The organism is Pedobacter africanus (genome assembly GCF_040548825.1).
Taxonomy (GTDB): domain Bacteria; phylum Bacteroidota; class Bacteroidia; order Sphingobacteriales; family Sphingobacteriaceae; genus Pedobacter; species Pedobacter africanus_A.
This window is the reverse complement of the sequence record NZ_JBEPSL010000002.1, coordinates 1,038,088-1,151,571: the sequence shown is the minus strand read 5'-3', so window position 1 is coordinate 1,151,571 and position 113,484 is coordinate 1,038,088. Positions and strand designations below refer to the sequence as shown.

The following is a 113,484-nucleotide window of genomic DNA, read 5'->3' as shown; positions in this document are numbered from 1 at the left end:
TAAACGTTTCGATATCTACTGCTCCGGAGCAGGAGAACGTGGCCAGGATGCCTCCTTCTTTAAGCAGCAGCATACCCAGTCGGTTCAGGTCTTTATAAGCCCTGGCCGCACGGTCTAATGCCGAGCGTGAAGGGGCGTATTTTGGCGGGTCCAGTACCAGTACATCAAAGGTTTGGCCTGCTTCTTTAAAAGCACGAAGCTGTTTGTTTACGTCAGATTGTATACTGGTTTGCTGTTCAGTTTTAAAGCCATTTAGTTCCAGGTTATGCTTTAGGGTTTCTACGGCCAGGGCCGAGCTGTCTACGCTGGTTACATGTGCGGCCTGGTATTTTAAACTGTTTAAGGTAAAACCTCCGCTGTAGCAGAAACAGTCGAGCACGTTTTTGCCCCTGGTGTATCCGGCAAGAATCCTTCGGTTATCGCGTTGATCGCAATAAAAGCCGGATTTCTGTCCCTCAGCAATGTTGATGTGGTAAAGGATCCCGTTTTCTTTTACCTCAATAAATTCCGGAGGGTTTTCTCCCCACAACAGCCCTTGTGAGGCTTCCAGGTTTTCGTGTTTACGTGCGCCGGCATCACTTTTGTCAAATATGCCCTTAGGGTTCAGTTCTTCCCTTAAAATAGCGATGATGTCTTCTTTGATGTTTTCTATCCCGGCACTTAAAATCTGCAGGGAAAGAAAATTTGCATATTGGTCTACAATCAATCCAGGCAGGAAATCTGCCTCGCTGAAAACCAGCCTGCAGGTATTGGTGTCTTCGTTTAAAATGTGGCCCCGCGCAGCAATGGCCTGCTTAATTTTTTGCTTGTACCAGGCTTTGTCTATCGTTGCCGTTTCGTCCCATTCCAGCAGGCGCAAAGCAACCCTGGAGAGGTCGTTAAAATAGGCATAGGCCAGAAATTCTTTATCAGCAGAGCGCACAGCTACAATTTCACCATTTACGGGCTGCCCTTTAATCTTGTCAATAGCGCCCGAAAAGATCCAGGGATGACGCAGCATAGCGGCTTTTTCTTTGCCTTTTTTAAGAATTACATCGATCATGCTGCAAATTAAGGGAAAAATAGTGTCATTTCTCTTTGGTAAGTGCCATTTTTACTGCCAGGGAAGCAAGGATGCTGGCCATAAACCATTTTTGAACCCGCATCCAAAGCGGGTTGCCTGCAAAGAACAGTGCTGCCCTGGCGGCACTGAGCACAATGATCAGGTTTACCGAAAAGCTGATGCAAACCTGTGTGATGCCCAGCTGCAGGCTTTGCATAAATACCGACCCGTATTCGGGTTTGATGAAGTAAGGAAAGAAAGAGAGGTAAAATACAGCTACTTTAGGGTTTAATACCGTGGTTAGCACACCTATTTTAAACAGCTTTGCAGGCTTGTCATTGCTAAGGTCTTTACGGACCTCAAATGGGCTTCGGCCATTGGGTTTAATGGCCTGGTAAGCTAGGTAAAGCAAATACACCACACCCAGGGTTTTTATTGTGGTATACACATACGGCACCGCAAAAAGCACTGCAGTGAGCCCGGCAGAGACCATCACAATGTGAAACAGAAAACCGGAGATGATGCCCATTAAAGAGATCAGGCCTGATCGCTGTCCCTGTGTAATGGAACGGGAAATCAGGTAGATCATGTTTGGGCCGGGGCTGATTACGAGGATCAGGGCGGCAAGGGCAAAATAGGAGATTTCTTTAAGCGGGATCATTTCTATATCAAGGGGTTAGTGGGGTACGATCACAAAGATAAGCAGAACAGCGGTACAGAATTGCCGATAAATTGTAATTTTAGGCCATGGAAGAAATAAACTGGAGCGATTTTGAAAAAGTGGAGCTGCGGGCCGGAACCATTCTGGAAGTTCTGGAATATCCTGAGGCCAGAAAGCCTGCCTATAAGGTAAGGGTTGATTTTGGGGAACTGGGGATAAAGATGAGCAGTGCCCAGATCACGGCGCTATACACCAAAGAAGAGCTGGTAGGCCAGCAAATTGTAGGGGTAGTGAATTTCCCCAGAAAACAGATCGGTAAATTTATGTCGGAATTCCTGGTAACTGGGTTTGCTGATGAAAATGGGGATATCGTGTTAACGACCTTAAATGGAAAAGTGCCGAATGGCAGTAAAATGATATAAATGAGTTATTATAATTTTTCAGAAGAAAAAGATCCTGCGGCAGAAGATGAGCATTTTATGCGCTTGGCCTTGCAGGAGGCACAAAAAGCGTACGACCTGCAGGAAATCCCGATAGGGGCCATTGTAGTTTGTAAAGGGAAAATCGTTGGCCGCGGGCATAACCTTACCGAGCAGCTGAACGACGTAACGGCCCATGCCGAGATGCAGGCTTTTACGGCCGCTGCGCAAACATTGGGGGGTAAATATTTAAAGGATTGTACCCTGTATGTAACCATAGAGCCTTGTGTAATGTGTGCCGGCGCGAGTTGCTGGACACAGATTGGCAAACTGGTGTATGGGGCGCCCGAACCCAAAAGAGGATTTACCACAAAAGGAGGGCAGCTGCTGCACCCGAAAACCGTTTTAAAAAGTGGGGTTTTGGCAGAAGAATGCGGGGCATTAATGACAAAATTCTTCGCAGGCAAAAGGGCTTAACTTTACAAAGTATTGAACAAAACTTAACCCCCGATTGTTATATTTGCTGTGAACAGCAAAGGATCTTGCTACAAATATGAAATCATACAATTTTTAAACATAAATCATAATAATATGGCTTTTGAATTACCTGCGTTACCATACGCAACAGATGCATTAGAACCGCATATCGATAAACAGACTATGGAAATTCACCATGGTAAACACCACCAGGCTTACGTTACCAATTTGAATAAAGCTTTAGAAGGCAAGCCAGAGGCGAACCAAAGCATTGAAGAAATTGTTAAAAATATCTCAAAATTCCCTGCTGCGGTAAGGAATAACGGTGGTGGTCATTATAACCACTCTTTGTTCTGGGAAGTTATTGGCCCGAATAAAGGTGGAGAGCCAAAAGGAGAATTGGCTGATGCAATCAATGCAGCTTTCGGTTCATTTGCCGATTTTAAAACTAAGTTTGCTGAGGCTGGTGCTACCCGCTTCGGTTCGGGATGGGCATGGCTAAGCGTTGGTGCAGATAAGAAATTAGTGGTTTCCTCTACACCTAACCAGGATAATCCTTTAATGGATATCGCTGAGGTAAAAGGAACCCCGATTTTAGGCATGGATGTATGGGAGCATGCTTACTACCTGAAATATCAAAACAGACGTCCGGATTATATCGCTGCTTTCTGGAGCGTTGTAAACTGGGATGCTGTAGCTGAGCGTTTCAAAAAAGCGTAATTTAATGCCTGTTTGATACAGGATCGATTATATAGAACGGCCCGGGTGTGTGAACATCCGGGCTGTTTGTTTCTGTGCTTAAAGTGTTTCTATCCGGTCATAGATAAAGCTTAAGCTAGCCTCATATCAATCCTTCCAGGTGTTATGTCTAAATCAACAGCTTTTTCTAAGATACTTTTTATTTTCTTTGCATATGGAAATTTTTCAGGAGACGTTAACCTTGCGGGCAAGAAAGAGGGGTTTTCACCTTATTACTGAAGAGATCGTGGCAGCAATGCCACATATAACAACCTTGACAAAGGGAATATGCCAGGTTTTTATACAGCATACTTCTGCTTCGCTTACGATAAATGAAAATGCTGACCCCACCGTACGCGCCGATTTTGAGATGTTTTTTAACAAATCGGTTCCCGAGAATGACCCGGACTATGTACACGATTACGAGGGGTCAGATGATATGCCCGCACATTTAAAATCTTCTATTCTGGGCAGTTCTGTAAGCATTCCTATACGGAACGGCAAGTTCGCATTGGGCATCTGGCAAGGAATTTACCTTTGTGAACATCGTAACTACGGGAGCGGGCGGAGGCTGGTTGTTACCGCATGGGGAATTTAAGCTCCTGTATAGTCCTTTACCTGTAACTTACATTTACGGTGTTACTTTTATATGCCCACCACATCTTTCTTCTTTTTCTGCTTCATGGCCTTGGGAATTACTTCGAGTATTTCTTCTTTGAGTGCATTCAGCATTCTCTTTTTGATGAAATTTTTATGCGTCACCAGGCTGATCTCCCTTACCGGCTCTGGTGATTTGAAGTGATGCACCTTACTGAGCTGTTTGCTGCTGAGCTCCTCAAGGGCAAGCTCCGGGAGCAGGGTTGCGCCATTGTTCATGTCGACCATGCGGATCAGTGTTTCTACGCTTCCGGTATTATAGGTAAGGCCCTGGAGCCGGTTGTGCTTGGTAGACCTGCAGATATTGAGCACCTGTGAACGCATGCAATGACCTTCATTGAGCAGCCAGATGTTTTCATCTTCCAGGTCTTCGGCATCAATGGTCTTCTTTTTAGACAGCTTGCTGTTTTTGCTGATATAAGTCACAAAATTTTCGTAATACAGGGGTTGCTCAATGATGGTCTGTTCGCCTAGCGGGGTGGCTAAAATGCCGCAGTCCAGTACCCCGGTTTTTAAATGGTGCAGGATGTCTTCGGTGGTATATTCCCAGATCAGCAATTTCAGGTCGGGGTATTTCTCCATCATGGCCGCAATTACTTTGGGCAAAAGATAGGGTGCTACAGTAGGGATGATGCCCACTTTAAGTTCCCCTGCTACGTCCTGTTGTTCACTGCTGATGAGCTCTTTGATCTTAAGGCTTTCCTGCAATACCTGGCGGGCCTGTTCAATGATCCTTGCGCCAATTTCAGTCGGTACAACAGGTTGTTTGCTGCGGTCGAAGATCTTTACATTCAGCATCTCCTCCAGTTTCTGTACCTGCATGCTCAATGTGGGCTGTGTAACAAAACATTTTTCGGCAGCACCAACAAAACTCCTGTAGGTATCTACGGCAACAATATATTCGAGCTGAACTAAGGTCATATAGCTAAAGTTTATTCACTTCGGCAAATATATCAATTTTAGCTATGTTTTTCCAGGAAGTCCTGATAGGCCAGCTTGATGCCTTCTCTGAGCTCAATTTTATGTTTCCAGCCCAGCTGGTGCAGCCTGGATACATCCATCAATTTGCGTGGCGTTCCATCTGGCTTGGTGCTATCGAAAGTAAGCGAGCCTTCAAAGCCTACGATTTCTTTGATGAGGAGCGCGAGGTCTTTGATGCTGAGGTCTGTGCCGGTGCCGATATTCATAAAGCCGGCATCGCTGTAGTTTTGCATCAGGAAATAACAGGCATCGGCCAGGTCATCGGCAAAAAGGAATTCGCGCATGGGCGTTCCCGAACCCCAGATATTCACCTCGGTGCTGCCACTTACTTTGGCTTCATGAAATTTACGGATAAGGGCGGGCAATACATGAGAGTTTTGCGGATGGTAGTTATCGTTATAACCGTAAAGATTAGTTGGCATTACAGAAATGAAATCGCAGTTGTACTGGCTGCGGTAGGCGTCGGCCATTTTTATACCAGCTATTTTAGCGATGGCATAAGGCTCATTGGTTTCTTCGAGCAGGCCGGTAAGCAGGTATTCCTCTTTTAATGGCTGAGGTGCCAGTTTTGGGTAGATACAGCTGGAACCCAGGAACATCAGTTTTTTTACACCGTTTTTGTAAGCCTGGTGGATGACGTTGTTCTGAATGCACAGGTTTTCGTACAGGAAGTCGGCTCGGTAGGTGTTGTTGGCCACAATACCGCCCACCTTTGCGGCGGCCAGAAATACATATTCCGGCTTTTCTGTCCCAAAAAAATCGCTTACCGCCTGCTGGTTTCGCAGGTCCAGTTCATCGGAGGTTTTGACAACCAGGTTATTATAGCCTTCTTTTTGTAATTTACGGTAAATGGCAGAGCCAACCATTCCACGGTGCCCGGCAACATATATTTTTGCGTTTTTCTCCACTGATCTTAAATTGGTTTACAAAAGTACGAATTCTTCTGAGGAGCCTGCGGGTAAAACGGACTTGCTAGTAAATTCTGTTAAGTTTTATATAAATTTGTGGTTATACTATAATTGATTTGAAGTGGGTAAAGATAAATTAAGAAAATTTGCCGAGATAGATACTTTCCCGAATGTTTACCAGCTGGATGCCGGTAAAGCATTGAAGGGGAAATGGGCCAGAGCGCATTTTAAGAACGATAATCCTGTTGTACTGGAACTGGCTTGTGGTAAAGGAGAATATGCCCTTAACCTGGCAAGGATGTTTCCTAAAAAGAATTTTATTGGGGTAGATCTTAAGGGGAACAGGATCTGGAGAGGCGCCCGTACCGGTATGGACGAGGGAGTTACAAACCTGGCCTTTTTAAGAATCCAGATAGAAGATATCATAGACTTTTTTGCTGAAAACGAGGTGGATGAAATATGGATTACTTTCCCCGATCCGCAGCCACAGGACAGCCGTGAAAAGAAACGCCTAACCTTTCCGGGCTTTCTGGATAAGTACAAAACGTTTTTAAAGCCGGGAGGAAAAATAAACCTGAAAACCGATAACGATGGTTTGTATCTTTATACGGTAGAAAAAGTAGAAGAGCTGGGCCTGAAGAGCCATAAAAAGACCGACAATTTATATAAATCTGACCTGTACGATGATGTGTTGTCTATCAAAACCCATTATGAACGGATTTATTTAAAACACGATAAAAACATCAATTACATACAATTCTCTTTTGAGTAATGGAACAATCCTTTTACGACCAGGTGTTTGAATTGGTAAGACTGATCCCGAAAGGGCGGGTAACCTCTTATGGCGCAATTGCCAAAAGCCTGGGCGCCGGCGGTTCGGCCCGTATGGTGGGTTATGCCATGAGCAATGCCGGGCTTGCGAAGCCAAAAATACCAGCACACCGGGTGGTAAACAGCAGCGGCCTGCTTACCGGCAAATTCCATTTTAAACCGCCGGGGCGGATGCAGGAGTTACTGGAAAAAGAAGGAGTTGTGGTAAAAGGAGATAAGATACAGAACTTTAAAAAACATTTCTGGAACCCCCTTACAGAATTATAAGCTTATGGCAAACGAAATCAGGTGCGGATGGTGCGGAACCGATCCGCTTTATGTAAAATACCATGATGAGGAATGGGGTAAGCCTGTTTATGATGATAAAATCCTGTTTGAGTTCCTGCTGCTTGAAGGGGCACAGGCCGGCCTAAGCTGGATCACCATCCTCAAAAGAAGGGAAGGTTACAGAAAGGCCTTTGCAGATTTTGATGTGCAAAAGGTGGCTGCTTTTGATGAAAAGGATGAAGAAAGATTGATGAATGATCCAGGCATCATCAGGAATGGGTTAAAGGTAAAGGCCGCAATTCACAACGCAAAGCTTTTTATGGCCGTACAAAAGGAATTTGGTTCTTTTGCCAATTATATGTGGGGCTTTATTCCTGATCGGAAACCTATACAGAATTCCATTAAAACCCTTAAGGATGTGCCGGCGCGTACCGAATTGTCGGATACCATCAGCAAGGACATGAAAAAACGCGGTTTTAAGTTCTTTGGTACCACCATCTGCTATGCACACATGCAGGCTACAGGCATGGTGAACGACCATGTGGCCGATTGCATCTGCAGATAAATTCTATTATTTGTGCATGGCATTATAGGCGGCCACAAATGAACGTACCAGCTTGGCATCAAAACTTTCGGTTGCCTTTATGCGCTCTGCAAGGTCTTCATCGTTGGTCATTTTCTGTAAAAGTGCAGTTTTGATCTGTTGGTTTTTGCCTGCAGAATTACCACCTTCAACCGGGATTTCCTGCATTGGACCTGTACCAAATTTTTCTATAAAATAGGCTGTTGGGCCGGCAATCCTGCTAGGTTGTTCTTCACGGTTCCTGCCGCCGCCAATGGTAATGCCTACGCCGCCTCCCAGTCCGCCAAAACCGCCGGTGCCACCACCAATGCCAATAGAAGGCCTTACCCTTGCCCTTTTGGGCTGCGGTTCTTCAATAAGCCCGGTGCTTCCGCCAATGCTGTACAGATTTACTGCACCTTGCTCCAGCAGCCTGAAGAAACGATGCTCCATGCGTTTTTTGATGACGATGGGCTTGCTTACATAGGTTTCACCGTTCCACAAAAATTCCTTGATGTCTTTTGCCTTGAACTGTGAAATTGATTCGTCTTCGTTCTTAAGGATAACTGTAGAGAAATCCGTGCCCTGGATGGTTCCGCGTACAAAATTACCTTCAGAAATGGTTACTGCATCCTGTGCTTTCAGCGCTGCTGATGCCATCAGGAACATTACCAGTACCTTATAAAACTTTATTGATTTCATATTTGTCAAATAACGGAAATTATTGGGTTATTAGTACCTTTATCGGAGTAACATTGAAATGGCAATATGAAAAAACTTTTTCTTCTTGACGGTATGGCGCTGATTTACAGGGCGCATTTTGCATTGAGTAAAAATCCAAGGTTTACTTCTACCGGAATTAACACCTCGGCAGTAATGGGCTTTGCCAATACCTTGATGGAGGTACTGAAAAAGGAGAACCCTACTCATATTGCTGTGGTTTTTGATACGGAAGCCCCTACCGAAAGGCATACCGACTTTGAAGCCTATAAGGCGCACCGTGAGGCCATGCCCGAAGACCTGTCGGCCGCGCTTCCTTACATTTTTAAGCTGATTGAAGGGTTCAGGATTCCGGTAATTACCAAAGATGGTTATGAGGCAGATGATATCATAGGCACTTTGGCCAAGGAGGCCGAAAAGCAAGGCTTCCAGGTGTTTTGCATGACACCGGACAAAGACTTTGCACAGCTGGTATCGGACAGTATTTTTATTTACAAACCTGCAAGAATGGGGAATGAAATGGAGATACTTGGGGTTAAAGAGGTGCTGGCCAAATGGGAAATAGACCGTGTAGACCAGGTTATAGACATACTGGGCCTGTGGGGAGATGCCGTAGACAACATTCCAGGCATCCCCGGGATAGGAGAAAAGACAGCGAAAGCACTCATTAAACAATATGGTTCTGTAGAGAACATCATTGCCAATTCACATGAGCTGAAAGGCAAGCAAAGGGAAAATGTAGAAACTTATGCCGAGCAGGGACTGATCTCCAAAAAATTGGCAACCATCATATTGAACGTTCCGGTAGAATTTGATGAAAAGGCCCTGGAACTGGAAGAGCCAAGCCGGGAGTTGCTGGAACCCTTGTTTGCAGAGCTGGAATTCAGGACCATAGGCAAAAGGGTGTTTGGCGAAGGATTTAATAAAAGTTCTACAACTGTAGTTACCCAGCAAACCGATCTTTTTGGAAATGTTGTTGGCGAAACCATTTCTTATACAACCGTAATTACGGCTCCGGAGCCTGTATTGGAACTTCCGGAAGTAAAAGCCTTAAATACCATTGAAAATATTGCACACAATTATCAGCTTGCCGATACACCGGAACTGCGTAAAGCACTTGTTGAGCTGTTGATGAAGCAGGAAAGGATTTCCTTTGATACAGAAACTACAGGTACCGATGCCAACCTGGCCGACCTGGTTGGTTTGTCTTTCAGCATTAAGCCCGGAGAAGGTTATTATGTACCTGTGCCGCCCGAAAGGGCCACGGCCCAGCAGATTGTAGAGGAATTCAGGCCGGTTCTGGAAAATGCGGATATTGTTAAAATAGGCCAGAACATCAAGTACGATATGCTGATCCTGAAATGGTACGGGGTAGCTGTAAAAGGGCGTTTGTTTGATACCATGCTGGCGCATTACCTGATTGACCCGGATACCAGACACAATATGGACGTGCTGGCCGAGAATTATTTAAATTATTCACCCATTTCCATAACTACCCTGATTGGCGCCAAGGGCAAAGCGCAGGGCAATATGCGCGATGTACCGGTGGAAAAAGTAACCGACTATGCTGCCGAGGACGCTGATGTGACCTTGCAGCTGGCGGGTGTTTTTGAACCACTGCTAAAGGAACTGAACGCCGAAAAGCTGGCCACGGAAGTAGAAAATCCTTTGATCTATGTGCTGGCTGATATTGAAAAGGAGGGGGTGAGAATTGATATGGACACCCTGGTAAACTATTCAAAGGAGCTGGAACTCGACATCAGGAAATTTGAGCAGAACGTGTACGAGAAGTGTGGTGTGCAGTTTAACCTGGCTTCGCCTAAACAGCTTGGAGAAGTGCTTTTTGATAAGCTAAAACTGGACCCTAAAGCAAAAAAAACCAAAACAGGTCAGTACCAAACCGGCGAAGATGTATTGCTGGCCCTGGCGCATAAAAGCGATGTGGTACAGGATATCCTGGATTTCCGCCAGCTGCAGAAGCTAAAATCGACTTATGTGGATGCCCTGCCTTTACTGGTTAATCCGAAAACGGGCCGTGTGCATACCAGCTTTAACCAGGCTGTTGCCGCTACGGGCAGGTTAAGTTCCAATAATCCTAACCTGCAGAACATTCCTATCCGTACGGAAAGAGGAAGGGAAGTACGTAAGGCTTTTATCGCCAGAGATGAAAACCATATCCTGCTTTCGGCAGATTATTCGCAGATAGAGCTGCGTATCATTGCCGATATCAGTAAAGAAGAGAACATGCTTGATGCTTTCAGCAAAGGGATAGATATTCATACCGCAACAGCGGCCAGGGTGTATGGCATTGCTATTGAAGATGTAGACTCAACACAGCGGCGGAATGCCAAGGCCGTGAATTTCGGTATCATTTACGGGCAGTCGGCATTTGGGTTATCCCAAAATTTAGGCATACCGAGAAAGGAAGCTGCTGAAATTATAGAACAGTACTTTACCCAATACCCGGGGATAAAAAAATACATGTCGGACACGATGAACTTTGCCCGCGAAAATGGTTTTGTTGAAACCATTCTGGGCAGGAGAAGGTATTTGAGGGACATCAATTCGGCCAACCAGACCGTGCGTGGTTTTGCCGAACGAAATGCCATTAATGCGCCGATACAGGGCTCAGCAGCCGATATGATCAAAGTAGCGATGATCAACATCCACAAAGACATTCAGGACAAAGGCCTGCAATCCAAAATGACCATGCAGGTGCATGACGAGTTGGTTTTTGACGTGCTTAAAACCGAAGTAGAAGTGATGAAAGAAATCATTTCACACCGGATGAAGACAGCGATCAAAACGACAGTGCCAATTGAAGTTGAAATTGGTGAGGGCGACAACTGGCTTGCGGCGCATTAACTTCCTGCTTGAAAAGCAAGCATAACTATTCAAAGGCTGCATAACCACGGAGTGCTCTTGAGGGCTAAAATCAAACAAGAGCTTCCCGAAAAATCGCGCTGAAGGAGCGCGAAGACGCTATGCCTTTTCATAGTATGCATGCTTTTTGCAATACGCATAAAAAAAGTACTGGTGTGATGAGCCGACATGCAAATCTTTGCCCTTCTTCAGGGCCTAAGATTTGGCGAGGCGAATCATTCCGGTACTTTTTTATTTAATAGCCGTTATGCTTGCTTTTTACTAAATCTCTATAGTCTCACCTATTGCAGGCAGCAGCAATACTTTGTTTTCTCTTTTAAATTTGGCAACAGCCGCTTCCGGATCGATCTGGATTGGCGGAAAGGTATTGTAATGTACACCGATTACTCTTTCGCATTCTAGGTACTTGGTAGCTACCAGGGCGTCGTCGACATCCATGGTGTAGTGGCCGCCTATAGGCAGGATGGCGTAATCCAGGCTGTGCAGGTCTGCAAGTAGTTTCATTTCTGTTGTAAGGGCAGTATCTCCCGCATAATAGATGGATTTTCCTTCCAGCTCCATTACAAAGCCGGCCGGATTGCCGCCATAGCTGCCGTCGGGGTTGCTGCTGCTGTGTACAGCCCACACCGTACGTAAGCTGCCGAAATCAAACTTCGATTTACCAAAATTGATGTCCGTTACATTTTTTACCCCCTGTTTTGTGATCCAGTCTGCCACCTCTACCATTGCAATTACCTGGGCATTGGTGTGGTTGGCAATCTGCACAATATCGGCCACATGGTCGCCATGGCCATGGCTCACCAGGATGTAATCGGCTTCAATAGATTTGATATCAATATGCTTTGCAAGGGGATTCCCCGAAATAAAAGGATCAAAAAGAAATTTTTTGCCATCTGCTTCCAGCTGAAAGCAGGACTGTCCGTAATAAGTATACTTCATTTTGCGCTGTTTTTCTTTGTCAAACAATAGCGGTTTTAGCCGCCAAACATACCACCCAAACCACCGAGCATATCTTTGGTTGCGGCCTGCATTTCGCTGGCGCTTACCTGCTCTGCTTGTGTCAGGGCTTTGTTTACTGCTGTAAGCAATAACTCTTCTAACGCTTCCCTGTCTGCAGTTTTGTGAAATCCTTCTTCAATTTCTATCGCTGTAATAGCTTTGTTTGCAGTAGCGGTAACACGGATTGCCCCGCCTTCAACTTCCCCGAAAACAGAGATGGTATCCAGACGTCTTTTTATCTCATCGGCCTTTTGCTGTGCGGCCATCAATTTATCGAACATATCTTGTTGTTTTAATATAAAACGAAATTAAAGGAAATTGGTTTAAACTATGCCGATTAAATGAAAAAACAGGGTTTACTTCATGAGCTGTTGGTTAAAAGCGGTGAAAAGTTTAAACAGGTCCTGGTATTCCGTAAAAGGAAGGGTGGAAGGCAGGTCGTACACGTCATGATAGGCCCTGATGCCTCCGGTGGTATAGATGAAAAAGGCCGGCACGCCCTTTTCTGAAAAATAATGGTGATCGCTGTTCGCCGTTTTTCCCCGGGGATTGATTTTGGCCAGGTATTGATGTTCATCATTGATGTTGTTGAGCAGCGCAAACTCCCTGGGGTGAAGGGGCGCATTGACCACCGTTATGCCGGTTTCGCCGGTTCCAACCATATCCAGGTTAATAAGAAAGCGGATTTTGCTGAGTTCTAAAAGTGGATGTTCGGTGAAATATTTTGAACCCAGGAGCCCGGCCTCCTCCCCTGCGAAACAGATGAAAGCCATGCTATAGGCGGGCGGATGAGCGGCATAATATTTAGCCATACTCAGCAAAAAAGAGACGCCGCTGGCATTGTCATTTGCTCCCGGGAAATAGGTTTTACTGCCCATGCCGCCCAAATGATCGTAATGGGCGGTGAACACCACCAATGAATCGGGCTTTCGGGTGCCTTTTACCAGGGCGCAAACATTGTTAGCATTAAAATCGGGAATAAAGCACTGCTCTATGTCCAGTTCAATTGCTTCAGGCTGGCCAATTGCGCTTTTCAACACTTCTACGCCGGTATAATCTGCCAGCTCCGTACTTACAGTCCAGGTGAGCTTATCTTTAAGGACTACCACAATTCCTTCATTTGCAGCAACAAAAATAGTGCTGTCCTTTTGCTCCAATTTGCCGCTAGCTGTTTTTCCGACGCTTTGGGGCATTACGATAAAGTCTTTACCAGGTACCAGTGCCTTGCCGTTTATTTTAAGGCTCATGCTGCCCGGAAAAGTATTTACAGGAAAAGAAAAAGGCTGTTTAAAGGATTTGCCCTCCAGGGGATTTAATCCGTATGCCCGAAATGTTGTGCTGATAAAATCTGCCGCTTTGGCCAGGCCATTGTTGGTATAGCCCCGGCCCCACATGGTTTTTGAGCTGAGGGTATCCAGCAGTTTTCTTGTCAGTACGCTATCCTGTGACAGGGCCGGTTTGGAAATGAGCAGGCATAGCGCTAGCAGGCACTTTTTCATGTTCAGTGTTTGTGTTTCATTTGTTGTTAAAGTAAATATAAGGAAATGAGGCAGAATATCGACGGGTGAATCAAACAGATTAAAGATCCTGCTGTTATAGAAGAACTAATCTGTAACTATGGACATACGTTCTAATGAACCATTCTGGCTGGTAAAAAACGGCATAAAACATTCTTATCCTTCGTTAAGGCACAACCTGGATTGTGAAGTATTGATTGTGGGCGGCGGTATAACCGGGGCTTTAATGGCCCATGCAGCTGTTAAAAATGGATATCAAACGGTTTTAATAGACAAAAGGGAAATTGCTAATGGCAGTACTTCGGCTACCACCTCTATGCTTCAGTACGAAATAGATGTGCCTTTGTATAAATTAAAAGAGCTGATTGGCGATCAGGGCGCTATTGCCAGCTATAAAGCCTGCAGAGATGCGATTTATAAGCTGGAAGAGCTATCAGAAGAGATTGGTTCTGCATGTGGGTTTGAGCAAAAGGAATCCCTCTATTTTGCCGGGGGGGCTAAAGACCTCAAATGGTTGAAAAAAGAGTTTGAAGCGCGTAAATCAGCAGGGTTTGAGGTAAGCTGGATGGAAAAGAAAGAACTGCATGCAAGATACGGACTAGTGGCCGAGGCTGGGATCTTATCTGCCGATGGCGGAAGCCTGGATGCCTTTTGCCTGGCGCACGACTTACTTCATTACAATGCAGAGCGGGGTTTGCAGGTGTTCGATAAGACCGAACTTAAAAAGGTAAAGTACCAGAAGGAAGGGGTAGAGGTACAGCTCCATACGGGGGCGAGTGTAAAAGCCCGGAAAATCATTTATTGTACCGGCTATGAAACACAGGGCATGCTGCCGGATAAGGTGGTAAGCTTAAAAAGTACTTATGCAATGATCAGCGAAAAAGAAGACCATCATCCTGAAATCTGTGAGAAAACTTTGTTCTGGAATACCGATAGCCCATACCTGTACATGCGGACAACTGCCGACGGCCGTTTGCTGGTAGGCGGAGAAGACGAGAACTTTAAAAATGCGCTGAGAAGGGACCTGCTGCTGGGTAGAAAAGAAGACAAGCTGATTAAAACGGTAAAGAAATATCTCCCGGATGTTAGCTTTATAACCGATTTTTGCTGGTGTGGTACTTTTGGGGAAACAAAAGACGGGCTACCTTATATCGGCATGCATCCAAAATTCCCCGACAGCTATTTTTTGCTGGGTTTTGGTGGAAACGGGATTACCTTTTCGGTAACCGGTGCAGAGATGATTGTAGACATGATGAAAGGTACGCCCGGCTTACTATCGCATTACTTCAGGTTTCAGCGTTAAAATAAATGTACATTTTCATTATAAAAATGTAAAAAAATTAAAAACGTATTGCACAACTCAATATTTATTTAAACCTTTGCGCCTCAACTCATTTAAAATATTATTATAGACAGAAAATGATCAAGCACATCACACATAAACTTTCTATTGTTGAGGCAAAGAATATTGCTTCGAGAAGTTTGTTTATTGAGCGCTTGCGACCCATATTTTTTGTGACCACAAACCGGCAAACCTATACGCCGCGGATCTGAGTAAATATTTTACCCCAGCTCATTTACGAAGAGGATTGCCTCTCAAAAAACAATTAATCAGAACATTTATATTTTTTCGTTATCATATTAATGAATATAAACGATTTTATAGTGCAGGTTGCACTTCCTGAACATCGTGTCTTTGCAGAAGAAATCTGTGAAGAAATGGCTGAATCAGCAAAAGCACGAGGTACAGGTATCGCTAAACGCTCGCCAGCGTATGTAGCTGATAAAATGACCGATGGTAAAGCCGTTATCGCTTTTCATAAGGATGGATCATGGGCCGGTTTCTGCTACATCGAAACCTGGACACACGGACAGTTTGTGGCCAACTCGGGCCTTATAGTAAGTCCCAAATACCGAAAAGCCGGACTGGCGCATGCCATCAAGGAAAAGATCTTTGAACTTTCAAGGCAAAAATACCCTAAAGCTAAAATATTTGGTTTAACAACCGGGCTTGCTGTAATGAAGATCAATTCTGACCTGGGCTATGAGCCGGTTACCTACTCGGAACTTACCCAGGATGAAGAATTCTGGAAAGGCTGCCAAAGCTGCGTGAACTTCGAAATATTAAAGATGAAGGAACGCAAGAATTGCATGTGTACCGCCATGTTGTACGATCCGGTTGAGCAAAAGCACGATGCGGCAAAGAAATTTGCCGAGGAACTGCATAAGAACCCAACCTTATATGAACGTTTCATGAGTATTAAGCAACGATTGGTGCTTAAATCCAAACCCAATAAGAAGGGGTTGAAATCCCTGTTTTTAATGTTTACTGTTTTATTTAAATAGCTGTTATAATTAAGATGAAGAAGAAAGTTGTTTTAGCTTTTAGCGGAGGTTTGGATACCTCGTTTTGTTGCATTTACCTTGCCCAGGACCGCGGTCTGGAAGTTCATTCTGTAATTGTAAATACCGGAGGTTTTTCTGATGAAGAACTGAAAGAAATAGAAAAGCGGGCCTATGCATTGGGCGTAGCTTCACATGCAGTGGTTGATGAAACAGAAGACTATTATAACAGCTGTATCAAATACCTGGTTTTCGGTAATGTACTGAAAAATGCTACCTACCCGCTTTCTGTAAGTGCAGAACGTGTAAGCCAGGCTACGGCAATTGCTAATTATGTAAAAAAGATTGGAGCAGATTACGTGGCCCATGGCAGTACCGGTGCAGGGAATGACCAGGTGCGTTTTGATATGATCTTTAACATCCTTATTCCGGGGGTGGAGATCATTACGCCAATCAGGGACTTGAAATTATCGCGCGAAGCGGAAATAGAATACCTGAACAAACACGGGGTTGAATATAGTGCAGAGAAAGCCAGGTACTCCATCAATAAAGGTTTGTGGGGAACATCTGTTGGCGGAAAAGAAACGCTGACCTCTAATGAAACCCTGCCTGAAGAAGCATGGCCTACACAAGTATCGGAAACGCAGCCGCGCAAACTGGAGCTTCGTTTTGAGCAGGGCGAGCTGGTGGGCATAGATGGCGAAACGCTTGAGCCGGTTAGGGCCATCCAGAAACTGCAGGCCATTGCCCAGCCTTATGGCATTGGCAGGGATATCCATGTTGGTGATACCATTATTGGCATCAAAGGCCGTGTAGGTTTTGAGGCTGCAGCACCCGTGCTGATCATAAAAGCACACCATACCCTTGAAAAGCATACCTTAACCAAATGGCAGCTTTCCTGGAAAGAGCAATTGTCTTCTTTCTATGGCAACTGGCTGCACGAAGGCCAGTTCCACGATCCTATTATGCGCAATATTGAAGCGTTTTTAACCGATACCCAGAAAGTAGTAAGCGGAAAGGTATTTATTGAACTGCTGCCTTACCGCTTTAACATTATCGGCATAACATCTGATCATGATTTAATGAGCAATAAGTTTGGCAGCTATGGCGAAATGAACAATGCCTGGAGCGGTGAGGATGTGAAAGGATTTTCTAAAATTTTTGGGAACCAGGTGATGATCTGGCATAAAGTGAACGGCCATGAAGATTAAAGCAGGTATAGTTGGCGGTGCCGGATATACCGGGGGCGAAATGCTACGCCTGCTGGTAAACCACCCGGCTGTTGCTATTCAATTTGTACACAGCAACAGCAATGCCGGTAACCTGATTTCGGACGTGCATACCGACTTGCTGGGAGATACTGACCTGCGCTTTACTGATAAGCTTTCAGCTGATATTGATGTTTTGTTTTTATGTGTAGGGCATGGCGATGCGAAGAAGTTCCTGGAGGCAAATGATATTGATGGAGGCATAAAGATCATTGACCTGAGCCAGGATTTCAGGCTAAAAGCCAATGCAGGGAGCAAATGGGTATATGGTTTGCCTGAGCTGAACCGCGAAGCCATTAAAAAAGCGGGTTACATTGCCAATCCGGGTTGTTTTGCCACTTGCATTCAGGTCGGTTTATTGCCCCTGGCTGCAAAAGGCCTGTTAAAAGCCGAGGTGCACATCAATGCCACTACCGGTTCAACCGGGGCGGGGCAAGGCCTGTCGGCTACCTCACATTTTAGCTGGCGCAACAATAACCTGTCGGTATACAAGGCATTTGAGCACCAGCACCTGAACGAGATCGGTGAAAGTTTGAAACAGCTGGATTCCAGGTTTAACCAGATTATGAACTTTATCCCGCAACGCGGGGATTTTACAAGAGGTATTCTGGCGGCCATATATATAGAAAGTGATTTGACTGCCGAGGAAGCACAACGCATTTATGACGATTATTATGCTGCGCATCCTTTTACGCACGTAAGCAGGAAGAATATAGATTTAAAGCAGGTGGTAAACACCAATAAGGCATTGGTACATGTGGAAAAACATGGCAGTAAACTTTTTATCGTTAGCATTATAGATAACCTGCTGAAAGGGGCAAGCGGACAAGCCGTTCAGAATATGAATTTAATTTTTGGATTGGAAGAAGGTACAGGATTACGGCTTAAAGCATCGGCGTTTTAATTAAACCCGGTGCGCCAGTTTTTAGCCCCGTCATCTCGAACACAGATGAGCACTCTTGTAACATTATTCAACCCATTAAATAAAAAAGAAAATGAATTTATTCGACGTATATCCACTCAACAATATAGAAATCACTAAAGCCCTGGGAAGTAAAGTATGGGATGCCAACGGACAGGAATACCTGGACCTGTATGGCGGCCATGCTGTAATTTCCATTGGCCATACCCATCCGCATTATGTGCAGCGTTTAACAGCGCAACTGAACAAGGTGGGCTTTTATTCCAACTCTGTACTGATTCCTTTGCAGGTGCAGCTTGCCGAAAAGCTGGGCAAGGTTTCGGGCAAAACAGATTACCAGCTGTTTTTATGTAATTCGGGAGCAGAGGCCAACGAGAATGCTTTAAAACTGGCTTCTTTTTATAACGGAAGGAAGAAGGTAATTGCTTTTAAAGGCGCTTTTCATGGCAGGACCTCTCTGGCGGTTTCCGCTACTGATAACCCTAAAATTATTGCGCCGGTAAATGAAACAGATCACATCATCTTTTTACCACACAACGATGAAGCAGCCCTGGAGGCAGCCTTTTCGGAGTACGGAAACGATATTGCCGCAGTAATTATTGAAGGTATTCAGGGTGTCGGGGGCATTAAAGAGGCTTCCATCAGTTTCCTGCAAAAGATCCGTTCACTTTGTGATGCCTATAATGCAGTTTACATTGCAGATAGCGTACAGTGCGGTTATGGCCGTACAGGGAATTTTTATTCGCACGATTATGCAGGTGTTGATGCCGATATCTATACCATGGCAAAAGGGATGGGCAATGGTTTTCCTGTAGCAGGTATCTCTATTGCGCCTAAATTTAAACCATGGCATGGTATGCTGGGCACTACCTTTGGTGGTAATCACCTGGCCTGTGCAGCTGCGCTGGCCGTACTGGAAGTTATTGAACAGGATAACCTGATGCAGAACGCGGCGGAAGTAGGCGATTACCTGATCAGCGAACTAAAGAAAATAGAAGCCATAAAGGAAGTGCGTGGCCGTGGGTTGATGATCGGTATAGATTTGCCGGAAAGCCTGCCAAACGTAAAAAACGACCTGCTGTTTAAATATAAAATCTTTACAGGGGAAGCAAAACCCAATGTGATCCGACTGCTGCCGGCCTTAAACTTAACCAAAACACAGGCAGATCAATTTTTAAATGACTTTAAAACTGCTTTAAAAGGATGAACCAATTCACTTCAGTAAACGATGTGCAGAATATTGACCAATTGGTTAAAGATGCACTTGCGCTAAAGGGAAGCCCCTATGCACACCAACACCTGGGTAAAAACAAAACCCTGGGCCTTGTTTTTCTGAACCCAAGTCTGCGCACCCGCTTAAGTACCCAGAAAGCTGCCCTGAACTTAGGAATGAATGTAATGGTGATGAACATGGACAAAGAGGGCTGGGCATTGGAAACCCAGGATGGGGTAGTGATGAACGGCACTACGGTTGAACACATACGTGAAGCTGCTGCGGTGATGGGGCAGTATTGCGATGTGCTGGGCCTGCGTTCTTTCCCTAAACTGGTAAACCGGGATGAAGACTACAACGAGGATTTCTTTAACAAGTTCATTAAATATTGCCAGGTGCCTGTGGTTAGCCTGGAAAGCGCTACGCGGCACCCCTTGCAAAGCCTGGCCGATCTGGTTACCATAAAAGAGACCTGGACATCAGCAGCGAAGCCCAAAGTAGTGCTGGCCTGGGCGCCGCACATCAAAGCATTGCCGCAGGCCGTGCCGAATTCATTTGCCGAATGGATGTGCAGGGCGCAGCATGAGGGAATGCTGGACTTTACCATAGCGCAACCTAAAGGTTATGAGCTGAGCGAAGACTTTACTCCGGGAGCGCACATTACCCATAATTTAGATGAAGCACTGGCCGGGGCCGACTATATTTATGTAAAAAACTGGTCTAGCTATAAGGAATACGGTAAGGTACTTACCTACCCTGAAGGCTGGATGCTGAACAACGATAAGCTCAAAAACACCAATAATGCCAGGGTGATGCACTGTTTGCCGGTAAGACGTGATCTGGAACTTTCATCCGAAATACTGGATGGGCCTAACTCGCTGGTGATCCACGAGGCAGGAAACCGCTTATGGGCAGCACAGGCTGTTTTGAAACAAATGCTGGAAAAATTGTAAAACATGAAGAAGATACTCAACGTAATTAAAATCGGCGGAAATGTAATCGACAATTCAGAGAAACTGCATCAGTTTCTGCTAGACTTTACCGCAGTCCCCGGAGACAAGGTTTTAATTCACGGAGGAGGGAAAATAGCTACCGAGTTGGGTACCTCTTTAGGCGTTGAAGCCAAAATGGTGGAAGGCCGGAGGATTACAGATATAGAGACCCTGCGTATTGTGACGATGGTGTATGCCGGATTGATCAATAAAAATATGGTGGCCCAGCTGCAGGCCAAAGGCTGTAATGCCATAGGGCTTACCGGGGCCGACGGGAATATCATTAAAGCAGTAAAACGACCGGTAAAGGATATAGATTATGGCTATGTGGGCGACCTGGATGCGGCTTCGGTTTCGGTTGAAACACTGAATAGCTTATTGACTGCAGGCCTTGTGCCTGTTATTTGCGCCATTACGCACGACGGGCAGTCTCAGTTGCTGAACACCAATGCCGATACCATTGCATCTGCCGTAGCAGTTGCCATGGCAGAAAAATACGATACCTCACTGATTTATTGCTTTGAGAAGCGTGGCGTGATGCGTGATGTGGAGGACGATAGCTCTCTGGTAACAGAGATCAGGATGGATGAATTTGATGAGTTGAAGGCTGAAGGTGTGGTTTCAGGTGGGATGATCCCCAAATTACACAATGCCTTTGAGGCGATAAAAAGTGGCGTTTCGGCAGTATATATTGGTAAGGCCGATGAATTGCCACAAATTAACGGAAGCAGTTTCGGAACCAGATTAATAAAGTAAGTTATGGAAAAATTTAAAGGCAGGATCGCCATTTTAGGCAGCGGAAATATCGGTATCTCTTTAGCAAAGGGCTTGGTGAAGTCCGATTATGCCGAACCCGGTCAGATCAGCCTGACAAGAAGAAATATAGCCGGTCTTGCTGCACTGGCCGAACAGGGTTTTGCGGTAAGCAATGACAATGCCGGGGTGGTTGCTGAGGCTGATATTGTGGTGCTGGCCGTACTGCCTCAGCAGTTAAATGGTTTATTGGGGCAAATTAAACCCGTTACTGATGCAAAGAAACACTTATTTATATCTGTTGCTTCTGGTGTAAGCTGTGCCGATATCAGAAGTAAACTAGGCGATGATGTGCAGGTCATCAGGGCTATGCCCAATACGGCGATAGCCATCGGTCAATCCATGACCTGTGTGGCCACAGATAATGCTACCACGGAGAATGTGCAGGAAGTGATCAGAATGTTTGAAACCGTGGGCTCTGTTGTTAAAATTAATGAAGACCTTATGACTTCGGCCACTGCTTTGTGTGCATGCGGCATTGCTTTCTTCCTAAGGGGTATAAGAGCGGCGTCACAGGGAGGGGTAGAGATTGGCTTTCACGCGGATGAAGCCCTTAAAATGGCTGTGCAGACCGCCAAAGGCGCAGCAGACCTGCTATTGCTGATGCAATCGCATCCCGAGCAGGAGATTGATAAAGTAACCTCGCCTAAAGGCTGTACAATAGCCGGACTGAACGAAATGGAGCACAATGGCTACAGCTCTTCATTAATTAAAGGTATTAAACTTTCCGCTCTTAAAGCGGGCGCTTTATACACCAAAGAATAACAGGATGACCAGCCAACTGCAAAAAGATAGTTTAGAACTGCTGAAACAACTGATCAGCATACCCTCCTTCAGTAAAGAAGAGGACAAAACCGCAGATGTGATTGAACAATTCCTGCAGCAGCGAAATGTGAAGACCCGGCGTAAACTGAACAATGTATGGGCATACAATAAACATTTTGATGCCTCCAAGCCCACTTTGCTTTTAAACTCGCACCACGATACCGTGAAGCCAAATACGGGCTATACGCGCGATCCTTACGAGGCAAAAGTAGAAGACGGGAAATTATATGGCCTGGGCAGCAATGATGCGGGAGGATGCCTGGTATCGCTTATAGCTACCTTTTTATATTACTATGAGCAGCAGGAATTGAGCTATAACCTTTGCCTTGCTGCTACAGCCGAGGAAGAGATTTCGGGGAACAACGGCCTGGAGCATGTGCTGCCAGAGCTGGGCGAACTGGAATTTGCCATAGTAGGGGAGCCTACGCAAATGAACCTTGCCATTGCAGAACGGGGCTTGCTGGTGCTGGATTGCATGGTTCATGGAAAGGCTGGGCATGCAGCGCGTGAGGAAGGGGACAATGCCATTTATAAGGCGCTTAAGGATATCGATTGGTTCCGCAATTATCGCTTTTCGAAGGTCTCTGAAATGTTCGGGCCTTTAAAAATGTCGGTTACCATTATCAATGCCGGCTCGCAGCACAATGTGGTGCCTGCAACCTGTACTTTTACAGTAGATGTCCGGGTTACCGATGCTTATACAAATGAGGAGGTTTTAAAGATCATCCGCACCAATGTGGATTGTGAGGTAAAGCCCCGCTCGGTAAGGCTCAAACCTTCTTCCATTGATAAGGCGCACCCGATTGTACAATCGGGAATTGCATTGGGTAGAACTACTTATGGTTCTCCTACCACCTCAGATCAGGCGCTGCTGAGCATTCCGTCGCTAAAAGTGGGGCCTGGTGATTCTGCGCGGTCTCATATGGCTGATGAGTACATTTACACCAATGAGATTGAAGAAGGAATAGCGCTGTACATAGAGATGCTGAAACCGGTTATCAACGGAAAGTAGAATTTTAATGAAGAAATAGATGAAGATCTGGCAGAAAAATATTGAAGTAAACAAAAATATAGAAGCTTTTACAGTAGGGAAAGATAGGGAACTGGACCTGAAAATGGCCGCATTTGATGTTTTGGGCTCGCTGGCGCATGTGCAGATGCTGGAAAGCATTGCCCTGCTGAGTGCCGAAGAGCTTGCTGAGATCCAGGTTGCCCTGAAAAAGATCTATGCCGAAATAGCGGCAGGAGAGTTTGTAATAGAGGATACCGTAGAAGATGTGCACTCGCAGGTAGAATGGCTGCTTACGCAACGCATTGGCGAGGCAGGCAAAAAAATTCATAGCGGGCGCTCGCGCAACGACCAGGTGCTGGTAGACCTGAAGCTTTATTTCAGGAGCTGCATTGAAGAGATGGCAGGCAATACTTCGGTTTTGTTTGATCAGCTAATTGAACTGAGCAATACCCACAAGGATAAGCTGCTGCCAGGTTATACCCATTTGCAGATTGCCATGCCTTCTTCGTTTGGTTTGTGGTTTGGCGCTTACGCAGAAAGCCTTGCCGACGATATGGAACTGATGCTGGCCGCCTGGAAGGTGTGCAATAAAAACCCTTTGGGCTCTGCCGCTGGTTACGGTTCGTCGTTCCCCTTAAACCGGACCATGACCACTTCATTGCTGGGTTTTGAGCGCCTAAATTACAACGTGGTTTATGCCCAGATGGGCAGGGGCAAAACAGAAAGGATTCTGGCACAGGCCATGTCTGCCATAGCGGCATCACTGGCAAAGATGGCCATGGACGTTTGCCTGTTCATCAACCAGAACTTTGGTTTCATCAGCTTTCCGGATGAGCTGACCACCGGCTCCAGCATTATGCCGCATAAAAAGAACCCCGATGTTTTTGAGCTGATCCGCTCGCGCTGCAATAAAATACAGGCCCTGCCCAATGAGATTGCCATGATGATCACCAACCTGCCATCGGGTTATCACCGTGACCTGCAGCTGTTAAAAGAAAATCTTTTCCCGGCCATGGTTTCCTTAAATGAATGCCTGCAAATGGCTACTTACATGCTGCAGAACATTTCTGTTAAAGCGGATATCCTGAAAGATAAAAAGTACGATTACCTGTTTAGCGTAGAGGTAGTAAATGAGCTGGCTTTAAAAGGTGTGCCTTTCAGGGAAGCTTATAAGCAGGTAGGAGAGAGCATTGAGAATGGTACTTTTAAGCCGCTTACCGAACTAAACCATACCCACGAAGGTAGCATTGGTAACCTTTGCAATGCAGAGATTGAGGAAATGATGGCAGAAGTACTGGCACAGTTTAAGTTTGAAAAGACACATCAGGCTATAGAAAAACTGCTGGCATAGTGTACTTTTTTATTTAAATTCTGTAATACCCGCTGGTTAGAAAGCTACAATAAGGCTTGCTTTGTTTTGTGTAAACAAATTAACTTTATAATTTAGTTCCATGAAGTTTAAATTGAAAAGAGATTTGTTTTTCATGTTCTTTTTGATTGGTCTCTCTCGGTCTGTTAGCGCCCAGTCGAATCCGGAATATGTAATAACCGATAAAGGAGATACCATTTTGTGTTCCATAAAGCAAGAATTGTTTGGAGGGTTAAAGTATACTCCTGTTAGTGATGAGCAAGCTAAGAGAATTGTTGCAGAGCGGATTAAGGAATATTATCATAATAAAGAGAAAAATCCATTCTTAGCTAAAAAGCTGCCTAAGCCTTCTGCTATCAAATTTGTAGAAAGGCTGGAATTTGGACAAATCTGCCTTTATGAACTTTATCAATCTAGTCCCGGGGGGATTCAACAAGGACGAATGACACCAGGAAGTACGAGAAGGTTCTGGTATGCGGAGAAAAATGGAGAGCATAAACTTTTTCTGATCAAAACAAATCAGCTGGTTTCGCTTGGCACAAGCAGGAAAGATAGAAAAGCAGCTTTTGATGAACTATTAGGGGATGATCAGGAGTTGTTACAGCAGTTTAAAAACAAAGAGGAGTATAGTTTTGATGAAATTCGGGAAACAATTAAGGCTTATAATACCAAGCATGTAAAAGTTGGGGTTTCCAGTGAATTCAACCGCTGATCATCCCGTATTTTTTCAATTCCCAGAACTCTGTGAACTCATGAAGCTGGCTGAAGAAATGAGTCATTGCCTCCCATTTTTTATTGCCAATTAAAAAGTCTACTTTCGTTTTGATCGTATCAGATCTGTAAGAAAGATGCCGGCCTATAGTGATTTTAGTGATAGTGAACTGACTGTTTTATTGAAACAGGGAGACCGCCTTGCATTTACCGAAATCTATAACCGTTATTGGGCAGAAATGTATTTTCATACCTTCAGAATGCTGAAAGATGAAGACAGTTCAAAAGACGTGCTCCAGGATGTATTTAGTACCCTGTGGCTAAAATCGGCTACACTGAATGTCCACACCAAATTATCCAGGCATCTGTATATTGCGGTGCGGAACAGGGTATTTAACCTGATTGCCCAGAATAAAGTTAGAAGTGATTATCTGAGTTCAGTGGCTGGTTTTATTACCGACATAAGCTCGGAAACATCGTTGCTGGATGAAAAACAGCTCCTGGAAATTGTGGAAGAGGAAATCCGGAATCTTCCTCCAAAAATGAAAGAAATTTTTGAACTGAGCAGAAAGGACGATCTTTCTCATAAAGAAATTGCAGAAAAATTGGACATTTCTGATCAAACAGTAAAAAAGCAAAAAAACCTGTGGCAAACGCCACAGGTTTTTCTGTTATTTAAACTCCGATGTTTTGTGGAATTCAATATCCGGGTAATCACGCATGGTCATGTTGATCATGAACTCATTGTCTGCCAGGTAAACCGGGTTTCCATCTTTATCTTCACCAATATGCTGCTGCTTGCGTTTCAGAAACTCGGCAAGCTTGGTTTTGTCTTTTGAAGTTACCCAGTTGGAACGGGTATAACTCAGCATCCTGAAAGCTGCTTTCGCCCCGTATTCATGTTCCAGACGGAAAGCAATTACTTCGAACTGAAGTTCGCCCACAGCACCTACCACCTTGCGGTTTCCGGGCTGCATGGTAAATAACTGTGCCACGCCCTCTTCTGTAAGTTGCTGAATACCCTTTTCCAGCTGTTTGGTTTTTAATGGGTCTCTGTTCTCCAGCTCCTTAAATATTTCGGGAGAGAAGCTCGGAATGCCCTTAAACTGAAGCTTCTCTCCTTCAGTCAAAGTATCGCCAATTTTGAAATTCCCGCTGTCGTACAGGCCAACCACGTCTCCCGGCCAGGCTTCTTCAACAATGCTTTTCTCGTTCGCCATAAAGTCCATGGGATTGGAGAATTTCAGTTTCTTGTCCTGACGGGTATGATAGTAAAACTTATTGCGTTCAAATTTGCCTGAGCAGATGCGCAGGAAAGCAATCCTGTCGCGGTGTTTAGGGTCAAGGTTGGCATGGATTTTAAACACAAAGCCCGAGAAGTTTTTTTCTCCTGCTGCCACTTCACGCTGTTCTGCTTCACGGCCTTTCGGACTTGGCGCAATATTGATAAATGTATCCAGCAATTCTTTGATCCCGAAATTGTTGATGGCACTGCCAAAAAACACCGGGGCCAGTAAGCCCTCAATGTACATGCTTTTATCGAGCTGGCCATATACCCCATCTACAAGTTCCAGGTCACTTTTTAAGCCTTCAAGCTCTTTAGGTTTTAAAAATTTAGTGAGGTTATCGTCGTTCAGATCGTTGACCTCAATTACCGGTTCACTGATCTTTGTTTTATCCGGCTCAAAAAGGTTCAGGTGTTTATTGTAAATGCTGTATACGCCTTTAAAGGTATGGCCCTGACCAATTGGCCAGGATAGCGGGCAAAGGCTGATGTTCAGCTTATTTTCGATTTCATCCAGCAGGTCAAAGGCATCCTTACCCTCACGGTCCATCTTGTTGATGAAAATAATTACCGGGGTATTGCGCATGCGGCATACCGACATCAGCTTTTCGGTCTGTTCCTCTACACCCTTTACGCAGTCGACCACCAAAATTACGCTATCTACTGCGGATAGGGTACGGTAAGTATCTTCTGCGAAATCCTTGTGGCCCGGGGTATCCAGAATATTGATCCGCTTGCCGCTATATTCAAAGCCCATCACAGAAGTTGCAACAGATATTCCACGCTGTTTCTCAATCTCCATAAAATCGGAGGTGTTGCTTTGGTTGGCCTTGTTGCGTTTTACGGCACCTGCAGTGTTAATGGCACCACCAAAAAGCAGGAATTTTTCTGTCAGGGTGGTTTTTCCGGCATCGGGGTGACTGATGATGGCGAATGTTTTTCGTTTTTCTATTTCTGGGTGAATCATAATGCGGCTGCAAAGATAATTATAATATACAAAAGAAAAACCGGCTGAATTTGCCGGTTTTTCCCTGATAATTATCGTCCTCCGCCTCGGGTTGGCCGAGATCCGGATGAACCGCCTTCACCTCTTCCGCCGCGGCTTTCACCACCCCTTGAAGGAGGAGCTGATTGCTGCGTACGTTCAGGCCTTTGGTACTGGGGTTGAGCCTGTGGTTGCTGTTGCGGCTGTGGCCTGCTTTCCTGACGCTGAGGGCGTTGGTATTCACGCTGTGCAGGAACTTCACGTTGCGGCTGGTACTCGCGTGGGGTTTCAACCCTGCGCTCTTCTCTCTGCTGCGGTGGCTGTTGCATGCGCTCCGGTCTTTGCATCGGCGATGTTTCCCTGGTCTGAGCAGGTCTTTCTGCCCGCTCTGTACGGGAAGAACCGTTGTTGTCTGGTATACCCATCCTCGAAGGTCTGCCATTGTTTTCGTACGACGGCCTTTCTCCTCTTGTTGGAGGTGTTACCCCTGTTCTGTCGCCACCTCTGGAAGGAAAACCATTTTCACGGCCGTTGTTGATATTGCCCTGGTTGTCGCCCCTGGAAGGACGTGAAGAAGATATCCCATTATTGCTGTTGCCGCGGTCACGGTCACGCATTGTGGTATACCCTTCACCTCTTATGGCTTCTCTGGGAGCTGCAGCAGCATTGGAATTACCCCTGCTTGGTCTTGGGGTATAAATGCTAACATTGTTCCCGCTGATGTTGCTCCTGCTTGGTCTGCCTGTGTTGTTCAGGTTGTAAACGCGTACATCCTGGCGGGTATCCCTTCTGATGTCATCAGCTCTTGGGCCGGTATAATAGCTTCGCCTGTTGTGGACATAAGTATTGTTGATGATCGTAGTTCGGTTAATGATAACCACGTTCCTGCGGGAGTAGTACCTCGGAAAACTGTCATAATAAATGTTTCTCTGCGGAACAAATACCCACCATAGGTCGGGAATGTTTAAATTGATGTTGATGTTCATGCCGGGGCCCATTGGCGCCCAACCATAATATCCACCACCGCTTCTCCAGCTTACCCATGCCGGTCCCCATACGGTATCGGGAATCCATACCCATTGATTGTAACGGTTGTACACCCATCTCCCGTAGTGGAAAGGCGCCCATCCCCAATCGTAATTAGAAACCCAGGTGTTCCCGTATTCGGTCATTGCCCAGCGGCCGTTGGTGTAATAAGGCCTGAAGTCGCCCTGTTCTACATCTGGCCTCCAAACATACCCATATTGTGGGTCCTGGATCCAGGTGCCGTAAGGAGAAAGCTCATCATAGAATGATTGTAAGGAAACATCGTCTCCCTGAGCCATAACCTTTTGTGCTGTACCGGTTAACATGAGCATAAGCCCAAGTACAATAGCCGGTAATTTGATCATGTTTTTCATTTGTGTGTTTTTTTAATTTACCTAACGCTTTTTGTATATCAATTTGAGTTCCAAAAACTTTAAAAAGTTTAATGTGACTACTAAAATATTACATTGTGATGTTGGTGTTACGCCTAATTATATTGGTTTCGTGTTTGGAATGGCAGATTTTTATTCAGACGGACGTAATATAATTTACGCTTTTTTCTTACGATTAGTATCTGAAAGCTGCGTTTTACCGTAATATTTTTCTTCTTTTGTAGGAAAATCAGTATACCGAATGACAAAAGGCACTTTATTTCTTATTCCTGTTCCCCTGGCAGAAAATGCTGCTCAAAAATCTTTTACCCCTTTTCTGGGCGATACGATAAATTCCATTTCTACCTATATTGTTGAAAATGAGAAAACAGCGCGTAAATTTTTAAAGGAGGCCGGGTTGAAAATTCAACAGAGTGAGCTGGTTGTTCATGACTATGGCAAACACAAGCGGGGAAATTCTATGGTGCCTTATTTCAAGGAATTGATGACGGGAAAGGATGTTGGCCTGATGAGCGAGGCAGGGTGCCCTGGTATTGCAGATCCCGGAGCAGAAATTGTTGCAGAAGCACATAAAAGAGGGATCAGGGTGGTACCTTTGGTTGGCCCGAGCTCTATTTTGCTGGCGCTGATGGCCTCGGGGTTTAACGGGCAGAGTTTTACCTTCCACGGCTATCTGCCCATCGATAAAGTAGAACGCGCAAAGCGTATCAAAGAGCTGGAGCAGTTGTCGCAGAAGAACCGGCAAACACAGCTGTTTATTGAGACCCCGTTTCGCAACAATCACCTTTTTGAAGACATCATGAAAAATGCTTCCGGGCAGACCCAGCTGTGTGTAGCCTGTAACCTGACAGCACAAGACGAATATGTCAAGACTTTACCAATAGGGCTATGGCGTAAAGAACGCATAGACTTGCATAAAAAACCAACTATATTTTTATTATATAAGGGAAGCTAGCGGTACATATTCTTGCTTTCTATAAAAGAAAGCACTTTATCAGGAACAAAATACTGTACATTTTTGCCTTCAGCGATAGCTTTGCGGATAAAGGTAGAGGAGATATCCATTTGTGGCGTTTCTGTGATCTTTATGGATGGATGGCCGGCCCATTCAGCAATGTCCGCTCCGGGTCGTGGGTAAATATAGAGTTCGTAGTTTTTTAAAATAACCTCGTAATTTTTCCACTTTTTAAAAGAGGCCAGGTTATCTGCTCCCATAATTAAAACAAATTCCTTACCCGGATATTTTTCCTGCAGATGTGCAAGGGTATCAATGGTATAAGAGGGCTGCGGTAAGCTAAACTCTATATCGCTTACTTTAATCTGATCTGCATTTTCAGTAGCCAGTTTTGCCATTTCAAGCCTGTCGTACATATTCGACAGGCCGTTTTTGTTTTTTAACGGGTTGTGGGGTGAAACCACCAGCCATACCTCTTTAAGTCCGGTAAAACCTGCCATATAGCTGGCTATAATTAAATGTCCGGTATGGATAGGGTTAAATGAACCGAAGAAGAGTCCCGTTTTCATGCGTTTATAAAATCTCCAACCAGCTTTTCTGCTTCCAGGCAAGCGGTTTGCAGGTCAAAATTCTCAAGGATTACATCAAATTTATCTGCATAGCCCAGTTCTTTTTCGGCTTTAACAAAACGTTCCTGTAATTTCTCGGGGCTATCTGTGCCTCTGCCGGTCAGGCGTTCCTTGAGTACTTCCAATGACGGCGGCTGCACAAAGATGGCCAGGGCATCTTTTTCATATTTACGTTTCAGGCGCAGGCCGCCTTCTACGTCAATATCAAAGATAACATGTTTGTCCTGATCCCAGATACGCTGGATCTCTGACCTTAAAGTACCGTAAAATGTTCCGCTGTACACCTCTTCAAATTCTACAAATTCCTGGTGTGCAACTTTATGTAAAAAGTCTTCTTTGCTGATAAAATAATAATCCTTTTCATTCTTTTCATCGCCACGCAGCTGGCGTGTAGTGGCAGAGATGGAAAAGCTCAGTGAAGGGAATTTCGTAAGCAAATGTTTAACGATGGTGGTTTTACCTGCTCCTGAAGGTGCAGAAAATATAATGAGTTTACCTTGTTTCATCAGGGGCTTACAGTACGTTTAACAATTGTTCTTTAATCTTTTCCAGTTCTTCCTTCATCCCAACAACCAGCTGCTGTATCTGGGCATCATTGGCCTTTGCGCCCATGGTATTGATCTCCCGGCCAATCTCCTGCGAGATGAAACCCAGTTTTTTCCCATTGGCGTCTTTTCCTTTTAAGGTTTCGAGAAAATAGTCGCAATGGCTTTTCAGTCGGATCTTTTCTTCAGTAATGTCCAGTTTATCAATGTAATAGATCAGCTCTTGTTCCAGGCGGTTCTGGTCTACATTTACCTTGCCCACGTTTTCTTCCAGAAACTGGTTCAGCCTGTTTTTGATCTGGGGAATCCTCAGTGGTTCCAGTACTTCGATCTGGCTAAAAAAGTCAAGTATGTTTTTGATCCTTAATTCCAGGTCGGCCTTCAGTACGGCACCTTCCATCTCCCTGAACTGGTTAAAGTTTGCCAGGGCCTTGTTAAAGGTCTCGAAAAGAATGTTCCAGTCGTTTTCACTCACTTCGTCCTCAACATAACTGATCACATCCGGAAAATTCAGAACTGCCTGCAAAAGGTTATTGGAGTTTGCGCCCAGGTTCACATTAATGTCTTCCAGTTGCCTGTAATATTTGCTGAGCAGTGCTGCATTAATAGTTGCTCCCTTGAGTGCTTCTTCCCCTTTCTCCAGGTTAATGGAAACGCTCACTTTTCCGCGCTCCAGCTCTTTGCTGCAAATGTTACGCAAAAGCAATTCCTTATCTGAAAAGGCTTTTGGGAGCTTTAGATTCAATTCTAAAAACTTACTGTTGAGGGATTTTATCTCTACTGCAAATTTTACATTTTCATGATCTGCAGAGGCCAGGCCGTATCCTGTCATTGATTTTATCATGTGCAAAGATATAATTTATTGCGTTTTCATTTCCATTTAACTTTTTTTAACTAAGGGAATTGCTCAACAATGGTTAGTTTTACAATAATTTTTATCTGGAATGAAATTTAACCACCTACATATTTTCCTGTTTTTGGCAGTTTTCTTAACTGCCATGCCTGCTGTTTTTGCCCAGGATTTTTTGCTGGGCGGTGTGGTCTCTGAAAGAGGGACTACAAACCGGATTGCGGGGGCACAGGTAACCAATAAGCGAAACGGTTTCAGGGTAAATAGCAGTGATTTTGGATTATTTCAGATCAGGGCCAGTGTAGGAGATACCCTTTTGGTTACCAAAATGAATTTTTCGGATGCAGAGGTTGTGGTGTCGGCCGCTAAGGATATGCTAATTTATCTGACGGGAAGCCAGATGCTAAAGGAAGTGAACATTAAAGGACAAACCAAGAAGCAGGAACTGGACGATATGAAAAGGGAATACCGGAACAAGGGCTCTTTTTATCAGGGTAAGCCGCCCTTTCTTTCTTTTCTGTTCAAACCTTTAACAGCCGTATATGAACTGTTTGGCCGTACACCCAAAAATGCGAGACGCTTTGGCCGCTTTTATGAAACAGAATTACAGCAAACGCATATTGATGGTTTGTTTAATGAATTTCTGATCCAGAGTAATACCGACCTTAAAGGTAAAGACCTGGAGCAGTTTATGTTGGATTACCGGCCTGAATACGAGAAATCCAAGAACTGGGCACAGTATGATGCCATTAAATACATCAGGGATTCTTATAAAAAATATACAGATACCTTAAGAAAGAATTGAATATTTATCAGATAGAAAGGGCCTCACATGCTTTTTCAGCAGCCAGTTTTTCCGCGTTTTTCTTGTTATAGTCTCTTCCAACACCATAACTTTCCCCTTCAATCACAGCACGGATGGTAAACAACTTGGCACTTTCACCTTCTTCATTTTCCATCATATCAAAGGTAATATCTTTGCCATGGCGCTGACACCATTCAATCAGCTTACTTTTGAAATTAGTCTCTGTAAGTTCGAGGGTGTGAATGTCGATATAAGGCTTAACGATTCTTTTAAGCAGAAATTCCCGGGTAAAATTATAACCTTTATCCAGGTATATTGCGCCAATTAATGCTTCAAAAGCATCTCCAAGCATAGAATGGTGCTTGGTTTGTACATTTACAGCTTTATGATCAAATACAATTAGCTGATCAAAGCCCATCTTTCTGGCAAGTTGGTTCAGATTGGCCCTGTTTACAATTTTAGAGCGCATTTCTGTCAAAAAACCTTCTTCTTTGTAGGGGTAACTTTTGAAAAGCAGTTCGGCTATTACCGAACCCAGAACAGCATCTCCCAGAAATTCAAGACGCTCATTGCTGCTTCTGCTTCCATTCTTTAAGACTTTTGCCACAGACCTATGCCTGAATGCCATTTTATACAAAATTGCATTTCCCGGCACAAAGCCTAAGATGTTTTTCAACTTTCTTATAAAATCCTTATCAGAAGAAAGATAAAGCTTATACAGGTCAAATAATGGCATTAATTCCTAAACAATTAAAGAAAGCGACTTGCTGTAGCTTTCACATAAAGCGACTTATTCTTCGTATTTTTTGAATATCACAGACGCATTATGACCACCAAAACCAAATGTATTGCTCTGAGCAGCACGAATGGTGCGTTTTTGCGCCTTGTTAAAAGTGAAATTTAGTTTTGGATCACACTCAGGATCATCGTTAAAATGGTTGATCGTTGGCGGAACAATATCGTTTTTTACAGCAAGTATTGCCGCAATAGCTTCAACTGCACCGGCGGCACCTAATAAGTGGCCTGTCATAGACTTTGTAGAACTGATATTCAGTTTATATGCATTTTCTCCAAACAAATCTACAATAGCCCTGCTTTCAGAGATATCCCCTAGCGGGGTAGAAGTTCCATGTACATTGATGTAATCAATGTCAGCAGTGGTTAATCCGGCATCATTTAGGGCATTTTGCATTACCATTCTTGCACCTAATCCCTGTGGGTGCGGTGCAGTAATGTGATTGGCGTCGGCACTCATACCACCGCCGACCAGTTCGGCATAAATTTTTGCACCACGTTTTTTTGCGTGCTCCAGTTCTTCCAGGATAATGGTTCCGGCTCCTTCTCCTGCAACAAAACCATCGCGATCTTTATCAAATGGTCTGGATGCAGTTTTTGGGTCGTCATTTCGGGTAGAAAGGGCGTGCATTGCATTAAAACCGCCAATTCCTGCTTCATTAATGATTGCTTCCGAACCGCCGCTGATGATAATATCGCACATATTCAACCGAATATAATTGTATGCATCAATCATTGCATTGGTAGAGGAGGCACAGGCAGAAACTGTGGCGAAGTTTGGTCCCCTTAACCCATATTTTATGGATATATGGCCGGGAACAATGTCAATAATTACTTTTGGAATGAAAAATGGATTGATCCGAGGAGTTCCATCGCCCAGGAAAAAAGCTTTCATCTCATCCTGAAACGTTTTAAAACCACCGATACCTGAACCCCAGATTACACCAATCCGATTGGTGTCTAGCTGGGAAAAGTCGAAATTTCCATCCTTTACAGCTTCCTCTGTAGATACTAAAGCGTATTGAACAAATGGATCTAATTTACGCGCTTCTTTCTTGTCCAGGAAATCTTCAGGATTGAAGTTTTTGACCTCACAAGCAAACTTTGTTTTAAATTTAGCCGGGTCAAAACCTGTAATAGGGCCAGCGCCACTCACCCCATTGATAAGGCCATCCCAGAATTCCGGAATGGTATTACCAATTGGAGTGAGCGCACCTAACCCTGTAACTACTACTCTTTTTAATTCCATTTATACGGATTATACGGAAACCGTATTTTTTACTTAACGTTTTTCTCTAAGTAAGCAATTGCTTGACCAACTGTACCAATGGTCTCAGCCTGATCATCAGGGATTGCTACATTGAATTCTTTTTCAAACTCCATAATAAGTTCTACTGTATCTAAAGAATCCGCACCCAAGTCGTTAGTGAAAGAAGCTTCTGGTGTAACTTCGTTTTCATCCACACCTAATTTTTCAACGATAATAGCCTTAACTCTTGAAGCAATATCAGACATAATGTTATAATTTAATGGTTAAATAATTCAGTGCAAAGAAAAATAAATATTTACACTTTTCAAATGTTTTTATTTCTGTACCAATTTTAATGTTTTTATTTTGAACATCAATGTAAAATTAGTTTTATAATTTCGTATTTCCGTAAAATATTCTGTTTTGAACAAAACTTATTTAAAACTTTCATTAGACCTTGACTTCGTTTTAATTGCCATCACCGCTTCTTTAAAAGATTACGTGCTTTGCCATAAAATCAATACCAGACTGAATTTTGGCTTTGAAAAGATTGAAGATCATGAGGTTTATTTCAATATTGACGAGTCTCCTTTATCCTTTTCCAAATATTATTTTTTTGTAGAACAAGGCGAAATAGAATATTACATTATCAGCAACAGAAACGCCGAAGGTTTTTTAATTCCCGAGATGAACAAGGTCGATTTTTTCATGATTATTCACCAGTATATTGACAGGGAAGACCTGAATTTTATCCTCTCTGGATTGAATAAACTCCCTGATATTCAGGTTGCTGCGCAGATAGATCCATTGAAGTTAAAGTCGAAAGAGAATTTAGTAATGTAAATTTTATATTGAAGGTGTACAAAATACACTATATTTGAATTTACATAACCAAACAGATAACTTTAATAAATCAGACTGGCATCGGTTTTCTGTATCAAAAAAAAACGCTCGTTTTGTTGGTCTGTAATAAAATTTAAATAACTCAATGAAACCATTTCATTCTAGAACAAAAATCGTAGCCACATTAGGCCCGGCCTCAGCTAAACCAGACGTTTTATATAGTATGTTTAATGCAGGTCTGGACGTTTGCCGCTTAAACTTTTCTCATGGTTCGCAGGCAGATCACCAGGAAGTCCTGGATACCATTCGCAGCATCAATAAAAAGCACAACTATAATGTTGGGATTCTTGCTGATTTACAGGGGCCTAAGATAAGGATTGGTATGGTTAAGGATGGTGGAATCCAATTGGTTAACGGAGCAAAGACCATCATCACCACTAAAGAGTGTATTGGTAACGAGGAACGCATTTATATTACTTATGAATCTTTCCCGAAAGATGTTAAGGCCGGTGAGATCATTTTGTTGGATGACGGTAAGCTGCAGATGCGGGTTCTGGAAACAAATCTTGCCGATGAAGTGGTTTGCGAAGTTGTTCATGGCGGAATCCTTACTTCCAGAAAAGGGGTAAACCTGCCTAATACTAAAGTATCAATTCCTTCACTTACTATTGAGGATCGTAAAAATCTTGAATTTGTTCTCGAAAACGATGTAGAATGGATCGGCCTTTCTTTTGTTCGTAATGCAGAAGACATTATAGAGCTGAAGAATATCATTAAAGAAAGAGGTAAAACAGCAAGGGTAATTGCTAAAATTGAGAAACCAGAGGCCATAGCAAATATAGATGAGATTGTTGCCGTATCGGATGGTATTATGGTTGCAAGGGGCGATCTGGGTGTAGAAATGCCGATGGAAGAAGTGCCTTTACTGCAAAAAATGATCGTTCAAAAATGCCGCGCCGCATCTAAACCGGTTATTATAGCTACCCAGATGCTCGAAAGTATGATCACCACACCAAGGCCAACACGTGCAGAGGTGAATGACGTGGCCAATTCGGTACTTGATGGAGCAGACGCAGTAATGCTGAGTGGTGAAACTTCTGTTGGCGAATTTCCGCTGATTGTGATTGAGACGATGCAGAAGATCATTCAGAATATAGAGCAAAACAATTATCCTTTCCATCCTGAAAAATTCCTTAAGCCAAAATCTGAGAGCTTTCTGAGTGATGCCATTTGCGATACCGCCTGTTTCCTATCTAAACAGACCAATGCCGTTGGAATTGTTTCGATGACGCTAAGCGGTTATACTGCTTTCGAAATTTCCAGTCACAGGCCCAAAGCGCTTACCTATATTTTTACAAGTAATAGGTCGCTGCTCAATACTTTGAGCCTTTTATGGGGTGTTCAGGGCTTCTATTATGATAAGTTTGAGAGTACTGACGAGACCATTCAGGATGTGAATGATTTGCTTAAAAAGCTTAAAATGGTAAAAAAAGGTGATGTAATTATCAATACTGCAGCCATTCCTATGGAACGTAAGGGTAAAACAAACATGTTAAAAGTTACCGTTATCGATTAATATTCCTTTGGATTCAAAATTTTTTCTACTTTTGCAATCCGAAAAACGGAGAGTTGTCCGAGTGGTCGAAGGAGCACGCCTGGAAAGTGTGTATACTCCAAAAGGGTATCGAGAGTTCGAATCTCTCACTCTCCGCTGATAGGAAAGTCAGGTATTAGAAAAAAGCGTTATTCATGACACTTTTTTTTCCGGCCTGAAAATCGCGGTTTAAACGTGGTTTTGGGCATGGGTTCAGGTTCCTGGCTCTCCGCAGAAAAGGTTTAAGCGGAATATTGACAAAAATTCATTCGTGCGTCTTTCGTGACTCACGCGCTTTTTAAAACCAAAAACCGCCATGGTGGCGAAATGGAGGACAGGGTTCGAATCCCTCTTCCTCCGCTTCACATCTTAGCGGAAAAGCTATTAAATCGCTGAAAGCTTGTAAATACCAGTATTTACAGGCTTTTTTTCATTTCCATATACTCATAAAACTTACGGAATCAAGTGAAACTAATATGCGTAATTCGTGCGTCCTCTAATTTAAAGAAAAAGACGCACGGGAAATGATGTAAGTTATTGATTTACAACATGTATTGTGCTGGTTCATCTTGATAGAAAGCGACATCAATCAGATTTTTGTACAACTTAATTTGATTGATTATGATGGAAAGAAGTTTTGGTCTGCTTTATTATTTGAAGCAACCTAAAAATGTAAGTGCCAAAGAAAGATTTATTTATTGCAGGATCACCGTAGATGGCATTCCTAAAGAGTTTTCGACAAAGCGAAAATGTTCCATTTCGAAATGGAATCAGGATTGTGGCAGAATGGAAGGGAGTAGTCAGGAGGCGAAGTCTTTAAATGCTTATCTCGATTCTGTGACGAATGCTGTTTACAAAGCCAAAAAGCAGTTGTTAGATGAGGACAAATCTGTGACTGCTGAAGCGATCCGAAATGTTGTCCTGGGCATTGAAGAAGAAAAGTACATGCTGATGGAAATTTATGGACGCTACAATTCGAAGGCTCGTACGTTAGTCGGATTGGACTATGTGAAGGAAACTGTGGATAGATTTGACCGTATAGCCAGGATAGTAGGCAGATTCATCAGGGCTTTTTACAAGGTTGATGATTTAGAACTGCGTCGATTGGATTATGAATTTATTGACGAACTGGCCAACTATATTCGCGTGGTTCAGGGTTGTAGCAAAAATACGACGCAAAGATATCTGGCAACTTTTAAGTCAGTAATTATTGACTGTAAAAGAAAGGGGTGGATTCAGACTGATCCGTTTGCTGAATTTTCGATGAAAAAGGAGGAAGTAGAAGTAAAGCCATTATCAGCTAATGAGCTGGAGCGACTTCAAAAAGAAATCTTCAGTTGCGATCGCTTAAATTCGGTTAGGGATGTGTTCGTTTTTTGCTGCTATACAGGACTTGCGTATGCTGATTTAAAGAGGTTAAGCTGGGCAGATATATCGAAAGGTGAGAACGGTGATCGATGGATCAGAATAAAGCGGAAAAAGACCGGCACATTAAGCGTCATTCCTTTACTGCCAATGGCGAGAAGAATTTTGTTTTTACATGGGATGAAGCGTAAATGCCGGGCTTCGGGAAAGGCTCTTATGGTGTTAAGTAATCAGAAAATGAATGCATATTTGAAAGAAATAGGAGATTTGTGCGGGTTCAAACATGATGTTCACGCGCATATGGCTAGGCATACATTTGCCACTACAGTAGCTTTAGCAAATGGCGTTTCAATAGAGAGCGTTTCAAGGATGCTCGGTCATAAATCCATAAGACAAACTCAGCACTACGCAAAGGTTCTGGATAAAAAGTTGGCAGAGGATATGGCAAAGCTGCGCACGAAACTTGCATCAAAAAGCAAGCTTGTCGATCAGATGCAGCCTAAAATATCTAAGTCGTTAAAAAATATTGTTATGTGTCAGCCAGTTCAGCTGAATTTTTCAAGCTTCAAAGGCCGGGCATAAATGGGAGGCCGGTAGAACCGAGTTGTCGGGGGTACCGGCCTTTTTTTATATTTAGCAGTAGCATTTTGTAAGGAGGAAATAGTTGATGATATTTGCTAATATAATTAGTAAACAATGAGATTTAATTTACATAAGGGACAGGTATTTCGTATTTCTTCCAACTTGGCGCAAAAATATGAAACGATATTCGGGCAATTTTCATTCTTGGCGGAAGTCGTCGCGGTAGGTGAATACCGATCCTGGGGCACCAGTAATATCGTGACAAGGGATTTGACATTGACGGTTAAGGACTGGGGCACGGAACCATACGGTCAGCCGAAATGGTTTGTCTGTCATTGCCTCGCCCTTGGGCATGACAAGTATGGTGATCCTGAACTCAATTATTCACCGAACCTGATTCAGGGTAAGGGTCAGTGGTATGTTCCCGATCTGATGAAATGGCAGGAACGCTTTTCTGAACTGTGGCAACATGGCCTGGTAGAGTTAGTTATCAAATAGGTTGTTGATCTTAGCCGGGGGCCGTCAATCAGTGCAAAAACCAGCATGGCATCCCGAACCGGTTCCAAAGAAAAAATCCAATTGCAAACCGAGGCGAGCGATCTCAATCAGGGAGTATTTTTCTTTAAAAGTCCTATTTAAGATAGATTCCTGTACTGCTGCCCATTTCATGATGTCGGGATTGGTATCATAGTTTTTGCGCAATTGTTGTTCGTGTTTCCAGAAGCAGTTTTGACAGTTGGAATCAGCAGGGAACCGGATTGATTTATTCCTCCAAAAGCTTTGAACATGGTGATGAAATACCTTGTTGTCGATTAATGGGAATTGCGGCACGCGCCATATTATTTCCATCCAACGGTGTATCCAGGTGTTCGAGCCTTCCCGAAACTCGCAGTGTGTCGGGAATTTCATCGTGTCAGATAACCGGTTTGCCCGGCTCGCCTCGTCGTACCGATAGCCGATTCTCATTGCGATCGGCAGATCGGTGTACATGTAAAGAAACTCAAATATCGGCATCACTTTCAGTACGGTCGTACAAAAACGTTTGTTGATGTTGGGAATCGCGCATTTCACCCGGAGCATTTCTTCCCAGCCCATCCCTCGGAGCCAAATGATTTCCCGCCCGATCAGCTGTTCCAGATCAAATATAACCTGGATTGTCGCAGGATCTTCAGACGTGGCGACGAACTCCTTTTGATGGGGACAGTACTTTTGCAAACGATCGTTAACCATCTGTTTCAGTTTCTTATCTATTTTGTTGCCCGCGTTATGGTCGTCAATACATACAAGGGAAAATAGTTCGAAGTCTGCGGGATGATGAAAGGCCAGGTAGCTGCTGGTTTTACCACCAGACAGGCTGTTTGCTGTTTTCATATACACTTGTTTTATGCAAGGTGGAATTAGTGAGTTCCGACGGAGAATTAAAGTAAGGGGGAGCGATTTGCTCCCCCTAAAATTCAGGCTCTATCAATCGAAAACCCGGTTGATCGTGCCGTCCATGGGGTTGAATTCTACCTGGTTATAACTCCGGTAACGCCCACGTTTAATTACAATTCTGTCGTGCTCATCGTGTGTAAGCACGCCGGTTGCCGATAAAAAAATCCGGATGCTATGATCCGACTTTTCGTAGTTAATGTGCTTGGCGCTTTCAAGTACATGCTTGTGGCCAATGGTCTCGCCCTCCCCGAGGACGATCCGTTTTGATTTGTGTTTGTACATAATGAACCGATTTTAGGTTTCAGAAAAAATTAATTCGAGGTACTGTTCTTTTTTCAGGTGATAAGAGGGAACCGGTTGAGAATTGTCGGATTCTTCGACAACAATGATGTCCCCCTGCCGGAATATCCGTTTGGGGTTGGTAATATCTATCCGGATCGTCCAGGCAATTGCCTGTATGGCATCCGGTTTCCGATTATTAGCAGAAGTCAGTTCTCCACTCATGGCAGCTTCCTCCGGGACGTAAATCCAAAACTCCCGCTGGGTTGTCGTGCACCAGCAACGCACGGCGTATATCGCTTGTGGTCTGCGCCATGACCAACCCGTTTCAAAAAGCTTTTCGTCTCTGATGCGGTACAATTCATAAATGTCTTCAAATACATGTTCGTAGGCCTTATTATTCCCATCCCACCTGGTTCGTGTCTTAGAAATAACCTGCCTGTCCAGCATTTCGGGTTGTAGCTTTTGAAAAAGATTGGCGACACCGATGCAATCGAACATTACCCGGCGGCGCTCTGTGTTCTTTTCCGAAAGTGCAGCCTCTACCGTTACCGGCTTTATTGTTTCCCATACTTCGGCTACAAAATCCCCGAGTTCCTTCAGGCCGGAATGGGCATTAATTACGTCACGCTGGAAATGTTTAACTGTCTCAAATTTTGTTTTCCAAAGCGAAAGGGCCTCACTTAATGTGAAGCCCTTCAAGCCCGATACGCAGTATTCGGCTTCTTTCAATTTTGTTAGATTCATGATCTTAAATTTTATAATAGTGGTACAATTATTCGTTTGGATTCGGTTTGCCATTTCGTGTAATCAAAACTGGTGATCTCATAAACTCTCACTTTGCCGCGTTTTTTAAAATCCATGAAATCCAATTCAATATTGTCCCATACACCGTTAAATTCTTCGAGTTGATGGATTTCGTGATTGAACCGAGATTCTAGAATTTTGGCATAAGCATCTTGCCATGTCTCATGCGCAGTGGACAAGGGTCCGTTGTTGAGCTGTAAATTAATGGTGACTGACCCCCCGAATGAGTGTTCGGATTCGAGATGAATCAACATTTTATCAAACCATATCGTTGATGGAATTTCAACTGGGAGTTTACAGTCGCATGAATCATGCTCATCTTCGGAATATTCATCCTGCCCTTCAAAGCACTTGGTCTTGGGGTTGTAAACCACTTCGCCCCTTGCGGTAAAATCTCCGTCAAACGATCCGTATCCCATGACATCTGCCACGCATTTGATAATCTTTTCCTGAGACGGATCTGGTGAATCGATTGGCTTGCCATCTATTGTAAAATCGAACCATCCTGAATCACTTCCACCTTCCCATGTTACTGCCAATTCTCTTCCAAGCTTCACCAGCTCATCGCAGTAAGCAATCATTGTTTTTTCTTTCATGTTTTTAGTCTTTTGATTGTTGTTTAATTTGAGTTAAGAGTGATCTGTCGCTATGTCTTGGGTTATTAAACCAGGTGCGCTGCTCTTCGGAGAGTTCAAACCGGATGCAGCCTAACCAGTCCTGTATCGTGGGTACTTTCCCGTTGTGATCCTCCCGGCAATGCTCGTAGAGAATGTCTCTTGTAGACATTTGTTCACCGGTTACCGTGTTGGTCACTGTATCTCCGATCAGTTCGGTAAGTATGTGTATGAACCAGACGTTATGGGAAAAAAGCCGGTGCTGGGTTGCAGGAAAAAACAATTTGGAACTATCCATCAGTTTGTGCAGATGCAGCGTGTCCTCCGTCGAGCACCTGAATTTTCTGGCGCTTAACAGCGCGTGGTCGTAGTAGTGCATAATATTTAGAATTAATGATAAGTAAGTAAGCGCGCAGGTTTGCGGCTGTTTTTAATCTGGGTCAGTAAGGTTTCAGGCCTCGTATGGGTGAAGGGTCAGCGTATCGCACCCTGACTTTTTCTCGCCAGAAACACTGAGCAACTTCTTTGTCATAAGGCAGTTGAAGATATTGGAACAACGCCCCAAGGAAAGTACCTAGATCCAGATCTTCCTCGAGGTAGGCATATTTGGAATCCCGGTAGGAAAAAGAAGTGATATCCTTGGTTATTTTAAGTTCGGTTAATAATGCATGTGAAACCTGTAACCAGCCATGACCGGGATCCTGATGAAACCAAAATGTCATTTGCGTTACGGTCTGAAGATCAAGTTCGTCATGTGACATGTTCAAAGTATTTAATTGGGTTTTACAAATAAGCCCGCATATGCAGCGGGCCGTTTATTCTTTGAAATCAGGGGATATTTCCCGCATGCCGTCTGGAGTATCGTACTGCATGGAAATGCGATTTCCCGCCCACGTACCCAGGTATGGGTTTTCATTTGGAAAGTCACCCCCACCGCGTCCGTTGCCAGAGCATGTCAGCAGCGGCAAAGGATGGATCGCCCAATTATCTTCCGTATCGACGATCGTTGCCACGTCAACAAATTCCCCTTTGGTGTGATTGACAAGGTATTGCGCACAAGGGCCGTCAGGGATTACCGGACGGATTTTTTCAAACGGGGTGTTTTTATCACGGGAAGCGAAATGAAAAAGTGTCATTTTGCAATCCACTTCCGGGAATTCATCCAGGAAAAGGCCTTCATCCATGTAAGCGCCAGCCCATACGATTCTGGACCGGTACCACAGGCCTCCTGGTATAAGATTGCCGGCTACGGTGCCAACAAAACTGTTCCCAATCCATGAATGTTCCATCAGTTGCAACCCGCTTCCGTATTCGTGTGCAAACAGGTACTGGCGCTTGTCCAGGTTTACCGGGAGATAAAATTGTCCCATATTCTTAAGATTTAGGTTTAACGTTTCGGCCTGCTAGGCCATCTTCAGTGCCGGGAGCATACCGGCAGACGTTTGTTTACTCAGTTAGCGATTGGTAGGGACAGGTCAACCAACCCGTTGTCTCTGGTGCCAGAGCACGCACCAGGCTGGTGATGCGGATGTGCAGGTTGTTTTAATTGGAATGGGGGCACCTTTAACGCCGAGAAGGGACGTTCCGGTAGTTTAAAAAAGCAGCGATTGCATTGACAGTACGAGGTTGGAAATGCTACCGGCTAATTCGGGAGCCACCCAATCGCCGGTCTTTCAAATGATATATTGAAGGGTAAGCGGGCGGCTACTACCACGGCCGCCCGCTGACAGGTCATTCTGGTTTTATCTCGAATACCAGGATTGGCGAGTAGAGCCAGATATCGCGTTCTTCGCGAATTGTAAATTGTGGGAACCCTTTAAGCTTGTTAAGTTGGTCAATCGTCATGGGCTGGCACCAGTAAACAGGTACGTAATGATAGTCATCTTCAAATGATAATTTAGTAACCTGCTGAATGGTCTGGAACAAATTCTCCGGGAGATTCTCTTTGATGATCACTACCTCGGGTAAGTGCTCAGAATAGGGGCGGCCATAGCCGTCGCTCTTCACAATGGTTTCGGCCTGCTCTTTGAGCAGCCTTTTCCTGCGGCGTTTTATTTGCGGAATACCTGATAGGTCGGCACCCTCTTTGGTTTTCCATACTCGAGATTCGATGTTTGCGTGAATTGCACAATGTGCGCGTAAAACACCTCGATGCGAAAACCAAATTGTTAAGACCGATTTGCTACTGGTCAGTACAACATCGTGCAAAGATATACCGCTGTCCAAGCCTCCCGAATAGCTGATGTAGCCGCTGTTGCTGAGGTGAAAAGAACCATTTTCGCAGGTTTGCGCAAAACTATCGTGTATGTGGCAGAAATAAACCGTTTGCCCGTCAGGCAGTTGCAAGGAATCCCCCACACTTGGTCTGTGCAAAGAATGGCTCTTTGTATAGGCCTTACTGAACTCCACAAGCAATTCAAAGTCTTTGGCCACAGACCGTTCATCGAAGGCTCCCGTATAGATCAGATAGTTGTCATTGTACTTGTTTAACTCAGCTAAGGTACTGGCGCTGCTTGTCAGTTCTTTTTTTTGCGAATTTTCCATAACATAGTGTTTGTTCGTCTAACGACTGTTAAAAAAAGAAGGACTTCCCAGGGAAGCCCTATTTAAGTTGAAGGGTAGATGCCAGATACAGGCTCATAAAAATCTAACAGGAATAATCTTTTATAACATTATTTGCATGATTATCTATCAATATGCACTGATGGTTATAAGCTTTTGCTTTCGCTTCCTGCAAGTCGTTGGTGAACAACAGATCTTCACAGGCCATTTCATCATATACCCTGTAGAGTGGCAACCGGGCGTTGTTTTCTTGACTTTCGATCGGGGCCTTCCCGTTGTTTTTTGTTGCGTTCATATCACATTGGTTTACTTTGCGTTTCGGCCTGCTGGGCCATCATCAGTGCCGGGAGCATACCGGCAGACGCTTTTTTTACTCGGGTAGCCGGACGGTTGGGACATGTCTACCAACCCGCTTTCTCCGATGCTGAGCACGTACTAGGCTATTTGCTGTTCGGGTCACCCATAAGCTCATGTTTCCACTGGAATAACTCGGTGACTAGGCTATCCGTCATGGTGGCGGTACCGGAGCAGGACTGGCCTACTTCCTTAACCGTGCAAAGCAGAGTCCTTACCGGCAGACGATTGCAGAAACTTTTGCGCAAAAAAATACTAGCCCGCCGCCGCCCAACTTGCCTAGCGGGGCGGCACCAGGCGGGCATGGAGATTTTTTTGTGCAAACCGCTGGCAAGGCTGCGAGAGTCGCAGCCGCAGAGTTTCTGCAACCGGATGACTGTAAGGAGCTTTGCAAAAGGTTAAGGGAGTAAAGGGCAGTACAATAAGGTGCCATATGCGGATGGCCGGCATCGAAGATTCTGGAAACACCGCGTGTGGGCCCGGATAGAGAATAGCCGGATTGCGACAGTTGGGGGCTGTTGGTGGGCATGGGGAACGTGGCAGCTGAGCAAATGGGTAGAGTCAGATTGGCTAAACCAATGAAATTAAATTCACAAGTAATTTTTTATATTCGTCCATTGCGAGTTGAATTGGAGTGCCTAGGGCATCCTCATTCCGTTTTAATTGGTTTTCCCCGCGAGATCCCCTAAACGTAGTTAGAGATCGAATTGAAAACTGATAGAAATGTGTGGGCAATAAGATTGAGGTGGTAACCATGAGTTGAAATTAACTAGTGCATAACATTGGTTAACCAGAAAACGTTTTTCTTTCGCGGTTCAAAAACGACAAAAATGGAAGAATTCATCAATTCCGAACAGGTGCCCCAAGCCAATTATCCGGTATATATTTATGATAGCGAATCCTGCTGTATAGAAAATGGAGAGTTAACTTACGACGAATATTGCAAATTTGAGCTGCTATTTTACACGGGAATGGCAGGGTCAATAACGCTTGAAGAGGTTGACTATCCGGAAGAAGAGCAGTATTTAGCTGATGACAGAAAACCTCTGGTTCGCTATAGCGAAGGAGCTATGTTTATCGCCACAGATTCTTTTAATTATTGTGGTTTGCACCACGAACAAGAATTTGGTGGAGAATTGGAAAAAGTTGCAGAAATGAAATCACTTGTTGCGGAATTGGGTATCGCAAAGGCCTTAATAGTTCGCAGTAGCAAGACGATATACACTGTAATAAATGCGAGCCAGACTGCCACTGAACGAAAGCCGAGGGCTGGTAACTTTGCACCCGAAAAATTGCTTTCTAATTTTTCATTTAGAGGTACCGGCACAAACTGCGCATACTTGATAAAATATACTTCCGGATCAGCTGTCGTCCATGATACGACTAAGTTGACTGATACAGCAGTTGAAAATTGGTGGAACGGTTTCTGGAGGGCTTGTGAATCGAGTTTCAGCTTATCCGATGATGGTACAGAAGTTAGAGTTATTAAGGCCTATGACGAACAGGATTTTTATTTTGCCTGTGAACAATATTCGTTCTGTACCGTAATTTTTAAGGGGGAGAAAGCGGGACAAATCGCAGTGCCCGATCGTGTGTTGGCCTGGGTAACATCGGTTGGTATTAACTATGCATTTATCTGCCGCACACAACCAAACGTGTATGTTGTAGTTGATAATAGCACGCAGTATGCGTCGAAACTGGAGAAGCTCAGAATGCAATTGAGGCATCTGATATGACGGAAATTTGACCCACCGCTAACCAAATAAAACGTAACTTTTAACTATGATTAAGTCAAGGAAATTTTCAGTTAAGGATATCGTGAGTATCGCATTAAACCGAAATTTTTCGGATAACGTGGATGACGCTATCAACCTATGCAGCTTTATGTTGCAGCAAGAATTAATCAACGTATAGATGATTCAGGCCGTCCCAATTTGCAGGGCCGAAATATTGAGTCAATTCCCGTTTCTCGCAGAATTAGATGAAAATGCTTCGGTTGAAGCTGTTTTTTCATGGATAGAAATACACCCCGAACGAGCGTATTTTGTAAAAGCGATCGAAGAAAGGAATTTCAAAATGAAGTCACCATTTGAAATTGTAAAGGAAGTGTGCGAGGATAAACAAAATTAACAGGAACACAAAGAAATTAAACTTGGCCTGCCATTACTCACCAGTTTCTGCAATCTGCGTCGGCCATATGGCACCATTCCCCCTGGAACCAGATTTCGCTCCATTCCCCCGGGGAAAGTACCAGTATTTCATCCGGTTTCAGTTCAGTTATAAGTTTGGGTGGTGCAATTGGTTTTGGATGGATCATAAAGCGGCAGGTAATCCGCACGGTTACAAGCAAGTGTTTTCCGCGACGCACTACCCTGTAGACCCATTTTTTTGGGTCGCCTTGCTTTCGGATGGCCTGGGTTATGTTCCTGCGTTTAATTGGCATTCGTATTTTTCAGTAAGTTACGGAGTGCAAAATAATTCGGATCTTCATCAGTGATCCGGCCAATTTCAAGCTGGCGAAGGGGACTTTCGATTTTTTTGTTGCAATTGAGTATATCGGCATAGAGATGGAACACCATGAATTTGCTGCCAAAACATTGCCCGGATGTCAAAGGTGCGAGAACGGCATCATTTCCATAGAAATTTATCCAGCTGATTTTTTTGGGATGCTCAGGTAATTGGTCAATCCGGTTTTCCAGGGTATCAAGTGCTGCTTCTGGTATTTTAATTATGAAAAGATGGATTTGTTCCAGAAATTGCTGAAGCCGGTTTTCAATGGGGTTTTCCGGCCGCTTGCTGTATAAAAAATCAAAAGCTATAAATTCTTTTCTGGCTTCGTCCAGGGATATATAGGTAGGTATCTGGAAATTGTCTTTCGAGGTTTGATTAACCAGTAAATGATATTGTTTCTGGGCAAGGGCCCCCAAAAGAAAAACCTCATTGTTCATTTGATGGATTTTTGCCATTGGATGTATGCGTATTTACTCGTTAGATGTAAAAACGATTCCGAAGGGTGAACAATTAATCAATTATGTGGATTTTTGGTGAGAGCGGGACGTCGGCAAAAGAAAAACCATAGTAACGTGAAGTATCCATTACACTCCAGTCGATATTTCCGCGCATTAAATTTAGCAAACGTAGCGCCATTTCATTAACGATACTTCGGTGCACACCCTCTCCAGCAATGCTTTTCCAACTCGAAAGAAATTCCAACACATCGTTGTTGTGTTTCCGTACAGTCTCTGCTATCGCCCGTCTTAGGCTAAGGCCCTGTTCGGCCTGGATCAGCATGACCAGGTTGTGAACCCCTCCATGCTCGAGCTCTTTTGCGAGGCTGAACAAATCATTAGCCCAGCATATGGTATCCCGGCACTTTTCAACCATAGTATAGATCTGGGGGAGTTCCATGATTTCACCTGGTAAATGAAGGTCCGGATAGGCAAATTCAATAGCATCTGTCGCAATGTTCGCAGCGCCAAGATATTGCCGGAGTTGTATGTATTCCGCTATCGTTATCCTTTTGCCTTCCACAAGGTTCGCATTTTCCCAAAAGGCGGCCCGGTACATCTGTTTGAGGCTTTCGGCGAATTTTCGCTGCCAGGCCAGAGATGAAAGCCGACGCATATCAGACCAGCAGTCGGTTAGAGCTTCAAAGGCTGGGTTTCCGCTGCCGGGAGGGAAATATAAATCTCCGGAAATGACACCCATAAACTGCTGTGCGAATTCCCGCCAAAAGCTTTGACTTTTCCGGTTACTTTCGTGGTCGAGTTCATCATCAGAAAGGAAAAGCAACGTAAAAAATTTGGAGAGGAGCACCAGGCGGGTGAGCGTAATTTTCGGATAGAAGCGGGCGGTCATGTGCACAAACCGCTGACTTTCATATTTTGCCAATAAATAATGTGGGATCAGTTTAAAACGAATGATCCATTCTCGAACCTGTAAAATTGCCTCATCTACAAAGGGCGAAATTGCAGTGTTTGCCGGGCAGTAGAGCTCCGGGATGCGGATAGGGTTCATCGGTTTTCCTGCTTTTAATGGTTATCTGAAGGTGCTGAAGGGCACCCGTACTGTGTCAGCCACAATATAAAAAAAGGCACTGAAATATTACATCAGTGCCTTTGGGGAGGCGTTCAGAAAGAAAAAAGGTTATGTCGTTGCTTTGCAAGCAATGTTTATAGCTTCGATAAACTCTCGCAAGGTCGCCATTTTTGACAGGAAGCCGGATGCACCCATTGCAGTTAACTCTTTTCGTATTGTCCGGATATTTTCGCCAGTATTCACTAATACAGGGACTGTGCAAAGTATATTTTTGTGGGACATTTCTTTCAACAGTTCCCGGGCACCTTTATCCGGCATATGTAAATCGCAAATGATTAGTTCGGGAGGATTTTCGGTGGTTGCTTTAAGCACTTCGTCCACTGAACTGAACAACCGTACGTTGCATTTTATGGTGGTCAGAAAACGGCTGATTTTGGTGGTTTCCATTAAATTGTCATCAACGAGATAGACTGTAGCTCCAGTGGAAAGCACACATTTCAACACAGGTGTTACAGAATTTACAGCTTCTGGTAAGAAGAGCGGCAAAACAACTTGAAAATGTACCTGGCCGGATGAAGGGTGGGACTTAATATCTACGCTGCCTGATAATAATTGACACATTTCACTAATTAAGGGAAGTCCCAGACCTGAAGAATCCGGTTGTTTTTCTCCCATATAGTATGGGGCGATATCATTGGTGAAATCAAGGAATAAGAATTGTCCCACTTGCCGGAGACTAACGTCTATGTTGTTCTGGCAATATTTTACTGCGTTGATGAAGAGATTATTGATGATGCATTTTAACTTATAGGGGTCAGTAATGATATAATCTGAGGGTAAATCATATTTGATATTAACTTCCGGTATTTTCTTTCGAAGGAGCCTGTACGCCTTTCGCGTCTTAATGAATTCCCGTAAATTGAATATGCCGGCTTCCATTTTCAGGCAGCCGGTATCGCCTTCCTTGTTAGTAGAAAGTACATCCCTAACCACATCGGTCGTGTCCTTGACAGCTGTTTTCAACACCTCGAAATATTCATTCGGAATAGTTACTCCGTCCTCCTGACGGTCTACGTGGGAAGTAATAATGATGTCCATCAAATTGACTGCCCCGCGCATGTCATGCGTGGTTATGGACAGATAGTCTTTTTCCTGTTTGTTCTCCAGTGTCATTCTGGTAAGCAGTTCATCCTGCTCTTTTTGAGCTTTCAACGCAAGCGAATTGTCATAAGTCGACCTCGCCGAGAAATAACTATAAACGAGTATGACGAAGAGGACAGCTACCGAAATATTAGCGGTGAAACTAACAGTATCTTGCTGGGCCGGCGTAAATTCAATAGGGGCTATTATGCGCCAGCTGTAATTCAGTTCTATGAGAATGAGCATCACTGCTGTCGCAGTCAATGCCATGTGGAAAAGAGTTTTTTTGTGATCAAACCAAAAAAATGCCGCTAAGAAAAGAAAAAGAGAGAATGCAAGAAGATTTGCAGGAGGGCCCAGCAATACTGCATAATACCATATCGCCAGGGAATGCAGACTGAACATGAGTGTTATTGCACTTCGGTATTTTCCCTTGGTTGCCAGGTAGATCACCGAAAGGGACAGGCAACCCTCGAGCGTTGCAGGCAGTAATATCAGGTATGCACCGGTTCTGAAAAACAGATAGGGGCCCAGTATAAAACACGCTAATGCGGTTGCCCAACAGAATATTTTAATCAGGCGCACGACCAATTTACGGGGAGTGGTAAGCTCACCCGCATATTTGCCGTGTGGTGTTACCGCCAACAAATATTCGAAAGTCATTTTTTGGTACTTTAGGGGGTCGATGTTGTTAATACTCAGGCAATCTGGACATTTTTCAGTACAAAAGATGTTAACCGATTGTGAACATCCGGCGCTGATATGGTGGTATTTAAGCATATTAGTTTCAATCCATTTATAAGCGTTTCATAACGAATTTGCATAAATCGCACCGGGCAACAGGGTGTTAATTTTCGGTGAATAAGCGGCAATATCAGAACGTTAACGGTGATCATTTGCGAAGGACAAGGTGCTCCCGGGCGGGATCGTTTTCTAATTCCCGGATCTTGTCGGCGGCAATGTTTTTCACGTCCTGTTTGATTTTACTGAAATTCGCGGCTATCATTCCGGCATCGACCTGGCGGATCAGGGGGATAGGCTTGTAGGATTCCTCTTCCTTATTGATGGCCGCATAATCGGTCAGCAGCTCGCAATCGAAAGCCTTTAATTCCACCCGTTGATCCGGCAAATCGGCCAGTACACCAACAAACTGGCCGGAGGAAAGCTTAGATATTTTCGACGGCGGTACGGCGTACTCGAGTTGCTTGCTTCTACTCACAGAGGTGCCGGAATCACTGATTGAGAGGCTTTCGCGCTCCTGCATGATCTTGCCGATCTGCTCGGATACCTGCTTGGCGGTGTCGCCGGTTTCTTGTCCGGCGATCAGATTACCTGCAATGGACATGATCACATCTGCCATTTCCTTCCCGTATTCGCGCCTTAGTTGGTGGATTGACTGAACACCCATAACCACACAATTCAAATTCGATCTGCCGGTACTGATGGTGCTTAGAAGTGCCTCGCCGCATTCCAGAGTGGGAAGCTCATCGAGGTGCACCATGCAGGGCAGTTTATTTTTTTTGTTGATAACTTTTAGCACACGGTTGGTGAAAAGCGATAGTACAGCACCGTATACCTGCGTCTTCTGCGGGTTGTTGCCCAGGCAAAGTATGCGCGGATGTTCAGGGTCATTGATCTGTAGGTTGAAATCATTACCCGATAGCACATAGTACAATTGCGGGGAAGAAAGCCGGGCAAGGGCGATCTTTGCCGTGCCGATCTGGCCTTCAAGCTGCTCAAGTACGTCGTTTAAGTAGGCGGTGATGAAAGCCCCGACAAGGTTTTGGCAGCTTTCCTCAGACCGAAGACAAGTAAAGAGCTGGTCATATTCGAGCTGGATCATCTCAATTACGTGGGGTAGCGTGCAGTAAATTCCGCCACGATACATTCGCAGGAACCAGATCACCGCGGTAACGAAATTGATCCCGGACTCGACGAAAAAATCCCCTTGCTTTTTCCGCCACTCTTTGTTTAGCCCTAAAAGAATAGTGCGTGCAGATTCCGTGGCGTCGGTGATGTCATGCATGTTTGCAGGTTCCAGGGGATTGCCGCGATGGGAGTGGCTGGGGTCGTCCAGGTTGATAAAAATACATTCGGGTTTACCCTTAAAGCGGTGTTTATTTTTCAGAAAGTGGTTGTAGGCAACCAGGGAAAGATCGGGGAATTTGAAGTCATAGAGCAGGTAAGTGAAGGGCTGGGGCTTTGCAAGTCCCTGGGTGATAAAGAAACGCAGGATGCCGGAAGTCTTGGCTGAGCCAGCTGATCCGGAAATGAGCGAAGTTCTGAAAACTGCCAAGACGTTCAGCCAGCCGTTGCGCCATTTGTCCTTCAGGCGGTAGCGCATGGGTAGGTTAATGGAGTACTGATTGGTCAGCAATTCTTCCTGCTGGGGGAAAGTGGAGTTGTCGAGGTTGAATATATCCTGGTTGGAAAATTTGTTTTTCAGGATCCTGGAAAGGATCGTGCCACCAGATAGAACCAGCAAAAAACCAGTGCCGGTAATGGTCATATATAGGCCTGCGAGGAACGTGGGCACGGCGGGAATGTAGAGGGAAAAGTATGCGATGAAGTAAGTGATCAGGCCGGTGACGAGGTAGGCCAATGCCGTCCTGTGATTGAGTTTTTCAGACTTCCGGCCCCGGGCGCCTATCAGCGATACCAACAAAATGCCGAGTGCAATCAGCTTCGCGCGGTGGAAATCGTGGAAAATGCCTGTTCGGGTGATGTTGCCCAGGATGCGGTTGGAGAAGTCAGATACCAGTCCCCATTCCCGGAAAGCTGCATATAGCTGGTAGTAAAAATGTAGTAATAAAATTATGATGGCGATCAGCCTGGTCATGTCCAGTATCTTCCGCAATGCTTGTTCATTCTCTCCTGTGTTGTGCATGGTTTTAAAGTTTTTGTGAACTCTTTTTTTTCTTTTTTCTTCTGGTGGAGCGCAGTTGGAAAGGGAGCGTTTCGGGTTGCTGTTCTGCGTGAGAGAGGATATCCCATAAGCTGTCGGGGGATGCTGCAGCCTGGGAAATGGCTTGGGAATGGCCGGTAGCGGGGTGCTCTGGCTGCGGCGGGGCCGCAGTGATTTTAAGGCTATTGGTCTTTGCGGCAGCTTCTGCAAGGCGCATGGCAGTCGCTTCGGCAGAGTAAAGTTTGCCCAGGTCGCTGCCTTTGAACACGCATTTGCTGCTGTGATCAATGTAGATCAGGCCATAGAGCCTGCCCTGGGCGTTGCGGTGTTCTACCAGTTCTACGCCCTTGCTTTTCAGCTTTTGGCGAAAGGCTTCCGGCGTGGTGGTGCCCTTGGTTTTTAGGGTCGCATCAATCGTGGCGCGCAGGGCTTCGGCGTGTTTGCCGCGGGACAGTTTTCCGCTGGAAAAAAGCGTTTCCAGTTTGCCAAGCGTCGGACGAAAGTGCAGCAGGCTGGCCTTTACGGGCATGCCTACGGCCTTGCCCTCGCTATCCAGCACGCGGTAAACAAGACCCTTTTTTTGACGCATTTTGCTGCCTTCAGCCCCGGCATCTGCATGGATGTTATAGCGGCCCAGCAGCGCGTTAAGTTCGGTGAGCGAACCAAATTTGTAGCGGGAAAGCAGGTATTCCAGGGTGCTGCCAATGGCCTGTTTAGTTGCCTTCTGCCCGTACTGAACGCGTGCCGCAGATACCGGTTTAAGGCGGAAAACCTCGCGCTGGTGGTCTGTCGCACGCACCAGGTTGTAGCGTTCTTCCAGCGCGCGGCAGGCCGCATAACTCTGGTTTTTCTGGATATTGTGCATGCGGATGCCGGTGCCGCGTTCATTCACTTTGGTGGTCACCAGGTGCAGGTGAGGATGGCCCGCATCGTGGTGCTGGTAAACCAGATAGGGCTGGCTGCCAAAGCCGATGGCTTCCATATACTGGGTGGCAATGTTGCACAAAGTCGCGGTATCCAGGCGCTCCCCGGCCGCAAAATTCAATGTGATGTGGACGCTGTTTTTCTTCAGTTCAGGGTCAAGCGCGGCCTGTCGCAGGAGCATATTTAGCCTGTGGTGCTGGGCCATGACGGAGAGTTCCATAGGATAGTTTGCCGCCATCAGCAGCTCTGCCGCAGGGCGGCTCTGCCCGCCGTTTTCGCCGGGAATAGGCATCGATAACTTGTTTTCGTTATAGAGAAAACTGCGCCGGATGGAGTACCCGTTTTTGATTACTGCAACCATTGCGCAGCGGTTTTATTGATAAAATCCTTGAGTTCTTCAATGTCTTTCATCAGCTTGCGCTTATCGGCCTCGTAGGCTACCAGCCAGGGTTTGTACTGGTCGAGCTGCCGCAGTGTGTGCAGTTTATGTACGGCCTGGTTGAAGTTATTGGCGGCGCCGTTGAGGTCTTTCAGCAGCTGGGAAAAACTGCGGAAATAAGCCTCGCCGGTCAGATTGCGCACGCCTTTGATCATGGGCTTGCCCAGCAAAATGTTGCGCGCGTAGGTGCTGATCTTGCGTTCTGTGGTGCGGCTGAAGTTCTCCTGTAGCTGCCTGCGCTCGGCCTCGGAAAGGCGCACATGCACCCATTTGTTTTTGTTCTCTTTCATCACATTTCAATCTCACGGTAAACAATTCTGTAATCAGCCGCCACGACTTTGGAGTACGGGCGGCCACAATTAAACCCCATTGTGATACAATGGTACTACTGGCCGTTTCCTGCCAGTGCAGGGAAACCTCTAATCCTGGGATGTAGTCGTTTTTGGGAAATCCGGGGATTTGCCGAAATGACAAAGGAAATCGTTCAGGTCTTTGTGGTTGCGGTAGAGGTCACTGCAATCTTTGACCGCAGCAGAGGATCCGCACAGTTTCAGCGTAGCGATCCGGCCCGGTTCGTCACGGTCGAGAAATAAATAAAGAGTGCGGTGCCGGAGGGTGGGGATCATGCCGAGGCCGTTAAGCACGACAAGATCCTGGTCGGGATCGGGATGGGGAATGAGGGCCAGGTAGCTGAGCATGTCAAAAAAGCCTTCAAAAACCGCCGCAGAGATTCCGGCGCCGCAGCGAATGGTGGTGACGGCCTTTGGGGCCGTGCTGCCCTTAAACCATGAGTTGCGCAGTTCATACCCGCCGAGATCGTTTTTGAATGCGATCGCATTGTAGGTTTTCTCGCCGATGACAAAGGTTGCCTGAACGCAGTGGGTGTCCGCGATCTGGGTGGGGATGCGCCGCTGGTACAGGTAATGCAGGAGGTCAGGATCAGATATGAAGCTGGTGTACGTGATTTTGATGGCCGGGGTATCATCGGCCTTAGGTGGAGGGGGCGGAAAAGTGCGCAGCGGTGCTGAGCGCGCACCGCCCACGGAAAGGATCCGCAGGAAATCACCGACAGTGCAGTTGTGGTAACGCGTCGCAAAGGCGATCAGATCACCGCCTTGCCATAGCTGGAAATCGAACCAGCGGTTGATTTTCCGGTTGACTTTAAAAGAAGCGGTTTTCTCTTCACGCAGGGGCGAGAGGTACCAGTAGTCGTAGCCTCGCACTTTGACGGGCAAATGGCCGAGTCCGGCCAGGAAATCGACGAGATCAAATTCCCGGACTTCCTTGCAGGTAAGTCTTTCGTTTCTGTTTTCCATACATACTTTTCATTTTCACACAGTGATACAAAACTAGGGAGCTGTCGCCGGGATACCATGACCTACGCGAAAATCGGGGAGGTGAAAGACAAGTCTGGAAAGTACCTTTGGCTTAGTGAAAACGAAAATTTGTGCGTATGGAAAAAAAGGAGATCGCGTGGTTATTTGACACGCTGTTGTCGTGTACACCAGGAATGAACGACATGGTCGTTAAGGTGGACAGAAAAGTTAGCAAGAACCAGATCCTACTACTGGCGCTGCTAATGGAGATAGGAATCAGGGAGGGGCATGCAGTCGTTGAGTATTTTGCTAAGGACGCGGTGACCGAGCTGCGCGCCTGGGTGGACGATTGTCTCGAGCGCGGGCAGTTGAAGGAACTCAGTGAGAGGCTCAAAGTGCTGGCGAACAGGTAGGTGCTTTTCAGGAATTTTTGCGCCGTTGCAATAAAATTTGTAACGGCGCTTTTTCATTCACGTAGTGAACTAAGGGGTTGACGTAGAAAAACCGGTCATTGACGTAAAAGTTTTGAAGTTGTAGTGCCCCGGAGTTATATTTAATGACAGCCAATGCAAGTGTGTTCAGCCACATTATAGCAAATGAAAGATTGGTTAATAAATAAATAGATAGATATATTTATTAATAAGTATATAAAGTGATACTGTAATAACGCTTACTATGAAAAACTTAAAAGTTTGGGTGCCCTGTCTGTTAATTTTTCTATGCGCTTGTAGCTGTAAAAAGAAAACCTCCGATTCACCCGGTTATCCGCCAGGCGGGCAGTATTTTGTTCTTCAAGGTCAGAGGCTGGACATTTTTAAAAATGACCAGTTGCTTATTGAGAAGCTGGATGGGCAAGGAAATGTAACGGCTACAAAAAACATCACGGAACATATCACAATTTCGGGATCGGACAGTTTCAGAATTGCCGGAAGCTGGAAAGAGGTAATGAATCTTTTTACAAGCGGGATTAACAAATTCCGATTTAAGTATGCCGATATTATCACCGACAATATTGAGATTGATGCTGTCCTCAATACACAAAAAAACACAATTGAGTTTAAAGAAGTAAAACTGAATGGTCAAGCAATCCAGGCTGAAATATCTAATTCGCCGGCCGCGAATTCAAAAATTTATAAAATTAATTAATCTTTGTTAACCTCTTTCCGAACCATTTATGTTAAAAAACAAAATCTTAACGTTTTTATTCTTTACCCTATTTCTTTCATTTTGTAAAAAAGCTGATCAAACTACTGAAAATCCTCTGGGCACAGAAATCGACACCAGACTGGTAGCAAAATTAGATTCCAATTTTATCAGCCTGGAACAAGCATTATCACTAGCGACAAAGACAACCGCACCTGGACGTGAAGCAACAAGATCATCTCTTCCGGCGGGCGCCCGAAAAATGTCTAACATTCAGGAAGTAACCACTACTGCTAAGAGGGTCAAAAACTATTATATCTACTCTGAGCAAGTTCAAAATGCCGCATTAACATCAGCAACTGGCAAGCAAAGTTCTGCTGAGGAGCCGTTGCTATATTTAATCAATTATGAAGGAGGTGGGGCGAGCGTTATATCTTCCGATAAAAGGTTTGGAGATGTAATTGTAACCCTAGACAATGAAATCACACTTACCGAAAACATGGATGCTCCGGCGGCGTTTGTTAATTATTTACACCATGCCGCCAGTTCGATTAAGAAATTCAAGGAAAACAAATTTTTAAGGAAAAGCCCTAATGTAAATCTAAGTTCCTCACATTCTGGCCGAACCTCGCAAGCCAAAACATCTGCTACTTTTGAAGAAGAATGTGATGAAGAATGGACGTTCCCGTTACCGAAATCGTGGACTTGTTATCCCGGATATACTTTCTATATAAAAAACTATGGGCCGACGGTTGAAACAATTTGGGGACAGGGTGCAGGATATAATGATCTAGTCCCATTAGCTTGCGGTTCAGGTAAGGCCCCAACTGGTTGTGTTGCAACAGCGATGGCGCAGGTGTTGTCAATCTATAAAGTTCCAACTATCTACAACTGGAACTGGGCATCTATGAATAATTATTCGGGTAGCCCAGAAACTGCCAGGTTAATGAGTGATCTGGGGAACTTGCTGGGAATGAGCTATGGCTGTAACGGTTCGGGTGCCAGTATGGAAATGGCAAAGAATGTATTTAACCAACTTGGCATTCAAGCGGGATATGTTAGTAACAACGATAACCCCTATGGAACCCTTGAACAGTATGGTACCTGGATCAGAGGCAGGCTGGAACCTATCGAACCTACCATGTATATCCCAGGGAGACCGTCTACCCCTATTATGGCTGGTGGCTGCAAAGTAATCGGCCAAACCGGATGGTGGATTTTTAAGACAAGATATTATTCAGAATGTCATGCCTGGTTAATTGACGGTTGGAGAATTTTGCGATCAACAGACACAACCCCGATTCCTGGTTATGCGTATCGATATAACATAAATATCGATGAGACGTTTCATTTTAATTTTGGGTGGGATGGCTACTTTAACGGATGGTACAAATTGAACTTTGGTGATGGTTCTGGTGTTATTGACCCGAGTATTAATTACCTGCATGCACAAGACATTATCTTCGATCTCTGGTACCGCTAAGCGAGACGGTATGAATTAGAACTGATCAACGCAAGTTTACCTAGGTAAAAAGTTACCGGCGATTGCAAATGGCTGAGTTTTTGGCAGTGGAAGTAGGCCCTTTACTACATTGCTATGGGCCGTCCCGTGAGGGACGGCTTTTTTGCTCGTAAGTGGCGGTAAAACTGACTGTTTATATAGTTACTAGGGCTTGCAGGTTCTGAGCAGGTCATCCAGATTCTTAAAGGCATTCATCATATTCTTTTCGAATTCGGTGCGCAGGAGGTTGAGAATTGTTGTTGTTAATACTGGATTTTTTGGACAACAGGTTTTACACGCGGCAGAGACGCTAGAAATATTAAAGGGAATTTAGTTTCCGAAGTTATGGTTCCTCTGGATACCGGAGGTTATAGACAGAGACCATTTCAGGCAGGGTATCCCTGCAGCCCATTAGCGTTTTCTGTCCGGTGCGGACGGACATATCGAAAATGATCTGTTGTCCTGGTATCCGGAAGGAATCGTTTTGAATGTAGCTGCATACGGTGTCGTTGCTGACCATTAGCTGAATCATGACCAGCATAGCGCGCGGGCACTGGGGCATTTGTTCAATTACAATGCCCTTTACGTTATGCGATCGGTCGGGTGGCATATAAGGGCCATATTCGAAATCACTGCACCCGGTGATTACCAGGCATACTAAAAGTTGTCTTAACACTTTCATTGGGCAAAATTGGATGGTTTTTGTTTTTGAAAGCTCTGCGAAAATTAGTGGGTGTAATTTGGAATTCGACCGTGAATTTCCGGTTAAGCGTGCTCGCAGATTCAAACCCGATTTCCCAGGCGATTTCCTGTATGGATAAGTTCGTCCTGATCAGCAGATCTTTGGCGTAATTGAGCCGCGTCCTGGTCAGGTACTCATGCGGGGTTAGATCGAAGAGCGCACGGAACCGCGAGGCAACTTTCTGTTTTTTTCTGTCTTTGACATAGGCCCGAAGGATTTTTGGCCTGCCGAAGTACAGGTCATATTGTCGCTGGAGCAGTATGGCTTCCCGGGTGAAGTGGTCTGGATGTTCAAGTTGCAGGTTACGGTCTTCCAGTTGTTCAAAGGCGCGGTATATGACAGATTCCAGGAGTGCTTCGTAGATATTTGCCTTGCAACTTTCGGGTAGGGCTCTGGATGTGGTCAGCACCCGCTGGTCTTCCGCGGATAGTACTGAAAAGCGATCCAGATTCTGTGCCGTCAGCTCATCTAAGGAGACGTTTGCATTCCAGTACACTACGGCGAAACGTGTGCCGGGATGAGAGATAGATATTTTAGCAGTATTCAAGTCAATGAGCTTTGAAACCCCCGGGATTAAAGTGCAGCCAGTTCCGGCGGCGTTCAGGGTAAGACTTCCTGAGAGCAGGCTGATCAGTCCATATGTGCGGGGGCGACCCGTCAGGCCGAAAACCGGACTGTCTGGCGTAACGGCTTCAACGATGGCGGCATGGATCAGCCTCCCTTTAAAAAATTGGATCAATACCTGACATCCCCGGTATTCGTGGAGAACCGGCGACAAAGGTTGTATGATCTTATTTTTGAATATTTCCGGAACGGATGCCGGCGGATCATTAGATAAATTATCCAGCAGCATGATGGTGGTTTAGGGTGGAGACAAAGTTTCCTGGTGGTACTATTAATTTCAGCTCACCGAATTAACAAACATTTAGGCTAACGGCCAAAAAATATTCTGATAAAGTATTGATTCACAAACATGTTTGAGTATAGCGGATGGAAGCGAATCATAAGGAAAGTCATAAAAGCCTCGCGCGGCGGATCGGCCAGCAACAGTGCAGGCAGGCTGATCCACCGCGCACCATATCCCGCGCGCAGCGCGGCCGCCGGGGGCAGTTGAGGTCAATCAGAACTTCCAATACCCTGTTCAGGTTATAGCGGATCGCCTACAGGAAAGCAAGCCAGTCCATGAGCAATAGCAACAGAGCGGCCACAAGGATCAGCCGTGCGGTGAAAAATAACACCCAAGACAACGCACACATCAAAATGGCTACCAGATACCGGGGCGGACGATAGGCTGCTTTCAGCCGGAAGTAATAGACCATACGGCCGGTGAGGTAACAGATCACCAGTGACAGGGTAATAAGGACAATGCCGTAAAGCTGGAGGTGCCGGAGGCCGAAGATTGTTTCCATACGGATGCATTTTTAGGTTTAAAAAATTGCGCACCTTTTCCGGCTGCGCCCCCGGAAGGTAGCTAGGCCGCCTTTTTGAACTTTTTAGCCCTTTTTTTCAGGTCTGCAATACGGGGCTTTAGTTTCTGCTCCCGCTCTTTCGCTTTTTTGGTCTGTGCGGTTTCTATGGCCGCAACGTCTACGCCTGCGGCCTCGGCTACCTTGTACAGGCTTGCTCCACTGATTTGCCCGGGTATTTTACATTCGGATTTGCAGGCCAGCGCCATGCGTATCATGTAGGCATACTGCCCATCTGTGAGGCCGGCCAGCGCCGTTAAAAACGCTTCATTGTCCGTGTGGGCAATACCATTAAAAAGCATGTTCTGCACAGTGTTGCGTGCATCCCATCCTAAGGACTGGTAAATGAGCAGGCGGGCGGCGGTAAGGTCGGCGTCGGTAAGGGTGAATTCGGTATCCTTATTTTTCAGACTTTCTTCTACGGCGTCGAAGACCTGCTGTTGTACTTTATCGCGGTCAATTTCCTTAGCCCTTTTTTCGCGTGCCTCAATGCGGACAATCTCCCCGGCCAGCATATCGTGCGTAACTGTGCCGCTTTTAATGGCTTGCTGTACGTCTTTGGCGGTAACGGTTTTCTCTTTCGTGCAGCCGCCGCCTTCGCTAAAATACGCGAGGCTTGCCCCATCGGATTTGACAAGTACGGCCTTTGTCAGGGTGCCGGATTCAATTTTGTTTTGGTATTCGGCCAAATCCTGTTCGTATTCCTGCTGGGCGATATTGAAACTGCTTTCGTCAAATTCTTCTTCGCCATCTTCATCGTAATAGGTATGATCTTCTTTTTCAGGCGGCGCTGGGGCGTAGCGCAGGTAGACCTCGTACAAACTGTGTTCGGGCAGGGCGTTGGTTTCGGGCATGGAATCCACCACCATGCGGGCATCTTCGGAAAGATGGCCTGATACGACCAGTGCCACGGGCTGGTGCTGGGCGATTACCGCGGCAATGCTCCGCTGAATATGCGCCGTGCATTTGCTCTTGTAGCACACCTTGTGGGTACAGGTGGCATGCGTAGCCATTTCGGGGAACAATGTTTTCAGCGTTGCCGAATTGAAGGGGCAATGTGTGCAGGCCCCGGCATCGGGCAGGAGTGTTTTATCGCCGGTGTCAAATGGCGCCTTTTTCAGGTCATACTTGTACTGCGTGATTGCCTGCCTGATGTTGCCCAACTGAAAGTCCGGCTCCTGCCAATCTGCGCAATACTGGTTAAAGAATTCCTGCTGGGAATCCGCCGAAAGGAATGCAAGGTCGTTGACCTCCTTTACACCCAGCAGGTCGGCCAGAAAAATTTCCTGTAGCGGCAGGATCAGCTCCGCCCATTTCAGGCGACTGTATACGAAGGATTTGGATTTCCCAAGGCGGGCGGCAATTTCATCGATGGGCTTTTGGGCTTTGTACAGGCGCTCTATCCCTTGCGCTTCATGCAGGGGGTGTGGGTTCTCACGTTGCAGGTTTTCAGCCAGCATCAGTTCTTCTACCTGCTCGTCAGTGAGCAGACGTACCACTGCCGGAATGGCTTTAAGCCCGGCGATACGGGCGGCGCGCAGGCGGCGTTCCCCGACAACCAGTTCCAAACGGCCGCTTGGCATTTTGCGCACCACGATGGCATGTATTACCCCGTGCAAAGCAAGGTCTGCCGCGAAGTCCTGCAAATCTTTTTCGTTAAAGATTTTACGGTAGTTGAGCGGGCCGATATCTACCTGTTCCGGGGAAACTTCAATTGGCGTTCCTTCAGTATTAAAGGGGTTCAGATCGTATTTCAGATTAAGGTTTTTTTTCGCAGATGGTTTGCTTTGCTTTTTGTTTGATGTTTTTGTTGACATGATTGTAAATATTTAAATGTTAAAGGATAGGCAGATCAGCCGCCGGCACCGGCGGCTGAGATCGCCTTTATAAATCTGTGTGTGAGAAATAACTGCCGCTGGTGGTAAATGGGTGGGTACCTTCGGTTAACCTTACCTCTGCGGTATATCGTTTTGCCACCCTGTAGGCAAGTTTTACGGCTTGGATACGGTTTTCGAACCATTTTGATCGTACAGGAACTTCATCCCATGATCTACGGTCTGTATTGATCTGGAAATTAAATTGGCACTTCAGGTGGTCGATGTCTAAAAACCCTTGTTGTTTGATGTTGATGAGCCATCGGTTAGCAAACTTTGCATGATCGGCCTGCTGTTTCAGGTTGAAGTTTTTAACCTCGTTATTTTCAAGGGTGACACTTTCCTCGAACACGCCGATGCTGGCCAAAACATACATGTAGGGAATGATTTTGATCAGGCTGAGGTCGGTTTGCGTTTCAGTCCGGTTGTCAATCACCATAAAGCACATTTCAGGGTCTTGCATTAAATCCCCATTCTGTATATAGTAATGGCAAAGGCTATACAGGTCAGTATTACCCAGCCCGGTTATCGCGGCCTGTCCGATTTTTTCTATCGTCAGTGGCATAAAGAATGCATTTTCGATTTTGCAATAACCATCTTTAAGACCTGTTATCAGTTGTGCGAAAACTTCTGTTGCTTGTTTGTTTAATTTTTTCATATCTGATGTGCGCTTCTTGTTACGGCCGCGCTCCCCGCTTTTGTTGTTGATACAGCCGCGTTTTCGGGCTTTTTTTTATTCTTTCTTTTTTTTCTGACATGCTTCCAAAAGAAAAAAAGGGAAAAAAGAAAGCAACCATTCAATGCGTCCAATGGCCAAGGCCAAGAAAAGTTTGCACTTAATGGGGGGGCCCTTTAGGGGGGAAACCGTTCATTGCAAAGTTTTATTGGCGGCTTTTGCGGGCGGGCTGGACGCATTAGGTTTGCTGCGCTTTTGCCCCGTTTTTCTTGGAAGCATATTAGTGGGCGCAGTCGGCAGGATGGCGTTTAAATGCCAGTCAGACATGTTTACAGAAAGCGGTTAATGCAGTGGTTTCAAACGTGTATGCATGGGAGTGGGTTAACAGAGGGTTAACTTCAAAAGGAAGTATTCGCCTGTAGTTTTGCAGGGCTTATTCTGCACATTTAGTTTTGTTTTAGCATCCATGACCTTCCCAAAAGGATGGATCATTTTTGGTCTGTTCATTGTCTTTTCAAAATGCCGGAAGTGGGTGGATTTTGACTACGAAAATATTTAGGCTGAAATGATGTAGAAAAGTAAGTATTGAATAGTACCGACCAGTCCCGGCGGGTAAAATGAAGCATCATTAACTTTAAATGGAATATGATGAAAAGTAGAGTCTTTGAGGAAGGTCAAATAGTCACTTTTATGCTTCCTGGTGGAATGAAGACTTTTGCGAGGGTCTTTTGTTACAGGGATAAATTGTTTCTGAGAGGGGTATTTGAGGATCCAGCCAGTGGGTGCAGGGTGATCGATGTAAAGGCAATGCGGCGTACGAAGATTAACGTAAGTTACGATACAGAAGACTTTTCTACAGCGCTGAATGGTATTGCGGATGATGTGCGTGATCATCATCGAAAACTGTGGGACAAGGTTTGCTGCGGACTACCAAATCATTTTCAGAAGAAACACAAAGTTTTTTGTCTGACGGAAATAGAAAAGGCTGTAAAGCCGAAAGGAGAGTGCCAGGCTGCTCAACCGGAGGGAGAGTACAAGGCTGGTCAACCGAAGGAAGAGTACAAGGCTGGTCAAATTGTGACCTTTAGGCTGTTCGACGGGACTGAAACGTACGCAGAGGTATTTTCCTTCAAGGGACAGCTTTATTTCAGAGGGATGTTGGCCGATCTACGCGTAAGATGTAGAGTTATCCCTGTAAAGGCAGTACCCTATATAAGAGGAAATATTCGGTACAGTAATGCTGAAGCCCATAGTACCACTACTATGAAAATGCAGAGAGAGGGAGCAGAAATACACCGGCAGCGATGGGAAATGGTTTGCCGTGACATTTCAATTCACTTTCTAAAAGATGGTGAGGTTTTGAGCCAGGCAGAAATGAAAGAGAAAGCCCATGCGTGCCGTGAAATGAAGAGAAAACTCATGCGACGGAAAAATAATTAAATTTCAATATGATGTTCAATGGAGAAGATACCCAATTTAGAGCCGGTCAAATACTGACGGTAGAAATCCGGGGAAAGCAAACTTTCGCAGAGGTAATCAATGACAAGGGTGTGCATTACCTTAAGGGATTTCTGAAGGTGCCGGTGAACAGGGTGGTTCGTTTGGACAAATTGCCGTTTAATAGAAATTACATAGTACCGGGAGACGATGTCAGGCAGCGGGTGGAATGGATCATAGCGATGCAGGGAGAGGAATTTCACCGGCAAGCGTGGGAAGAATTTTGCAAGGGTGTTTCACGAGAGGTGCTCATCGGGGATTTTATGATCTTGGAAAGGGAATGATTCCCGATCAATATTTTGTGTGTTACTGATGTAGGTAGAGCATGTAGTTTTTTCATAAGCAAAAAAAAAAAAAGGAGCCAATCTTGGCTCCCATGGAATCAAGCACTAAGCCGCATATCTGAAACCAAACGCGAATCTATAATACCTGCCACATTTACGTATTGTTCAACTATCAGTGGCAGCAGGGGGAACCGATGGGTTCCCCCTTTTTCGTGAGGTTATTTTTCTGTCCTTTTCTGAAGCTGCCATTTTCCACCTGTAAACTCGAATTCTGCAAAATTCTTTCGTGTTGTCGCACGGTTGGGGCTAAGCGCAGCGAAAGGGGTGATATGTTTACTTCTCATGGTGTAGTTCGCCACAGCATGAGAATCATCAATCTTTTCAATTTTTGTGATCTGATCAATTTCCCATGTGGAAGTTCGAACTATCCTCATTTTTGCTGAATCTTCACCTTTTGGTGTGCCTAGCAGGTATGGGCGTGCCTTCTCAGTAAAAGTGATAAATGGTTCGGCCTCGTTAGCCATTGTCCAGCTTTTCCTGACTGTAATGTATCCCTGGGCTTCCAGTCCAGTGGCAAGGGCACGCCTGGCAACATCGGGGTCAGCGAGGTTGAATACGTAATCTCCAGTTTTAGGATAAGTGCCTTCCTCTTGTAATATTCGCAGGGCTTGTTCGCTCGTGAATTCAGGGGGGGAGCAGGCCAGTAATAGTGATAATAATACGGGGATTAGCCACATTTTTTTCATACTAAGGAATTTGGTTTATAAAAGGTTAACTGTATTGTTTGTATAACGATTTGAATGTAAATATGTTATAGATCAACAAGCCTTTCCTATTTGACGATCAGCTAAAGGCTGGAATTCAACACGAAAACCTATTCCATGAATGGTATGGATGAGAAGTTCAGGAATAGCGGCGAGGTTCCTTCTCAGCTTTGTTACTACAGTATCCATACTTCGACCGTTGAAATAACTGTCTTTCTGCCATATCAAGCGGAGGATTTCCGAACGATAGAGCGTGTGGTTTACATGCATGAGTAAAAAATGGAATAGTTTAGCTTGCCGGGCAGTAAGCCGTATATGGGGCTTATCATCAGCTGAGGTGATCGTTCCCGTCCTGGGATCGAAGGTGTATGATCCAAACCTGCAGGGCTGGAGCGGGAAAGTATACAGACTTCGTTTCAATAATGCCGCTGCCTGAAGGGAAAAAATCTCTGGGTTAAAGTCTTTATCCAGCACAATATCAGCACCTGCCCAGAGTGCGGATTCATTATACATTTGGTCTTTAAGAAAGACAAGGGGTATCTGTTCGTTATGCCGGCGAATCTTTCGGGTAAGATCCACCCCGGGAAGAAAAGGAAGATCTTCGTTAATGATCAATAAATCCCATTTTGAACGCTGGAATTTCTGAAATGCCATCTTACCATTCACACAAAAGGTATAACATAGGTTGATATTCCCGGGGAGGCGTTCCTTCAATGCGGTGTTGTTGCCACAGGCTACCAAGGCTTTTAACTTGTCCATAAGCTACAAATTGTTGAAAGTGAAGTATTACCCTGAAATTACTGAAAAAAATACAAATTGTGGGCGAACGCCCACAAAGATTATTGTTTTTTCGGCTGATCTTGCAACTGGCCATGGCTGACAAATCAGAAATACTTATAAAATTCGGGCAGAATCTCCGGAACATCCGAGAATCAAAAAAGATGACTGTTCAGCAACTCGATGCACTCACGGCGATAGATCATTCAGAAATAAGCAAACTGGAAAACGGGAAGAAGTCATTGGAACTGATGACAATCCTGAAACTGTGCAAAGGCCTTCAAATCAAAGCCGATCAGCTAATCCCCTCGACCATTATTGACATGATTGATTAATCACTGTTCTCCAATGCAGCTGAGTTATTACAATTTTAACTAAAGTTTAATATTTTGTAATTTAGCACTGCGCTCGCAGTGGTATTACATATACAGGGAATGGACAAATTCAGTGCATTATCGGATCATGATCTGCTAGAGCTCACAAAAATGGGTGACCAGGCTGCCTTTAGTCTGATTTATAACCGGTATTCGGGGGTACTGATAGTACATGCATTGAATATCCTGGGCGATGAAGACGATGCCCGCGACGCAATACAGGAAGTATTCATCCATTTCTGGAACCGGCGGGAGTGCATAACGGTTACGTGTAACCTGAAACCTTATCTGTATGCGGCGGTGCGAAACAGTGTGCTGAACAAGCTGAAGAAAGAAAAGCACATCGCAAAAATGCTGGAGGGTTTCAAAGCGGAATCCCTGCGGCTGAAAAAAGAAACCCAGGAAGAAGACCCCGACGTGATATTGCTACAACGGATTGAGGGGGAAATCCAGCGGCTGCCGGAAAAAATGCGGGAGGTTTTCCTGCTGAGCCGCCGTGGTGACCTTACTTACGAGCAAATCTCTTCGGTGCTCAACGTTGCCCCAAATACAGTACGTAAGCAGGTTTCCAATGCCTTGCGTATCCTTCGGGTTAACCTCCGTAGCCTGCTGATGAATTTTTTCTGAAAAAAATCTCTTTTTAGATACTACTTTTTAAATAACGGGTTGTCTTAGTTACAGACCGCGCAAACGATTATGGGGTAACATGGATAAATTGAGGGCCAAACAACTGATTGAAAAGTACCGTTCCGGGGAGTGTACCCCGGAGGAGCGGGCTTTTGTGGAATCGGCCTATAACCTTATTCCCCTCCAACGCGAAGAAAAAGACGGAATTTATTACGAGCAGTTTTCCGACCAGGCATGGGAAAATATCCAGTCCAAAATTGAACGGAAGCAATCCCGGCGGCGACTGCTGCAATATGCATCCGCTGCGGCGGCTGTACTGCTGGTGGTTCTGGGCACCATGTACCTGCTGAAACCTGAAAAGGTGGAGAGGATGGTGGTTTACCAGCGGCTGGATGATGTAAATCCGGGAGGAAAGAAAGCGGTGCTCGTGCTGGGAGACGGAAGGAAAGTAGAGATTGATTCCGCGAGCGAGCGGCGCCTGGTGCAGTCCAGTAGCAACGTAACGATAAAAAATGGCGAGGCCATGTACTCGCATGACGATAATGCCTATGGCCCTAAAAATGTTGTTAATACCGTTGTTACCCCAAATGCCGGACAATTTCAGCTAGTTTTGTCCGATGGTACTAAAGTCAGGCTCAACGCCGCATCAAGCTTATCATTCGCGCCAACCTTTAAGGGGCAGCAGCAGCGCGTGGTACGGTTGAGCGGCGAAGCCTATTTCGATGTTGCCCACGATGCCCAGCACCCATTCATTGTTGAAACCCCGAAGCAGCGCATCCAGGTGCTGGGTACGCGCTTCAACGTCCAATCCTATCCCGACGAATACGCGGCGACGACCTCGCTGCTGGAGGGATCGGTAAAAATCTCCACTTCGCTTAGTCCAAGCAAATTCCTTAACCCAGGCCAAGCGGCCATTACAGCAGGAGACAAAACACGCATAGCTGCGGCGGATGAATATGCCGACGCATGGTCAAAGGGTCAGATCCGTTTCAAGGATGCTGACCTGAAAACGATTCTGAGACAGGTAAGCAGATGGTATGACCTGAAGGTGATTTACGAACATGAGCCTGACCCGGAAGTATACACGGGGGGTATTTCAATGAAAAACAGTCTTTCCACGTTCCTGAAAATCCTCGACAGCCGAGGCGTGAGGTATGAGCTCCGCCAGGGCAGAGGGGGCAAAGAACTGGTTATAAAGTGAGAATTAACAGAGTGTACAACCAATATCCAAAATCAATGAACAGCTGAAAGTGAATGTAAAGAGAATTTAGACTGAGGCCATAAAAAAACCGGAAAGCGTTGATCAGAACGCCCCCGGCAAGTGTCTGCGGTCAGCACACCCCAATTCAGGGGATCAACTAAATACTAACCATCAAACATCCAAAAGTATGAAAAAAAATCATGCTCGCTTCCCTATTGTCCATGGGGAAGAAAAAAAACACCGCTCCGCAAAGGAGCGGCACCGCATTAAATTCAGAGCTGTCCTTATGCGTATAAACCTCATTACCTTTTTCACGCTCATCACCTTTTTGCAAGTTACAGGCAGGGTTAAAGCCCAGCAAATCACCCTGAACGTAAAAAATTCACCGCTGGAGGAAGTCTTTAAAACCATTGAACGCCAGACCTCATATGTATTCTTTTTTCCCAGCCGGGTCGTAAAAGATAAAAAAACAGTCAATATCCAGGTCAAGAACATGGATTTCAAAGCTGTCATGGAAAAGGTGCTGGAAGGTCATGGACTGGTTTACTCCGTATCAGAAAATTCAGTTATCATAAAGGAGGCCGCGCCCGCGGTAAAGGCGGGCGGGCACCAGGCAGATATAACAATAAAGGGACGCGTTACAGACAGCAACGGTAAACCGTTAACCGGGGTTACCATAAAATTAAAAGGCGCCGAAATCGGAACCATGAGCGATCACGAAGGCAGGTTTGCGATTGACGTCCCGGATGACAACGCGGTATTGCTCGTTTCGAGCATTGGCTATATAACGATACAGGTGCCAATAAAAAACAACTATACGCCGAATATCAGGCTAGTGGACGCTACGGCACAGCTAAAGGAAGTCACGGTCTTACCGATCAATACGGGTTACGAATCTATAAAGCCAGAACGATTCGTGGGTTCTGCAACGGTCATAGATAGCACGATTTTGGCACGTACGGTTAGCAGGGACTTATTATCGAGATTGGATGGTACTACTAACGGTTTGATTTTTTTAAAAACGGCTTCCTCTAGTGTTCCCAGGCTGAATTTACGAGGAATAGCTACCCTTGGTTCGAATACAGATTTGAACGGGCAGCCGCCAACAAACCCCCTAATTGTTTTGGATGACTTTCCATTTAGCGGTGATGTTAATAGTATTAATCCTAATGATATCGAAAGTATTTCAATATTGAAAGACGCTGCATCGGCATCCGTTTGGGGAGCTAAAGCTGGCAATGGCGTAATTGTTATTACCACAAAAAAAGGAAAGTATAACAGTGGTTTTGCTGTTAACGTTAGATCGAGTATTCAGATAGAAGCAAAACCAGATATGGAGTATTTCCCGTGGATGAACAGTAGCGATTTTATTGATGTCGAACAATTCCTCTTTGATAAAGGGTTTCAGGATATTTATTTGCAGCGACCGAATATATTGACGGTATCGCCCGCTGTAGAAATTATGGACAAAAAAAGACGGGGTGTTATCACAGAGGCCGAAGCTACAAAGCAGCTAAATGTTCTACGAGGATATGATGTACGGAATGATTATAACAAGTATGTTCTAAGGAATAGTATTAATAATCAAAACTACATTAATATCTCCGGCGGTTCGAATAACCTGAACTATAATATTGGCCTAGGCACTGACTATAATAAAACAAGCATTAAGGGGCCAGGTGCTAAAGCGCGCTATAGTCTTAACTCCAGCCTGAATATTAAACCGATTAAATTTTTGGAAATACAAACAGGCATTAGCTATATCAATGAAAATTCAGTATTCGATGGGCTCACGTCAACAATAGTTAATCCGATTGGAAGAAGAAGTAAACTATATCCCTACGCCCGGCTGGCAGATAATGATGGAAAACATTTGCCAATTCCTTATAAATACACAATGTCATTCATAGACGCCGAAGCTAACCCTAACTTATTGGATTGGCACTATAGGCCGCTCGATGAAAAAGATCTAGTTGATAATAATCAGGATATCTCAACTCTCCGGCTAAATATTGGAATGGCTGTTAACATTGTAAGCTGGTTAAAAGCAGACATTAAATACCAATATAGTAACCAAAAACTTACACTCTCGCAACTTTATAATGAACAAACTTATTTTGCACGCGATTTAGTCAATAGTTATACATCAAAGGGAGATTTTAAAAGAAATATTCCTCTGGGCGGGATACTGGATAAAGGATTTGGCGATTTACAAAGCCATAACGTTAGAGGTCAATTGTCAATAAACAAAAATTGGAATGGAAAGCACACCTATAGTGCCATTGTGGTTGCTGATGTGATTGGTACTGAACTCTCAAGTAGCACAAACAGATTGTATGGGTACAATAATGAAAATCTTACTTACTCCACTACAATCGATTACTCAACGCTTTTTCCATTATATTTTGGGGGTGCTGCGCAGATACCGGCCCGGCTTGAATCAATTGGAAGGTCTGATAGACTTGTATCTATACTTGCAAACTCATCTTATACTTTTAATAATAGGTACACGATTTATGGCAGCGTACGAAGAGATGGTTCAAATTTATTCGGTGTTAAAACTAATAACAAGTGGAAACCCTTATGGTCGATTGGAACAAAATACACTATATCCAATGAAGACTTTTTCAGGATATCGCAGATTGACAACTTGGCGGTAAGGGCATCTTACGGCTATACTGGAAATGTGAACAATACCGTTCCAGCAGTGGCGCTTCTCACATATTCCAGTAGTTTGAATACAGATCAATTGCCTTTCGCGTTTATTTCCAATCCTCCCAATCCCGATCTTCGATGGGAATCGGTCAGGACAACGAATGTCGGTATCGATTTTAGCCTATTTAAAAGTCGCGTATCTGGTAGCTTGGATGTCTACAATAGAAGATCTAGAGATGTTATCAGTTCAGTTCCAGCAGATCCGACATTGGGGATAAGCGGGGGAAATGTTTTTAAAAATGTTGCCAATCTCCAAAACAAAGGCGTTGATGTTGGAGTGCATCTAAAATTAGTAAATATAGGACTTAAATGGACAGCATCTATAAATTACAGTCACGTAAAAACGAAGGTTGAAAAATTTTTTGGAACTTATGTGGTTACGCCACGTACCGGAGGCATTCGAGAGGGAGATATTTACGGCGCAATTTATGCATACAAATGGGGTGGTCTTGATCCTCAAAATGGTGACCCACAAGGTTACTTAGGCAAGTTGATAAGTAAAGATTATGCTAAAATATTTGTGGATTCACTGAATAACCAAGCGTATATCGGGTCGCCAAATCCCATGCATTATGGCAATATTTTAAATTCTTTGTCATATAAGAATTTTGAACTGTCATTCAACATCAGCTTCAGGGCTGCGTATTATTTCAGGAAGCCAGCTTTATCATATTCATCTCTTTATAATGGATGGGATGGACATCCAGATTACCTAAACAGATGGAGGGCACCTGGAGATGAAGCGAAAACGAACGTCCCCTCGATGCCATTTCCGGCAAATGCAAACCGTGATGAATTTTACGCATTTTCTGAAGTGAACTATGAAAGGGGGGATCATATTCGCCTCCAGGATATCCGCCTTGGATATACCTTCATTAGAAATACATATACGAGGTTTCCTGTAAAGTCAATTAATGTATTTCTGGTAGCGGGGAATTTAAATTGGATGCTATGGAGAGCATCGAAAACTAACCTTGATCCGGATTTCCCCTTATCAGAAATACCGCCACGAAGGACGATTTCCTTCGGGACATCAATTGGGTTTTAACGATTTTAACTTAAAGAAAATGAAAAATACATACAATATCTATACTATTGTGGGTTTCCTAGTTGCAGTTCAGCTGTCAACCTCTGGCTGCAAGAAATACCTGGACGAAAAACCTGTAAAATCAGTAGTTACAATCAATACTTTAAAGGATTTACAAGCTATCCTAAACAATGATCTTTATACACAAAATTACATTTCAATAACTACTGCTGGCGCCGATGAATATTATCTCAACAATGAAAATTATGGTTCACTTAATGAGCCGTCAAGGCTGATTTATTTATGGGACAAAAATAGCTATCATGGGCCCTGGGCACAGTGTTATAGACTGGTTTATTATGCAAATGTTGTCTTGCAGGAACTAGATAAAATTGAGGGTGGCAGCGAAATTGAACGGAACTATATAAAGGGACAAGCCTTGTTTTTACGAGCGTTTTTCTTTTACGAACTCGCTCAGGTGTATTGCAAACCTTACACCGCAGATGCTGCAACTGATCCGGGAATAGCACTGAGAATTGTCCCTGATTTAGAGGTTGCTTCTAAACGCGCATCTGTTGCGCAAACGTACGAGCAAATTATAAAGGATTTAAAAGCTGCGGCTGGGTATTTGAAGCCCACCCGTGAGTTTGTGAGTCGTCCATACAAAGCGTCAGCATATGGATTGCTAAGCAGAACTTTTATGGCTATGAGAGATTATGAACAAGCATTGCACTATGCAAATCTCTACTTGGAGGCGTCTCCTGACCTGGTCGATTTTAATGACCTCGATCCAGCTTTGGAACCCGCGTTCACAAGAGATAATGTTGAAATTGCTTATTATGCAACAAATGAAGACGATATTGTTACTTACGAACCTCCGATTGATACATTGCTTTATGCAATGTATGAAGACGATGATTTAAGAAGAAGTATTTATTTCAAGACAGGCTATTCCGGAACTCCTACATTTCGCGGAAGTTATTCTGTTTCCTATGCATTTCAACCATTTTCTGGCATTGCAACAGATGAGATGTATCTAAATCGTGCAGAGTGTTATGCACGGGCGGGTAAGGTGAGCGAAGCTATGTTAGCTTTAAATGCTTTGCTCATCAAACGATGGAAAAAGGATGAATTCACGGATCGTACAGCAAATAACAAAGAAGAAGCATTGCAGTTGGTTCTACGGGAAAGACGTAAAGAATTGGTTTATCGAGGATCCCGATGGACTGATGTTCGCAGGCTAAACATAGAAGGGGAAAATATTGAATTAAAAAGAGTTATTGACGGACAAACTTATGTTCTGCCAGCAAACGACAAGCGTTCAGTGTGGCTTTTGCCGTTGGAAGTGATTCAACGTTCAGGTATGCAACAAAATGAAAGATGATTATGAGAGTAATAATTGCAATACTATATCTGGTGGGTTGCGCATTTTCTGCATCTGGTAATTTGTCAGATACTTCCAAAGCATTAAAAGTTGGGCAGGTGATGCCTGATATTTTATTGGGTGATATGATTTTTAATCCTGGAAAGGAAAGCCCATTCTTGAAAGGTAAAACAAAATGGAGCGAACTAATGGGAAAAGTAATAATACTTGATTTTTGGATGACAACTTGCGGTTCCTGCATTGAAGGATTTCCCAAAATGTCAAAGCTTAAAGAGCAATTTGAGGATCAGGTAGAAATAATATTGGTTAATCCCTATGAAAGTAAAGAGAAAATAGAAGAATGGATTAAAGTTCAAAACAGAGACGGGAGAAAAGTTCTACCCGACAATCTCACGATGTTGTTTTCGAAAGAACTTGATCAATATTTTCCAACGACGTATTCAACGGGCTTCCATGTCTGGCTTGATAAGGATAGAGTTGTAAGATTGAGAGGAATCTCCGAAAATACTAACGCGACAAAAATAAGGCAGCTAATCAATGGCGATACTATTTCCTTTATTAGAGATTCCCCGCCATTGTTAGATTTGATTAGGCATTCGCTTGTTAAACTTCCCCATGGATCCATAGGTTTTAATTCATATTTTGAAGAATTCAATAGTGAATATGGAGGGCCATATGCCTATGGAAAGCGAAATGTCGTTGATTCTAATTCAAAAACCATACGGACAACATTTATTAATTTGGAGGCAGAAGAATTCATAAAAGAAGCATATAAAAGCGAGTTTGCAAACAACAAAATAATATTAATGGGGGATTTTTATATTTTGGAGAAGCCAAAATTATTGTCGCAAAACCCGAAGTATTACAATGACAATATTGATGACAGTATATTCAGTAGAACGAGACTCTGTTATGAGCAGATTTTACCAATGCACATCCCGGATAGCTTACGTGAAAAATTTATGCGAGATGATTTGAACAAATATTTTTATCAAATGTTTGGAGTAGAAGCTTTTTACGCAACCAGAATGAGGAATTGTTTCAAGTTAATCAAGCTAAATGAAGTAGTATCCACCTCTGCTAGAGTGAAGAGGAAGGCACATAGCAAAGGCGCGTCAAATGGAAAAGGAAAGTTGGAATACAAAAACTTGACGGTACACGAAATATTTGGAAGTTACTTCCAATCTGTTCCGTCTGATTTATTCGGACAAGAAGAACCCTTAATTATTGATGATACCGGTTTTAATGGTAAGATAACTATGTTCCTACCTGACTATACAAAAGTGCTCAATAATTTGGAGGATTTGAGAACCGAGTTAAAAAATGTCGGATTTGACTTGATCTATGGGGAAAGCGCTATCCGAACATTAGTCGTTGGACAACGTGAACATGTCGCTAATTGGTGAGGATAGGGTTAGTCTCGTTCATGTATAATTCGGCCATTCGACCCAAAAAAAGGATCATTTATTGCTATTGAAATAGCTGTGACGATGTCATCGTGAAGATCGGTTTTGGATTGCGGATTGTCAATTACATTCGGTTTGCCTGCATTGTACTGCCCTATAGGAATTAAATCTGATGCTTGAATTTCAATAAAGCATACCTTTCCTTCTCCAGGGCAATTGTGAGGAGGGCCGGTAAATTGAGTATAGGCAGAAGGGTCATAAGGTGTTTTCGAATTTGTGAGGCTCCAGAAGTTTCGAGGGCTTTCCATATGAAAAGAATGGGAAGCAGCAGCTATAGAGAACAATATTAAGATTGCTAGTCCTAGAAATTTATGTTTCATTTTGGACGATTATGCGGTAAAATTAGATTGTCGAAGCGTGATAGGTAGCTAGTGCCGCTCATAAATTATTCGCGAGTTTGTTCCAACATAGGGATCATTTAAGGAGTTTGCTGTTGCATCAGTAATTTGATCGGCAAGATCGAATGTAGTAAATATATCATCGATCACATTTGGTTGCCCCGCGTATGGCTGGCCTGCGGGGATTAGGTCAGAAGTCTGAATGTCTAAGAAGCAAACTTTTCCTTCAAGAGGACAAGAGATTATAGAGTAAATTCTTTCGTACATCCAGGGTGAATATGGATAGTCTGAATTTGTCAACTTCCATAGCTGTCCCGTTACTTTTAATGGAATTGATCTGAACGATATAGCACACACGGCACTTACAAGTAGTATTATCAAAATTAGAAACGCTTTCATAACTACTAGTTTAATAACTAAAAAGCATTGGAGAACACATTCTATCGCTATTAATTTCGTTCGTAAATAATTCGGTTGCTGGAACCTGCGAAAGGATCGTTACCAAATTCGTGAAGCGCCGCCCTTATGTCATCATAAAGTTCGTACGGGTTGAAAGGGTCATCTATCACATTCGGTAGGCCAGCGTTGGGTTGTCCAATCGGAATTAGGTCAAATGGCCCAATATCTATGTAGCAAACACGGCTTTCTGAAGGACACGATGGTAACGGAGTAGTAAACGTCGAATACTTAGCTGGATTATATGGATCGTTAGGGTCATTTAACTTCCATAATTGACCCACTACGTTGATAGAATCAGCTTTAAAGGAAAATGCCGCCATGGAACTGAACAATAGTATGAGCATTTTTATCTTTGCGTACATAGTATTAATATTGGGAAAGATGCCAGGTCTGCCGACCTGGCATCTTAATTTGATAACCTTCGTTATTAGTTGCGTTCGTAGATGATCCTCATGTTAGAACCAGAGAAAGGATCATTCAGGCTGTTGGAAGTTGCAGTTACGATGTCATCGTGAAGATCAGTAGTGGAGAACGGATCATCAACTACATTGGGTTGGCCTGCGTTAGGTTGACCCACGGGGATCAGGTCAGAAGCCTGGATATCGATGTAGCAAACTTTAGTTTCGCTCGGGCAAGAAGGAAGTGGGGAAGTAAACTTCACATACTTTGCAGGGTTGAAGGGTTGGGACAGATCGGTCAGTTGCCACAATTGTCCAACTCTTTTGGTAGATTCTGCTTTGAAAGCGAAAGCGCCGATGGCAGCAACAACGAGAACGGCAAGTGCCAGGAATTTTGTCTTCATGGTTTTTAAATTTTAGATGATTAAAAAATTGTTTATTACCGGTAAATATGTGAGTCGATTATAAAGCAACCGAACTATGTTTAATGTGATTAACCTTATCAAAATAGAGTGCAGATACTGCCAGAATAATGAAGGTGACGTTAAATATGATATGCTGGGCCCAGGTCATTTCAGCAATAAACCCTCCGCAGGTACAAGGCAATTCATTGCTGTTGTAGTTTGTTAAAATATAGGCAAGGTAACCTGTGAAGATAGTTAAAAGTAGTGCCGATAAACCTAATCCCATTCTCTTTGTCTTGTCGAAAATTAATAAGGCTACCAATATCAATTCAATACAAGGAACTAATACTGCAATGAAAGGATAGGTGATTTTGAATATTGGAGATAAACTCAATTGTGCCTGAAATACCTCAAAGCCGAAAAGTTTGCTTAGGGCAGTGTAACCCCATAATGCTATGAGAAGTAGGGTTACTGTTTGGACAAAAATCCCTTTAATATTCATGATATAGTGTTTTCCTATTAGAGAATTCTTAAATGATCCATTATCGGAGGGGCACACCTACGAAACTAGTTAAAAAACTAGTTTCGTAGATCTAGTTAACAATTAAAAAAAGGAAAATGAAACGCCTTAAAGGCTGTCTGCTTTTATATTGCGCTATAAAGGGTCTTTACTATCTGGCTAATTGTCTTTATGGTTATAATCTGTGTTCCTTACTTCAAGCAAATTAATCCGATTCATTCATTTGACCAAGATGAATCACTTGCAAAAAACATTTTATTCTACTGCATCAATATCGCGCCTTATGTGACTGGGTGCAATCCCGAATACCTGACGGAATGATCGGTTAAAGTGGCTCTGTGATTTATACCCTAATTTTAACGCAACTTCTTTTACAGGCATATCGTCCGCAAGTAACGAATATGCGTACTCCATTGAGATCGTCAGGTGATATCGGTGGACGGTGTACTGAAACAGGAATTTAAAACCTTGGGTAAGCTTGGATTCACTGAAACCAGTTCCTCTTAACAGGCTCCTGATCGTGATTGGATTACTTATACTACGTTCAATGTTGCGTTTGACTTGCAGCAGGGCTTCGATTTCATGAATTTGTAATAGCATGCTCGGATATTTTACGCTGAACCTAGACATGATTATACAACAGGGTGCATTATCTGGACATGTTCAGGTGGTTTCCAAAAATGGGTTAATGCCTGCATATACTATTCAAATTTCCAGTAATTCACTGAATTTTGGCCGCAGTAGTAGTAATATCGTCACCCGTGATGATGCGGAACACTGACCTGGGAAACTTTCAGGTCAATGGGCTCCTACGATCAGTTGAATTTGAAGCTGGAGGGCTTAAGGAAAAGGTAGATGCTGAGTACGGCCAACAAAATCAATATAAACCAGATCAGGTAGCGAAAATATTTCGTTTCCCGCCAAAATTCTTTCTCAAAATGCCAAATCGCCGGTAAGGATGAGGAGATAATTAGGATCCAAATGCATAAAATAGTTTGAGCGATTATTTTGGGAGGCTGAACACGGGTGAGGATAAAAGCAAAGGTAGCCACTATAGAAATACAGGTTATGGTTATCCAGGCACCGACCAGCATTTTGGCAATTGTTACGCGCCACCGGTTGAATGTAAATCTTCTCATGGTGATTTTACGATACCAGACGCCGTGGCCCCGATTTAGGGTGAAACCATGGTCACAAACGAGTTTGTTTGAGCGAGTAATAACTACCTGAAATTGAAGGAAAATTCGTAATTTAATTATAAACCCGCTTGTAAGCAGTCCCAGTTAAAACCGGAAAATCAAAGCTTATGTATCTCCCTAATTCCAGCGGCAGCCGCCAGGTTCCTGATGAACTGGTGGAGCACGGATACACGCAACTTTTTAAGGCATTCAACGAGTTGTCACCCATCTGTTCCGAGGTTCAGGAAGAAATCCGAAACAGAACGCGACCGGTATTATACCGGCAACGCGATGTGATCCTACATTATGGCCAGGTATGCCGTTATTGCCTGTTTTTGATCCGTGGTCTGGTCAGGTCTACCTTCATCCTGGATGGTGTGGAGAAAATTGTCTGGTTCATGACAAGTGGCGACGTGGTCATCGCGGTACACAGCTGGTATGAGCAGAAACCAAGTGAGGAGCAGTTAACCGCGCTGAAGGAGACCGTCTGCTTCGCGATGAGCTGGGAGGATGTCGATGAACTGGAACGGAAGTACCCGGATTGGCTGGCCCTGGAACTGGCACTTACCCAGCGGTATTATCGTGATGCAATCCAGCGTACGAAATGGCAGCAGTTTACCACAGAAGGAAGGATTCAGAACCTCGAGCAATTGTACCCGAAGCTTTTTGCAGACGTTCCAGCCAAGCATTTAGCCAATTTTTTAGGTATCTCCAGGGAAACTTTCTCAAGACGGCGTAGCCGCAATTGATGCATTTTTCCTGTGACATTTGACGCAGATCGTAGCCTACACATACCGTAGTTTTGAAATGTTGAATAAACCATTCTGAGTGAAAAACCGGGAAACCCTTTTTACTTATGTGGAAACATAAATAAAAAAAATGCGTTATAATGTATTGTAATGTAATGTATTGGCTTGTTTTAGCCGGAAACGCTTTACCATCTAAATCAGGCGCCCGATTTTTTGCTAACCCTTAAATTTAACAGGTATGATGTATGCTTATGAACAACTCGACAGTATGGTATATCGCGATTTGCGTCCAGAATTATTACTCTCCACCCCACTAACCCCAAAACGGGAGACTGAGATCCTCAAAAAGATCGACGAGGAAATCCAGCAGCTTATCGGGAAGATCAAGCAAAGCGTGTACCAAGCGGCGGACGTAAAGGATGCGGTTCAAAAAGCACATGATACATTGGTACTATTAATCAATAAAGCGTATGACCATGTGACCCACCCGGATTCGGCCCGGGGCCGTGCCGGGCATATTCAGCAACACCTGCTGAGAAAACTAACTTCTACGCTGGCTTTTCTTGAATCCCACTACCCCAAAGCTTTTGACCATGACGAACGGGTGCCGGTTACGCGCCTTGTCGGGGTACGTGAGGAGATCGCGACCAGTACTCAGGCCATACGGGAAAAACTCGAAAACGGACTGAACAGCTCGGAATTGATGCTGGAGATAAAGAAGAAACTGGAGGAGGGCGGAAACAGCCCGAAATTGCAGGACATCATACTGGAGGTGATCAACGACTTCATCGACAAAATCGACCGGGGTGAACACATCACAACAAAAGAAGCGCAATACCACCTCCAGGTTGTCCAGGATATTCTGAACGATGATGGCCAAAAAACCTCGATGTCGAACTGTCCTTCGCTTCACGAACTGCTGATCCATTGGAATGTGAATAGCCGGAAATGCATTCAGTATTTTACCCAGGGCACCGATGAAATGGTGAAGGATTTACCAACTCCCGGAGAAAAACTGGAATTTTTTCAGCAGCAGCTTGTCAACCTGCATAAAATTCCGGACATCCCCGATTTTATCTATAACCCGCGCCTGCCCAGTGTAAAGGCGCATCTTACCGACTATGTTAACCATGAGATCGACTATCTGGAAAAGAAAATCGCCGGACACTATCCCATGCGGGAACAGGTTCCGTTCGTAAGCAATGCCCCTGGCGCGTTCCGCACACTTGTTAAGGTGTCCGTTGACCAGCTAAGCCTATTCATCCGAGCGCTGGATGACACCAGGATCATTGAAGCCAAAAGCAAAAGTGCAATTTTCAAGGCTGTCGCAAGTGCTACCTCTACGCCTGGTGCCCCGGAACCTTCATGGGACAATATGCGATCCAAGTCGTATGCTGTCGAGGAAAGGGACAAGGAGGTTGTACTGGAAATCCTCGGGACGCTGGCTGAGAAGATCAGGTCATATTGAGAAAAATAGCATAACAAAATTTTGAGCACCGAATTTTCGGTGCTTTTTTTTGTCTTTTTTTTCGCAAAAACAGCCTCAAACCTGCCGTGGAGTAGGGCAGCAAAAAAGTTGTGCCCTTTTCGGGCTTTTGTGGGGATTGCCGTCTTGGTTCCTTTGTATTGTCAAGCAACGCCAGTGGAAGCTGGCAATGGTCAAACCAGAAATCTGAAGCGATATGTTGAATGGAATAAGTTGGGGACAGTTTTTTATGGTAGCGGGCGTGCTGCTGGCGGTATACTACCTGTTACTGCTAAAGCCCTGGAAAAATGCCCGGCGCCGGCATGATGCCCCTCAACCGGTCTTACCCGGATCAGGAGAGGCCATGGCTGAGGAGCAGGAATTCCCGGAAGATATGGCTGAGCCCAACGAGAACGAGCTCGGAGTAGCCGAAGAACTTGCCGGCCGGTTAAGGGAGATTATCGGGCAAACCGGGCAGGGAAATTTTGTCCGCGCGGAACTGCTGGTGGACTTACAGGAAGAAATTGCGCTGTATCCCTTTCTGAATAACGACATGTACCGGGCCGCTTTCAATGAACTGGTTCGTGATGAAGTACAAAAGAAATGTGCCGTGGTGCTGAGTGAGCGTGAACTGGATGGACTGTGGGAGTAGCATGCGGCCCCTGCCCGCTGCCTGCCCTGCGGGGCGGGCGGCGGAAAGCAGGAAGAAATTATCCGGGCCGGTGATGTGCAGCTGGGCCATGAGCTGAGGGGGAGCCGCCCGGAGAGTGTTCCAGATCCCGTCGCCAGTTGAAAGCGGCGGCGGGCCGAGGAACAACTAAAATGATTGCCCGGCGAGTGTTGGGATAGGTTCAAATAGGGTTGATGATCCGCCGGGCTGCCTTCGGCCTCCCGCTCTTCGGAGCGGGAGTTGCCGAAAGCGAATGAAGCTGGCCCTTCACCTTCAGTGCTGTAGAGCGAAGCGGGGATCAAGGGAAGTGTTGAAGGCCCGTCCTTCCGGGCCGTTACCATACGGTGGCGGCCCCGGTAAGGAAAAATAAGTGAAGAAATTTTAAACGTGTGAGATATGAAAATGTGTGGTTGGAAGTTTAAAAAAACTTCAAAATGGGGGAAGTATGCCCTTTTACTAATATTTCTTGGGCTTATAACTGCTGTAAATGTAGTTGCCCAAGATGGGGTCAAAGGTATCAACGAGGCCAATACTCAGGTACGCAAGTACTTTGCATCTGGCACCAACTTGATGTATGCTATAGGTGCTATCCTCGGTTTGATCGGCGCAGTAAAAGTTTATTCCAAATGGAATTCGGGTGACCAGGACACCAGTAAAGTGGCTGCAGCATGGTTCGGGAGCTGCATTTTCCTGGTAGTAGTGGCTACAATCATTCAATCATTTTTCGGGGTGTAGGATGGAACAGGAACTTTTGAATGGGTTGACGGCTTATGTAGCCGAAAACAACCCGGAGCTGGCCATCACTTTGAGCCCTAAGGTTTCCATGATCGATTTTTTGAACGGGAAAGTTCAGCTTGTGTTGCCTGTAGCGGCGCGCCTAATCCAAAGTGGAAAGTCCAAAGACGAAGTAATCCGTGCCTGTATAAATATTATGACGGTGGAACTGCGCCCTTCCCGATACCAGTACATTCGTGGCCTGGTCGAAAGTGATTTTCCCGAAGATTTTCTGCGCATGCAGGCTAATGGCGTATTGAAGGCAGAAGTCGTACACCTGGTCTGTTCAGCGGCCATCATCTTTCGAAGTTTTGATTTTTCAGAGGAAACGGCCCAATCGAATTTGCTGCGCCATGCTATCGTTGCCCACATCGCTGATCATCTCAATTAATTGAAGAAGAGAAGGATAATCCCGTGCATCGAAACGAAGATGAAGGGTGTCAGGCTGCTGTGGCTGTTGTACAAGGTATGCGCTTTTCACCCATTTCGCGCATTTTGGCCACCTAACGCCGGCGTGTTACCAGCACGGCATCCGGTCAATAACACAGCGGTGTGTATGTACGGGATTATTATAAGTAATGTAAATGAAGAATTATGAATAGTGTATACCGCGTAAATAAAGGGATCAACAAGAGCATTGAATTTAAAGGGCTCAAGGCACAATACATCTGGTATTTCGCTGGCGGCATCATGGGGCTTATGATCCTTTTTTCACTGATGTATATCGCCGGTGTGAACACATATGTAGGCCTTGCGATCATACTTTCAGGAGGTGGCGCACTGACCTATAAAGTTTACCAGTTGAGTGGAAAGTATGGCGAGTTCGGTATGATGAAAGCGGCAGCCCGGTTAAGGGTTCCTAAGGTACTCAGATGCAATTCCAGGAGGGTTTTCATGTTAGCGGGGATGTCACGGAAGGCATCGGTGAAGGAAATAAATATAAAGGGTAATGATAGACTATAGAGGAATGATCGTGATTCAGGGCGACCTGTTTATGTCAAGCGACAACGGAAAGATTCTCTTCCCGGTGGAAAGACCTTCCCGGGGTTTTCGGGTAGCTGCGATGGAGAAAGTAGGGGCAGAATACCGCGGGGTTTACGATACCATGATCGGCAAAATCATAAAAATGCCGATCGATGACAAAGAGTTGGTGAAAAATACAAGGTTAAAGCACATTTCCATCCCCGAAGTGGTATTGAATGAAATGGCTGTCATGTCCGACGCTGCCCGCGGGCAGTTCAATAAGGTAAGCCTTAGCCAGGGCAAGGGGTTTTATCTTGTCGACCGGGAGCTTTCACAGCGATTGAATGGCCGTTTACCAAGGATCGAGTTTGACGGGACAACTTATCTGGTGGATATTAAGCGAAATGAATTCCGAGGGATTACACGGCCCGGAGCCCGTCTTCAGTTACAGCCTGAAAGCCCCTGGCAGCAGACCTTGCAGCTTTACGATCAGGAAGGAAAAATTTTCCGCAACATCAATACACTGAACCCTTCCCAGGATCATCATTTGAAGGTGGTAACCCTGCCGGCAGTCGGTCAGTTCGATATTGTAGGGATGGCCCAACTGAGTGAACTGAGTGGAACGTCCCTGGTATGCGATTTCCCGCTGAAGCCTGATCCTTCGCAAATAAAGGTTCAGACTGTGCAGGAGTACCTGGGTCAGCTCGAGAGAATCCGGGAAGAACGGAAAGAGAAAGAACGAATTATAAACAATGTAGAGAAAAAGCTGCTGAAACAAGCCCGCAAGAAAGGTTTGAAGCGGTAGTGCGATCAGCGGCTTTTAGGCGTTGTTCAACCCAAATTGAGTGAGAAAGGAAAATGTGAAATATGGAAAAGTGGTTGGAGGAGTTGTTTCCTATTATGGATGTGGAGCATGATTGCATCCTGTCAAAGCAAGGTGACATTACCGTTGCCTATAAGTTAGAACTGCCGGAAATATTTACCCTGAGCAATCAGGAGTATGAGGCCTTTCACCACGCCTGGATCAAGGCGATAAGGGTGTTGCCGAACTATACGGTTCTGCATAAACAGGATTGGTTCCTCGACAAAAAATTCCGCGGGGAGGTCACTAATCCGTCGGCGGAACCCAGAAGTTTCCTGGATCGGGCCAGTGACCGGTTTTTCTATGAAAGGCCGTATCTGGAGCATACCTCTTATATTTTCCTGACAAAGAAACCCGAAGAAAGAAAGACATCAAATTCCATGTTTTCCAGCCTGCTCCGCAGGTCTATTGTGCCCGAGCAAACCATCAAGCCGCGGTTGCTACAGGATTTTTTGGGTGCTGCCGGGCAGTTCTGCCGGATTCTGGAAGACAGTGGTTTTGCAAAGATCAGGAGACTTCCCTCAGAAGAGTTGTTGAGCCAGGCACGAAAGGTAGGGGTAGTCGAACGCTATTGTACCCTTTCGGAGAACCAGTCCCGGCCGGAAATGCTGGACATTCAGTTTAAAAATAACATACATGTCGGTGGCAAGCAATGCCAGATCTTTTCGTTAGGCGACGCGGTCGATCTGCCTTCGCTATGTGGGTCTCGCATCAACTACGACCGGTACTCTACAGACCGGACGAAATTCAGTGTCGGATTTTCTTCCTGTCTGGGTCAGCTGCTGCCCTGCAACCATATCTATAACCAGTACCTGTTTATTGAAGACGCTGCCAAAACGATACGGAAGCTGGAAAGTAAGCGGCTGCGGCTCCAGTCGCTGTCGGCCTATTCCCGGGAGAATGCCATATCACGAGACGCTACCAATGATTTTTTGAATGAGGCCATCGCCGAGCAGCGTGCCCCGGTCAAGGCGCATTTCAATATCATGGTGTGGACTGACCAAGAGGAAGAGTTTAAAGACCTGAAGAACATGGTCGGTTCAGCCCTCGCTCAAATGGATGCAGTAGCTAAACTGGAAACAGCCGGAGCGCCACAGATCTTTTGGGCCGGAATTCCGGGAAATGCGGCGGACTTCCCGATGAACGATACGTTTGATACGTTTGCCGAGCAGGCGAGCTGTTTTCTGAACCTGGAAACCAGTTACCGGAGTTCAGTCAGTCCGTTCGGTATCCGTCTGGGTGACCGGCTGACCGGCAAGCCCCTTCATGTGGATATCAGTGATGAGCCTATGGGGAAGATCATCACCAACAGGAACAAGTTTATCCTGGGCCCTTCCGGATCGGGGAAGAGTTTTTTTACCAACCATATGGTGCGCAGCTATTACGAGCAGGGCTCACACATCGTGATTGTCGATGTGGGCCACTCCTATAAGGGGCTGTGTGACATGGTGGGTGGCTATTACTTCACGTATTCAGATGACAACCCTATTAAGTTCAACCCTTTTTTTATAGGTGAAGGCGATTCCCTGGATATTGAGACCAAGGAAAGCATTAAAACCTTGCTGTTGGCCCTTTGGAAGAAGGATGATGAACCCTACAGGCGTAGCGAATATGTGGCGCTGAGCAACGCGATCCAACTGTATTACGAGAAGCTGGAGCGTGAACCTGATATTTTCCCCAGCTTCGACACCTTCTATGAGTTCCTCAAAGAAGAGTTCGCTGAAGTAATGAAGGGACAGGGTGTAAAGGATAAGGACTTCGATATTTCCAATTTCCTTTTTGTTCTGCGGCCCTATTACCTGGGAGGGGAATACGATTACCTGCTCAATGCCAAAGAGAACTTGAACCTGCTTAATGAACGGCTCGTGGTCTACGAGATTGACGCAATAAAAGACAATCCTATCCTCTTTCCAACGGCCGTCATTATTATAATGCAGGTATTCATTAATAAGATGCGTAAGCTGAAGGGGCAGCGAAAAATGATCCTGATTGAGGAGGCCTGGAAGGCACTGATGAAGGAGGGTTTCGCTGAATACATCAAGTATCTGTTTAAAACCGTACGGAAGTTTTTCGGCGAGGCTATCGTAGTAACGCAGGAGGTGGAGGATATCATTTCTTCTCCGATCGTAAAACAGGCGATTATCAATAACAGCGACTGTAAAATACTGCTTGACCAAAGCAAATACCAAAACAAATTCGACCAGATACAGGAACTGCTCGGGTTAACAGAGAAGGAAAAAGCGCAGGTGCTGTCGGTAAATAAAGCGAATGATTCCGGAAAAAAGTATAAGGAGGTGTTCATCTCGCTCGGCGGGGTTTCATCGAAGGTTTATCGTACGGAGGTTTCACCAGAGGAGTACCTGGCTTACACTACTGAACAGACGGAGAAGGTGAAGGTTTTTGAATATGCAGAGAAGTACGGTAGCATCCAGAAAGGGATCCAGATGCTGGCGGCGGAGCTGAAAAAATAAACAGATCATGAACAACGAGAAGAAAGCACTGGATATAATAAGTGAATTGCAGGCATTCGTAAAGATACTGGAAGGAAAGGGATACCAAGGTGTTCATATGCTTATCGGAGATGATACCGGTGACACGGCTTTGAATATTATGGGTTACCTGGCGCTTAAAAAGGGAGAAGCCAGCTGGCAGGATTTGCATGAAAAGGCCACTGTCAGAAAGGATGTTTTCCCGATCTATGCAAGTATGTCTATTCAGGAAAACAAGCCGGGCAATCCCCTGTCGGACTACAGTTTTAGAATAGATTATAACGTAAAAAGGGGATTCCATGTAACGCAAATGGGAATGGGGAGATCCTATTCTGATTGCACTTATACCACCGTTGACGTAGATCTTGGAGTTAACCTCGGGCGTTCCAGCATTCCAACGTTCAAAAAAATGAACGCTTTTCTGGACAGGGCTGATCAGACAAGGAGGAAAAATAGGCAGACTACACTAGATATAAAAACGAATGTCCGTAGCGTAATGAGCAGAGGGCAGGCAATCAAGGGATCATAAGAAAGGTTTATACAGAGGTGATAATAAAGAAAAAAGGAGGTGAACATGAAAAAGTGGGGATTGATTTTCCTATTGATATCAGGGCTGGTAGTAGTCCCTACACAGAAAAGTCATGCCGTATGGTGGTGGGTAGTTAAAGCGGCGGTGAAGAAAGCGATCAAGGCGGCGGATCTGGCTATCCAGAAACAGCAAAACAAAGTGATCTGGTTGCAGAATGCGCAAAAAACCGTGGAAAACACGATGTCGAAGCTAAAATTGGACGAAATCAGCGACTGGACGCAGCGTCAACGTGATCTGTATAAGGACTACTTCGACGAGTTGAAAAAGGTGAAGGCAGTGATCACTTATTACCAGCGTATAAGAGCCATTACTGCTTCCCAGCTGGCGCTGGTGGAGGAATACAAGCGGGCCTGGGCTTTATTCAGAAAGGATAAAAATTTCAGTGCAGAAGAATTGGAGAACATGGGAAAGGTGTATGAAGGGATTCTGGAATCGACTATCGACAACATCAACCAGCTGGGCATCATCATCAATTCTTTTCGAACCCAAATGTCCGACGCAAAGCGGCTGGAGATCATAGCGGCAATAGCTGAACGAGTCGACAACAACTATTTTGATTTGAAGCAGTTCAATACCGAGAACGCACTGACCAGTCTGAGCCGTACGCAGGAGCGGTCGGAAGTCGAGCGGTCAAAACGGCTGCATGGTATCGGTGAAAGATAACCAGTGCTCAATAGACCGAAAAGTGTGGATGTGGGATAAAAGATGTGAAAATGAAAATTCAGTTAACAATGATACTGCTTGTATTGCTTCAGGGAAGTGTGCAGGCGCAGTTTTTTAGCCAGAAGTCTGCCCAGCTGAGGCGGCTTGCCGAGCAGGTCGTCGCCCTGAAGGCATATGGAGAAGTGCTCTGGAAAGGCTATAAAACCGCAAACAAAGGGTTGGGTATAATCCGGGATATAAAAAATGGAGATTTCAAATTGCACGACCTGTTTTTCCAGGAGCTGGAGAAAGTTAACCCGAATATCCGGCGATATGCCCCAGCCGCTAAGATGGTCGTCCTGCAAGTGGAAACGATAAGAACTGCCAGCAAAGCAGTGAAGCTGATCAGGGCTGACCGGGGTTACGGCGAAGAAGACCTGCTGTTCCTCGAGCGGTTATTAGAACATATCGTCGCTAATGGTAAGCGAATCCTGGAGGAATTTTCTACGATTTACCGCGATGGCGCCCTTAAACTGACTGATGACGAGCGGGTTGTAAGAATTGATAAGCTGTACACCCAGATGCTGGACAATTACCGCGATGCACAGGATGTGGCGACGGAGCTCGCACTGAGTAACATGAACAAGACGCATGCAGGAGAAGAGATTGCGCGCAGCAGAAGGTTATATCTAATTAATAGATGATATGAAAAGGATAATGATTTTGTGTGGTGTGGTGATGTGGAGTATCGCTTTTTCACCGATAAGGGCGGCCGCGCAGGCAAACGAGCTCGCCCAGCTTGCGCTGAATATTGAGAAGCTGATGCAGTTCAGGAGCATCCTTTCTGATCTGAGAAAGGGCTACCAGATCGTCAGCAAGGGTTATGGTCTGGTAAAAGACCTGAGCAAAGGGAATTTCAGCCTTCACAAGACTTTCCTTGATGGTCTGCTGGAGGTAAGTCCGGCCGTCCGCAACTATTACAAGGTTGGTTTGATCGTGGAGCGCCAAATGCGGTTGGTATCGTTATGCAAAAGAGGCTTATCGCATTTCAAGGCAAGTGGGTTACTGGTTCCCGGCGAATTGGCTCACCTGGAGAAGGTATACGGTAGGGTTATGAGCGAAAGTCTGGATAACCTTGCTGAGCTCGCGAATGTACTGACATCTGGTAAATACCGAATGAGCGACGATGAGCGCCTAAAAACCATCGACCGGATTTTCTCGGATCTGGAAAATGATTTTGTATTCCTGCGTGAATTCAACGCTGATACGGGCGTACGGATACGTCTGCGGCAGGGAGAGCGGGGAGACGTGGACGGAATGAGGAAAATTTATGGATTAAAATAGGAGTAAATGAAAAAGTGTCTGTGTTTGGTTGGGATTGTGCTGTTGGTGACACTTCCGAATTTGGCTTCCGCGCGGGATTTTGCGGATAAACTGGAAGGGTTTCATGCGGTGCTGAGCAATTTGTATGATGAAATGATGCCGCTGTGCAAGGATTTGATTGATGTCGGGAAGGGCATTGCAGGGTTTGCGGCGCTTTGGTACATAGCATCCAGGGTCTGGCGCCATCTGGCGAATGCCGAGCCGATCGATTTTTACCCACTCTTCCGCCCTTTTGTATTGGGTTTCTGTATTGTCACTTTCGATATCACGGTTTTGGGCACGATGAACGGCTTGCTAAAACCGATTGTTACCGGTACGGCAACTATGGTCGAAAAAACTGACGACGCCGTGGCGGCATTGCTGAAGCAGAAGGAACAGGCGATTAAGAATACCGATGCCTGGAAAATGTATGTGGGTGAAAACGCCACCGGTAACCGTGACCTGTGGTACCGTCACACCTATAGTGATAAAAATCCTGACGAAGAGGGGCCATTCGAGTTCATCGGAAACCAGGTGAAGTTTATCGGTGAAAAAATGGCCTATAACCTGCGTAATACGGTAAAGCAGTGGATGAATGAAGTCCTGCAGATTTTGTTCCAGGCAGCTTCCCTGTGTATCAATACCATGAGCACCTTTCAGCGGATCGTGCTTTCTATCCTCGGGCCGCTTGTTTTCGGGCTTGCTGTTTTCGATGGGTTCGCCCACACGCTGACCGCGTGGCTGGCGAAATACATAAACGTTTACATGTGGCTGCCGGTAGCGAACATATTCGGGGCCATTATTGGCAAGATTCAGGTCGAAATGCTGAAGCTGGAGCTTGGAAGTGCATATCAGTCAGGGGAATCCCTGTTCAGTGCGACCGATACGGGGTACTTGGTGTTCATGATCATCGGGATCGTTGGATATTTCACGGTACCCAGCGTAGCCGGATTTGTTGTAAATGCTGGTGGTGGCGGCGCGATGCTTCAGAAAATTACGAGCATGGCTACTTCGGTGGCCGGAGGCGCTGCTGGTGGCGTGGTAAGCAGAGCGGGACAAGGAATGAGCAATATTGCCGATGCAAAGCAGCATTTCAATGAAGGTCTGAGCGGCCAGGCGTCCGGAACTGGTGTGTCAGGTATGGTCGGTCGTATGGCTGGTAACAGTTATATCGCCAGTAAGATTGCGGGCTCAGGCAGTGATGAGAAAAAATAGTGTTGAATGAAAATGAGGGGGAGATGTTTAGAGCAGCGAAGAATGTCGATACGGCATTTAAATTTATACGTACGACGTGTGTAACGGTTATCGGAGGTTGTCTGCTTATTACAACCGTCACAGTTTATAAGAGTTATGAATTCAGCAAGGCCGCACAGGGGAAGATATATGTTATCGCCAATGGAAAGGCGTTGGAGGCTTTGTCAGCAGAGCGAAAGGATAATGTACCGATCGAGGCCCGCGATCATATAAAAATGTTCCACCATTATTTCTTTACACTGTCCCCCGACGAAAAGGCGATCCGAGAAAACATCACCAAGGCGTTATACCTGGCCGATGGTTCCGCCAAACGACAGTATGACAACCTGGAGGAGAACAAATATTTCTCCAACATGATCAGCGGAAACGTAAACCAGACCATACAGGTAGATTCAATTCAACTTGATTTAAGCAGTTATCCTCACTATTTCCGGTGTTACGCCGTGCAGGAACTTACCAGGCCTACCAGCGTGGTTACCCGCAAGCTGGTCACCGAAGGACAGCTGCGCAATGTAGGTCGTAGTGAGAATAATTCCCATGGATTTTTAATTGAGCGGTGGACTGTCGTAGAAAACAGGGATATCAACATAAAAAACAGGTAATGGGAAGGAAGGAAAAGGAGTTAAGCGCACGGCAGGTAAAAGTCGCAGAAACGCTATCGGGTGTGCTGCTGAAAATACAACGATCGTGGTCTGCCACGATGGGAAGTTACTTCAACGGACTGAGCTTACCGGTGAGGAAGATTTGCTTTTACGCCTGGTGCTGCGTTGCAGCTATACCCTGTTGCATGTTGATTTTAAAGCCATTTACCCGTAGGCCTGACGTTCCGGTGGGCCGGGTGGTGCCACGGTCAGCGCCGGGCCTGCCACGCTTACCGGTGCCAGAGAAGACTGATCAACAGGAGCTGGATAGGGCCGTAAAACGGTTCAATCAATTCCGTGACAGCCTGGAGAAGGAGGGCGGTGCAGCCTGGGAGCGGTTTCGGCGCATGTACAAACTAAAAAACATTGACACAACTAAAATTTAAGATAATGAATTCAACACTTTCTAATGAACAACGTAAGCGGAGGGCGGCGATCGTATTGCCGCTACTGGTATTGCCTTTCGCGGCTTTGCTTTTTTCGGTTCTGGGTGGTGGAAAGACGGGCCAGGCAAAGGCTGCTGGCCTCACCGAAAAGAGATTAAAAACAGATTTACCGGATGTGAATCTGAAGAACGAAGGCCTGGACAAGATGAGTTATTATGACCAGGCCAGAACGGATTCGTTGAAAAGAGTTGAGCTTATGCGAAACGATCCTTACTACCAGCCGGGAAGCCAGCCGGCAGATGTAAACAGCGGGCAGTTTCCGGGAGGGATTTATGGGGGTGGATTCAGCGGAGGCGGGAATATGCGCAGGCAGGAAGCTATGATATACGATAAGATCAATGATATCAATTTATCGATGGGTCAAAATTATCCTGGGGCTTCTGCGCAGCCGTTTAGCTCAGGTCCAAAAACAACAGGGGTAATGTCAGAAGATCTCGACCGGCTGGAACAAATGATGTCCATGATGCAGGGCCAGCAGCAACCGGATCGGGAGGTTATGGAACTCGGCAATCTGCTGAAAAGCATCCAGGAAATTCAAAACCCGGAGCTCGTAAGGCAGCGGCTTAGAGATCAATCCGCGAAGAATAAAGGCCAGGTTTTTTCTGTAAAAACCAACCGTACGTCGGATATCGTATCGGTATTGGAAACAGAAAAAAGGCCGTCTTCAGGCAATGGGTTTTATGGCCTCGAAGAGACCGCAGAACAAAATCCCGGCACCGCGGTACGGGCGGTAGTGCATGAATCGCAGGTTCTGACTGAAGGGGCCCGGGTGAAATTTCGCCTGAAGGATGATGTTTTCATAAACGGAACCTTTATCCCCAAAGACAATTTTATCCATGGCACTGCCAGTTTGCAGGGCGAGCGGCTGGAAGTTGAAATCGATCAGATTCAGTTCAGGGGCGCATTGTTGCCCGTTAAACTGACAGTTTACGACCTGGACGGCCTTCCAGGGATACACATACCCGGTGCGATCGCCAGGGATGTTGCCAAACAAAGCGGAACTGACGCTATCCAGGGTGTTGGACTCTCCACTCTTGATCCTTCGCTTGCGGCCCAGGCGGCAACCGCTGGGGTTGAGCTAACCAAAACCCTGTTGAGTAAAAAAATGAAGTTGGTGAAGGTGACCGTTAAGGCTGGTTACCAGGTGCTGTTAAAAGACGAAAATCAAAAACAATAAACACATATAACATGAGAAAGAGAAGTGAAAGGTTGATAACGTGCATGCTCATGCTGTTATTGTCAGTTAGGTTAAATGCCCAAGTTACCGTACTGCCGGGGTCGTCCATTGAGCCGGTTCGGATAACTGTTAGTAAAAACAAGACGGCAAATTTGATTTTCCCATATTCCATCATTAGCGTGGATAGGGGGCACCGTGATTTGTTGGTGCAAAAAGCAATTGGGGTAGAGAATATTCTCCAGGTCAAGGCCGCGTCAGATAGCCTCCCGGAGACGAATATTTCGGTAGTGACGGCAGATGGTAGTTTTTTTTCGCTTTTGGCTCGTTTTGCGAAGGATCATCCTATACTGAATTTTTACATGGGCTTGTTGTCTAAAAGCGGCAACCGGGCGGTCGGTGTGTTGCCAAATAGTAGTTTAAATGAGGCCGTCGTTCGCAACGTAGCTGAGGCGATTTCTGTTCGCAAGCCGTTTTTGAAACGTCCCTTGGACAGAAGAGAGAACATCATGGTCGGTTTGCAGGGTCTTTACATTAAGAACGACATGTTTTACTGGCAGCTGGTATTGGACAATTCCTCTAATGTTGGATATGACATTGGCCAATTCCGCTTTTTTATCCGCGATCAGAAGAAAGTGAAGCGTACAGCGTCGCAGGAATTGGAAATCAGTCATTCTTACGTTTCCGGTGACATTCAGGGGATTGCGCAGAAATCAAGAAAGACTGTTGTTTTTGCTTTCCCGAAGTTCACAATTCCCGACGGAAAGTATCTGACGGTACAGCTAATGGAGCGCAATGGAGGACGGCACCTGACATTCAAAATCCCGAATGGAGTGCTGTTGAAAGCAAGGGAATTTTAATTAATAAATATTATAGATATGGAACTTACATCATTGGATTATTTAAAAAGACAGGTGTTGTACACCGGATTTGGAAATGTGCTGGACATCAAACTGGAGCAAAATGTGGCTAAAGAACTGATAGAGTTTCAGTTAACATTCTCAAGGGAATTTGGAAAGGATAAGGCAACTGCCCTGTTGTACTTCAGCAGGTCAGAAAAGGGGCAATATTTTTTTAATAAATATGATCTGGAAGTCAAAAACGAACTGGGAACTTCCGTGACTCATACGTTCTACGTCAACAATAAGGCGCGTAACTTCGTTGAGGGGGAAAAACCAAAGCATAAAACTTTTACGGTCAAGGAAGCATACAATCAGCTGAGTGGAAGGTTTGTGCTGAAAACCATGGATAACAAAGAGGGAATCGAAACAACTGCATGGCGGGGCATAGATTTCACCGAACGTAATGAGAATGGGAGGTTCAAGGCAATCACGTTTCCTGCAAAAAACCTGAACGTCGGTAAGGCTCTGAAGGAGATCGGCTACCCGATAAAGGAAATGGAACGCGAGGCCCAGGCGAAGGAATTTATCTCGTCCATTGAACGTGGAGATAAGGTATATGCAACTTTGATTTCCGACGGCCAGGAGTTTAGACGGCGTCTGGTTGCAGATCCGGAGTTTAGGAGTCTGAAAATTGAAACCCCAATTGTGCTTAAAAAACAAGAGCAGGAAGTTGAATCCAAGGGAGTGGAGGAGTCCAACAGCCAGCAAAGGTCGACTGAGCAGAGAAAGTCCGATGAGAATGTACGCACGGAATCCAGTGATAAACGAAAAGGTGTTTTTAAGTTTTTAAGATAAATCTGTTGGGATGGAATCACTTGAAAATGCAGGCATTATACGAGAACTTGAACAATGGAAGAAACAAAGTATTGTTTACGAAAAGTTGTTCTCTTCCGAAACACTTGGAAGTTCAGCGCGTAAAGTGGAGCAGATTCGTAATTTGATGTCTATTGCGGCCCGGTACCGGAGTACGGACAATGCGATGGCGATGAGGTTGATCCGGAATGAACGAAGGCTGCTCGAGCGCAGCGCCTTCCCATCGCTTGCAGCGAGAGTTTTGTTCCGGATCTCTAACCTGATTTTCGAGCGGAGGGTTAATGAAGAAAGCCGTAAACTGATCCAGGAAAATTCGTCTGCTATACAAAGCTCCCTGAGCTACGCAGGCTTTCCAGAGCTGGTTGATAGCATAAGCAAGGGAATGAACAGCGCACTGGGATTGGTTGCTAAAAGTGTATCGTTTCAGGTGAAAGGCGATGACCGAATGAGCGTTTCAGTCGAGGCTATCCGCCAGGAGAAAGGTACATACGATTTGTCGTATACCTCTACCCTGAGTGGGGGGGAGTATGGTTCCCGGTCATTACATTTCGGGCCTGAGCTATCGAAGTTTTTTTCGGCGAACAATGCCGAAGCCCTTTTGAGGGGGAAAGCCGTACGAATTGAAAACGGTGAATGGTTGCAGTTGGATTTTACGGATCGCGACAAAAAAGGGAACTTTCTGATCAAGCGTTACCCGGAATCGTATGGGTTTAATATACGTCAGGAACTCGAAAAGTTGCCGTTGAAGGATAAGGCACTGCAAGATGCTATTATCCGGAGACTAGAGAAAGGTCAGAATGTAACGGTACAACTTGGGGAAGGAAAAGCAGAGAAAGTGATTACACTTTTAGCAAACCCGGGAGGGATGAATTTCGAACTGAAGGATTTGTCCGGTAAAAAGGTCGAGCTTGCCTCGCTGTTTACCAAAGCGCCTGAAAGGCAGGGAACTGCCAGATACGTGAAGGAGAAAACATCGAGAAAATGGATCAGACAACAGGGATGATTAAAGCAGACGATATTTTGCAGTCTTTTTTTAAGAAAGCTTCGACGGATTTCAGGATCAACAAGTCACATCTGGCCGTTTTCGTGGCGATAGTATGTTTGTGGCAACAGAACGGGTATCCAACTGTACTTGTCGCGACTGGAAGAGAAGTGATGTCGGCTGCAAAGATTTCAAGTGATTCCACCTACTACCGGATAGTAATTGACCTAAATAAATTTGGCTACATACGGTATTCCCCATCATTTTATAAGAAACATGGCAGTAAAATAATTTTGAAAATTTAATAAAAGCGATGTGAATGATATGGTAGGAAATATGAGCGGGTTGAATGGTGAGGCCATAACGCAGAAGGATTTAGTCACCTTCAAAAATTATCTGATTTATGAGATAAGCGAATTATTGGACGAGAAGCTTGCTTTGCAGGCGTCGCAATCAGGAGAAAGACATACTTTGCGCAGCCGGGATGTGCGGAGAGCTTTAGGTATCTCTGCCAGCACGCTTCAAAGTTACAGGATTAGTGGCTTGCTACGTGCGAAGAAAGTTGGGGGGACATATTATTACGATCCCCGGGATCTAAAAAAATTTCAGATTAAATAAGGGAATGTGATGGATAGAAATGAGAAAGTAAAACTGTTGTTAAAACGTTGGAAGGGTGACCCAAGACTGCGGGTATATCATATGGTAATCCTCATGGCAATTTTAAATCTTTGGGTGGCGGGGAGCAGTCCTGGCGCCATCTCGATTTCGCGGCGGTCAATGCTGGAAGTAACCCGAATAGGTGGTATCGGTACCTACCATCGGTATATGAAGGATCTGCGTGTTTTTGGGTATATAGAGTACACACCGTCTTATCACCCCAGGTTTGGAAGTAAGGTTGCGCTGGTTGTATAAATCTTGTAGTGGTAACTAAAAGGTCGCTCGATTCGAGCGACCTTTTTAGTAACTTTTGAATCACTTTAAATCCTTCAATAAGATTCAGAACCGGATGGATGGTTGTCGGTGGGGAATAGAAGTTAGACGTGTTTTACGGAATATCGCAAAATATTTGATTACTAATACTTCCAAAAATTACCCATTGTCTTTAAAGCAATCGAGAATTTCGTTCACAAAAACCTTGAGCGGATCAGGGGTCTCACCTTTATGTATGATTTCCAAAGCTGGTATAATCCACTTGTTTTTCTTTCTAATTCCGTTAATTTCAATCCACCCTTCCAACTCACCGACAGGGAGAATAAATAATCCGATCGAATTGCAGCATTTTAACAAATTGTCTACAGCTGGTTGTATATGTGGTTCAAATCCTGCGATTCCTTTACTTTTCACCTCACTCCATTTGGTGATAGTTTTAGTTATTCGTTCTAGTGCTCCTTTAGCGCCGGACAAGGTATGTTCGCCCCGTTCTAGTTGATTATTAAACTCATCAACGTAGCTTTTTAAATTCCTTAAAACTTCATCATCTGGTAATGTGTTTACAGATTCAGAAATCTCTTTCCTTAATCGACGTAATGCTTCCGGAATTTCTGAATTAGTGAGCGTTTTATAGAGGCCCACAAAATCATCTTCAGTATTCAATAAGTCGATATCTGCTATAGCTATTGTCGGTACATGTGCTTTAATTAACAGCTGAACAACCTTTTTAATGGTTTGTTTATTATGCGCATGAATGAAAAGAACATCTTGATTGTTAAATTCAATTGAGGCGACGCTCCCGTAAACGGCCCTATCAGCATCAGCTTCACAAACAACTGTACCTTTGTGAAAAATCGCTTCTAGTACACGCTGGCTGCTTAGCAGCGGATCTTGACTTAACTGTTTAGTTACTGCATCTGGAAGTAAACGAAATTGTGTGTTGTCATTCGTCCTATTTAATCTATAAATATCCACAGAATATTTTCCGGCTAATAGGCCACCTAGGAAATTGGAATTGTGTGTGCTAATAATTAACTGGCCGCTAAAATGTTGAATGTTGTCAGCTATCCATTTACCTAGGTATCTCGCCTGAGTTGGATGAAGAAACGCTTCCGGCTCATCTAGTAAGATGACACGATCTTTAGATAACAGAAGTGCCAAAACAATTCCAACGAAGCTCTTAAAGCCGTCGCCTTGTTCATCAATCCTAGGAATGTTTTTTGTTATTTTAATTGCTTCCCGTGGATCGAGTGGGATTTCGGGGATTGAGCCTGAAACCCTTAGACATAGATACTGCAGTCTTGCGTAATCTAATTTAATGGTCATTCCAAATGCAATTTTAAATGCTGACTGCAACATTTCCTCGCTTTCTTTGTGTGTATATAGAAATTGAAGTATGTTCTCAGGAAATCCCTGATCCACATCAAAAGATAGTGTCTCTGTTACCAAAGCTAAACGTGTTCCAGAATTTAGATACGCAATTTTAAATTGAGAGATGGTCGGAATAACAGCATTTCTAATCTGTCCAGAGTTATAGGCTTCAACCATATGAGGAGAATAAAAATCTAAACTATTCAACGACGATAACTGAGCGGAAATTCCAGACACTGTATTGTGGTTTGCGTTCGTTTTACTTGGTGTTACAGAGAGTCCCTGCGTTTCTTCGTCAAAAGTTGGAAAAAAATTGAAATCAATATCCTCAACAAGTATTCTGTGGTTTACATTACTCGTCATCAGATTTAGAATGTCTCGAAGTGTCTGGGATTTGCCTGAATTATTCGGGCCGACTAGGACAGTTACTTTTCCAATTGCGATTGGGTTATTATCCTTGATAGTGATGGAGTTAATTTTCATATTTATTAGTTTTTGGCAGCGTAAATCTATTCAAAAATCCGAGGAAGTTATTGATACTAAAACTCAAATCAGATCTTGGATATTATTTTCATAAAAAGTTGGAATACAGTATATTTGTTGTGATAACGATTGATGTCGTTTTACATAAGTTCTTTGGGGAACTGGAAAGCTATTTAGTAGCTAAAAAGCGAATTTTCGAAAAAGTGCTCATTTGTATCGTCATCTGTGAAGATATAAAAAATAGGGCTTAAAAACCTTGGAATAGCAGGATTGTCAGGTGGGTTACAATCTCTCACTCTCCGCTGAAATGGTTTTAGACCAGATGAAGCCTGTAAATATTATTTACAGGCTTTTTTATGATCAATTAGGCTATCACTTATTATTTATTTAACTTCGGTCAAATTAATGATTCTATTATGCTTTTTGGTCTCTGGAGTGATTATTATTACCTGGCTATCCCCCTTCAAATACTGACAATTGTTCATGCCCTTAAAACTGGCCGCCGGCAATGGTTGTATCTGTTGATCTTCTTGCCGCTTATTGGTGCTGTCATCTATTTCTTTATGGAGTTATTGCCAGAGATTAACAGCGGTTCATTCTTTAAAAATATACAACGATACTTTTTCCCCAACCAGAAAATAAAGGAATGGGAGCGCAAAGTGCAGATATCAGATAACATTACCAATAAACTGGGGCTTTCCAATGCCTATGCCGAACAAAAGCACTATGATAAAGCAATAGCGCTTTCTTTAAGTTGTCTGGATGGGTTGTATAGTGATGATCCCGGAATCCTGCTGCAACTGGCCCGGCAATATTTTTACAACGGGCAGTATAAAGAGAGTCTGGAATACTTTGATAAGCTAAACGAGAAGAACAGTAGCCGTTTCGGTGTGCAGGAGGACGAACTTTTGTATGTAAGGGCCCAGGAAGGAATTGGTGCAAATGAACTGGCAGATGCAGGCTACCAGCGGATTATACGGGTACATCATTCACTTGAGGGAAGATACTATTATGGGTTGTTCTTAAAAAAACAACAGAAAAAGCCTGAGGCCAGGGCGCAATTTCAGGCGGTTCGCGAAGAGATAAAACTACTTCCAAGGTACTTACGCCGACGAAATGCCCAATGGGCAAGAAAGTCACTAAAAGAGCTCCTGTCTTTAAAATCCTAATTAAGCTTCTTCAAGCTCAGGGTTTTCAGCAGGTGGCAAGGCTTTTTTGAATATAAAATGAAATTTAATTTTCAATGCTATCCATCCCAGGAAGGCATAAACAGCCAGTAATATTCCCAGGTGCTGCATGTAAGGGTAGGTCAATTCTACACTTCCTTTTTGTATCAGCAGGATCTTAAATGCCTGCAGAAAAGGGGTGAGCGGGATGATATTTGCCAGCAGCTGCACAAAAACGGGCATGGCATTGAGGGGCCAGGTAAAACCACTGATGATAAAGGCAGGCGAGGCAATCACCATCAGTATCTGGGTAGCTTTCAAAGCATCAGGGATGATAATGCTGACCAGTACGCCCATAAAAGAAGCCGAACCTACAAATAGTGCAGTAAGCCATATAAAATTGAATATACCCTCGGGAAGGGGCACACGGAAAAGAACGTGCATCAGGTAGTATATGGAAACGATAAAAATAGAGAAGAACCATATTGGGCTAACCTTGATCAGCATGGTGGCAAAAGCCCGCCTACGCATGTTTTGGTATTCCCTGATGAAAGAACCGCCCTGGAATTCGGCAGCAAAACTTACCGCCATAGCCAGCAGGATTACTTGTTGCAAAACAACGGCCAGCATAGCAGGCCACATGAAGATCAGGTAATTGCTGGTGGTGTTAAAAAGGGTAATGTAATTGGCTTTAAAGGGCTCGTACTGCGTAAAGGCCTTTGGAGCTGGCATGCCGGCTTTTTGAAGGGCCTTTACAGCAACACCGGCCGAAAATGTACCCAGGGTTAATTGCAGGGCTTTGGTGGCAAAATTAGCGGTCAATACATTTCCGGTATTGATGTAAACATTTACTTCCGGATATTTCTTTTGAAGGATGCCGGCTTCAAAGCCTGAGGGGAGGATGACTACTGCTGCAGCCTCGTTCCTGATGACCTCTTCTTTAATGTCAGGGCCTTCCCCCAGGTATTTTAGAATTTCTACGCTTTGATTGTCATCCAGCATTTCTGTTAGCTGGTTCGACAAGGGGGTATTGTCTTTATCGATCACAATAACGGGAATGTGCTCTACCTTCCCGCTTCTGTATACAAAACCCAGCAGTGTAGCGTAAAAAACGGGTGCCAGGAAGAATACCGTACGCAGGGTGGCATTCGCAGTGAATAACTTGAACTCACGTTTCAGCAGGCGGAAAAACTCTTTCATACCCGTTTATTTAAGGATCACATTTGCATTTACCAGGATATTGGCTGCCTTCTCCCTGTCTGTTGGCTGAACCTTGATTTCATAAACAGCATCCTGAAGCTGATAATCAGGATAGGCTGTAGTAATGTCTGCGTAACGGGTAAGCTGCTTGATGTACAAAATACGGCCATCCAGTTCTTCTTTATTGTAAACTACCTGGAGCTTTACCTCCTGTCCGTTTTTGTATTTAGCAATTTTACTTTCCGGAACGGTAAAACGAAAATAAACACTGGAAGGAATATACCCGTTAAACAAAGCGAATCCTGCTGTAGCCAGCTCACCAGGGTTCAGGCTGATGGTTTCTATCTCCATGTCGTTGGTGGCAATAACATAGCGCTCGGCATAGGCTACCCTCGCCTCCTGTAAAGCGCCTTTAGCCTGTGAAGCCTGTCCCGCAGCCATTTCTACCTTCTCTACCCTTGTGCCTTTTTTCACATCATCCAGTTCCGCTACAACGGCATCATATTGCGCTTTCGCACCCTGATATTTGGCATAAACCTCATCGTATGCCTGTGGGGCCATCAGACTATCATTAAACATATTGGTGGCCCTGTTATAAGATTTCCGGGCAAATTCATATTGCTCCTTCAGGCCTTTATATTTGGCTTGCAATTGCTTCATCTGATCGGCTGTTGCACCGTTCCGGGCCATCTGTTCCTGGGCACTGGCCGCATTTACCGCTCCTTGTGCCTGCATAATTTTTGCCGAAACTTCAGGCACATCGAGCAGCGCTAATGTATCTCCTTTTTTTACGGTTTGTCCTTCTTTTACATATATCTTCTGTATCCGGCCGGTTACTTTCGGCGCAAAGGAAACCAGCTCCTTTTTTGCCTTACCTTGAAACTCTTCCGTTTTTTCTTTATTTGAACAGCCCGACAAGGCCAATACTGTGATCAACAATATGGAGGTATTTATTTTCGTCTTCATAGTCGTTATTTTACTCATACAGTTTCTTTATGTCCAGTTCCTGCGTAGCGCGCATCAATTCAACGGCTGCCCTGCGCTGGTTAAAAATGGCATTCTGATAATCCAGTTCTGCGGTTACAAGGTCATTTTCAGCTTCCATCAGCTGGGTAGACTTGGTCATACCGTACCGGAATTCTTTTTCGGCCTGTACCAATCCATCTTTAGCGATATCTTTTTCTTTCTTTTTTAAGGCAATCTGGGCATTGGCTATGTCGTAAGCCGACTGATTATTAGCTTTGTTTAAAGTCAGCTTGCGCATGGCGTCTTCTTTCTGGATTTGCAGGGATTCCCGGTCTATGCGGGCCGTTTCGATGGCATGTTTTCCTTCACGCCCGTCAAACAACTCCCATTTAAAGCCCAGTCCGGCCATAAGCAAGGGAAAGGTATTTAAGTTTGTTGGCCTCCAATCCAGTTTCCTGCCCGGATAATTGAGGGAAGGTATTGCAGGGATCACATTTTCAGATGTTTTTACCCTACTTTCGTACAGCCCAAAATAGTAGGCTGAGGCCATCATTTGTACTTTGGGTATCCACCACGTTTTTTCCGCTTTTATTTTATAATCTGATGCGTTGATGCCAAAGTTCAGGGCGCGGATCTCGGCACGGTCTTCAATGGTTTTCTGCGCTGTAGTGGGTGTTGCTGCTACCAGCAGGGGTTCAATAAGCCGGAGCCGTTCGGGAGCAATACCAGTCAGTACTTCAAGCTGTGTTAACAAAAGCGCTTTCTTGCCTTCATATTCAACCATTTTTGCATCCAGGCTCGCCTGGGCAAGTTCTATCTTTTTATGATCGTAAGGTGTAATCAGCCCGTAGCCCAAGGCTTTGTCTGCCGTTTTACGGTTTGCAGTCAGTCTCTTTTTAGCTTCATCCAGTACTTTTTTCGACTGGTGTACCAGGGCGAGCTGATCGTAGGCCCGGGAAATTACAGCGATTGCTTCGTCCTTTGTTTTTTCCAGCAATGCTTCTTCCGACATTTTTTTCTCCTGCAGCGCTTTACTTAGATATTGTACTTTTCCTCCCGAATAAAGCAGCATTTTGGCTTCGGCCTTTGCCAGACCAGAAAAGCCGGATATGTTGAGGTTATTGTTGTATTTCCCTTCAGGGATATTCAGAAAGGGTTGCAGATTAATTTCTGGAGAAACCAGGTGCATGGTTGCATTCATGTAACCTGCAGTGCCGCTCAGTTCAAGGGTAGGGAGGAAAATATCTTTAAGCTTATGTTGATCAAGCGATGTGACTTTATTTTTGTTTTGCTGCAATTTAAGTTCTGCATCCCGCACCAGGGCACTGTCCAAAAGTTCCCTGAAATTGGGGGCCTGCTGTGCCTTGCAGTAGCCCAGTGAGAGCAATGACAAAACCAGGCAAGAAAGAGTGTTTCTCATCAGTAGAAGTGTTAATGATAGACTGGTATTAATATAAAGAAAATTCTTTTAAACCGGAAATGCCAAATTTCATGCCTATTCAGTTTGTTCAGCATTTTAATCTTTTGTTTATTATTTCTATTTTAGGATAATCATTCCCTAACCCAAAATGAACTGCTTAATTGTTGACGACAACATAATAGACCTCAGTATCCTTAAAAAGATGACCAGCCTGGAGCCGTCGCTAAAGGTTGTAGGAGAATGTTATGATGCTGGTGAAGCCTATAGACAAATACAGTTGAATGACATTGACATCCTGTTTCTTGATATTGAGATGCCTGACATGAGCGGCATTGATCTGGTCAAAAGTCTGGGAGAGAAGCGCCCCATGGTTATTTTTACCACCTCTACGGTAGATTATGCGGCCACTGCCTTTGATCTTAATGTGGTGGACTTTCTGATCAAGCCCATTAGTCCGGCGCGCTTTCTGCAGGCTGTAGAAAAGGCACGAAGGATGCTGCTCACCAAGAACCTGGCCTTTGTTGATAAAGAAGACGAATTTGTATTTATACGGGATTCCAATGTGGTACGCAGAGTAAAGGTCAGCGATATTTTATATATGGAGGCCAGGGGCGATTATGTAAGGATCAATATGGCCGATCATACTTATTCCATTCACTCTTCTTTAAAGTCGGTAGAAGAAAAACTCTCTAAAAACACCTTTTTGAGGGTGCACAGGTCTTTTATCATTAACGTTGGTAAAATAGATACCATTGAAGGCGGAACGCTGATTGTACATCGCAATATGGTGCCTGTTTCCGATGCTTACAGGGCGGCTTTATACAAGCGGATGCAGATACTTTAAGTTTTTTGAAAGCATATCGTGCTTATTTAAGGGAAGAAAATAAACCGTTCTGCTCAGCGTTTGTTCGGATTTTTCGATAAGAAAAATCTGAATTAATGCAGCCGCTGAAGAGAACGGTTATTTTTAAACTTTAACGTACATATACAGCATTGCTGCAAGGGCTGAGCCTATTACCGGGCCAATTACCGGTATCCAGGCATAGCCCCAGTTGTTGTCGCCTTTTCCGGCAACGGGCAGTATGGCATGCATGATCCTTGGCCCTAAGTCACGGGCAGGGTTGATGGCATAGCCTGTTGTACCCCCTAGCGATAAGCCGATTACCCATACCAGGAAAGTTACCGGCAGTGCACCGATGGAGCCCAGTCCGATGGGGCTTTTATCTGCACCCATTTCTGCATTGGTAAAGTGAAATATCACAAAAAGCAATACAAAGGTTCCGAGAATCTCGCTGATCAGGTTGGATATGGTGTTCGGGATGGCCGGGGCAGTACAGAAAGTAGCTTGTTTTGCTCCTTTATCTTCCGTACCTGCATAAAAGTCTTTAAATAACAGCCATACCAGGAAAGAACCCAGCATAGCGCCGAGAAATTGCGCAGCAATATAAAGGGGCGCATCTGCCCAGGGAAATTTACCGGCGATGGCCAGGCCGATGGTTACCGCCGGGTTAAGGTGTGCTGTGCTGTACGGACCGGCAATAACCACTCCAACAAATACGGCAAGCGCCCAGGCGGTGGTAATTACCATCCATCCGCCATTATTCCCTTTGGTTCCCTTCAGAACTACATTGGCAACAACGCCGTTGCCCAGTAAAATCATAAACATTGTGCCGAGCACTTCGGCTGTAAAAGGAGACATGTTGATTAAGTTTAAATTTGGTTTATAAATGGATTAGTTTTCGGCATTGGCTTTGGCGGCTTTTACGGCCCTGTTCCAACCCTTAATACGTTCGGCAATGTTGTCGGTATTGCCGGCTTTAAAATTCTTGTCAATTTTCCATTGTCCGCTGATGTCGTCCATGCTGTTCCAATAGCCCACAGCCAGTCCTGCCAGGTAGGCTGCACCCAGTGCGGTTACTTCAGTTACCTTAGGGCGGATTACCGTGGTATCCAGTAGGTCGGCCTGGAACTGCATCAATATATCATTTGCAGTAGCCCCGCCGTCTACGCGCAGCTCTTTGATGCGGTGGCCGGAGTCAGCCTCCATGGCTTTCAGCACTTCCATGGTCTGGAAAGCTATACTTTCAATGGCTGCCCTGGCCAGGTGCGCAGCCGTAGTTCCGCGGGTTATCCCTGTAATGGTTCCGCGTGCATCCTGGTTCCAGTGCGGTGCACCCAGGCCGGCAAATGCAGGTACCAGGTATACACCGCCGGTGTCATTTACTTTTAAGGCCAGTGTTTCTACTTCGGCAGATGAGCTGATGATGCCCAGCCCGTCCCTTAGCCATTGTACTACAGCCCCGCCAATAAATATGCTGCCTTCCAGGGCGTATTGTACTTTTCCGTTTATTTTCCAGGCAATGGTGGTTACCAGGTTGTTTTGCGAAACGATGGGCTTATCGCCAATGTTCATCAGCATAAAACAACCGGTGCCATAAGTATTTTTAACCATACCGGTTTCGGTACACATTTGCCCGAATAACGCGGCTTGCTGATCACCGGCAATACCGGCAATTGGGATTTTGGCGGCCAGTACATTGCCTGTCGTTTCGCCATACACCTCGCTCGAGGATTTGACTTCCGGAAGGGTGTTTTTTGGAATGTTAAATAAATCAAGTAGCTCCTGGTCCCAATCCAGGGTATGGATATTATAGATCATGGTTCGGGATGCATTGCTCACATCGGTAACATGCACCCTGCCATCTGTTAATCTCCAGATCAGCCAGGAGTCTATAGTACCGAAAGCGATATCTCCGGCCACTGCTTTTTCCCTGGCGCCCTCAACATGGTCAAGAATCCATTTGATCTTGGTGGCAGAAAAATAGGCATCTAATATCAAGCCTGTCTTGTCCTGTATTGTTTTTGCCAGGCCTTTTGCCTTAAGCTCGTCGCAATAGGCCGATGTTCTTCTGTCTTGCCACACTATCGCATTGCAAAGAGGTTCGCCTGTTTTTTTATCCCAGAGTACCGTGGTTTCGCGTTGGTTGGTAATGCCGATTGCTGCAATTTCGGTTGGTGTAAGCCCTGCTTTTACAATGGCCTCGGTTGCTACAGCAATCTGCGTAGACCATATTTCGCTGGCATTGTGTTCTACCCATCCAGGCTGAGGATATATCTGTTCAAACTCTTTCTGGGCAATAGATACAATGCCGCCTTCCTTATTAAATACAATTGCCCTTGAACTTGTGGTTCCCTGATCAAAGGATAGAATAAACTTGCTCATAATTTATAATTGCAATAATGTGTAACAAAACGTAAGTATACGGAATCATTATCGAAAGTAAAAGATAAGTGTAAAAAAATAACCCCGGTGCTGAATACAGCATCCGGGGCCTGATTTTCCATAGGGAATATGGAAGGGATATAGGGTCTTTAGAATTTTATGCCAAGTCCTACAGAAAATACCTGGTTTTTATATTCAGGAGTTTCACGGGTTCCATTTTCATTGTTTTTCTGGAAGTCTAAGGCATAGCGGCCATGAATGTCAACTTTTTCGTTTACATCATATCTGAAACCGATTACACCACCAACAAGGCTCTTTTTGAAACGATCAGATTTATCTTCGATAATTTCCTGTTCGGCTGTTCCAAATCCATTTTCGAATTTATTTTTGGTAGACAGCAAAAAGGAAACCTGCGGACCTGCTACCAGGTTTAACCCGCTTCCGCCCAGGTTGATGCTGGCCAGGATCGGAATATCAATAAAACTGGTAGTTTGCGTAAAGTCGCCAAACAGGGTTTCTGCTTTATAGCCTTTGGTTGAGTATAATAGCTCAGGAGTAAAGGCTAACCCTTTAATCAGGTTGATATCTAAGGTAACACCAGCATTAAATCCAGGGTTCAGTTTTGTTTTAAAGTCATTGTTGCCATCATCTTTAATGATATTGGGTAAATTTAAACCTGCTTTAACACCCAATCTGATCGGGCTTTGTGCGCTGGCAGCTGTTGCTGCAAATAGGCCTATGGCCAGGATAATTAATTTTTTCATGTTGTGTATGTTTTAATGACCTGACCAGTGAAAGAAATGTGCCAGCTTTTTTAAAATGACGACCAGTTTTTAAGAAATCAGGTCAGAATCTATTTTACAGCCAGTTAATTAGGTGTTTTAAAACAAAAGGGGGTTAATTTTTAACAGGGCTGTCTTTTTATAGGAATTGTATCAAATTTGATACAATTGCGGGGGCTCGGGTCATCATTAACCTTCGTGCCATATTTATGCCCGGCTCAGTTTTTTATAAGGCCACAAAAATGGAAAAATCCTTAACTTTGAGATTTAACCAGCATCATACAAATGAATTTCAGACACTTTTTTATAGCCTCTTTTCTTCTAATAGTTAGTATAAACACCTCCATAGCACAAACAAAAAGCTACCTGCAAACCCTTCAGGAACCTAATGAATGGGTAGACTCAGTATTTAAAAAGTTAAGCAGGCGACAAAAAATTGCACAAATGTTTTTTGTGAGGGCACATACCAATTTTGGAAAGGCCTATGAAGACTCTATAGGGATGGTGATAAAAAAAGAACGCGTGGGCGGCCTGGTGTTTTTCCAGGGAGGTCCGGGCAGACAAGCCATTCTGACCAATAAGTACCAGTCACTGGCCCGGGTTCCTTTGCTGATTACTTCTGATGGCGAGTGGGGGCTGGGGATGCGTTTGGACAGTACCATTTCCTATCCTTACCAGATGGCCCTTGGGGCGGTACAGGATAAAGACCTGCTCTATAAAATGGGCCTTGAGGTAGCCAAAGATTACAGAAGGATAGGCATGCACATGAACCTCGCGCCAGATGTGGATGTAAACAATAACCCTAAAAATCCGGTAATCAACTTCCGTTCTTTCGGCGAGAATAAATATAATGTTGCTACAAAGGCTGCAGCTTATATGAAAGGCATGCAGGATGGCAGGCTGCTGGTTAGTATCAAGCATTTTCCGGGCCATGGCGATACCGATGTAGACTCTCATTATGACCTGCCCCAATTGAATTTTACGAAAGCCCGTTTGGACAGCCTGGAGATTTATCCCTTTAAAGAACTGATTAACCAGGGCGCTGCCGGTGTAATGATTGCACACATGAATATTCCGGCGCTGGACAATACACCTAATATGCCGTCTACCTTATCCAGGCCAATTGTTACGGGTTTGCTGAAAGAAGAGCTTGGCTTTAAAGGGATTGTGATTTCCGATGCCATGGGTATGAAAGGTGTGGTTAAGCATTTCAGCGACGGGGAAGCGGATGTAATGGGCATCATTGCCGGAAACGATATTTTAGAGCTATCGGAAAACAGTGCCCGGGCCATTAAACTGGTGCGGAAAGCCATAAGGGAAGACCGCATTCCAATGGAACAGATTGATGCCAGTGTAAAAAAGATCCTTACCGCTAAATACTGGGCGGGTTTAAATGTTAAAGATACCGTTAATGAACAGAATGTATTTGCCGAAGTGAACAGGCCGGAAAGCTTGGCGCTGCTGCAGCAACTTGCAAATGCATCTATGACTGTGTTGCGGGGGAAAGAGCACATACAGCAGCTGAACGCCGGCAAACGAACTGTTATCATCAGTATAGGTACACCAGAGGTAACCACTTTTCAGCGCGAACTTGGTGAGTATTATAAAAATGCCATATTTTATACATTGGATAAAAACGCCAATGCCAATGCCATTGCAAAGGTTTTACGCGATCTGAAAGCGTTTGACCAGATCATCATCGGTATTCATGATACGCGGACAAGGCCGGGGAACGGTATGGTGCTGAGTGCCGACCTGAAGATGTTCATTAAAGACCTGTCGTTAAGCAACGCTGTATTTGCCCTGTTTGCCAATCCGTATAATTTGTCGGCCTTAGCTGGTCTGGAGCAAAGTAAAGGCCTTGTTGTTGCTTATCAGAAGGAAGACTTTATGCAAAAAGCAGCCGCATTGGTTATTAAAAATCAGGTTGTAGCAACAGGGAAACTACCGGTTACCGTAAATACATTTTTTAAATATGGCGACGGGCTGTAATCTTTTGCTTTGCAATTTTTAGATATCCATACCCATCAGGACAATAAAGAGCCGGAAACCCGGAGTATCTTAAGTCTTACATTAACAGGAGATATTTTGCCAGCATTACCCGAAGGTAAGGAATGCTCGGCGGGCCTGCATCCCTGGTTTGCCACCATGCAAAATTTTGATCGTGACTATGACCGGCTCAGCGAATTTGCAAAAGGACCAGCGGTTAAACTGATCGGCGAATGTGGTTTAGACCGCTTAAAGGGCGAAACGCTGGAGCACCAGCTGCTGATGCTGAAGAAGCAAATCCTTCTTGCCGAAGCTTTGCAAAAGCCGGTAATCCTGCATTGTGTAAGGTGTTACGATGAGCTGATGGCCCTGAAAAGGGAAATGCAACCCAGTGTGCCCCTCATTATCCATGGCTTTAATAAACACCAGGAACTTGGCCTGCAATTGCTGTCTAAGGGTTTTTACCTTTCTTTTGGCAAAGCTATACTGAATGCAGATTCAGGTGCTGCAAGCCTGTTGAAACATACGGATGTTTTTTTTCTGGAAACCGATGATGCCACTTGCAGCATCGAAGAAATTTACCAGGCTGCAGCGAATTTTAAAAACTCTACCGTAACAGAGGTAAAAGCACTTATTTTTGCCAGCTGGAAAAAAATAAAGCTCATTTAATTATATGTCTGATGTAAACTGGTTATCGCGCTCTGCATTGCTGGTCGGAAATGAAGGGATCGGTCTTTTGCAGCAAAAACACGTGCTGGTGGTTGGCCTTGGTGGTGTAGGATCTTTTGCTGCAGAGTTTATCTGCCGTTCTGGCGTAGGAGAAATGACCATTGTGGATGGTGACGTGGTTGACCCTACCAATCGTAACCGGCAGCTGCCTGCCCTGGCAACCAATCATGGGCAAAGCAAAGCCGACATTATGCAGGAGCGTTTGCTGGCCATTAATCCGGAACTTAAACTACATGTGATCAGGGATTTTCTGACCCCTCAGAAATGCAGGGAACTGATGGAGCTGCGCTTTGACTACATTATGGATTGCATTGACAGCATCACCCCGAAGGTTATCCTGCTGTCGAGCGCCCTGGAAAAGAACATGCCCATTGTGAGTTCTATGGGAGCCGGGGGAAAAATGGATCCTACACAGCTCAGGGTAACCTGGCTGCCAGATACCTATCAATGTGTTTTTGCCCAGTATGTAAGAAAACGCATCAAGAAGCTGCGAAACTATGAGCAGGTAAAAGCTGTATTTTCCATTGAACCTGTGGCTAAAGACTCCCTGGTGATGACCGATGGGAGTAACTTTAAACGTTCGGCCTATGGTACCATCTCTTACCTGCCTGCAGCTTTTGGTGGGGTATGCGCTTCTGTAGTCATCAGGGATCTGCTTGGTCAGCCCATAGCCATGGCGCAACGACCTCCCAGAATTAACCTGAAAGCAGCAGCTAAAAAGAAAAAACCTTAACCAGCTTTAGTATTTGTTATTTGCAGGTTGTACTGCGGCAAAGGTCCAGCCTTTTAAAAAGTCCATTACCTTTTTAACATCATGGCCTTTACCTTCTTCCAGGTAGGCAGAGTTCTGGATGTGGATTACCTTGCCGTTTCCATCAAGGATGACAAACACAGGGAAGCCAAACCTGCCCGGAAAGCCCAGACTGGCCATTACTGCTTCGTTTTTGTTCTCCTGGCTGTAATTTACCAGCACAGTTTCGTAATTCGTATCTAAGTAGTTTTTAAGTTCGGGTGTAGCGTCAACCAGTTTATGGAACAGGATACACCAACCACACCAGTTGCCCCCAACCTGTATAAATACATGTTTGCCCGCTTTTTTGGCTTTGCCCACGGCCGCATCAATGTCGGCCCTTGCATTGGCACCAGGATTGTAAATTTTTACAGCTTCTTTTTTTTCCTGCGCAAAGCTGGCAGTTGTAATTGCCAGTAACGCAACGATAAGCAGTCTTTTCATTTTGAATAAATTTTTAGTGTTTTTATGAATGTACAAGGTAAGCACTTTATTTTTTATTTTCGTCCATGCCCCAGCCATTAAAAATACTACAGGCATCTGCCGGTTCTGGTAAAACATTCAGTTTAACAGCGCATTACCTTACCTTACTCTTGTCTGGTGAGAACAAGTACCGTGAAATCCTGGCCGTAACCTTTACGAACAAGGCTACCGAAGAGATGAAAAGCAGGATACTGGAAGTATTGCATGGCTTTGCCAGTGGCGATGAAAAGTTTGACAGCTACCGGGATATCATCTTAAAAGCCAACCCTTCGCTCGATGCAGTAAGCCTGAAAGAAAAATCGGATAAAATTTACCGTAAGATACTGCACGACTACAGCCGCTTTTCGGTGAGCACCATTGATGGTTTTGTGCAGAAGGTGATCCGGGGCTTTGCCTTTGAACTTGGCCTTGATGCGGGCTACAGCCTGGAAATGAATTACGATAAGGTGAAGGATGACCTTGTAGGCAAGCTGGACGAGGCTTTGGACCATAACAAACAATTGCTGCAGTGGATCATCGATCTGGCCATAGAAAGGATAAACGACAACAAGAGCTGGAACTATAAGGTAGAACTGTACAACCTTATAGGGGAGATCTTCAAAGAGCGTTTCCAGGTTTTTGAAGAAGCTATTGATGCGCTTGGTTCTGAAAGCATAGACGACCTGTTTAAACAGTACATCAGCATTACCAGGGCTGCAGCAAAAGGCTTTGAAGAAGAACTGACTGGTCTGGCCATAAAGGCACAGGAAATATTTAACCGCTTTGGGGTAGAGAAGGAGCATTTGAACCGGAAATCTGTAAGCCCTCTGGCCAAAATCCCACTCATCGTTAATGGCGATTTTTCTAAAATAGAACCCCTCTTTAATTTTATAGATGAACCGGATGCCTGGTTTCAGAAGAACACAAATTTTGATGCCGTTTACCAGGAACTGAACCCCATACTTAAAGCGATAAGGGAATATTATTTAACGCATCTGCCCAACTATACCCTGGCTATAGCGTTCAGTAAAAACCTCTACTACCTGCGGCTGATGCAGGAGGTGGCTTCGTTATTAAAGGTTTACAGGGAAGAGAACGATAACCTGCTGATCAGCGATGCACAAAAGCTCATCACCGGGATTACAGATGATGCAGGCGATAATCCATCTTTTATCTGGGAAAAAGTAGGTACGCGCTACCGTAACTTTTTGTTTGATGAATTCCAGGATACCTCGACCAGCCAATGGAACAGCTTCCGTTCACTGCTTGCCAATGCCATTGCCACACCGAGCGGGGAACTGATAGACCATTTAATTGTAGGGGATACCAAGCAGTCTATTTACAGGTGGCGCAATGGCGACTGGAATATCCTGCACCGGCAGGCGAAACAGGACATTGGGGCAGACCGGGTGCTGGAGGAAAGCCTGGAAGAAAACTACCGGAGTGCCGAGCATATCATCACCTTTAATAATTTCATTTATAAGTCTATCCCTTTGCTGCTGCAAAATGAACTGAACCAGGGCCTGGAAGGAAAGCCGGAAGATTTACGTTTATGGTGGCAGGAACAAAGTTTTGATCGCATCATTACAGACATATACAATACATCCACACAGCAGCTTGCGCCCAAAACACCAATTGGGGGTACCATTAAGCTGAGAAAAATAGGAAAAGATGATGCCCCTGAAGAGCAACGTTTCACCGAAACGGTTTTCAGGGATATTGCCCTGAACGAAGTAATTGCGGAGATAGACCGCCTTAAAGCAGGGCAGGGCTATGCCGCCCGCGACATCGCCATATTGGTAAGGTCCAATACCGAAGCGGTAACCACGGTTAAAAAACTGATGGGGCAGGGCATAGACGTCATCTCGGGTGAGGCGCTACAAATCTCGAACAATATAGGCGTTCGGTTGATTATAGATACGATGAAAGCCCTGATTGGTCTGGATAGTGAAACTACGCTCTATAAAGCCAACTGCATTGCCCTTTACAATTCCTTGCAAAATATCACACCAGATGCCAGTCATTACCTTAATTTAAACCATACTTCCTTTAGCGGCCTCACAGCTGTGCTCCCTGCTTCCTTGTGTGAAAACTGGCAAAGCTGGATGCAGCTGCCACTGCCAGAGCTGGTAGAGATCCTGATAGATAGCTATGGGCTGGGTCAAATGGAAACCCATCTTCCTTATCTGCTGGCCTTCCGGGACCTGGCTGCCAATGCCACCCGATTGGGAGAGAAGGGGATTGTGGCTTTTTTAAACTGGTGGGATGAAGAAGGGGTAAACAAATCGCTGCCTTCACCAGAAAGCGCGGATGCCATACAGGTGATCACCATTCATAAATCAAAAGGGCTGGCTTTCAGGGCTGTATTTATTCCCTTCTGCAATTGGGAAATCAAAGGCAAAGCAAATGCGGTTTTCTGGGTGTCATCAGCAGACACTGCTTTTGAAGCCTTGCGGGGCATCCCTCTGAAATACAATGAGACCCTCAGTAATTCTGCGGTTGCAAAAGCCTATTATGAAGAACTGCTGTACAACCATAT

The 113,484-nt window shown here is 44.8% G+C and carries 117 protein-coding genes, 1 tRNA gene and 1 pseudogene (2 of these 119 cut by a window edge); 67 read left to right on the top strand and 52 right to left on the bottom strand.

Going from position 1 to position 113,484, the window contains the following annotated elements; all coding sequences use genetic code 11:
- Positions 1-1,042, bottom strand: the 5' portion of a protein-coding gene (locus ABIE26_RS15035) for a class I SAM-dependent rRNA methyltransferase (RefSeq protein WP_310141753.1). The gene continues 143 nt to the left of window position 1, outside the view; only the first 1,042 of its 1,185 coding nucleotides appear in the window; the start codon lies at positions 1,040-1,042; the stop codon falls past the left edge of the window.
- A gap of 25 nt (positions 1,043-1,067) precedes the next feature.
- Positions 1,068-1,703, bottom strand: coding sequence for a LysE family translocator (locus ABIE26_RS15030; protein WP_310141755.1), 636 nt, complete (start codon positions 1,701-1,703; stop codon positions 1,068-1,070).
- 86 nt (positions 1,704-1,789) lie between these two features.
- Here ABIE26_RS15030 and ABIE26_RS15025 point away from each other — a divergent pair, with 86 nt between their 5' ends.
- From ABIE26_RS15025 to ABIE26_RS15010, 4 genes are all read left to right on the top strand, one after another.
- Positions 1,790-2,125, top strand: coding sequence for a tRNA-binding protein (locus tag ABIE26_RS15025; RefSeq protein ID WP_310141757.1), 336 nt, complete (start codon positions 1,790-1,792; stop codon positions 2,123-2,125).
- A complete protein-coding gene (locus tag ABIE26_RS15020; RefSeq protein ID WP_310141759.1) occupies positions 2,126-2,599 on the top strand; it encodes a nucleoside deaminase in 474 nt (157 codons plus the stop codon). It begins immediately after the preceding gene.
- Positions 2,600-2,713: 114 nt separating this feature from the next.
- The gene (locus ABIE26_RS15015) at positions 2,714-3,319 is read left to right on the top strand and encodes a superoxide dismutase (RefSeq protein WP_310141761.1); all 606 of its coding nucleotides are present in this window, start codon (positions 2,714-2,716) and stop codon (positions 3,317-3,319) included.
- Between the two features lie 193 nt (positions 3,320-3,512).
- Entirely contained in the window at positions 3,513-3,935 is a 423-nt protein-coding gene (locus ABIE26_RS15010) for a secondary thiamine-phosphate synthase enzyme YjbQ (protein WP_310141762.1), read from the top strand.
- Positions 3,936-3,982: 47 nt separating this feature from the next.
- Here the strand turns inward: ABIE26_RS15010 and ABIE26_RS15005 are convergent, their stop codons facing one another.
- On the bottom strand, positions 3,983-4,915 hold the full coding sequence (locus tag ABIE26_RS15005; protein WP_310141764.1) for a hydrogen peroxide-inducible genes activator: 933 nt from the start codon (positions 4,913-4,915) through the stop codon (positions 3,983-3,985).
- Between the two features lie 38 nt (positions 4,916-4,953).
- Positions 4,954-5,883: a GDP-L-fucose synthase gene (gene fcl / locus ABIE26_RS15000; RefSeq protein WP_310141766.1), complete on the bottom strand. Its 930-nt coding sequence runs from the start codon at positions 5,881-5,883 to the stop codon at positions 4,954-4,956.
- Positions 5,884-6,004: 121 nt separating this feature from the next.
- Here fcl and trmB point away from each other — a divergent pair, with 121 nt between their 5' ends.
- The 3 genes from trmB to ABIE26_RS14985 are packed head-to-tail and all read left to right on the top strand — an operon-like array spanning position 6,005 to position 7,546.
- On the top strand, positions 6,005-6,655 hold the full coding sequence (gene trmB, locus ABIE26_RS14995) for a tRNA (guanosine(46)-N7)-methyltransferase TrmB (RefSeq protein WP_310141767.1): 651 nt from the start codon (positions 6,005-6,007) through the stop codon (positions 6,653-6,655).
- Complete coding sequence (locus ABIE26_RS14990; protein ID WP_310141768.1) at positions 6,655-6,981, top strand: MGMT family protein; 327 nt, start codon at positions 6,655-6,657, stop codon at positions 6,979-6,981. Before trmB ends, ABIE26_RS14990 begins: the two co-directional genes overlap by 1 nt.
- 4 nt (positions 6,982-6,985) lie before the next feature.
- The gene (locus tag ABIE26_RS14985; RefSeq protein WP_310141769.1) at positions 6,986-7,546 is read left to right on the top strand and encodes a DNA-3-methyladenine glycosylase I; all 561 of its coding nucleotides are present in this window, start codon (positions 6,986-6,988) and stop codon (positions 7,544-7,546) included.
- Positions 7,547-7,552: 6 nt separating this feature from the next.
- Here ABIE26_RS14985 and ABIE26_RS14980 read toward each other — a convergent pair whose 3' ends face one another.
- Entirely contained in the window at positions 7,553-8,245 is a 693-nt protein-coding gene (locus ABIE26_RS14980) for a hypothetical protein (protein WP_310141771.1), read from the bottom strand.
- 66 nt (positions 8,246-8,311) lie between these two features.
- Here ABIE26_RS14980 and polA point away from each other — a divergent pair, with 66 nt between their 5' ends.
- Positions 8,312-11,128 (top strand): DNA polymerase I, encoded by a 2,817-nt coding sequence (polA, locus tag ABIE26_RS14975; protein ID WP_310141772.1) that lies wholly within the window; start codon positions 8,312-8,314, stop codon positions 11,126-11,128.
- A gap of 279 nt (positions 11,129-11,407) precedes the next feature.
- Here the strand turns inward: polA and ABIE26_RS14970 are convergent, their stop codons facing one another.
- From ABIE26_RS14970 to ABIE26_RS14960, 3 genes are all read right to left on the bottom strand, one after another.
- Entirely contained in the window at positions 11,408-12,085 is a 678-nt protein-coding gene (locus ABIE26_RS14970; RefSeq protein ID WP_310141773.1) for a metal-dependent hydrolase, read from the bottom strand.
- Between the two features lie 35 nt (positions 12,086-12,120).
- On the bottom strand, positions 12,121-12,426 hold the full coding sequence (locus tag ABIE26_RS14965) for a YbaB/EbfC family nucleoid-associated protein (protein WP_310141775.1): 306 nt from the start codon (positions 12,424-12,426) through the stop codon (positions 12,121-12,123).
- A gap of 75 nt (positions 12,427-12,501) precedes the next feature.
- Positions 12,502-13,644, bottom strand: coding sequence for a M28 family metallopeptidase (locus tag ABIE26_RS14960; protein WP_310141777.1), 1,143 nt, complete (start codon positions 13,642-13,644; stop codon positions 12,502-12,504).
- 118 nt (positions 13,645-13,762) lie between these two features.
- Between ABIE26_RS14960 and ABIE26_RS14955 the strand changes: the two genes are divergently transcribed.
- From ABIE26_RS14955 to ABIE26_RS14900, 12 genes and pseudogenes are all read left to right on the top strand, one after another.
- Complete coding sequence (locus tag ABIE26_RS14955) at positions 13,763-14,965, top strand: NAD(P)/FAD-dependent oxidoreductase (protein WP_310141778.1); 1,203 nt, start codon at positions 13,763-13,765, stop codon at positions 14,963-14,965.
- 341 nt (positions 14,966-15,306) lie between these two features.
- Complete coding sequence (locus ABIE26_RS14950; RefSeq protein WP_084238200.1) at positions 15,307-16,008, top strand: N-acetyltransferase; 702 nt, start codon at positions 15,307-15,309, stop codon at positions 16,006-16,008.
- 14 nt (positions 16,009-16,022) lie between these two features.
- Entirely contained in the window at positions 16,023-17,216 is a 1,194-nt protein-coding gene (gene argG, locus ABIE26_RS14945; RefSeq protein ID WP_310141781.1) for an argininosuccinate synthase, read from the top strand.
- Positions 17,206-18,177: an N-acetyl-gamma-glutamyl-phosphate reductase gene (gene argC, locus ABIE26_RS14940; protein WP_310141783.1), complete on the top strand. Its 972-nt coding sequence runs from the start codon at positions 17,206-17,208 to the stop codon at positions 18,175-18,177. The genes argG and argC overlap by 11 nt, the downstream gene beginning before the upstream one ends.
- A 91-nt stretch (positions 18,178-18,268) precedes the next feature.
- Complete coding sequence (locus ABIE26_RS14935; RefSeq protein WP_310141784.1) at positions 18,269-19,402, top strand: aspartate aminotransferase family protein; 1,134 nt, start codon at positions 18,269-18,271, stop codon at positions 19,400-19,402.
- On the top strand, positions 19,399-20,361 hold the full coding sequence (locus tag ABIE26_RS14930) for an acetylornithine carbamoyltransferase (protein ID WP_310141786.1): 963 nt from the start codon (positions 19,399-19,401) through the stop codon (positions 20,359-20,361). The genes ABIE26_RS14935 and ABIE26_RS14930 overlap by 4 nt, the downstream gene beginning before the upstream one ends.
- 3 nt (positions 20,362-20,364) lie before the next feature.
- A complete protein-coding gene (gene argB / locus ABIE26_RS14925) occupies positions 20,365-21,156 on the top strand; it encodes an acetylglutamate kinase (protein WP_310141787.1) in 792 nt (263 codons plus the stop codon).
- Positions 21,157-21,159: 3 nt separating this feature from the next.
- Positions 21,160-21,978 (top strand): pyrroline-5-carboxylate reductase, encoded by an 819-nt coding sequence (gene proC / locus ABIE26_RS14920; protein WP_310141789.1) that lies wholly within the window; start codon positions 21,160-21,162, stop codon positions 21,976-21,978.
- A gap of 4 nt (positions 21,979-21,982) precedes the next feature.
- Positions 21,983-23,050: a M20 family metallo-hydrolase gene (locus ABIE26_RS14915; protein WP_310141790.1), complete on the top strand. Its 1,068-nt coding sequence runs from the start codon at positions 21,983-21,985 to the stop codon at positions 23,048-23,050.
- Between the two features lie 19 nt (positions 23,051-23,069).
- Positions 23,070-24,401, top strand: coding sequence for an argininosuccinate lyase (argH, locus tag ABIE26_RS14910; protein WP_310141791.1), 1,332 nt, complete (start codon positions 23,070-23,072; stop codon positions 24,399-24,401).
- A 100-nt stretch (positions 24,402-24,501) separates the two neighbouring features.
- On the top strand, positions 24,502-25,131 hold the full coding sequence (locus ABIE26_RS14905) for a hypothetical protein (RefSeq protein WP_310141792.1): 630 nt from the start codon (positions 24,502-24,504) through the stop codon (positions 25,129-25,131).
- Between the two features lie 136 nt (positions 25,132-25,267).
- Positions 25,268-25,759, top strand: a pseudogene (locus ABIE26_RS14900) (RNA polymerase sigma factor); the annotation flags it as partial.
- Positions 25,760-25,801: 42 nt separating this feature from the next.
- Here ABIE26_RS14900 and ABIE26_RS14895 read toward each other — a convergent pair.
- Both ABIE26_RS14895 and ABIE26_RS14890 read right to left on the bottom strand, forming a co-directional pair.
- Positions 25,802-27,382, bottom strand: a complete 1,581-nt coding sequence (locus ABIE26_RS14895; protein WP_310141793.1) for a peptide chain release factor 3 — start codon at positions 27,380-27,382, stop codon at positions 25,802-25,804.
- A 71-nt stretch (positions 27,383-27,453) separates the two neighbouring features.
- A complete protein-coding gene (locus ABIE26_RS14890) occupies positions 27,454-28,800 on the bottom strand; it encodes a DUF6600 domain-containing protein (protein WP_310141795.1) in 1,347 nt (448 codons plus the stop codon).
- A 259-nt stretch (positions 28,801-29,059) separates the two neighbouring features.
- Between ABIE26_RS14890 and ABIE26_RS14885 the strand changes: the two genes are divergently transcribed.
- Positions 29,060-29,773 carry an SAM-dependent methyltransferase gene (locus tag ABIE26_RS14885; protein ID WP_310141797.1) on the top strand — a complete coding sequence of 238 codons (714 nt, stop codon included), beginning with the start codon at positions 29,060-29,062 and terminating at the stop codon, positions 29,771-29,773.
- Here the strand turns inward: ABIE26_RS14885 and nadD are convergent.
- The 3 genes from nadD to ABIE26_RS14870 are packed head-to-tail and all read right to left on the bottom strand — an operon-like array spanning position 29,770 to position 31,779.
- On the bottom strand, positions 29,770-30,342 hold the full coding sequence (nadD, locus tag ABIE26_RS14880; protein ID WP_310141798.1) for a nicotinate (nicotinamide) nucleotide adenylyltransferase: 573 nt from the start codon (positions 30,340-30,342) through the stop codon (positions 29,770-29,772). The two genes, ABIE26_RS14885 and nadD, sit on opposite strands and share 4 nt — an antisense overlap.
- On the bottom strand, positions 30,339-30,908 hold the full coding sequence (gene gmk / locus ABIE26_RS14875; RefSeq protein ID WP_310141799.1) for a guanylate kinase: 570 nt from the start codon (positions 30,906-30,908) through the stop codon (positions 30,339-30,341). Before gmk ends, nadD begins: the two co-directional genes overlap by 4 nt.
- A gap of 7 nt (positions 30,909-30,915) precedes the next feature.
- The gene (locus tag ABIE26_RS14870) at positions 30,916-31,779 is read right to left on the bottom strand and encodes a YicC/YloC family endoribonuclease (RefSeq protein WP_310143399.1); all 864 of its coding nucleotides are present in this window, start codon (positions 31,777-31,779) and stop codon (positions 30,916-30,918) included.
- A 112-nt stretch (positions 31,780-31,891) separates the two neighbouring features.
- On the opposite strand from ABIE26_RS14870, the gene ABIE26_RS14865 reads away from it, so the two are divergent.
- Positions 31,892-32,602: a hypothetical protein gene (locus ABIE26_RS14865; protein WP_310141800.1), complete on the top strand. Its 711-nt coding sequence runs from the start codon at positions 31,892-31,894 to the stop codon at positions 32,600-32,602.
- 7 nt (positions 32,603-32,609) lie between these two features.
- Here the strand turns inward: ABIE26_RS14865 and rnc are convergent, their stop codons facing one another.
- Genes rnc through ABIE26_RS14850 form a run of 3 tightly spaced genes read right to left on the bottom strand, consistent with a single transcriptional unit; the run spans position 32,610 to position 34,912 of the window.
- Positions 32,610-33,338, bottom strand: coding sequence for a ribonuclease III (gene rnc / locus ABIE26_RS14860; RefSeq protein WP_310141802.1), 729 nt, complete (start codon positions 33,336-33,338; stop codon positions 32,610-32,612).
- Positions 33,339-33,392: 54 nt separating this feature from the next.
- Positions 33,393-34,646: a beta-ketoacyl-ACP synthase II gene (gene fabF, locus ABIE26_RS14855; protein WP_310141803.1), complete on the bottom strand. Its 1,254-nt coding sequence runs from the start codon at positions 34,644-34,646 to the stop codon at positions 33,393-33,395.
- 29 nt (positions 34,647-34,675) lie between these two features.
- Complete coding sequence (locus tag ABIE26_RS14850) at positions 34,676-34,912, bottom strand: acyl carrier protein (RefSeq protein ID WP_008241990.1); 237 nt, start codon at positions 34,910-34,912, stop codon at positions 34,676-34,678.
- 157 nt (positions 34,913-35,069) lie between these two features.
- On the opposite strand from ABIE26_RS14850, the gene ABIE26_RS14845 reads away from it, so the two are divergent.
- The 5 genes from ABIE26_RS14845 (at position 35,070) to ABIE26_RS14825 (ending at position 39,528) form a co-directional block, all read left to right on the top strand.
- The gene (locus ABIE26_RS14845) at positions 35,070-35,489 is read left to right on the top strand and encodes an IPExxxVDY family protein (protein WP_310141812.1); all 420 of its coding nucleotides are present in this window, start codon (positions 35,070-35,072) and stop codon (positions 35,487-35,489) included.
- Between the two features lie 145 nt (positions 35,490-35,634).
- On the top strand, positions 35,635-37,065 hold the full coding sequence (gene pyk, locus ABIE26_RS14840) for a pyruvate kinase (RefSeq protein ID WP_310141814.1): 1,431 nt from the start codon (positions 35,635-35,637) through the stop codon (positions 37,063-37,065).
- 47 nt (positions 37,066-37,112) lie between these two features.
- A tRNA-Ser gene (locus ABIE26_RS14835) sits at positions 37,113-37,200 on the top strand.
- A 504-nt stretch (positions 37,201-37,704) separates the two neighbouring features.
- Complete coding sequence (locus ABIE26_RS14830) at positions 37,705-39,030, top strand: site-specific integrase (RefSeq protein WP_354375991.1); 1,326 nt, start codon at positions 37,705-37,707, stop codon at positions 39,028-39,030.
- Positions 39,031-39,144: 114 nt separating this feature from the next.
- Positions 39,145-39,528: a hypothetical protein gene (locus tag ABIE26_RS14825; RefSeq protein ID WP_354375989.1), complete on the top strand. Its 384-nt coding sequence runs from the start codon at positions 39,145-39,147 to the stop codon at positions 39,526-39,528.
- 24 nt (positions 39,529-39,552) lie between these two features.
- Here the strand turns inward: ABIE26_RS14825 and ABIE26_RS14820 are convergent, their stop codons facing one another.
- The 9 genes from ABIE26_RS14820 to ABIE26_RS14780 all read right to left on the bottom strand — a co-directional run bounded on the left by ABIE26_RS14820 (position 39,553) and on the right by ABIE26_RS14780 (position 45,021).
- Entirely contained in the window at positions 39,553-40,401 is an 849-nt protein-coding gene (locus tag ABIE26_RS14820) for a hypothetical protein (protein WP_354375987.1), read from the bottom strand.
- Positions 40,402-40,494: 93 nt separating this feature from the next.
- Positions 40,495-40,746 (bottom strand): hypothetical protein, encoded by a 252-nt coding sequence (locus ABIE26_RS14815; RefSeq protein ID WP_354375985.1) that lies wholly within the window; start codon positions 40,744-40,746, stop codon positions 40,495-40,497.
- A gap of 12 nt (positions 40,747-40,758) precedes the next feature.
- Positions 40,759-41,490 carry a hypothetical protein gene (locus ABIE26_RS14810; protein ID WP_354375983.1) on the bottom strand — a complete coding sequence of 244 codons (732 nt, stop codon included), beginning with the start codon at positions 41,488-41,490 and terminating at the stop codon, positions 40,759-40,761.
- Positions 41,491-41,501: 11 nt separating this feature from the next.
- Complete coding sequence (locus tag ABIE26_RS14805; RefSeq protein WP_354375981.1) at positions 41,502-42,146, bottom strand: hypothetical protein; 645 nt, start codon at positions 42,144-42,146, stop codon at positions 41,502-41,504.
- Positions 42,147-42,150: 4 nt separating this feature from the next.
- Complete coding sequence (locus ABIE26_RS14800; protein WP_436410404.1) at positions 42,151-42,543, bottom strand: DUF6915 family protein; 393 nt, start codon at positions 42,541-42,543, stop codon at positions 42,151-42,153.
- A 61-nt stretch (positions 42,544-42,604) separates the two neighbouring features.
- Positions 42,605-42,925 carry a hypothetical protein gene (locus tag ABIE26_RS14795; protein ID WP_354375977.1) on the bottom strand — a complete coding sequence of 107 codons (321 nt, stop codon included), beginning with the start codon at positions 42,923-42,925 and terminating at the stop codon, positions 42,605-42,607.
- Between the two features lie 54 nt (positions 42,926-42,979).
- Positions 42,980-43,534, bottom strand: coding sequence for a hypothetical protein (locus tag ABIE26_RS14790; protein ID WP_354375975.1), 555 nt, complete (start codon positions 43,532-43,534; stop codon positions 42,980-42,982).
- Positions 43,535-43,895: 361 nt separating this feature from the next.
- Positions 43,896-44,708, bottom strand: coding sequence for a hypothetical protein (locus tag ABIE26_RS14785; protein WP_354375973.1), 813 nt, complete (start codon positions 44,706-44,708; stop codon positions 43,896-43,898).
- Positions 44,709-44,811: 103 nt separating this feature from the next.
- Entirely contained in the window at positions 44,812-45,021 is a 210-nt protein-coding gene (locus tag ABIE26_RS14780; protein WP_354375971.1) for a hypothetical protein, read from the bottom strand.
- An 889-nt stretch (positions 45,022-45,910) separates the two neighbouring features.
- Here ABIE26_RS14780 and ABIE26_RS14775 point away from each other — a divergent pair.
- Entirely contained in the window at positions 45,911-46,816 is a 906-nt protein-coding gene (locus ABIE26_RS14775; RefSeq protein ID WP_354375969.1) for a hypothetical protein, read from the top strand.
- Positions 46,817-46,994: 178 nt separating this feature from the next.
- The gene (locus ABIE26_RS14770; RefSeq protein ID WP_354375968.1) at positions 46,995-47,210 is read left to right on the top strand and encodes a hypothetical protein; all 216 of its coding nucleotides are present in this window, start codon (positions 46,995-46,997) and stop codon (positions 47,208-47,210) included.
- 37 nt (positions 47,211-47,247) lie between these two features.
- Here the strand turns inward: ABIE26_RS14770 and ABIE26_RS14765 are convergent, their stop codons facing one another.
- The 8 genes from ABIE26_RS14765 to ABIE26_RS14730 all read right to left on the bottom strand — a co-directional run bounded on the left by ABIE26_RS14765 (position 47,248) and on the right by ABIE26_RS14730 (position 55,842).
- Positions 47,248-47,523 (bottom strand): hypothetical protein, encoded by a 276-nt coding sequence (locus tag ABIE26_RS14765; protein ID WP_354375966.1) that lies wholly within the window; start codon positions 47,521-47,523, stop codon positions 47,248-47,250.
- Positions 47,513-48,046 (bottom strand): hypothetical protein, encoded by a 534-nt coding sequence (locus ABIE26_RS14760; RefSeq protein ID WP_354375965.1) that lies wholly within the window; start codon positions 48,044-48,046, stop codon positions 47,513-47,515. The genes ABIE26_RS14765 and ABIE26_RS14760 overlap by 11 nt, the downstream gene beginning before the upstream one ends.
- A gap of 55 nt (positions 48,047-48,101) precedes the next feature.
- A complete protein-coding gene (locus tag ABIE26_RS14755; protein ID WP_354375963.1) occupies positions 48,102-49,097 on the bottom strand; it encodes a terpene synthase family protein in 996 nt (331 codons plus the stop codon).
- A 129-nt stretch (positions 49,098-49,226) separates the two neighbouring features.
- A complete protein-coding gene (locus ABIE26_RS14750) occupies positions 49,227-50,921 on the bottom strand; it encodes an ATP-binding response regulator (RefSeq protein ID WP_354375961.1) in 1,695 nt (564 codons plus the stop codon).
- A 229-nt stretch (positions 50,922-51,150) separates the two neighbouring features.
- The gene (mobC, locus tag ABIE26_RS14745; RefSeq protein ID WP_354375960.1) at positions 51,151-53,145 is read right to left on the bottom strand and encodes a conjugal transfer protein MobC; all 1,995 of its coding nucleotides are present in this window, start codon (positions 53,143-53,145) and stop codon (positions 51,151-51,153) included.
- A 4-nt stretch (positions 53,146-53,149) separates the two neighbouring features.
- On the bottom strand, positions 53,150-54,448 hold the full coding sequence (locus ABIE26_RS14740; RefSeq protein WP_354375958.1) for a relaxase/mobilization nuclease domain-containing protein: 1,299 nt from the start codon (positions 54,446-54,448) through the stop codon (positions 53,150-53,152).
- Entirely contained in the window at positions 54,436-54,816 is a 381-nt protein-coding gene (locus ABIE26_RS14735) for a plasmid mobilization protein (RefSeq protein ID WP_354375956.1), read from the bottom strand. The genes ABIE26_RS14740 and ABIE26_RS14735 overlap by 13 nt, the downstream gene beginning before the upstream one ends.
- A 129-nt stretch (positions 54,817-54,945) precedes the next feature.
- Entirely contained in the window at positions 54,946-55,842 is an 897-nt protein-coding gene (locus tag ABIE26_RS14730) for a toprim domain-containing protein (RefSeq protein WP_354375954.1), read from the bottom strand.
- 137 nt (positions 55,843-55,979) lie between these two features.
- Between ABIE26_RS14730 and ABIE26_RS14725 the strand changes: the two genes are divergently transcribed.
- From ABIE26_RS14725 to ABIE26_RS14715, 3 genes are all read left to right on the top strand, one after another.
- Positions 55,980-56,255, top strand: coding sequence for a hypothetical protein (locus ABIE26_RS14725; protein ID WP_354375952.1), 276 nt, complete (start codon positions 55,980-55,982; stop codon positions 56,253-56,255).
- A gap of 262 nt (positions 56,256-56,517) precedes the next feature.
- Positions 56,518-56,988: a hypothetical protein gene (locus ABIE26_RS14720; protein WP_354375950.1), complete on the top strand. Its 471-nt coding sequence runs from the start codon at positions 56,518-56,520 to the stop codon at positions 56,986-56,988.
- 28 nt (positions 56,989-57,016) lie between these two features.
- On the top strand, positions 57,017-58,468 hold the full coding sequence (locus ABIE26_RS14715; RefSeq protein WP_354375948.1) for a C10 family peptidase: 1,452 nt from the start codon (positions 57,017-57,019) through the stop codon (positions 58,466-58,468).
- A 361-nt stretch (positions 58,469-58,829) separates the two neighbouring features.
- Here the strand turns inward: ABIE26_RS14715 and ABIE26_RS14710 are convergent, their stop codons facing one another.
- From ABIE26_RS14710 to ABIE26_RS14690, 5 genes are all read right to left on the bottom strand, one after another.
- Positions 58,830-59,096 (bottom strand): hypothetical protein, encoded by a 267-nt coding sequence (locus tag ABIE26_RS14710; RefSeq protein WP_354375946.1) that lies wholly within the window; start codon positions 59,094-59,096, stop codon positions 58,830-58,832.
- 19 nt (positions 59,097-59,115) lie between these two features.
- Entirely contained in the window at positions 59,116-60,006 is an 891-nt protein-coding gene (locus ABIE26_RS14705) for a helix-turn-helix transcriptional regulator (RefSeq protein WP_354375944.1), read from the bottom strand.
- Positions 60,007-60,388: 382 nt separating this feature from the next.
- A complete protein-coding gene (locus tag ABIE26_RS14700; protein WP_354375942.1) occupies positions 60,389-60,637 on the bottom strand; it encodes a hypothetical protein in 249 nt (82 codons plus the stop codon).
- Between the two features lie 62 nt (positions 60,638-60,699).
- Positions 60,700-62,511: a ParB/RepB/Spo0J family partition protein gene (locus ABIE26_RS14695; protein WP_354375940.1), complete on the bottom strand. Its 1,812-nt coding sequence runs from the start codon at positions 62,509-62,511 to the stop codon at positions 60,700-60,702.
- A 67-nt stretch (positions 62,512-62,578) separates the two neighbouring features.
- Positions 62,579-63,226, bottom strand: coding sequence for a DUF6908 domain-containing protein (locus ABIE26_RS14690; protein WP_354375938.1), 648 nt, complete (start codon positions 63,224-63,226; stop codon positions 62,579-62,581).
- Positions 63,227-63,889: 663 nt separating this feature from the next.
- Between ABIE26_RS14690 and ABIE26_RS14685 the strand changes: the two genes are divergently transcribed.
- Complete coding sequence (locus ABIE26_RS14685; RefSeq protein ID WP_354375936.1) at positions 63,890-64,684, top strand: hypothetical protein; 795 nt, start codon at positions 63,890-63,892, stop codon at positions 64,682-64,684.
- Between the two features lie 8 nt (positions 64,685-64,692).
- Entirely contained in the window at positions 64,693-65,025 is a 333-nt protein-coding gene (locus ABIE26_RS14680) for a hypothetical protein (protein ID WP_354375934.1), read from the top strand.
- Between the two features lie 218 nt (positions 65,026-65,243).
- On the opposite strand, the gene ABIE26_RS14675 is transcribed toward ABIE26_RS14680, so the two are convergent.
- Positions 65,244-65,771: a hypothetical protein gene (locus ABIE26_RS14675; protein WP_354375932.1), complete on the bottom strand. Its 528-nt coding sequence runs from the start codon at positions 65,769-65,771 to the stop codon at positions 65,244-65,246.
- Positions 65,772-65,843: 72 nt separating this feature from the next.
- Positions 65,844-66,548: a response regulator transcription factor gene (locus ABIE26_RS14670; RefSeq protein ID WP_354375930.1), complete on the bottom strand. Its 705-nt coding sequence runs from the start codon at positions 66,546-66,548 to the stop codon at positions 65,844-65,846.
- A gap of 113 nt (positions 66,549-66,661) precedes the next feature.
- Here ABIE26_RS14670 and ABIE26_RS14665 point away from each other — a divergent pair, with 113 nt between their 5' ends.
- The 6 genes from ABIE26_RS14665 (at position 66,662) to ABIE26_RS14640 (ending at position 75,300) form a co-directional block, all read left to right on the top strand.
- Complete coding sequence (locus ABIE26_RS14665; protein WP_354375928.1) at positions 66,662-66,901, top strand: helix-turn-helix domain-containing protein; 240 nt, start codon at positions 66,662-66,664, stop codon at positions 66,899-66,901.
- A gap of 99 nt (positions 66,902-67,000) precedes the next feature.
- The gene (locus tag ABIE26_RS14660) at positions 67,001-67,567 is read left to right on the top strand and encodes an RNA polymerase sigma factor (protein WP_354375926.1); all 567 of its coding nucleotides are present in this window, start codon (positions 67,001-67,003) and stop codon (positions 67,565-67,567) included.
- A gap of 79 nt (positions 67,568-67,646) precedes the next feature.
- On the top strand, positions 67,647-68,768 hold the full coding sequence (locus ABIE26_RS14655) for a FecR family protein (RefSeq protein ID WP_354375924.1): 1,122 nt from the start codon (positions 67,647-67,649) through the stop codon (positions 68,766-68,768).
- Positions 68,769-68,955: 187 nt separating this feature from the next.
- Positions 68,956-72,531, top strand: a complete 3,576-nt coding sequence (locus tag ABIE26_RS14650; protein ID WP_354375922.1) for a SusC/RagA family TonB-linked outer membrane protein — start codon at positions 68,956-68,958, stop codon at positions 72,529-72,531.
- A gap of 19 nt (positions 72,532-72,550) precedes the next feature.
- Complete coding sequence (locus tag ABIE26_RS14645) at positions 72,551-73,894, top strand: RagB/SusD family nutrient uptake outer membrane protein (protein WP_354375920.1); 1,344 nt, start codon at positions 72,551-72,553, stop codon at positions 73,892-73,894.
- Positions 73,895-73,896: 2 nt separating this feature from the next.
- Entirely contained in the window at positions 73,897-75,300 is a 1,404-nt protein-coding gene (locus ABIE26_RS14640) for a TlpA family protein disulfide reductase (protein WP_354375918.1), read from the top strand.
- Positions 75,301-75,308: 8 nt separating this feature from the next.
- On the opposite strand, the gene ABIE26_RS14635 is transcribed toward ABIE26_RS14640, so the two are convergent.
- From ABIE26_RS14635 to ABIE26_RS14620, 4 genes are all read right to left on the bottom strand, one after another.
- Complete coding sequence (locus ABIE26_RS14635; RefSeq protein ID WP_354375916.1) at positions 75,309-75,680, bottom strand: hypothetical protein; 372 nt, start codon at positions 75,678-75,680, stop codon at positions 75,309-75,311.
- 904 nt (positions 75,681-76,584) lie between these two features.
- Positions 76,585-76,959: a hypothetical protein gene (locus ABIE26_RS14630; RefSeq protein WP_354375914.1), complete on the bottom strand. Its 375-nt coding sequence runs from the start codon at positions 76,957-76,959 to the stop codon at positions 76,585-76,587.
- A 58-nt stretch (positions 76,960-77,017) separates the two neighbouring features.
- Complete coding sequence (locus ABIE26_RS14625; protein WP_354375912.1) at positions 77,018-77,461, bottom strand: MauE/DoxX family redox-associated membrane protein; 444 nt, start codon at positions 77,459-77,461, stop codon at positions 77,018-77,020.
- A gap of 273 nt (positions 77,462-77,734) precedes the next feature.
- Complete coding sequence (locus ABIE26_RS14620) at positions 77,735-78,079, bottom strand: helix-turn-helix transcriptional regulator (RefSeq protein ID WP_354375910.1); 345 nt, start codon at positions 78,077-78,079, stop codon at positions 77,735-77,737.
- A gap of 796 nt (positions 78,080-78,875) precedes the next feature.
- Here ABIE26_RS14620 and ABIE26_RS14615 point away from each other — a divergent pair.
- The 21 genes from ABIE26_RS14615 to ABIE26_RS14515 all read left to right on the top strand — a co-directional run bounded on the left by ABIE26_RS14615 (position 78,876) and on the right by ABIE26_RS14515 (position 96,346).
- Complete coding sequence (locus ABIE26_RS14615; protein ID WP_354375908.1) at positions 78,876-79,406, top strand: Crp/Fnr family transcriptional regulator; 531 nt, start codon at positions 78,876-78,878, stop codon at positions 79,404-79,406.
- A 445-nt stretch (positions 79,407-79,851) separates the two neighbouring features.
- Positions 79,852-80,874: a hypothetical protein gene (locus tag ABIE26_RS14610; protein ID WP_354375906.1), complete on the top strand. Its 1,023-nt coding sequence runs from the start codon at positions 79,852-79,854 to the stop codon at positions 80,872-80,874.
- Between the two features lie 214 nt (positions 80,875-81,088).
- On the top strand, positions 81,089-81,523 hold the full coding sequence (locus ABIE26_RS14605) for a hypothetical protein (protein WP_354375904.1): 435 nt from the start codon (positions 81,089-81,091) through the stop codon (positions 81,521-81,523).
- A gap of 414 nt (positions 81,524-81,937) precedes the next feature.
- A complete protein-coding gene (locus ABIE26_RS14600) occupies positions 81,938-82,276 on the top strand; it encodes a DUF4134 domain-containing protein (RefSeq protein WP_354375902.1) in 339 nt (112 codons plus the stop codon).
- A 16-nt stretch (positions 82,277-82,292) separates the two neighbouring features.
- Entirely contained in the window at positions 82,293-82,706 is a 414-nt protein-coding gene (locus tag ABIE26_RS14595) for a hypothetical protein (protein ID WP_354375900.1), read from the top strand.
- Between the two features lie 203 nt (positions 82,707-82,909).
- Positions 82,910-83,278 (top strand): DUF4133 domain-containing protein, encoded by a 369-nt coding sequence (locus tag ABIE26_RS14590; RefSeq protein WP_354375898.1) that lies wholly within the window; start codon positions 82,910-82,912, stop codon positions 83,276-83,278.
- Positions 83,265-84,083 (top strand): hypothetical protein, encoded by an 819-nt coding sequence (locus tag ABIE26_RS14585; RefSeq protein ID WP_354375896.1) that lies wholly within the window; start codon positions 83,265-83,267, stop codon positions 84,081-84,083. The genes ABIE26_RS14590 and ABIE26_RS14585 overlap by 14 nt, the downstream gene beginning before the upstream one ends.
- A 62-nt stretch (positions 84,084-84,145) precedes the next feature.
- Positions 84,146-86,611 (top strand): TraG family conjugative transposon ATPase, encoded by a 2,466-nt coding sequence (locus ABIE26_RS14580; protein WP_354375894.1) that lies wholly within the window; start codon positions 84,146-84,148, stop codon positions 86,609-86,611.
- Between the two features lie 7 nt (positions 86,612-86,618).
- The gene (locus tag ABIE26_RS14575) at positions 86,619-87,158 is read left to right on the top strand and encodes a hypothetical protein (RefSeq protein WP_354375892.1); all 540 of its coding nucleotides are present in this window, start codon (positions 86,619-86,621) and stop codon (positions 87,156-87,158) included.
- Between the two features lie 45 nt (positions 87,159-87,203).
- The gene (locus ABIE26_RS14570) at positions 87,204-87,881 is read left to right on the top strand and encodes a conjugal transfer protein TraI (RefSeq protein WP_354375890.1); all 678 of its coding nucleotides are present in this window, start codon (positions 87,204-87,206) and stop codon (positions 87,879-87,881) included.
- Between the two features lie 50 nt (positions 87,882-87,931).
- Entirely contained in the window at positions 87,932-88,564 is a 633-nt protein-coding gene (locus ABIE26_RS14565; RefSeq protein ID WP_354375888.1) for a hypothetical protein, read from the top strand.
- A gap of 1 nt (position 88,565) precedes the next feature.
- Positions 88,566-89,204 (top strand): TerB family tellurite resistance protein, encoded by a 639-nt coding sequence (locus ABIE26_RS14560; RefSeq protein WP_354375887.1) that lies wholly within the window; start codon positions 88,566-88,568, stop codon positions 89,202-89,204.
- A gap of 6 nt (positions 89,205-89,210) precedes the next feature.
- Positions 89,211-90,437 carry a conjugative transposon protein TraJ gene (traJ, locus tag ABIE26_RS14555; protein WP_354375885.1) on the top strand — a complete coding sequence of 409 codons (1,227 nt, stop codon included), beginning with the start codon at positions 89,211-89,213 and terminating at the stop codon, positions 90,435-90,437.
- 23 nt (positions 90,438-90,460) lie between these two features.
- Entirely contained in the window at positions 90,461-91,078 is a 618-nt protein-coding gene (gene traK / locus ABIE26_RS14550; protein WP_354375883.1) for a conjugative transposon protein TraK, read from the top strand.
- Positions 91,078-91,503 (top strand): hypothetical protein, encoded by a 426-nt coding sequence (locus ABIE26_RS14545; RefSeq protein ID WP_354375881.1) that lies wholly within the window; start codon positions 91,078-91,080, stop codon positions 91,501-91,503. The genes traK and ABIE26_RS14545 overlap by 1 nt, the downstream gene beginning before the upstream one ends.
- A 4-nt stretch (positions 91,504-91,507) precedes the next feature.
- On the top strand, positions 91,508-92,740 hold the full coding sequence (traM, locus tag ABIE26_RS14540) for a conjugative transposon protein TraM (protein ID WP_354375879.1): 1,233 nt from the start codon (positions 91,508-91,510) through the stop codon (positions 92,738-92,740).
- An 11-nt stretch (positions 92,741-92,751) separates the two neighbouring features.
- A complete protein-coding gene (gene traN, locus ABIE26_RS14535) occupies positions 92,752-93,597 on the top strand; it encodes a conjugative transposon protein TraN (protein ID WP_354375877.1) in 846 nt (281 codons plus the stop codon).
- Between the two features lie 18 nt (positions 93,598-93,615).
- Positions 93,616-94,434 (top strand): hypothetical protein, encoded by an 819-nt coding sequence (locus tag ABIE26_RS14530; protein ID WP_354375875.1) that lies wholly within the window; start codon positions 93,616-93,618, stop codon positions 94,432-94,434.
- Positions 94,435-94,444: 10 nt separating this feature from the next.
- Complete coding sequence (locus ABIE26_RS14525; RefSeq protein WP_354375873.1) at positions 94,445-95,455, top strand: hypothetical protein; 1,011 nt, start codon at positions 94,445-94,447, stop codon at positions 95,453-95,455.
- A 303-nt stretch (positions 95,456-95,758) separates the two neighbouring features.
- Positions 95,759-96,052, top strand: a complete 294-nt coding sequence (locus ABIE26_RS14520; RefSeq protein WP_354375871.1) for a helix-turn-helix domain-containing protein — start codon at positions 95,759-95,761, stop codon at positions 96,050-96,052.
- Between the two features lie 9 nt (positions 96,053-96,061).
- Positions 96,062-96,346: a hypothetical protein gene (locus tag ABIE26_RS14515; RefSeq protein WP_354375869.1), complete on the top strand. Its 285-nt coding sequence runs from the start codon at positions 96,062-96,064 to the stop codon at positions 96,344-96,346.
- Between the two features lie 177 nt (positions 96,347-96,523).
- On the opposite strand, the gene ABIE26_RS14510 is transcribed toward ABIE26_RS14515, so the two are convergent.
- On the bottom strand, positions 96,524-98,218 hold the full coding sequence (locus ABIE26_RS14510; RefSeq protein WP_354375867.1) for an ATP-dependent nuclease: 1,695 nt from the start codon (positions 98,216-98,218) through the stop codon (positions 96,524-96,526).
- A gap of 416 nt (positions 98,219-98,634) precedes the next feature.
- On the opposite strand from ABIE26_RS14510, the gene ABIE26_RS14505 reads away from it, so the two are divergent.
- Complete coding sequence (locus ABIE26_RS14505; RefSeq protein WP_310141817.1) at positions 98,635-99,387, top strand: hypothetical protein; 753 nt, start codon at positions 98,635-98,637, stop codon at positions 99,385-99,387.
- Here ABIE26_RS14505 and ABIE26_RS14500 read toward each other — a convergent pair whose 3' ends face one another.
- Genes ABIE26_RS14500 through ABIE26_RS14490 form a run of 3 tightly spaced genes read right to left on the bottom strand, consistent with a single transcriptional unit; the run spans position 99,388 to position 102,970 of the window.
- Positions 99,388-100,584 carry an ABC transporter permease gene (locus ABIE26_RS14500; protein WP_310141819.1) on the bottom strand — a complete coding sequence of 399 codons (1,197 nt, stop codon included), beginning with the start codon at positions 100,582-100,584 and terminating at the stop codon, positions 99,388-99,390. It abuts the gene before it with no gap.
- A gap of 6 nt (positions 100,585-100,590) precedes the next feature.
- Entirely contained in the window at positions 100,591-101,550 is a 960-nt protein-coding gene (locus tag ABIE26_RS14495; RefSeq protein ID WP_310141822.1) for an HlyD family secretion protein, read from the bottom strand.
- A gap of 10 nt (positions 101,551-101,560) precedes the next feature.
- Complete coding sequence (locus tag ABIE26_RS14490; RefSeq protein WP_310141823.1) at positions 101,561-102,970, bottom strand: TolC family protein; 1,410 nt, start codon at positions 102,968-102,970, stop codon at positions 101,561-101,563.
- 148 nt (positions 102,971-103,118) lie between these two features.
- Between ABIE26_RS14490 and ABIE26_RS14485 the strand changes: the two genes are divergently transcribed.
- On the top strand, positions 103,119-103,814 hold the full coding sequence (locus ABIE26_RS14485) for a LytR/AlgR family response regulator transcription factor (protein ID WP_310141825.1): 696 nt from the start codon (positions 103,119-103,121) through the stop codon (positions 103,812-103,814).
- A 123-nt stretch (positions 103,815-103,937) separates the two neighbouring features.
- Here ABIE26_RS14485 and ABIE26_RS14480 read toward each other — a convergent pair whose 3' ends face one another.
- The 3 genes from ABIE26_RS14480 to ABIE26_RS14470 form a co-directional block, all read right to left on the bottom strand.
- Positions 103,938-104,669 carry an MIP/aquaporin family protein gene (locus ABIE26_RS14480; protein ID WP_310141828.1) on the bottom strand — a complete coding sequence of 244 codons (732 nt, stop codon included), beginning with the start codon at positions 104,667-104,669 and terminating at the stop codon, positions 103,938-103,940.
- 33 nt (positions 104,670-104,702) lie between these two features.
- On the bottom strand, positions 104,703-106,193 hold the full coding sequence (gene glpK, locus ABIE26_RS14475) for a glycerol kinase GlpK (RefSeq protein WP_310141831.1): 1,491 nt from the start codon (positions 106,191-106,193) through the stop codon (positions 104,703-104,705).
- A gap of 149 nt (positions 106,194-106,342) precedes the next feature.
- On the bottom strand, positions 106,343-106,957 hold the full coding sequence (locus ABIE26_RS14470) for a porin family protein (RefSeq protein WP_310141834.1): 615 nt from the start codon (positions 106,955-106,957) through the stop codon (positions 106,343-106,345).
- A gap of 303 nt (positions 106,958-107,260) precedes the next feature.
- Between ABIE26_RS14470 and ABIE26_RS14465 the strand changes: the two genes are divergently transcribed.
- From ABIE26_RS14465 to ABIE26_RS14455, 3 genes are read left to right on the top strand one after another with little or no spacing between them, the layout of a single operon-like run.
- Positions 107,261-108,967, top strand: a complete 1,707-nt coding sequence (locus ABIE26_RS14465) for a glycoside hydrolase family 3 protein (protein ID WP_310141837.1) — start codon at positions 107,261-107,263, stop codon at positions 108,965-108,967.
- 9 nt (positions 108,968-108,976) lie between these two features.
- Positions 108,977-109,633 (top strand): TatD family hydrolase, encoded by a 657-nt coding sequence (locus ABIE26_RS14460; protein WP_310141839.1) that lies wholly within the window; start codon positions 108,977-108,979, stop codon positions 109,631-109,633.
- Between the two features lie 4 nt (positions 109,634-109,637).
- The gene (locus tag ABIE26_RS14455) at positions 109,638-110,426 is read left to right on the top strand and encodes a tRNA threonylcarbamoyladenosine dehydratase (RefSeq protein WP_310141842.1); all 789 of its coding nucleotides are present in this window, start codon (positions 109,638-109,640) and stop codon (positions 110,424-110,426) included.
- 6 nt (positions 110,427-110,432) lie between these two features.
- Here the strand turns inward: ABIE26_RS14455 and ABIE26_RS14450 are convergent, their stop codons facing one another.
- Positions 110,433-110,927, bottom strand: coding sequence for a thioredoxin family protein (locus ABIE26_RS14450; RefSeq protein WP_310141844.1), 495 nt, complete (start codon positions 110,925-110,927; stop codon positions 110,433-110,435).
- Between the two features lie 65 nt (positions 110,928-110,992).
- On the opposite strand from ABIE26_RS14450, the gene ABIE26_RS14445 reads away from it, so the two are divergent.
- A protein-coding gene (locus ABIE26_RS14445; RefSeq protein WP_310141846.1) for a UvrD-helicase domain-containing protein crosses the window boundary here: on the top strand, positions 110,993-113,484 show its 5' portion. It continues 727 nt past the right edge of the window; the window shows 2,492 of its 3,219 coding nt (coding positions 1-2,492); it begins with the start codon at positions 110,993-110,995; its stop codon lies off the right edge, out of view.

What these genes read in the sequence shown, in the direction of transcription:
- ABIE26_RS15030 (WP_310141755.1), bottom strand. Translation starts at nt 1,703, where the DNA reads ATGATCCCGCTTAAAGAAATCTCCTATTTTGCCCTTGCCGCCCTGATC.
- ABIE26_RS15025 (WP_310141757.1), top strand. Translation starts at nt 1,790, where the DNA reads ATGGAAGAAATAAACTGGAGCGATTTTGAAAAAGTGGAGCTGCGGGCC.
- ABIE26_RS15020 (WP_310141759.1), top strand. Translation starts at nt 2,126, where the DNA reads ATGAGTTATTATAATTTTTCAGAAGAAAAAGATCCTGCGGCAGAAGAT.
- ABIE26_RS15015 (WP_310141761.1), top strand. Translation starts at nt 2,714, where the DNA reads ATGGCTTTTGAATTACCTGCGTTACCATACGCAACAGATGCATTAGAA.
- ABIE26_RS15010 (WP_310141762.1), top strand. Translation starts at nt 3,513, where the DNA reads ATGGAAATTTTTCAGGAGACGTTAACCTTGCGGGCAAGAAAGAGGGGT.
- ABIE26_RS15005 (WP_310141764.1), bottom strand. Translation starts at nt 4,915, where the DNA reads ATGACCTTAGTTCAGCTCGAATATATTGTTGCCGTAGATACCTACAGG.
- ABIE26_RS14990 (WP_310141768.1), top strand. Translation starts at nt 6,655, where the DNA reads ATGGAACAATCCTTTTACGACCAGGTGTTTGAATTGGTAAGACTGATC.
- ABIE26_RS14985 (WP_310141769.1), top strand. Translation starts at nt 6,986, where the DNA reads ATGGCAAACGAAATCAGGTGCGGATGGTGCGGAACCGATCCGCTTTAT.
- ABIE26_RS14980 (WP_310141771.1), bottom strand. Translation starts at nt 8,245, where the DNA reads ATGAAATCAATAAAGTTTTATAAGGTACTGGTAATGTTCCTGATGGCA.
- polA (WP_310141772.1), top strand. Translation starts at nt 8,312, where the DNA reads ATGAAAAAACTTTTTCTTCTTGACGGTATGGCGCTGATTTACAGGGCG.
- ABIE26_RS14970 (WP_310141773.1), bottom strand. Translation starts at nt 12,085, where the DNA reads ATGAAGTATACTTATTACGGACAGTCCTGCTTTCAGCTGGAAGCAGAT.
- ABIE26_RS14965 (WP_310141775.1), bottom strand. Translation starts at nt 12,426, where the DNA reads ATGTTCGATAAATTGATGGCCGCACAGCAAAAGGCCGATGAGATAAAA.
- ABIE26_RS14960 (WP_310141777.1), bottom strand. Translation starts at nt 13,644, where the DNA reads ATGAAAAAGTGCCTGCTAGCGCTATGCCTGCTCATTTCCAAACCGGCC.
- ABIE26_RS14955 (WP_310141778.1), top strand. Translation starts at nt 13,763, where the DNA reads ATGGACATACGTTCTAATGAACCATTCTGGCTGGTAAAAAACGGCATA.
- ABIE26_RS14950 (WP_084238200.1), top strand. Translation starts at nt 15,307, where the DNA reads ATGAATATAAACGATTTTATAGTGCAGGTTGCACTTCCTGAACATCGT.
- argG (WP_310141781.1), top strand. Translation starts at nt 16,023, where the DNA reads ATGAAGAAGAAAGTTGTTTTAGCTTTTAGCGGAGGTTTGGATACCTCG.
- argC (WP_310141783.1), top strand. Translation starts at nt 17,206, where the DNA reads ATGAAGATTAAAGCAGGTATAGTTGGCGGTGCCGGATATACCGGGGGC.
- ABIE26_RS14935 (WP_310141784.1), top strand. Translation starts at nt 18,269, where the DNA reads ATGAATTTATTCGACGTATATCCACTCAACAATATAGAAATCACTAAA.
- ABIE26_RS14930 (WP_310141786.1), top strand. Translation starts at nt 19,399, where the DNA reads ATGAACCAATTCACTTCAGTAAACGATGTGCAGAATATTGACCAATTG.
- argB (WP_310141787.1), top strand. Translation starts at nt 20,365, where the DNA reads ATGAAGAAGATACTCAACGTAATTAAAATCGGCGGAAATGTAATCGAC.
- proC (WP_310141789.1), top strand. Translation starts at nt 21,160, where the DNA reads ATGGAAAAATTTAAAGGCAGGATCGCCATTTTAGGCAGCGGAAATATC.
- ABIE26_RS14915 (WP_310141790.1), top strand. Translation starts at nt 21,983, where the DNA reads ATGACCAGCCAACTGCAAAAAGATAGTTTAGAACTGCTGAAACAACTG.
- argH (WP_310141791.1), top strand. Translation starts at nt 23,070, where the DNA reads ATGAAGATCTGGCAGAAAAATATTGAAGTAAACAAAAATATAGAAGCT.
- ABIE26_RS14905 (WP_310141792.1), top strand. Translation starts at nt 24,502, where the DNA reads ATGAAGTTTAAATTGAAAAGAGATTTGTTTTTCATGTTCTTTTTGATT.
- ABIE26_RS14895 (WP_310141793.1), bottom strand. Translation starts at nt 27,382, where the DNA reads ATGATTCACCCAGAAATAGAAAAACGAAAAACATTCGCCATCATCAGT.
- ABIE26_RS14890 (WP_310141795.1), bottom strand. Translation starts at nt 28,800, where the DNA reads ATGAAAAACATGATCAAATTACCGGCTATTGTACTTGGGCTTATGCTC.
- ABIE26_RS14885 (WP_310141797.1), top strand. Translation starts at nt 29,060, where the DNA reads ATGACAAAAGGCACTTTATTTCTTATTCCTGTTCCCCTGGCAGAAAAT.
- nadD (WP_310141798.1), bottom strand. Translation starts at nt 30,342, where the DNA reads ATGAAAACGGGACTCTTCTTCGGTTCATTTAACCCTATCCATACCGGA.
- gmk (WP_310141799.1), bottom strand. Translation starts at nt 30,908, where the DNA reads ATGAAACAAGGTAAACTCATTATATTTTCTGCACCTTCAGGAGCAGGT.
- ABIE26_RS14870 (WP_310143399.1), bottom strand. Translation starts at nt 31,779, where the DNA reads ATGACAGGATACGGCCTGGCCTCTGCAGATCATGAAAATGTAAAATTT.
- ABIE26_RS14865 (WP_310141800.1), top strand. Translation starts at nt 31,892, where the DNA reads ATGAAATTTAACCACCTACATATTTTCCTGTTTTTGGCAGTTTTCTTA.
- rnc (WP_310141802.1), bottom strand. Translation starts at nt 33,338, where the DNA reads ATGCCATTATTTGACCTGTATAAGCTTTATCTTTCTTCTGATAAGGAT.
- fabF (WP_310141803.1), bottom strand. Translation starts at nt 34,646, where the DNA reads ATGGAATTAAAAAGAGTAGTAGTTACAGGGTTAGGTGCGCTCACTCCA.
- ABIE26_RS14850 (WP_008241990.1), bottom strand. Translation starts at nt 34,912, where the DNA reads ATGTCTGATATTGCTTCAAGAGTTAAGGCTATTATCGTTGAAAAATTA.
- pyk (WP_310141814.1), top strand. Translation starts at nt 35,635, where the DNA reads ATGAAACCATTTCATTCTAGAACAAAAATCGTAGCCACATTAGGCCCG.
- ABIE26_RS14830 (WP_354375991.1), top strand. Translation starts at nt 37,705, where the DNA reads ATGATGGAAAGAAGTTTTGGTCTGCTTTATTATTTGAAGCAACCTAAA.
- ABIE26_RS14825 (WP_354375989.1), top strand. Translation starts at nt 39,145, where the DNA reads ATGAGATTTAATTTACATAAGGGACAGGTATTTCGTATTTCTTCCAAC.
- ABIE26_RS14820 (WP_354375987.1), bottom strand. Translation starts at nt 40,401, where the DNA reads ATGAAAACAGCAAACAGCCTGTCTGGTGGTAAAACCAGCAGCTACCTG.
- ABIE26_RS14815 (WP_354375985.1), bottom strand. Translation starts at nt 40,746, where the DNA reads ATGTACAAACACAAATCAAAACGGATCGTCCTCGGGGAGGGCGAGACC.
- ABIE26_RS14810 (WP_354375983.1), bottom strand. Translation starts at nt 41,490, where the DNA reads ATGAATCTAACAAAATTGAAAGAAGCCGAATACTGCGTATCGGGCTTG.
- ABIE26_RS14805 (WP_354375981.1), bottom strand. Translation starts at nt 42,146, where the DNA reads ATGAAAGAAAAAACAATGATTGCTTACTGCGATGAGCTGGTGAAGCTT.
- ABIE26_RS14800 (WP_436410404.1), bottom strand. Translation starts at nt 42,543, where the DNA reads ATGCACTACTACGACCACGCGCTGTTAAGCGCCAGAAAATTCAGGTGC.
- ABIE26_RS14795 (WP_354375977.1), bottom strand. Translation starts at nt 42,925, where the DNA reads ATGTCACATGACGAACTTGATCTTCAGACCGTAACGCAAATGACATTT.
- ABIE26_RS14790 (WP_354375975.1), bottom strand. Translation starts at nt 43,534, where the DNA reads ATGGGACAATTTTATCTCCCGGTAAACCTGGACAAGCGCCAGTACCTG.
- ABIE26_RS14785 (WP_354375973.1), bottom strand. Translation starts at nt 44,708, where the DNA reads ATGGAAAATTCGCAAAAAAAAGAACTGACAAGCAGCGCCAGTACCTTA.
- ABIE26_RS14780 (WP_354375971.1), bottom strand. Translation starts at nt 45,021, where the DNA reads ATGAACGCAACAAAAAACAACGGGAAGGCCCCGATCGAAAGTCAAGAA.
- ABIE26_RS14775 (WP_354375969.1), top strand. Translation starts at nt 45,911, where the DNA reads ATGGAAGAATTCATCAATTCCGAACAGGTGCCCCAAGCCAATTATCCG.
- ABIE26_RS14770 (WP_354375968.1), top strand. Translation starts at nt 46,995, where the DNA reads ATGATTCAGGCCGTCCCAATTTGCAGGGCCGAAATATTGAGTCAATTC.
- ABIE26_RS14765 (WP_354375966.1), bottom strand. Translation starts at nt 47,523, where the DNA reads ATGCCAATTAAACGCAGGAACATAACCCAGGCCATCCGAAAGCAAGGC.
- ABIE26_RS14760 (WP_354375965.1), bottom strand. Translation starts at nt 48,046, where the DNA reads ATGGCAAAAATCCATCAAATGAACAATGAGGTTTTTCTTTTGGGGGCC.
- ABIE26_RS14755 (WP_354375963.1), bottom strand. Translation starts at nt 49,097, where the DNA reads ATGAACCCTATCCGCATCCCGGAGCTCTACTGCCCGGCAAACACTGCA.
- ABIE26_RS14750 (WP_354375961.1), bottom strand. Translation starts at nt 50,921, where the DNA reads ATGACTTTCGAATATTTGTTGGCGGTAACACCACACGGCAAATATGCG.
- mobC (WP_354375960.1), bottom strand. Translation starts at nt 53,145, where the DNA reads ATGCACAACACAGGAGAGAATGAACAAGCATTGCGGAAGATACTGGAC.
- ABIE26_RS14740 (WP_354375958.1), bottom strand. Translation starts at nt 54,448, where the DNA reads ATGGTTGCAGTAATCAAAAACGGGTACTCCATCCGGCGCAGTTTTCTC.
- ABIE26_RS14735 (WP_354375956.1), bottom strand. Translation starts at nt 54,816, where the DNA reads ATGAAAGAGAACAAAAACAAATGGGTGCATGTGCGCCTTTCCGAGGCC.
- ABIE26_RS14730 (WP_354375954.1), bottom strand. Translation starts at nt 55,842, where the DNA reads ATGGAAAACAGAAACGAAAGACTTACCTGCAAGGAAGTCCGGGAATTT.
- ABIE26_RS14725 (WP_354375952.1), top strand. Translation starts at nt 55,980, where the DNA reads ATGGAAAAAAAGGAGATCGCGTGGTTATTTGACACGCTGTTGTCGTGT.
- ABIE26_RS14720 (WP_354375950.1), top strand. Translation starts at nt 56,518, where the DNA reads ATGAAAAACTTAAAAGTTTGGGTGCCCTGTCTGTTAATTTTTCTATGC.
- ABIE26_RS14715 (WP_354375948.1), top strand. Translation starts at nt 57,017, where the DNA reads ATGTTAAAAAACAAAATCTTAACGTTTTTATTCTTTACCCTATTTCTT.
- ABIE26_RS14710 (WP_354375946.1), bottom strand. Translation starts at nt 59,096, where the DNA reads ATGCCACCCGACCGATCGCATAACGTAAAGGGCATTGTAATTGAACAA.
- ABIE26_RS14700 (WP_354375942.1), bottom strand. Translation starts at nt 60,637, where the DNA reads ATGGAAACAATCTTCGGCCTCCGGCACCTCCAGCTTTACGGCATTGTC.
- ABIE26_RS14695 (WP_354375940.1), bottom strand. Translation starts at nt 62,511, where the DNA reads ATGTCAACAAAAACATCAAACAAAAAGCAAAGCAAACCATCTGCGAAA.
- ABIE26_RS14690 (WP_354375938.1), bottom strand. Translation starts at nt 63,226, where the DNA reads ATGAAAAAATTAAACAAACAAGCAACAGAAGTTTTCGCACAACTGATA.
- ABIE26_RS14685 (WP_354375936.1), top strand. Translation starts at nt 63,890, where the DNA reads ATGATGAAAAGTAGAGTCTTTGAGGAAGGTCAAATAGTCACTTTTATG.
- ABIE26_RS14680 (WP_354375934.1), top strand. Translation starts at nt 64,693, where the DNA reads ATGATGTTCAATGGAGAAGATACCCAATTTAGAGCCGGTCAAATACTG.
- ABIE26_RS14675 (WP_354375932.1), bottom strand. Translation starts at nt 65,771, where the DNA reads ATGAAAAAAATGTGGCTAATCCCCGTATTATTATCACTATTACTGGCC.
- ABIE26_RS14670 (WP_354375930.1), bottom strand. Translation starts at nt 66,548, where the DNA reads ATGGACAAGTTAAAAGCCTTGGTAGCCTGTGGCAACAACACCGCATTG.
- ABIE26_RS14665 (WP_354375928.1), top strand. Translation starts at nt 66,662, where the DNA reads ATGGCTGACAAATCAGAAATACTTATAAAATTCGGGCAGAATCTCCGG.
- ABIE26_RS14660 (WP_354375926.1), top strand. Translation starts at nt 67,001, where the DNA reads ATGGACAAATTCAGTGCATTATCGGATCATGATCTGCTAGAGCTCACA.
- ABIE26_RS14655 (WP_354375924.1), top strand. Translation starts at nt 67,647, where the DNA reads ATGGATAAATTGAGGGCCAAACAACTGATTGAAAAGTACCGTTCCGGG.
- ABIE26_RS14650 (WP_354375922.1), top strand. Translation starts at nt 68,956, where the DNA reads ATGAAAAAAAATCATGCTCGCTTCCCTATTGTCCATGGGGAAGAAAAA.
- ABIE26_RS14645 (WP_354375920.1), top strand. Translation starts at nt 72,551, where the DNA reads ATGAAAAATACATACAATATCTATACTATTGTGGGTTTCCTAGTTGCA.
- ABIE26_RS14640 (WP_354375918.1), top strand. Translation starts at nt 73,897, where the DNA reads ATGAGAGTAATAATTGCAATACTATATCTGGTGGGTTGCGCATTTTCT.
- ABIE26_RS14635 (WP_354375916.1), bottom strand. Translation starts at nt 75,680, where the DNA reads ATGAAACATAAATTTCTAGGACTAGCAATCTTAATATTGTTCTCTATA.
- ABIE26_RS14630 (WP_354375914.1), bottom strand. Translation starts at nt 76,959, where the DNA reads ATGAAGACAAAATTCCTGGCACTTGCCGTTCTCGTTGTTGCTGCCATC.
- ABIE26_RS14625 (WP_354375912.1), bottom strand. Translation starts at nt 77,461, where the DNA reads ATGAATATTAAAGGGATTTTTGTCCAAACAGTAACCCTACTTCTCATA.
- ABIE26_RS14620 (WP_354375910.1), bottom strand. Translation starts at nt 78,079, where the DNA reads ATGCTATTACAAATTCATGAAATCGAAGCCCTGCTGCAAGTCAAACGC.
- ABIE26_RS14605 (WP_354375904.1), top strand. Translation starts at nt 81,089, where the DNA reads ATGTTGAATGGAATAAGTTGGGGACAGTTTTTTATGGTAGCGGGCGTG.
- ABIE26_RS14600 (WP_354375902.1), top strand. Translation starts at nt 81,938, where the DNA reads ATGAAAATGTGTGGTTGGAAGTTTAAAAAAACTTCAAAATGGGGGAAG.
- ABIE26_RS14590 (WP_354375898.1), top strand. Translation starts at nt 82,910, where the DNA reads ATGAATAGTGTATACCGCGTAAATAAAGGGATCAACAAGAGCATTGAA.
- ABIE26_RS14585 (WP_354375896.1), top strand. Translation starts at nt 83,265, where the DNA reads ATGATAGACTATAGAGGAATGATCGTGATTCAGGGCGACCTGTTTATG.
- ABIE26_RS14580 (WP_354375894.1), top strand. Translation starts at nt 84,146, where the DNA reads ATGGAAAAGTGGTTGGAGGAGTTGTTTCCTATTATGGATGTGGAGCAT.
- ABIE26_RS14575 (WP_354375892.1), top strand. Translation starts at nt 86,619, where the DNA reads ATGAACAACGAGAAGAAAGCACTGGATATAATAAGTGAATTGCAGGCA.
- ABIE26_RS14570 (WP_354375890.1), top strand. Translation starts at nt 87,204, where the DNA reads ATGAAAAAGTGGGGATTGATTTTCCTATTGATATCAGGGCTGGTAGTA.
- ABIE26_RS14565 (WP_354375888.1), top strand. Translation starts at nt 87,932, where the DNA reads ATGAAAATTCAGTTAACAATGATACTGCTTGTATTGCTTCAGGGAAGT.
- ABIE26_RS14560 (WP_354375887.1), top strand. Translation starts at nt 88,566, where the DNA reads ATGAAAAGGATAATGATTTTGTGTGGTGTGGTGATGTGGAGTATCGCT.
- traJ (WP_354375885.1), top strand. Translation starts at nt 89,211, where the DNA reads ATGAAAAAGTGTCTGTGTTTGGTTGGGATTGTGCTGTTGGTGACACTT.
- traK (WP_354375883.1), top strand. Translation starts at nt 90,461, where the DNA reads ATGTTTAGAGCAGCGAAGAATGTCGATACGGCATTTAAATTTATACGT.
- ABIE26_RS14545 (WP_354375881.1), top strand. Translation starts at nt 91,078, where the DNA reads ATGGGAAGGAAGGAAAAGGAGTTAAGCGCACGGCAGGTAAAAGTCGCA.
- traM (WP_354375879.1), top strand. Translation starts at nt 91,508, where the DNA reads ATGAATTCAACACTTTCTAATGAACAACGTAAGCGGAGGGCGGCGATC.
- traN (WP_354375877.1), top strand. Translation starts at nt 92,752, where the DNA reads ATGAGAAAGAGAAGTGAAAGGTTGATAACGTGCATGCTCATGCTGTTA.
- ABIE26_RS14530 (WP_354375875.1), top strand. Translation starts at nt 93,616, where the DNA reads ATGGAACTTACATCATTGGATTATTTAAAAAGACAGGTGTTGTACACC.
- ABIE26_RS14525 (WP_354375873.1), top strand. Translation starts at nt 94,445, where the DNA reads ATGGAATCACTTGAAAATGCAGGCATTATACGAGAACTTGAACAATGG.
- ABIE26_RS14520 (WP_354375871.1), top strand. Translation starts at nt 95,759, where the DNA reads ATGGTAGGAAATATGAGCGGGTTGAATGGTGAGGCCATAACGCAGAAG.
- ABIE26_RS14515 (WP_354375869.1), top strand. Translation starts at nt 96,062, where the DNA reads ATGGATAGAAATGAGAAAGTAAAACTGTTGTTAAAACGTTGGAAGGGT.
- ABIE26_RS14510 (WP_354375867.1), bottom strand. Translation starts at nt 98,218, where the DNA reads ATGAAAATTAACTCCATCACTATCAAGGATAATAACCCAATCGCAATT.
- ABIE26_RS14505 (WP_310141817.1), top strand. Translation starts at nt 98,635, where the DNA reads ATGCTTTTTGGTCTCTGGAGTGATTATTATTACCTGGCTATCCCCCTT.
- ABIE26_RS14500 (WP_310141819.1), bottom strand. Translation starts at nt 100,584, where the DNA reads ATGAAAGAGTTTTTCCGCCTGCTGAAACGTGAGTTCAAGTTATTCACT.
- ABIE26_RS14495 (WP_310141822.1), bottom strand. Translation starts at nt 101,550, where the DNA reads ATGAAGACGAAAATAAATACCTCCATATTGTTGATCACAGTATTGGCC.
- ABIE26_RS14490 (WP_310141823.1), bottom strand. Translation starts at nt 102,970, where the DNA reads ATGAGAAACACTCTTTCTTGCCTGGTTTTGTCATTGCTCTCACTGGGC.
- ABIE26_RS14485 (WP_310141825.1), top strand. Translation starts at nt 103,119, where the DNA reads ATGAACTGCTTAATTGTTGACGACAACATAATAGACCTCAGTATCCTT.
- ABIE26_RS14480 (WP_310141828.1), bottom strand. Translation starts at nt 104,669, where the DNA reads ATGTCTCCTTTTACAGCCGAAGTGCTCGGCACAATGTTTATGATTTTA.
- glpK (WP_310141831.1), bottom strand. Translation starts at nt 106,193, where the DNA reads ATGAGCAAGTTTATTCTATCCTTTGATCAGGGAACCACAAGTTCAAGG.
- ABIE26_RS14470 (WP_310141834.1), bottom strand. Translation starts at nt 106,957, where the DNA reads ATGAAAAAATTAATTATCCTGGCCATAGGCCTATTTGCAGCAACAGCT.
- ABIE26_RS14465 (WP_310141837.1), top strand. Translation starts at nt 107,261, where the DNA reads ATGAATTTCAGACACTTTTTTATAGCCTCTTTTCTTCTAATAGTTAGT.
- ABIE26_RS14455 (WP_310141842.1), top strand. Translation starts at nt 109,638, where the DNA reads ATGTCTGATGTAAACTGGTTATCGCGCTCTGCATTGCTGGTCGGAAAT.
- ABIE26_RS14450 (WP_310141844.1), bottom strand. Translation starts at nt 110,927, where the DNA reads ATGAAAAGACTGCTTATCGTTGCGTTACTGGCAATTACAACTGCCAGC.